This is a genomic window from Vibrio sp. CCB-PB317 (assembly GCF_022808245.1).
Lineage (GTDB): Bacteria > Pseudomonadota > Gammaproteobacteria > Enterobacterales > Vibrionaceae > Vibrio > Vibrio diabolicus.
Genome location: NZ_JALGNU010000001.1, coordinates 1499039 through 1614381, shown reverse-complemented (window position 1 = coordinate 1614381; position 115343 = coordinate 1499039). Strand labels below are relative to the sequence as shown.

At 44.1% G+C, this 115343-nt stretch carries 107 protein-coding genes, 2 tRNA genes and 1 riboswitch (1 of these 110 cut by a window edge); of the genes, 53 read left to right on the top strand and 56 right to left on the bottom strand.

Annotation, left to right across the window (positions count from 1 at the left end; genetic code table 11):
- Positions 1 to 373 precede the first annotated feature (373 nt).
- The 11 genes from proV (at position 374) to MTR11_RS07420 (ending at position 12485) form a co-directional block, all read left to right on the top strand.
- Complete coding sequence (gene proV, locus MTR11_RS07470; RefSeq protein ID WP_005393388.1) at positions 374 to 1561, top strand: glycine betaine/L-proline ABC transporter ATP-binding protein ProV; 1188 nt, start codon at positions 374 to 376, stop codon at positions 1559 to 1561.
- Between the two features lie 4 nt (positions 1562 to 1565).
- A complete protein-coding gene (gene proW, locus MTR11_RS07465) occupies positions 1566 to 2657 on the top strand; it encodes a glycine betaine/L-proline ABC transporter permease ProW (RefSeq protein ID WP_046874899.1) in 1092 nt (363 codons plus the stop codon).
- Positions 2650 to 3657, top strand: coding sequence for a glycine betaine/L-proline ABC transporter substrate-binding protein ProX (gene proX / locus MTR11_RS07460; protein ID WP_005393392.1), 1008 nt, complete (start codon positions 2650 to 2652; stop codon positions 3655 to 3657). Before proW ends, proX begins: the two co-directional genes overlap by 8 nt.
- A gap of 216 nt (positions 3658 to 3873) precedes the next feature.
- Complete coding sequence (locus MTR11_RS07455; RefSeq protein WP_237283866.1) at positions 3874 to 4485, top strand: thermostable hemolysin; 612 nt, start codon at positions 3874 to 3876, stop codon at positions 4483 to 4485.
- 80 nt (positions 4486 to 4565) lie between these two features.
- Positions 4566 to 6125, top strand: a complete 1560-nt coding sequence (locus MTR11_RS07450) for an AMP-binding protein (RefSeq protein WP_243327232.1) — start codon at positions 4566 to 4568, stop codon at positions 6123 to 6125.
- A 25-nt stretch (positions 6126 to 6150) separates the two neighbouring features.
- Positions 6151 to 6834, top strand: coding sequence for a TenA family transcriptional regulator (locus MTR11_RS07445; protein ID WP_182033441.1), 684 nt, complete (start codon positions 6151 to 6153; stop codon positions 6832 to 6834).
- An 8-nt stretch (positions 6835 to 6842) separates the two neighbouring features.
- On the top strand, positions 6843 to 7637 hold the full coding sequence (locus MTR11_RS07440) for an SDR family oxidoreductase (protein WP_243327231.1): 795 nt from the start codon (positions 6843 to 6845) through the stop codon (positions 7635 to 7637).
- Between the two features lie 14 nt (positions 7638 to 7651).
- On the top strand, positions 7652 to 8287 hold the full coding sequence (locus MTR11_RS07435; RefSeq protein ID WP_243327230.1) for a tetratricopeptide repeat protein: 636 nt from the start codon (positions 7652 to 7654) through the stop codon (positions 8285 to 8287).
- A 3-nt stretch (positions 8288 to 8290) separates the two neighbouring features.
- On the top strand, positions 8291 to 8947 hold the full coding sequence (locus MTR11_RS07430; RefSeq protein WP_006741600.1) for a response regulator: 657 nt from the start codon (positions 8291 to 8293) through the stop codon (positions 8945 to 8947).
- The gene (locus MTR11_RS07425) at positions 8937 to 10349 is read left to right on the top strand and encodes a sensor histidine kinase (protein ID WP_243327229.1); all 1413 of its coding nucleotides are present in this window, start codon (positions 8937 to 8939) and stop codon (positions 10347 to 10349) included. The genes MTR11_RS07430 and MTR11_RS07425 overlap by 11 nt, the downstream gene beginning before the upstream one ends.
- 186 nt (positions 10350 to 10535) lie before the next feature.
- A complete protein-coding gene (locus MTR11_RS07420) occupies positions 10536 to 12485 on the top strand; it encodes an LTA synthase family protein (protein ID WP_243327228.1) in 1950 nt (649 codons plus the stop codon).
- A gap of 113 nt (positions 12486 to 12598) precedes the next feature.
- Here the strand turns inward: MTR11_RS07420 and MTR11_RS07415 are convergent, their stop codons facing one another.
- The gene (locus tag MTR11_RS07415; RefSeq protein ID WP_243327227.1) at positions 12599 to 13855 is read right to left on the bottom strand and encodes an MFS transporter permease; all 1257 of its coding nucleotides are present in this window, start codon (positions 13853 to 13855) and stop codon (positions 12599 to 12601) included.
- 219 nt (positions 13856 to 14074) lie between these two features.
- Here MTR11_RS07415 and MTR11_RS07410 point away from each other — a divergent pair, with 219 nt between their 5' ends.
- Positions 14075 to 14440, top strand: coding sequence for a VOC family protein (locus tag MTR11_RS07410; RefSeq protein WP_005393412.1), 366 nt, complete (start codon positions 14075 to 14077; stop codon positions 14438 to 14440).
- A gap of 100 nt (positions 14441 to 14540) precedes the next feature.
- Entirely contained in the window at positions 14541 to 14924 is a 384-nt protein-coding gene (locus MTR11_RS07405) for a hypothetical protein (protein ID WP_005393414.1), read from the top strand.
- Between the two features lie 91 nt (positions 14925 to 15015).
- On the opposite strand, the gene MTR11_RS07400 is transcribed toward MTR11_RS07405, so the two are convergent.
- Positions 15016 to 15750: a hypothetical protein gene (locus MTR11_RS07400; RefSeq protein WP_046874891.1), complete on the bottom strand. Its 735-nt coding sequence runs from the start codon at positions 15748 to 15750 to the stop codon at positions 15016 to 15018.
- A 31-nt stretch (positions 15751 to 15781) separates the two neighbouring features.
- On the bottom strand, positions 15782 to 15940 hold the full coding sequence (locus MTR11_RS07395; RefSeq protein WP_005377784.1) for a hypothetical protein: 159 nt from the start codon (positions 15938 to 15940) through the stop codon (positions 15782 to 15784).
- Positions 15941 to 16468: 528 nt separating this feature from the next.
- Positions 16469 to 16568: riboswitch (glycine riboswitch) on the top strand.
- A gap of 122 nt (positions 16569 to 16690) precedes the next feature.
- On the opposite strand from MTR11_RS07395, the gene MTR11_RS07390 reads away from it, so the two are divergent.
- Positions 16691 to 18067 carry an alanine/glycine:cation symporter family protein gene (locus MTR11_RS07390; RefSeq protein ID WP_006741605.1) on the top strand — a complete coding sequence of 459 codons (1377 nt, stop codon included), beginning with the start codon at positions 16691 to 16693 and terminating at the stop codon, positions 18065 to 18067.
- 114 nt (positions 18068 to 18181) lie between these two features.
- On the opposite strand, the gene MTR11_RS07385 is transcribed toward MTR11_RS07390, so the two are convergent.
- Both MTR11_RS07385 and MTR11_RS07380 read right to left on the bottom strand, forming a co-directional pair.
- Positions 18182 to 18748 (bottom strand): hypothetical protein, encoded by a 567-nt coding sequence (locus MTR11_RS07385; RefSeq protein ID WP_005393418.1) that lies wholly within the window; start codon positions 18746 to 18748, stop codon positions 18182 to 18184.
- Positions 18748 to 19383 carry a LysE family translocator gene (locus tag MTR11_RS07380; protein ID WP_005393419.1) on the bottom strand — a complete coding sequence of 212 codons (636 nt, stop codon included), beginning with the start codon at positions 19381 to 19383 and terminating at the stop codon, positions 18748 to 18750. The genes MTR11_RS07385 and MTR11_RS07380 overlap by 1 nt, the downstream gene beginning before the upstream one ends.
- Positions 19384 to 19607: 224 nt before the next feature.
- Here MTR11_RS07380 and MTR11_RS07375 point away from each other — a divergent pair, with 224 nt between their 5' ends.
- On the top strand, positions 19608 to 21080 hold the full coding sequence (locus MTR11_RS07375; protein WP_243327226.1) for a carboxypeptidase M32: 1473 nt from the start codon (positions 19608 to 19610) through the stop codon (positions 21078 to 21080).
- Positions 21081 to 21150: 70 nt separating this feature from the next.
- On the opposite strand, the gene MTR11_RS07370 is transcribed toward MTR11_RS07375, so the two are convergent.
- The gene (locus MTR11_RS07370) at positions 21151 to 22101 is read right to left on the bottom strand and encodes an LpxL/LpxP family Kdo(2)-lipid IV(A) lauroyl/palmitoleoyl acyltransferase (protein WP_041853039.1); all 951 of its coding nucleotides are present in this window, start codon (positions 22099 to 22101) and stop codon (positions 21151 to 21153) included.
- 696 nt (positions 22102 to 22797) lie between these two features.
- Here MTR11_RS07370 and MTR11_RS07365 point away from each other — a divergent pair.
- Positions 22798 to 24225, top strand: a complete 1428-nt coding sequence (locus MTR11_RS07365) for an APC family permease (protein ID WP_243327225.1) — start codon at positions 22798 to 22800, stop codon at positions 24223 to 24225.
- Between the two features lie 74 nt (positions 24226 to 24299).
- On the opposite strand, the gene MTR11_RS07360 is transcribed toward MTR11_RS07365, so the two are convergent.
- Together MTR11_RS07360 and MTR11_RS07355 are read right to left on the bottom strand one after the other, a co-directional pair.
- Positions 24300 to 24635: a DMT family transporter gene (locus tag MTR11_RS07360; protein ID WP_065646842.1), complete on the bottom strand. Its 336-nt coding sequence runs from the start codon at positions 24633 to 24635 to the stop codon at positions 24300 to 24302.
- Between the two features lie 173 nt (positions 24636 to 24808).
- Complete coding sequence (locus MTR11_RS07355) at positions 24809 to 25195, bottom strand: hypothetical protein (RefSeq protein ID WP_065646791.1); 387 nt, start codon at positions 25193 to 25195, stop codon at positions 24809 to 24811.
- A gap of 340 nt (positions 25196 to 25535) precedes the next feature.
- Here MTR11_RS07355 and metA point away from each other — a divergent pair, with 340 nt between their 5' ends.
- From metA to MTR11_RS07320, 7 genes are all read left to right on the top strand, one after another.
- Positions 25536 to 26477 (top strand): homoserine O-acetyltransferase MetA, encoded by a 942-nt coding sequence (metA, locus tag MTR11_RS07350; RefSeq protein ID WP_006741610.1) that lies wholly within the window; start codon positions 25536 to 25538, stop codon positions 26475 to 26477.
- A gap of 178 nt (positions 26478 to 26655) precedes the next feature.
- Positions 26656 to 27381, top strand: coding sequence for a type IV pilus biogenesis/stability protein PilW (gene pilW, locus MTR11_RS07345; RefSeq protein WP_046874884.1), 726 nt, complete (start codon positions 26656 to 26658; stop codon positions 27379 to 27381).
- A gap of 269 nt (positions 27382 to 27650) precedes the next feature.
- Positions 27651 to 28580: a phosphate/phosphite/phosphonate ABC transporter substrate-binding protein gene (locus tag MTR11_RS07340; protein WP_243327224.1), complete on the top strand. Its 930-nt coding sequence runs from the start codon at positions 27651 to 27653 to the stop codon at positions 28578 to 28580.
- The gene (locus MTR11_RS07335) at positions 28580 to 30739 is read left to right on the top strand and encodes a GGDEF domain-containing phosphodiesterase (RefSeq protein WP_243327223.1); all 2160 of its coding nucleotides are present in this window, start codon (positions 28580 to 28582) and stop codon (positions 30737 to 30739) included. Before MTR11_RS07340 ends, MTR11_RS07335 begins: the two co-directional genes overlap by 1 nt.
- Positions 30740 to 30896: 157 nt before the next feature.
- Positions 30897 to 34064 carry a response regulator gene (locus MTR11_RS07330; protein ID WP_395205182.1) on the top strand — a complete coding sequence of 1056 codons (3168 nt, stop codon included), beginning with the start codon at positions 30897 to 30899 and terminating at the stop codon, positions 34062 to 34064.
- Positions 34065 to 34073: 9 nt separating this feature from the next.
- Positions 34074 to 34550 (top strand): hypothetical protein, encoded by a 477-nt coding sequence (locus tag MTR11_RS07325; RefSeq protein ID WP_243327221.1) that lies wholly within the window; start codon positions 34074 to 34076, stop codon positions 34548 to 34550.
- Between the two features lies 1 nt (position 34551).
- A complete protein-coding gene (locus tag MTR11_RS07320) occupies positions 34552 to 35643 on the top strand; it encodes an outer membrane protein (protein WP_243327220.1) in 1092 nt (363 codons plus the stop codon).
- Positions 35644 to 35687: 44 nt separating this feature from the next.
- Here MTR11_RS07320 and MTR11_RS07315 read toward each other — a convergent pair whose 3' ends face one another.
- From MTR11_RS07315 to MTR11_RS07295, 5 genes are all read right to left on the bottom strand, one after another.
- The gene (locus tag MTR11_RS07315) at positions 35688 to 36302 is read right to left on the bottom strand and encodes a sugar O-acetyltransferase (protein ID WP_243327219.1); all 615 of its coding nucleotides are present in this window, start codon (positions 36300 to 36302) and stop codon (positions 35688 to 35690) included.
- Between the two features lie 208 nt (positions 36303 to 36510).
- On the bottom strand, positions 36511 to 36822 hold the full coding sequence (locus MTR11_RS07310) for a hypothetical protein (protein WP_005393448.1): 312 nt from the start codon (positions 36820 to 36822) through the stop codon (positions 36511 to 36513).
- 208 nt (positions 36823 to 37030) lie between these two features.
- Positions 37031 to 37465 carry a DUF962 domain-containing protein gene (locus MTR11_RS07305; protein WP_012841889.1) on the bottom strand — a complete coding sequence of 145 codons (435 nt, stop codon included), beginning with the start codon at positions 37463 to 37465 and terminating at the stop codon, positions 37031 to 37033.
- A 77-nt stretch (positions 37466 to 37542) separates the two neighbouring features.
- Positions 37543 to 37896, bottom strand: a complete 354-nt coding sequence (locus MTR11_RS07300) for an MmcQ/YjbR family DNA-binding protein (RefSeq protein WP_005393450.1) — start codon at positions 37894 to 37896, stop codon at positions 37543 to 37545.
- Positions 37897 to 37920: 24 nt separating this feature from the next.
- Positions 37921 to 38403: a MarR family winged helix-turn-helix transcriptional regulator gene (locus MTR11_RS07295; RefSeq protein ID WP_005393451.1), complete on the bottom strand. Its 483-nt coding sequence runs from the start codon at positions 38401 to 38403 to the stop codon at positions 37921 to 37923.
- A 110-nt stretch (positions 38404 to 38513) separates the two neighbouring features.
- Here MTR11_RS07295 and MTR11_RS07290 point away from each other — a divergent pair, with 110 nt between their 5' ends.
- Entirely contained in the window at positions 38514 to 39401 is an 888-nt protein-coding gene (locus MTR11_RS07290; RefSeq protein ID WP_243327218.1) for a DMT family transporter, read from the top strand.
- A 173-nt stretch (positions 39402 to 39574) separates the two neighbouring features.
- Here MTR11_RS07290 and MTR11_RS07285 read toward each other — a convergent pair whose 3' ends face one another.
- Positions 39575 to 41071, bottom strand: coding sequence for an EAL domain-containing protein (locus tag MTR11_RS07285; RefSeq protein WP_243327217.1), 1497 nt, complete (start codon positions 41069 to 41071; stop codon positions 39575 to 39577).
- A gap of 388 nt (positions 41072 to 41459) precedes the next feature.
- Here MTR11_RS07285 and MTR11_RS07280 point away from each other — a divergent pair, with 388 nt between their 5' ends.
- Positions 41460 to 41906, top strand: coding sequence for a DUF3291 domain-containing protein (locus tag MTR11_RS07280; RefSeq protein WP_046874876.1), 447 nt, complete (start codon positions 41460 to 41462; stop codon positions 41904 to 41906).
- 222 nt (positions 41907 to 42128) lie between these two features.
- On the top strand, positions 42129 to 42425 hold the full coding sequence (locus MTR11_RS07275) for a YkgJ family cysteine cluster protein (protein ID WP_074191235.1): 297 nt from the start codon (positions 42129 to 42131) through the stop codon (positions 42423 to 42425).
- Between the two features lie 138 nt (positions 42426 to 42563).
- Here MTR11_RS07275 and MTR11_RS07270 read toward each other — a convergent pair.
- The 8 genes from MTR11_RS07270 to hppD form a co-directional block, all read right to left on the bottom strand.
- Positions 42564 to 42640, bottom strand: a tRNA-Val gene (locus MTR11_RS07270).
- A gap of 32 nt (positions 42641 to 42672) precedes the next feature.
- Positions 42673 to 42749, bottom strand: a tRNA-Val gene (locus MTR11_RS07265).
- A gap of 179 nt (positions 42750 to 42928) precedes the next feature.
- Positions 42929 to 43267, bottom strand: a complete 339-nt coding sequence (locus tag MTR11_RS07260) for a hypothetical protein (protein ID WP_046874875.1) — start codon at positions 43265 to 43267, stop codon at positions 42929 to 42931.
- A gap of 120 nt (positions 43268 to 43387) precedes the next feature.
- The gene (locus tag MTR11_RS07255) at positions 43388 to 44047 is read right to left on the bottom strand and encodes a DUF2726 domain-containing protein (RefSeq protein WP_104971617.1); all 660 of its coding nucleotides are present in this window, start codon (positions 44045 to 44047) and stop codon (positions 43388 to 43390) included.
- Positions 44048 to 44241: 194 nt separating this feature from the next.
- Positions 44242 to 44910 carry a maleylacetoacetate isomerase gene (gene maiA, locus MTR11_RS07250; protein ID WP_164666142.1) on the bottom strand — a complete coding sequence of 223 codons (669 nt, stop codon included), beginning with the start codon at positions 44908 to 44910 and terminating at the stop codon, positions 44242 to 44244.
- Positions 44911 to 44931: 21 nt separating this feature from the next.
- Entirely contained in the window at positions 44932 to 45969 is a 1038-nt protein-coding gene (locus MTR11_RS07245; RefSeq protein ID WP_170902090.1) for a fumarylacetoacetate hydrolase family protein, read from the bottom strand.
- Between the two features lie 9 nt (positions 45970 to 45978).
- Positions 45979 to 47109: a homogentisate 1,2-dioxygenase gene (locus tag MTR11_RS07240; protein WP_031780345.1), complete on the bottom strand. Its 1131-nt coding sequence runs from the start codon at positions 47107 to 47109 to the stop codon at positions 45979 to 45981.
- On the bottom strand, positions 47102 to 48175 hold the full coding sequence (hppD, locus tag MTR11_RS07235; protein ID WP_005377835.1) for a 4-hydroxyphenylpyruvate dioxygenase: 1074 nt from the start codon (positions 48173 to 48175) through the stop codon (positions 47102 to 47104). The genes MTR11_RS07240 and hppD overlap by 8 nt, the downstream gene beginning before the upstream one ends.
- A gap of 539 nt (positions 48176 to 48714) precedes the next feature.
- On the opposite strand from hppD, the gene MTR11_RS07230 reads away from it, so the two are divergent.
- The 7 genes from MTR11_RS07230 to MTR11_RS07200 all read left to right on the top strand — a co-directional run bounded on the left by MTR11_RS07230 (position 48715) and on the right by MTR11_RS07200 (position 57495).
- Positions 48715 to 49821: a M20/M25/M40 family metallo-hydrolase gene (locus tag MTR11_RS07230; protein ID WP_243327216.1), complete on the top strand. Its 1107-nt coding sequence runs from the start codon at positions 48715 to 48717 to the stop codon at positions 49819 to 49821.
- A 264-nt stretch (positions 49822 to 50085) separates the two neighbouring features.
- A complete protein-coding gene (locus MTR11_RS07225; protein WP_243327215.1) occupies positions 50086 to 51696 on the top strand; it encodes a peptide ABC transporter substrate-binding protein in 1611 nt (536 codons plus the stop codon).
- Positions 51697 to 51840: 144 nt separating this feature from the next.
- Positions 51841 to 52761 (top strand): oligopeptide ABC transporter permease OppB, encoded by a 921-nt coding sequence (gene oppB / locus MTR11_RS07220; protein ID WP_243327214.1) that lies wholly within the window; start codon positions 51841 to 51843, stop codon positions 52759 to 52761.
- Positions 52762 to 52770: 9 nt separating this feature from the next.
- Positions 52771 to 53703: an ABC transporter permease subunit gene (locus MTR11_RS07215; protein ID WP_005377839.1), complete on the top strand. Its 933-nt coding sequence runs from the start codon at positions 52771 to 52773 to the stop codon at positions 53701 to 53703.
- Between the two features lie 10 nt (positions 53704 to 53713).
- Complete coding sequence (locus MTR11_RS07210; RefSeq protein ID WP_243327213.1) at positions 53714 to 54697, top strand: ABC transporter ATP-binding protein; 984 nt, start codon at positions 53714 to 53716, stop codon at positions 54695 to 54697.
- Between the two features lie 9 nt (positions 54698 to 54706).
- The gene (locus tag MTR11_RS07205) at positions 54707 to 55699 is read left to right on the top strand and encodes an ABC transporter ATP-binding protein (RefSeq protein ID WP_238970302.1); all 993 of its coding nucleotides are present in this window, start codon (positions 54707 to 54709) and stop codon (positions 55697 to 55699) included.
- Positions 55699 to 57495 (top strand): aminopeptidase P family protein, encoded by a 1797-nt coding sequence (locus MTR11_RS07200; RefSeq protein WP_243327212.1) that lies wholly within the window; start codon positions 55699 to 55701, stop codon positions 57493 to 57495. The genes MTR11_RS07205 and MTR11_RS07200 overlap by 1 nt, the downstream gene beginning before the upstream one ends.
- A 159-nt stretch (positions 57496 to 57654) precedes the next feature.
- On the opposite strand, the gene MTR11_RS07195 is transcribed toward MTR11_RS07200, so the two are convergent.
- Positions 57655 to 60099, bottom strand: a complete 2445-nt coding sequence (locus MTR11_RS07195; protein WP_243327211.1) for a collagenase — start codon at positions 60097 to 60099, stop codon at positions 57655 to 57657.
- 350 nt (positions 60100 to 60449) lie between these two features.
- The gene (locus MTR11_RS07190; RefSeq protein ID WP_012841894.1) at positions 60450 to 60983 is read right to left on the bottom strand and encodes a hypothetical protein; all 534 of its coding nucleotides are present in this window, start codon (positions 60981 to 60983) and stop codon (positions 60450 to 60452) included.
- Between the two features lie 445 nt (positions 60984 to 61428).
- Between MTR11_RS07190 and MTR11_RS07185 the strand changes: the two genes are divergently transcribed.
- Positions 61429 to 61863 (top strand): hypothetical protein, encoded by a 435-nt coding sequence (locus tag MTR11_RS07185; protein ID WP_150918561.1) that lies wholly within the window; start codon positions 61429 to 61431, stop codon positions 61861 to 61863.
- A gap of 120 nt (positions 61864 to 61983) precedes the next feature.
- Here MTR11_RS07185 and MTR11_RS07180 read toward each other — a convergent pair whose 3' ends face one another.
- The 7 genes from MTR11_RS07180 to MTR11_RS07150 form a co-directional block, all read right to left on the bottom strand.
- Positions 61984 to 62832, bottom strand: coding sequence for an ABC transporter permease (locus MTR11_RS07180; protein ID WP_005393492.1), 849 nt, complete (start codon positions 62830 to 62832; stop codon positions 61984 to 61986).
- A 2-nt stretch (positions 62833 to 62834) separates the two neighbouring features.
- Positions 62835 to 64115, bottom strand: coding sequence for an ABC transporter permease (locus tag MTR11_RS07175; protein WP_243327210.1), 1281 nt, complete (start codon positions 64113 to 64115; stop codon positions 62835 to 62837).
- Positions 64112 to 65233: an ABC transporter ATP-binding protein gene (locus MTR11_RS07170; protein ID WP_243327209.1), complete on the bottom strand. Its 1122-nt coding sequence runs from the start codon at positions 65231 to 65233 to the stop codon at positions 64112 to 64114. Before MTR11_RS07170 ends, MTR11_RS07175 begins: the two co-directional genes overlap by 4 nt.
- 73 nt (positions 65234 to 65306) lie before the next feature.
- Positions 65307 to 66221 carry a dihydrodipicolinate synthase family protein gene (locus MTR11_RS07165; protein WP_243327208.1) on the bottom strand — a complete coding sequence of 305 codons (915 nt, stop codon included), beginning with the start codon at positions 66219 to 66221 and terminating at the stop codon, positions 65307 to 65309.
- 56 nt (positions 66222 to 66277) lie between these two features.
- Entirely contained in the window at positions 66278 to 67252 is a 975-nt protein-coding gene (locus tag MTR11_RS07160) for an ornithine cyclodeaminase family protein (RefSeq protein WP_243327359.1), read from the bottom strand.
- A gap of 87 nt (positions 67253 to 67339) precedes the next feature.
- The gene (locus MTR11_RS07155) at positions 67340 to 68413 is read right to left on the bottom strand and encodes a polyamine ABC transporter substrate-binding protein (RefSeq protein ID WP_017633955.1); all 1074 of its coding nucleotides are present in this window, start codon (positions 68411 to 68413) and stop codon (positions 67340 to 67342) included.
- A 124-nt stretch (positions 68414 to 68537) separates the two neighbouring features.
- A complete protein-coding gene (locus MTR11_RS07150) occupies positions 68538 to 69794 on the bottom strand; it encodes an NAD(P)/FAD-dependent oxidoreductase (RefSeq protein ID WP_243327207.1) in 1257 nt (418 codons plus the stop codon).
- 109 nt (positions 69795 to 69903) lie between these two features.
- Between MTR11_RS07150 and MTR11_RS07145 the strand changes: the two genes are divergently transcribed.
- The 6 genes from MTR11_RS07145 (at position 69904) to MTR11_RS07120 (ending at position 76429) form a co-directional block, all read left to right on the top strand.
- Complete coding sequence (locus tag MTR11_RS07145) at positions 69904 to 70905, top strand: 4-hydroxyproline epimerase (RefSeq protein WP_243327206.1); 1002 nt, start codon at positions 69904 to 69906, stop codon at positions 70903 to 70905.
- 21 nt (positions 70906 to 70926) lie between these two features.
- The gene (locus MTR11_RS07140; protein WP_199803924.1) at positions 70927 to 72459 is read left to right on the top strand and encodes an aldehyde dehydrogenase (NADP(+)); all 1533 of its coding nucleotides are present in this window, start codon (positions 70927 to 70929) and stop codon (positions 72457 to 72459) included.
- Between the two features lie 152 nt (positions 72460 to 72611).
- Positions 72612 to 73286, top strand: a complete 675-nt coding sequence (locus tag MTR11_RS07135; protein ID WP_005377862.1) for a GntR family transcriptional regulator — start codon at positions 72612 to 72614, stop codon at positions 73284 to 73286.
- A gap of 30 nt (positions 73287 to 73316) precedes the next feature.
- The gene (locus MTR11_RS07130; protein WP_139060185.1) at positions 73317 to 74081 is read left to right on the top strand and encodes a transcriptional regulator; all 765 of its coding nucleotides are present in this window, start codon (positions 73317 to 73319) and stop codon (positions 74079 to 74081) included.
- Positions 74082 to 74445: 364 nt separating this feature from the next.
- Positions 74446 to 76038: a S41 family peptidase gene (locus MTR11_RS07125; protein WP_243327205.1), complete on the top strand. Its 1593-nt coding sequence runs from the start codon at positions 74446 to 74448 to the stop codon at positions 76036 to 76038.
- A gap of 70 nt (positions 76039 to 76108) precedes the next feature.
- On the top strand, positions 76109 to 76429 hold the full coding sequence (locus tag MTR11_RS07120; RefSeq protein ID WP_053350410.1) for a hypothetical protein: 321 nt from the start codon (positions 76109 to 76111) through the stop codon (positions 76427 to 76429).
- Between the two features lie 72 nt (positions 76430 to 76501).
- Here MTR11_RS07120 and rlmF read toward each other — a convergent pair whose 3' ends face one another.
- Both rlmF and MTR11_RS07110 read right to left on the bottom strand, forming a co-directional pair.
- Complete coding sequence (gene rlmF / locus MTR11_RS07115) at positions 76502 to 77629, bottom strand: 23S rRNA (adenine(1618)-N(6))-methyltransferase RlmF (RefSeq protein ID WP_243327204.1); 1128 nt, start codon at positions 77627 to 77629, stop codon at positions 76502 to 76504.
- Positions 77616 to 78131 carry a M48 family metallopeptidase gene (locus MTR11_RS07110; protein WP_005377870.1) on the bottom strand — a complete coding sequence of 172 codons (516 nt, stop codon included), beginning with the start codon at positions 78129 to 78131 and terminating at the stop codon, positions 77616 to 77618. The genes rlmF and MTR11_RS07110 overlap by 14 nt, the downstream gene beginning before the upstream one ends.
- Before the next feature lie 138 nt (positions 78132 to 78269).
- On the opposite strand from MTR11_RS07110, the gene MTR11_RS07105 reads away from it, so the two are divergent.
- Positions 78270 to 78500 carry a glutaredoxin family protein gene (locus MTR11_RS07105; RefSeq protein ID WP_005377871.1) on the top strand — a complete coding sequence of 77 codons (231 nt, stop codon included), beginning with the start codon at positions 78270 to 78272 and terminating at the stop codon, positions 78498 to 78500.
- Positions 78501 to 78527: 27 nt separating this feature from the next.
- On the opposite strand, the gene MTR11_RS07100 is transcribed toward MTR11_RS07105, so the two are convergent.
- Positions 78528 to 79397 (bottom strand): LysR family transcriptional regulator, encoded by an 870-nt coding sequence (locus tag MTR11_RS07100; RefSeq protein WP_005397760.1) that lies wholly within the window; start codon positions 79395 to 79397, stop codon positions 78528 to 78530.
- Positions 79398 to 79503: 106 nt separating this feature from the next.
- On the opposite strand from MTR11_RS07100, the gene MTR11_RS07095 reads away from it, so the two are divergent.
- The 3 genes from MTR11_RS07095 (at position 79504) to MTR11_RS07085 (ending at position 82075) form a co-directional block, all read left to right on the top strand.
- Positions 79504 to 80727, top strand: coding sequence for an MFS transporter (locus tag MTR11_RS07095; protein WP_243327203.1), 1224 nt, complete (start codon positions 79504 to 79506; stop codon positions 80725 to 80727).
- An 89-nt stretch (positions 80728 to 80816) separates the two neighbouring features.
- Positions 80817 to 81389: a DUF1415 domain-containing protein gene (locus MTR11_RS07090; RefSeq protein ID WP_243327202.1), complete on the top strand. Its 573-nt coding sequence runs from the start codon at positions 80817 to 80819 to the stop codon at positions 81387 to 81389.
- Between the two features lie 110 nt (positions 81390 to 81499).
- Positions 81500 to 82075 (top strand): nucleoside triphosphate pyrophosphohydrolase family protein, encoded by a 576-nt coding sequence (locus MTR11_RS07085; protein ID WP_005397767.1) that lies wholly within the window; start codon positions 81500 to 81502, stop codon positions 82073 to 82075.
- A gap of 70 nt (positions 82076 to 82145) precedes the next feature.
- Here the strand turns inward: MTR11_RS07085 and btuD are convergent, their stop codons facing one another.
- From btuD to cobT, 8 genes are all read right to left on the bottom strand, one after another.
- Complete coding sequence (gene btuD / locus MTR11_RS07080) at positions 82146 to 82913, bottom strand: vitamin B12 ABC transporter ATP-binding protein BtuD (RefSeq protein ID WP_243327201.1); 768 nt, start codon at positions 82911 to 82913, stop codon at positions 82146 to 82148.
- The gene (gene btuC, locus MTR11_RS07075) at positions 82900 to 83895 is read right to left on the bottom strand and encodes a vitamin B12 ABC transporter permease BtuC (protein ID WP_031780659.1); all 996 of its coding nucleotides are present in this window, start codon (positions 83893 to 83895) and stop codon (positions 82900 to 82902) included. Before btuC ends, btuD begins: the two co-directional genes overlap by 14 nt.
- An 82-nt stretch (positions 83896 to 83977) precedes the next feature.
- The gene (locus MTR11_RS07070; RefSeq protein ID WP_006741645.1) at positions 83978 to 85006 is read right to left on the bottom strand and encodes a succinylglutamate desuccinylase; all 1029 of its coding nucleotides are present in this window, start codon (positions 85004 to 85006) and stop codon (positions 83978 to 83980) included.
- A gap of 274 nt (positions 85007 to 85280) precedes the next feature.
- Positions 85281 to 87077, bottom strand: a complete 1797-nt coding sequence (locus tag MTR11_RS07065) for a M3 family oligoendopeptidase (RefSeq protein ID WP_243327200.1) — start codon at positions 87075 to 87077, stop codon at positions 85281 to 85283.
- A gap of 128 nt (positions 87078 to 87205) precedes the next feature.
- A complete protein-coding gene (cobC, locus tag MTR11_RS07060; protein ID WP_243327199.1) occupies positions 87206 to 87820 on the bottom strand; it encodes an alpha-ribazole phosphatase in 615 nt (204 codons plus the stop codon).
- Positions 87821 to 87831: 11 nt separating this feature from the next.
- Entirely contained in the window at positions 87832 to 88365 is a 534-nt protein-coding gene (gene cobU, locus MTR11_RS07055; RefSeq protein ID WP_005397778.1) for a bifunctional adenosylcobinamide kinase/adenosylcobinamide-phosphate guanylyltransferase, read from the bottom strand.
- On the bottom strand, positions 88362 to 89168 hold the full coding sequence (locus MTR11_RS07050) for an adenosylcobinamide-GDP ribazoletransferase (RefSeq protein ID WP_046874846.1): 807 nt from the start codon (positions 89166 to 89168) through the stop codon (positions 88362 to 88364). The genes cobU and MTR11_RS07050 overlap by 4 nt, the downstream gene beginning before the upstream one ends.
- Complete coding sequence (gene cobT, locus MTR11_RS07045) at positions 89168 to 90211, bottom strand: nicotinate-nucleotide--dimethylbenzimidazole phosphoribosyltransferase (protein WP_243327198.1); 1044 nt, start codon at positions 90209 to 90211, stop codon at positions 89168 to 89170. The genes MTR11_RS07050 and cobT overlap by 1 nt, the downstream gene beginning before the upstream one ends.
- Before the next feature lie 247 nt (positions 90212 to 90458).
- Here cobT and MTR11_RS07040 point away from each other — a divergent pair, with 247 nt between their 5' ends.
- The 7 genes from MTR11_RS07040 (at position 90459) to purT (ending at position 98062) form a co-directional block, all read left to right on the top strand.
- Entirely contained in the window at positions 90459 to 91148 is a 690-nt protein-coding gene (locus tag MTR11_RS07040) for an NAD(P)H-binding protein (RefSeq protein WP_182018907.1), read from the top strand.
- A gap of 200 nt (positions 91149 to 91348) precedes the next feature.
- The gene (locus MTR11_RS07035; protein WP_005377885.1) at positions 91349 to 92722 is read left to right on the top strand and encodes an L-cystine transporter; all 1374 of its coding nucleotides are present in this window, start codon (positions 91349 to 91351) and stop codon (positions 92720 to 92722) included.
- Positions 92723 to 92879: 157 nt separating this feature from the next.
- Positions 92880 to 94301 carry an exodeoxyribonuclease I gene (gene sbcB / locus MTR11_RS07030; RefSeq protein ID WP_046874843.1) on the top strand — a complete coding sequence of 474 codons (1422 nt, stop codon included), beginning with the start codon at positions 92880 to 92882 and terminating at the stop codon, positions 94299 to 94301.
- Between the two features lie 55 nt (positions 94302 to 94356).
- Complete coding sequence (locus MTR11_RS07025; protein ID WP_005397786.1) at positions 94357 to 94731, top strand: CidA/LrgA family protein; 375 nt, start codon at positions 94357 to 94359, stop codon at positions 94729 to 94731.
- Position 94732: 1 nt separating this feature from the next.
- Positions 94733 to 95410, top strand: coding sequence for an LrgB family protein (locus tag MTR11_RS07020; RefSeq protein WP_005377888.1), 678 nt, complete (start codon positions 94733 to 94735; stop codon positions 95408 to 95410).
- 443 nt (positions 95411 to 95853) lie between these two features.
- Positions 95854 to 96741 (top strand): cytidine deaminase, encoded by an 888-nt coding sequence (cdd, locus tag MTR11_RS07015; protein ID WP_109168440.1) that lies wholly within the window; start codon positions 95854 to 95856, stop codon positions 96739 to 96741.
- Between the two features lie 145 nt (positions 96742 to 96886).
- Positions 96887 to 98062 (top strand): formate-dependent phosphoribosylglycinamide formyltransferase, encoded by a 1176-nt coding sequence (purT, locus tag MTR11_RS07010; protein ID WP_243327197.1) that lies wholly within the window; start codon positions 96887 to 96889, stop codon positions 98060 to 98062.
- 72 nt (positions 98063 to 98134) lie between these two features.
- On the opposite strand, the gene MTR11_RS07005 is transcribed toward purT, so the two are convergent.
- Complete coding sequence (locus tag MTR11_RS07005; protein WP_243327196.1) at positions 98135 to 98785, bottom strand: thiopurine S-methyltransferase; 651 nt, start codon at positions 98783 to 98785, stop codon at positions 98135 to 98137.
- Between the two features lie 316 nt (positions 98786 to 99101).
- Here MTR11_RS07005 and MTR11_RS07000 point away from each other — a divergent pair, with 316 nt between their 5' ends.
- Complete coding sequence (locus MTR11_RS07000) at positions 99102 to 99881, top strand: RelA/SpoT domain-containing protein (RefSeq protein WP_006741655.1); 780 nt, start codon at positions 99102 to 99104, stop codon at positions 99879 to 99881.
- 123 nt (positions 99882 to 100004) lie between these two features.
- Here the strand turns inward: MTR11_RS07000 and ihfA are convergent, their stop codons facing one another.
- Positions 100005 to 100301, bottom strand: a complete 297-nt coding sequence (gene ihfA, locus MTR11_RS06995) for an integration host factor subunit alpha (protein ID WP_005377899.1) — start codon at positions 100299 to 100301, stop codon at positions 100005 to 100007.
- A gap of 533 nt (positions 100302 to 100834) precedes the next feature.
- Here ihfA and MTR11_RS06990 point away from each other — a divergent pair.
- On the top strand, positions 100835 to 101716 hold the full coding sequence (locus MTR11_RS06990; protein ID WP_074191174.1) for an AEC family transporter: 882 nt from the start codon (positions 100835 to 100837) through the stop codon (positions 101714 to 101716).
- 217 nt (positions 101717 to 101933) lie between these two features.
- Here MTR11_RS06990 and pheT read toward each other — a convergent pair whose 3' ends face one another.
- The 12 genes from pheT to thrS form a co-directional block, all read right to left on the bottom strand.
- Complete coding sequence (gene pheT, locus MTR11_RS06985; protein WP_243327195.1) at positions 101934 to 104339, bottom strand: phenylalanine--tRNA ligase subunit beta; 2406 nt, start codon at positions 104337 to 104339, stop codon at positions 101934 to 101936.
- A gap of 18 nt (positions 104340 to 104357) precedes the next feature.
- On the bottom strand, positions 104358 to 105341 hold the full coding sequence (gene pheS / locus MTR11_RS06980; protein WP_005385470.1) for a phenylalanine--tRNA ligase subunit alpha: 984 nt from the start codon (positions 105339 to 105341) through the stop codon (positions 104358 to 104360).
- A gap of 191 nt (positions 105342 to 105532) precedes the next feature.
- Positions 105533 to 106708, bottom strand: coding sequence for a hypothetical protein (locus tag MTR11_RS06975; RefSeq protein ID WP_085343168.1), 1176 nt, complete (start codon positions 106706 to 106708; stop codon positions 105533 to 105535).
- A gap of 10 nt (positions 106709 to 106718) precedes the next feature.
- A complete protein-coding gene (locus tag MTR11_RS06970; RefSeq protein WP_048626274.1) occupies positions 106719 to 107510 on the bottom strand; it encodes an outer membrane lipoprotein-sorting protein in 792 nt (263 codons plus the stop codon).
- Positions 107511 to 107528: 18 nt separating this feature from the next.
- Positions 107529 to 109907, bottom strand: coding sequence for an efflux RND transporter permease subunit (locus MTR11_RS06965; protein WP_074191170.1), 2379 nt, complete (start codon positions 109905 to 109907; stop codon positions 107529 to 107531).
- Between the two features lie 246 nt (positions 109908 to 110153).
- Positions 110154 to 110942 carry a TetR/AcrR family transcriptional regulator gene (locus MTR11_RS06960; protein WP_005395898.1) on the bottom strand — a complete coding sequence of 263 codons (789 nt, stop codon included), beginning with the start codon at positions 110940 to 110942 and terminating at the stop codon, positions 110154 to 110156.
- A 488-nt stretch (positions 110943 to 111430) separates the two neighbouring features.
- Positions 111431 to 112240, bottom strand: coding sequence for a helix-turn-helix domain-containing protein (locus tag MTR11_RS06955; protein ID WP_046874836.1), 810 nt, complete (start codon positions 112238 to 112240; stop codon positions 111431 to 111433).
- A 354-nt stretch (positions 112241 to 112594) separates the two neighbouring features.
- On the bottom strand, positions 112595 to 112912 hold the full coding sequence (locus MTR11_RS06950; RefSeq protein ID WP_005377919.1) for a heavy metal-binding domain-containing protein: 318 nt from the start codon (positions 112910 to 112912) through the stop codon (positions 112595 to 112597).
- Between the two features lie 189 nt (positions 112913 to 113101).
- Positions 113102 to 113455 carry a 50S ribosomal protein L20 gene (rplT, locus tag MTR11_RS06945; RefSeq protein ID WP_004727974.1) on the bottom strand — a complete coding sequence of 118 codons (354 nt, stop codon included), beginning with the start codon at positions 113453 to 113455 and terminating at the stop codon, positions 113102 to 113104.
- Between the two features lie 40 nt (positions 113456 to 113495).
- On the bottom strand, positions 113496 to 113690 hold the full coding sequence (rpmI, locus tag MTR11_RS06940; RefSeq protein ID WP_005377932.1) for a 50S ribosomal protein L35: 195 nt from the start codon (positions 113688 to 113690) through the stop codon (positions 113496 to 113498).
- A 121-nt stretch (positions 113691 to 113811) separates the two neighbouring features.
- Positions 113812 to 114363 carry a translation initiation factor IF-3 gene (gene infC, locus MTR11_RS06935; RefSeq protein WP_074191168.1) on the bottom strand — a complete coding sequence of 184 codons (552 nt, stop codon included), beginning with the start codon at positions 114361 to 114363 and terminating at the stop codon, positions 113812 to 113814.
- A 3-nt stretch (positions 114364 to 114366) separates the two neighbouring features.
- A protein-coding gene (gene thrS / locus MTR11_RS06930; protein ID WP_005395892.1) for a threonine--tRNA ligase crosses the window boundary here: on the bottom strand, positions 114367 to 115343 show its 3' portion. It continues 952 nt past the right edge of the window; only the last 977 of its 1929 coding nucleotides appear in the window; the start codon falls outside the window, past its right edge; the stop codon is at positions 114367 to 114369.

The window sequence follows — 115343 nt, the reverse complement described above, 5'->3', positions numbered from 1 at the left end:
ATAAATCTAAGAATAACAACACCTAACCTAGTTCGCAGAATAAAACTCCAACCAAAAATTAGAGCTCTAATGTTTTTAAATATAGACCTCTAATCTATTTCTCCTTATAGCTATGCAGATGGGCTGAGTTGAAATGTACTAAAAACTTCAAAATAAATTCAAACCAATGTCATGGAAAAGTTAAGCGAAGACAAAACCAACCGTAAATATCTATTTTTGTTAATAAAAACACTATTTAACCACACCACCTTCATTGTTTATTGTATGCACATAAAATCCTGTTAACCGAACCCCATTCGTTGAAAGTTGAACTAAAATTAATTAGAGTACAAATCGTTAAACAGTTATAAACACACAAAAAAGGACAGATAACATGGATCCCATACTGGAAGTTAAGGGACTGTATAAAGTGTTTGGAGAAGACCCAGAAAGAGCCTTCTCGCTTATCGAAAAAGGTATCGATAAGGACGGTATTTTTGAACAGACAGGTTTAACAGTCGGCGTAAACGATGTATCTCTAACCATTAACGAAGGTGAAATTTTCGTGATCATGGGGCTTTCTGGTTCGGGAAAATCTACTCTCGTTCGACTCCTAAACCGACTCATTGAGCCAACGAAAGGCAGTGTTTATCTAAAAGGGAAAGATATTGCCCATATCTCTGAAGACGAACTTCGAGAAGTTCGTCGCAACAATATCTCAATGGTGTTTCAAAGTTTCGCACTTATGCCTCACATGACGGTGATCGAAAACGCTGCATTCGGTTTAGAACTTGCTGGCATTGATGTTAATGAACGTCAGAAAAGTGCCCTTTCCGCCTTGGAAAGAGTTGGCTTAGACCCTTATGCAGAATCTTTCCCTGACGAGTTATCCGGTGGTATGAAACAGCGCGTGGGTTTAGCAAGGGCATTGGCTTGTGACCCAGACATTCTATTAATGGACGAGGCGTTTTCCGCTTTAGACCCATTAATCCGTTCTGAGATGCAGGATGAGCTTATTCGTCTACAAAACGATGACAAACGCACAATTGTCTTCATCTCTCATGATTTGGACGAAGCAATGCGTATTGGTGATCGTATCGCCATCATGCAAAACGGTGAGGTTGTTCAGGTTGGCACACCTGATGAAATATTGCACAGCCCAGCAAATGATTATGTCGAAGCGTTTTTCCGCGGCGTAAACATCGCAAGTGTCTTGACAGCAAAAGATATCGCTCGCAAGAAGCCAGCCGCCGTCTTTAAGAAATCGGAAAATGATGGCCCGGGCTCTGCGATGCAGATTCTGATGGATCATGACCGTGATTACGGCATTGTCGTCGATAAATCTAGCCGATATTCCGGCATCGTGTCTCTTGACTCACTACGTTTGGCTCACAAAGAAAACCGCTCTCTAGCCAGTGCTCAATTGACGGATGAAGTCACTCTTCAGCCAGAGCAGTCAATCAATGACATTTTGGGGCTAGTTGCAGGCGTTCCTTATGCCGTACCTGTCGTTGATGAGCAAGGTACTTACTTTGGTGTCGTGACTAAATCACGTCTTCTACAAACACTAGATAAGGATTAACACGATGTCTTCAGAGCAAACTAACAATGATCCCTGGTCGAATACCGCTCCTGCACAAGATGATCCTTGGTCACAAGGTGCAGGTGCTGACGCTGCCCCAAGTAATGACTGGTTAAGCTCAGAAACTGTAGAGCAAGCGCCATTCGACATTATGAACCCATTCCAAGATGCGGTTCTACCACTTGATAGCTGGGTAGAATCGGGATTGAACTGGTTGGTGGAACATGGTCGCCCTGTTTTCCAAGCAATTCGAGTTCCAATCGACTTTATTCTTACCTCGTTTGAAACTGCTTTGGTGTCTACACCTGCGCCTATCATGGTGCTCATTTTATTTTTGCTGGCGTGGCAGTTTTCCAATGTAAAACTCGGTTTTTCAACACTTGTATCCCTTGTTTTTATCGGCCTAATTGGTGCGTGGTCACAGGCGATGACAACGCTCGCACTGGTTTTAACCGCCGTCTTCTTCTGTTTGCTTATCGGGCTACCGATGGGGATATGGTTGGCGAGAAGCCAAACCGCAGCCAAATTTGTTAGACCAATACTCGATGCAATGCAAACGACCCCCGCGTTCGTTTATCTAGTGCCAATCGTTATGCTATTCGGTATTGGTAACGTTCCTGGCGTTGTAGTAACCATCATTTTCGCACTGCCTCCCGTTGTGCGCCTGACTATTTTAGGGATTCAGCAAGTACCTGAAGAGCTGATCGAAGCGGGCCACTCTTTCGGGGCAAACAAAAAACAGATGCTTTACCGCATCCAATTGCCATTGGCGTTACCAACGATTATGGCAGGGGTAAACCAAACCTTGATGCTTTCGCTTTCTATGGTAGTGATCGCTTCAATGATTGCGGTTGGCGGCTTGGGCCAAATGGTACTTCGTGGTATCGGCCGACTTGATATGGGTCTTGCTGCTGTCGGTGGCTTAGGCATCGTAATTCTCGCCATTTTATTAGACCGTATTACCCAAGTATTAGGGGTTAATGCGGGTAACACCAAGCTTCGCTGGTATCACACAGGTCCTGTTTCATACCTATTAAAACTGAAAACAAAGACGAACCAAGACGATCTAAAACTTAGGAGAAACATCAATGAATAATTCATGGAAGAAAGCGCTCTCTGTTGGAGCTCTAAGTACTATCGCATTTTCAACTTATGGTGTGGCAAGCGAACTACCGGGTGAAGGTGTGACTGTTCAGCCAGTTCAATCAACCGTTGCAGAGGAAACGTTTCAAACATTGATCGTAAACCGTGCACTTGAAGAGCTTGGTTACGACGTAAAACCGACTAAAGAAGTCGATTACAACGTAGGCTATACCTCTATTGCTAAAGGCGACGCCACTTTCTTAGCTGTAGGTTGGTTCCCTCTTCACGCCGATAAGTACACGATGTCTGGCGGTGATGATAAGTTTTTCCGCAAAGGTCAATATGTAAGTGGTGCTGCTCAAGGTTACTTGATCGATAAAAAAACCGCTGAAAAATATGGCATCACAAATATTGGTCAATTAAAAGATCCAAAACTGGCGAAACTTTTCGATGCCAACGGTGACGGTAAAGCGGACTTAACAGGTTGTAACCCAGGTTGGGGTTGTGAAATGGTCGTTGAGCATCAGTTGGATGCGTTCAAGCTTCGTGACACAGTAACGCACAACCAAGGTAACTACGCTGCGATTATCGCTGACACGATTTCTCGTTACAAAAAAGGCGATCCGATTCTTTACTACACTTGGACACCTTACTGGGTAAGTGGCGTCTTAGTTCCGGGTAAAGATGTTGTTTGGTTAGAAGTGCCATTCTCTTCACTTCCTGGTGAGCGTAAGGACATCGACACAACACTAGAGAACGGTAAGAACTACGGCTTTGAGATGAACTCTATGCGCATCGTTGCGAACAAAGAGTTTACTGAAAAGAACCCAGCAGCAGCGAAGCTGTTTGAAATCATCAAGCTAAACATCAATGATGTTAGTGCGCAGAATATGATGATGAGCCAAGGTAAGAACAGCTCAGCAGACATCGAGTCTCATGTAAATGGCTGGATCAAAGCGAACCAGAAAAAGTTCGACGCATGGGTAGACGAAGCTAAAAAAGCAGCCATGTAATCGGCACAACCATTAAAATACGTGACACCTAACTTTAGAGCCAACCGTTCACATCGGTTGGCTCTAATTTTATTCACCGTAGTAAAAAGAGTTACAACAATATTGAGCCCTGCTCCTCAGTATTTTCTTAAAGTTTCTACTTAATTTCATTCCTTAAGAGTTTCTTAAGTTTCGCGTTTTATTTTGTTGATAACCAATCAAACAAAGGAAGCGCTCATGAAACACCATGCACAAATTTCTGCAGATGGCTTTACTTTAGACATCGTCTATCCAATGCATCCGCTTTGGAGCCAAGTTATCGAGCATGTTTCTCAGCGTTATCAAGAAGCATTCTTTGCCGAGCTCAAACAGTTTATGCCGGCGTATTTAACCCTCATCGAAGGCGGTCAAATCATTTCCGTATGCGGCTTTCGCATCGCCGAAAATGAGCCCTTGTTCCTTGAACAGTATTTGGAAGACGATGCCCAAAAGCTGGTTTCTAACGTATTTAACTGCGACGTAAAACGTTCGAACTTAGTGGAATTCGGTCACTTGGCATCTTTTGCTAAGGGCATGTCGTCTCTGCACTTCTACCTCATCGCAGAAATGCTGGTCAATCTCGGTTTTGAATGGTGCATCTTCACCGCGACAGACCCACTTCACGCCATGATGGCGCGCCTAGGGTTGGAGCCTCATATCATCGCGCAGGCCGATCAAAACAAAGTCCCCGATGCCGAGTCCACTTGGGGGTCGTACTACGAACATCAACCACGTGTGTTAGCTGGCAATTTGCAAAAAGGACTCGAACGTCTTCGATTAATCCAAGAAAGAAAACGCAAACAAGCCTAGATAGAAAAGTAAACGTCGTTAGAAAAGCAAACACAACCAGAACAACTTGGTTAAACACAACGCCAAAATATAGGTGATGTATGAATATTCTCCTCGATGCCATTACAAAATGGGCAAAAACGACACCAGATCGAGTAGCACTTGTCGGCTACGAAGCGAATCAAACGGTTGAACTGACTTACTCTGAATTGTTAAACAAGATCGAACTCGTTGCCGCCGAGCTTATTGCACAGAACATCAAAGCACTCGCGCTACGCGCAGAAAACAGCATCGATTGGGCCATTGTTGATTTGGCGGCGATGGCGGCAGACATAGTCGTCGTACCTATTCCGACTTTTTTCTCTGATGCACAAGTTGAACATACGTTAGAGCAATCAGGCGTAGATGCTTTAGTTGGCGATTGGCAAGCATGGTTGGCTTCTCATCCTAAGCAAAGCTTTAACCAGCAAGACCATCCGTTTTCCATTGCAAATTTGCCTTTGCTGCGTCGTAACCAGTTGGGAGATGAAGGTACACAGGTAGCTTATCTACCAGAAACCGGAAAAATCACTTTTACGTCTGGCTCGACTGGTCAGCCTAAAGGTGTGTGTTTAAGCAATGATCATTTGTGTTTGGTGGCGAAATCGCTCGCCGACGCAGTAAACAGCACGGCGCACTCGCACTTAGTGCTGCTTCCGTTATCGACGCTTCTCGAGAACATAACAGGCGTTTATGTACCACTCATGTTGGGCGTGACGTCATATATTTTACCCGGAGAGCAAACCGGCTTACTCGGTTCAAGCCAATTCGAACCGGGTTTGTTTGCGCAAGCATTAGCGACCATCAAACCAGAAAGCTTAGCGCTAACACCAGCATTATTGCTTGCGCTCATTCACATCGCGAAACAGCAGCCCTCTCTTGTGGATTCTCTAAAATTTGTCGCTGTTGGCGGCGCAAGAGTGTCGTCGCAACTGATTAACACCGCGCATGCGCTGAACATCCCTGCGTTTGAAGGCTATGGCTTGTCTGAATGTGGCTCTGTTGTTTGTTTGAATACACCAGCCGCATTTAAAGCAGGAACGTGTGGCAAACCGCTTCCGCACACTCAGATTCGTATCGCGGAAGATGGTGAACTGCTCGTCAAAGGCAACGTTGCTCTTGGTTATTTGAATGAGCCGTTTACTCAAGAATGGTTAGCAACTGGTGACTTAGCCCAAATTGACGCACAAGGCTTTGTCTCTCTCTCGGGACGTAAGAAGAACCTTATCGTCACCGCGTATGGCAGAAATGTCTCACCGGAATGGATTGAATCAGAAGCGTTGGCGTTTTTGCCGATGACGCCACTGATCGTTACGGGCGATAGCCAACAAACATTATGCGCTGTCATTGCCAATAGCGAAGACGTCGAAGCAAAGGTTCATACATTAAACCAAACCCTACCCGATTACGCTCAAATCCGAACCTTGTTGCTACTTGACAACCCACGAGCCATCTCTGGTTGGTACACGGATAACGGCAAGCTCAAACGAAATCAAATCGAACATGATGTGGCTCAGTTATTAGCGAGCACAACGCCTGAATTAACGCTGCAAGCGCAAAAGATCCAACGCATCGTTTTGCCCTTCCAGCAACACATTACGTCTTTCCAAACTGCATCTTAGTTAACGGCTTCTTAAGGAGAAGGTTATGACTTTATTTTTCGAACAACTCAAACAAAGCACTGCCGCTGCTCAACAAGCAATGTTAACTGCGCCAGTCATCGCAGAAGTTCAACAAGGCAACATTTCCAAAGATATGTATATCGCCTTTCTAACCCAAGCTTACCATCACGTTAAGCACACTGTTCCCTTGCTGATGGCGTGTGGAGGCCGACTATCTGGCGAATACGAATGGGTACGAGATGCCATTGCCGAGTACATCGAGGAAGAGAAAGGCCATCAAGAATGGATTTTAAATGACATCAAAGCGTGCGGCGGCGATGCCGAAGCAGTGCGCAATAACAAAGATGTAGGTCAAGTAGGTGCACCGATTGAACTGATGGTTTCCTACCTTTACCACAACATTGACCGCCACAACCCACTCGCGCTGTTTGGCATGGTGTGGGTATTAGAAGGCACCAGCGTCGGTATTGGTGGCCAAATGGCTGAAAAAATCCAGTCAACGCTAAGCCTACCGCCTTCGGCAATGACTTACCTAGTTTCACACAGCGTGTTAGACCAAGATCATCTGCAATTTTTTGAATCACTGATGAACAAAATCACCAAAGTGGAAGATCAACAAGTCATTATCGACTCCGCAAAAATGGTGTTCGCATTGTACGGACAAATGCTGCGTTCTTTGCCTTCTTTCTCAACCCAACAAGCGGCGTGAGGTGAAGCATGATCATTAACAACAGCACCATTCTCCTGACAGGAGCAACGGGCGGAATTGGGCAAGCCATCGCGCAAGAGTTAGCAAAACGCGGAGCCAGCCTCATTCTTGTTGGGCGAAACGAAGAGAGCTTGCAAACACTACAGCGTGAACTGTCGAATCCAGAACGCCATGACCTAGTCGTTGCAGACATCACCTCACCAGAAGGACTAACTGCGATTAAAGATCGAGCGCGTCAACATCAAAAAGTGGACGCACTGATTAACAATGCGGGCAGCAACGATTTCTCGTTGTTAAGCCACAAACGACCAACGCAGATTGCAGACGAAATCCAACTCAATCTCGTTGCGCCGATGCTGCTGTGCCAATCCGCGTTAACGTGGTTAAAGCAGCCTGGGGTGATTCTCAATATAGGTTCCACATTCGGCTCAATTGGCTACCCAGGCTATACCTCCTATTGCGCGGCAAAAGCGGGGTTGCACCGCTTTACCGAATCGCTCGACAGAGAGCTGTTCGCAACCGGAATCCGTGCGCTGTATTTGGCACCAAGGGCGACAGAAACCTCACTCAATAGTGATGCCGTCAATGAAATGAATCGACAACTGGGTAATAAAACGGACTCGCCGCAAGTTGTAGCCGATCACGTTGTCACCATGTTGGAAAAAGAAATTTCCGCGAAATGGATTGGTTGGCCAGAAAAGCTTTTTGCGCGCATCAATCAACTGCTTCCAAGCGTGGTTTCTTCTGCGATTCGTAAGCAGCAAGAAACCATTCATCAATACGTAAACCGAGTCAGTCACTGAAGAGGACATAGACGATGAAGACCAAACAACTACTTTGCGCTTTGACGGTTTGTTCAACGTTAGCTTCGACCGCTGCGTTGGCAGGTAATACTCCACTGCAACAAGTTCAAAAGAAATGGGCGGAATGTCAGTACAGCACGCCCGATGGAGACGAAAAGGAACAATGCTTCCATCGCGCGATTGCCAAAACCAGTATTTATCTCGACAGAGAACCGGGCAATCCCGAACTCACTGTTTGGCTGGCAATCAATAAAGCATCGCTGGCTGGTGCTCAAGGTGGCTTAGGTGCATTGTCACTCGCCAAAGAAGCCAAATCTTTACTCGAAGGGGTAATTGCAACGTCACCGCAAACGCTTGATGGCTCTGCATACACCAGTTTGGGTTCTCTGTATTACAAAGTTCCGGGGTGGCCAATTGGCTTTGGTGATGACGATAAAGCCGAAGAAATGTTGAAAAAAGCGTTAGAGATCAATCCAAAAGGCATCGATCCGAACTATTTTTATGGAGACTTCCTTGCAGAAGAAGGTCGAGACAAAGAAGCGAAATTGTATTTGACTCGCGCAATTCAGGCGTCACCTCGTCCTGACCGACCTTTGGCTGATAAAGGTCGAAAACTGGAAATTGAAGCGACTCTTGGGAGATTGAAATAAACCATGCGCTTATTACTCGTAGAAGATGACAAACTACTCGGTCAATCCATGGTGACTTCATTAAGTCGCCATGGGTACACCGTGGATTGGGTGGAAAAAGGCTATGGCGTGACTAGCGCACTCAAAACAGAAGCGTTCACCGCCGTGATTTTGGATCTCACTCTCCCCGATATCGATGGATTGGAAGTTCTGCGTAATATTCGCAAAGGCGGATTTAAGCTCCCAGTGATGATACTTACCGCACGAGACGACATTCGCGATCGCGTTCAAGGCCTCGACGGCGGCGCAGATGACTACCTCGGAAAACCGTTTGCACTCGAAGAGTTGCTCGCTCGCTTGCGTGTGTTGATTCGCCGTCAATCCGGTAGTGCAGAAGAAATCATTCAAGTTGGACAGTTATCTTTATCCTTATCGGAACAAAGCATTCGCTACGATGACGCGCCGCTTAAACTCACACGCAATGAATTTAAAATCCTCACCAGTTTGATGACGAACGCCGGACGCGTGCAAAGTAAGGAGCAATTGCAACAATCACTACACGGCTGGGATGAAGGTTCAAGCGACAACGCTATCGAAGTTCATATTCACAATTTGCGTAAAAAAGCGCCCAAAGTGGTCATTAAAAATATTCGCGGTGTGGGGTACATTCTTGAAAGATAAGAAATCGTACTCGATCAAACGTCAGTTAACTCTATCAGTCGGCGTGTTGGTAAGTGTTCTCTTACTCATCTCACTTTATTTCAGTTTCCAATCTGCGAAGCACGAGGTCGAAGAAGTTTATGACGCTAGGCTTGGACAATCCGCAAAATTAATGTTGCTGACGCTCTCAATTTCAACGGAAGAGAGGACTCTCGCTAACCATCGAGAGTTATTTAATGAGTGGATGGAAAACATTGAGTCAATATCAAAGTCTGACGATGACAATGTCACAAAGTTCGGCCACCCTTATGAACAAAACTTGGTTTTCCAATTCTATCGAGACAACACACTAATCTGGAGCTCTGATCAAAGCTTGCACGCACTCTCTACGTCCTTTGATAATAACGGCTACGCTGATATCGTAAAAGACGCTACACAATGGCGTACATTTCAGATTTCACTACCACAAACAAAACATGATAATGAATACGTCGTGGTTGCAGAAAAATACAAGATACGTAAAGAGATCATCCACGAAATTGCCCTATCCACATCAATAGAACAATTGCTGATACTACCAACTTTGTTGCTTTTGCTGTTTTGGTTGATCGATAAACACTTCCGACCGATTAACGACCTGCGCACCGCCATCACACAAAGAAACGTACACCGATTAGATCGCATTCATGTAAAAGACAACACCGTTGAACTCGCACCACTTGTCGATTCGCTCAACTCTCTCCTCTCTGAACTAGAGTTAGCCTGGCAAAGAGAGAAACGCTTTACACGTGCTGCAGCGCATGAACTAAAAACCCCACTAACAATCCTTCGTCTTAACGTAGAAAATGCACTTGAAAGTAATGATCCGGAGCAACTGAGAGGAGATTTACACAACATTCTGCAAGGCATTAAACGCACTGACCGCCTTATCCATCAGCTACTGACTTTAGCTAAAGTAGATAGCTTATCAGAACGTGTATTCGACACCGTTGAGCTAACCCCTTTGTTGCAAACCGTTGTTGCTGATTTGGCACCGTTAGCATTGAAGCAGAAGCAAGACATCAGTTTATCATCTTCCAACATCGCTATATCCGGTGATCGAATGTTGTTAGAGGTGTTATTTCGTAACCTCGTCGATAATGCGATTCGTTACTCCGGCGAGCACAGTGACATACAAGTCAGCCTCACTGAGAACAATAATACAATCAAAGTCTTAATTTCCGATACTGGTCCAGAAATCCCGAAAGAAACTCGTGAAAGAATCTTCGAACAGTTTTATCGGGGTCATTCCGAACATGGCGACGGTGCGGGTTTAGGGATGTCAATTTGCAAAGACATTACAGCACTACACCGTGCAACACTTGAGCTCATTCCCAGAGAAAATAGTAGGAATACGTTTGTCGTCACTTTCCCAAAGTGCTAACAAAAGCGATACAGACCATAACCTGTTTAATTTATGTTCTAGCCGAACATGAGCTTCATTCCACACTTACATAGACATACCAACACTTACACTACTCGACCATAAACCCACATTATAATTCACGTTTATTTCACGCTTGCTTTGTTAAAAACAACACAACATAACAATTAAACTATTCGAATAAATATGAAAAACTTATCTAAGGGCTCTGTGTGGGGGCCTTTGCAGCCAATTGCTGCTTTTTCTTTGTTTTCACTTATATTTTTGTCTATCTCACGCGTTTTGCTCGCCTTTTGGCAACTTGATCGAATTGACTCTTTCAACGACTTAATTTACATCCTAGGCCAAGGCTTACGCGTAGACATTGCAACACTGTGCTGGTTATTCATCCTCCCTGCACTGCTTTCTGCCCTAATGCCATTAAACGGCAAGATTGGGCAATGCTGGAAATGGATATTGCGCATATGGATGGTTTTAGGGCTTTGGATTCTCGTATATATGGAACTGGCAACGGCACCATTCATTCAAGAATATGACCTACGCCCAAACCGTCTGTTTGTGGAATACCTTATCTATCCGAAAGAGGTCATGGGCATGCTTTGGACTGGCTATAAGCTAGAGCTGTTTATTGGCGCGTTAGGCACGGCATTAACTCTAGTTTTGGGTTGGAAGTGGAGCCAAAAACTGACCGACAATGCACAGCAGATCAACTGGAAGTGGCGCCCACTATTAGCAATTTTCGTTGTGCTTCTTGGTGTTGCAGGTGCACGCTCGTCTTTAGGCCACCGCCCGCTAAACCCTGCCATGGTGGCATTTTCTAACGATCCACTGCTTAACGACTTAGCATTAAATTCATCTTACTCACTGCTGTTTGCTGTCAACAGCATGAAGTCAGAAAAAAGCGCAGAGCAGTTTTACGGCAAGATGGATAATCAAAAGATGCTGGAGCTAGTTCGCGCTTCGTCAAAAAAGTCCGACTTTGATCCAACATTGCTTCCAACCATGAACAGTAACCCTGCGACCTACCATGGTAAACGTAAGAACTTAGTGATCTTGCTACAAGAGAGCTTAGGAGCGCAATTTGTGGGTTCTTTGGGTGGTCTGCCTCTTACGCCAAACCTAGACGAACTCATGGCTGAAGGTTGGCAGTTCACGCAAATGTACGCAACGGGTACTCGTTCTGTTCGTGGAATCGAAGCTGTAACCACGGGTTTTCCACCATCCCCTTCTCGCGCAGTGGTCAAACTAAGCAAAAGCCAAACAGGCTTCTTTACCATCGCAGACTTACTCAAAGCACAAGGCTATCACACGCAATTTATTTATGGCGGTGAAGCAAACTTCGATAACATGAAAACCTTCTTCTTCGGTAATGGTTTTGATCAAATCGTCGAAGAAGATGATTACAATAACCCAAGCTTTGTTGGCTCTTGGGGGGTCAGTGATGAAGATTTATACAACAAAGCAGACGAAGAGTTTGAACGTCTTTCAAAAAGCGACAAACCTTTTTTCAGCTTAGTTTTTACGTCAAGCAATCACAGTCCTTATGAGTATCCGAAAGGTAAAATTGAGCCATACGATTCCGAACACATGACGCGTAATAACGCGGTAAAATATTCAGATTACGCTTTGGGTACGTTCTTTGACAAAGCGAAAAACTCATCCTACTGGGATGATACTATTTTCATTGTCATTGCAGACCACGATGCCCGCGTGTCTGGTGCTAACTTGGTTCCAGTTAAGCACTTCCATATCCCTGCATTGATCATTGGTAAAGACATTCAACCACGTAAAGATGACCGTATCGCAAACAACATAGATATGCCGCCTACGCTGTTGTCTCTTATTGGCGTAGACGCCAAAACGCCGATGATTGGTCGTGATTTAACGAAACCACTGGCTCGCGAAGATGAACGCGCAATGATGCAATACGACAAAAACTTTGGTTATTTAACGCGTGACAACCTAGTTGTGCTTTCTCCTGGTGAAAAAGTGTCGACCATGGAATACGACTTTGAAAGCCAAACCATGAAACCGCTAGAAGTCGATGAATCCGTTATTGAACGCGCAAAAGCAAACGCATTGTTTGCATCTAAGGCGTATCAAAACAACTGGTACGCTTCGAAATGTACCAACTAATATCTGCTGATTCAGTTAAAAAGGAGCCAAATGGCTCCTTTTCTTTATTCTGTAAGACTCTTCACTCTTAGAGTACATGGAGGAACGCACACTTTGTATCTAGAAAATCATAGTCATATGTAGAGCATGAACTTTTCAGGATTGTGTTCGATGACTAAGGCCAACACGTAAACAACGAGGCTTGTTGATATCAAGCCAAACAGAAAACTGACCCGAAATACCATCGTTGTTATCGTGATAAAACCATAGGCAAATACACCACTATTAATCATAGCGTACAAATTATCCAGACCAAAACTTGGTAAGGGTGCGCTAATAAATAGGAGTGAAAACATCATAATATTTGAAAATTTTTTAACCCAACTTGGTTTTTGTAGATAAAAACCCGAAATAGAAAAGGACAACAACAGCAATGGCACTAACCCATAATAAGTAAATTTGTAATATGGCGTAATCCAATCTGAACTCTGGTTTAAGAATAGTATTATGCAAGTAACAATGGTCGATGATAATGCTAAAGAAAAACACTTTGTTCCTTTGTAAGGTTTGTCTTCAAAGTTAAATAACTTAAAAATTCCCACTGCAATACCAAGAACAACCCATGCAAATGTCACTAGCTGTAAAAATGCGATCTCTTCGCGGATGGCAAAAAAGCCAAAGTAAATAGCATGATAAAAAGACCAAACCATACCAATTGGTAAACCCAAGGAGAGTTTTTCTAGGAGAATTTCTGACTGCTCTTCGTAATGAATAGTCCACCATACTAGTGCGACATAAGCGAGCAACACACCAAAAATGACAACATATTGCGCTTCTGAGATACTGATAATCATTGGAACTAAGGCTAGGGTTAAGCCAATGATAACAAATAGAATCTGGTAACAAATCGCGGGTAATGTGCAAATAAGTCGCCAAAATACCCTACCGATATCTTGAAGAAGTTCGTAGGTTTGAGCGATAAAATAAGCAACAGCAGCGATAAGAAGCAACACTCCACATAGTTTCATCAGGTTAACTAAGTTAAATAGTTTCACCCAGTCACTGCTTTCTTCGGCTTGCTTCAGCTCTTTTTGAGCGTCATCAATGTGAGCGAGTTTCAATAAGGCATTTTTTCTGTCTTCATTTTCGAGAAAGTGTCCAAACTCTTGGTTTGCTTCACTCTCCGTTATCACTCCATTTTTGTAAAGAAGATAGATAGTTGAAAGGCTCACTCTTTCTATTTCTGTAAGATCACGAATTTTTTCTTTATTATTAATTTCATTGATAGTTAAAATTTGACTTTCTTTCTTTTCTATATTTTTTGCTGAAATACTTAATGAACATGTAACACAAAAAATAATAATTAACAGTGAACTAATCGTTTTACACATATGAACGGGATTGCTTTTGACAAGGAAATGTCGAGAAGATAAATGGAATCAAATACAAAGCAAACGATATGTTCATATGCTCGATCCTGAGCCAATAAAATTGAAAGTGATACTTCTCACTATTTCAAACAAGGTACTTTAACTTGGTCTACTGACAAAGCCTGTCTTACCCTTCCGTTAGATTCAACCTCATACTTCTAGTAAATTGAGAAACAGACCATGCTAACTATCAATTCATTCGTCCTCTATGTTGAGGACATCCACGTAAGCCAAGCTTTTTACTCGAAACTGTTTGATTGTGAGGTCACGTTTTTGTCTCCAACATTTGCTTCTATGCCACTCGCAAATGGCTTAAAACTGACACTCAAGCAAAGTGATGTTCTTTCCCCTTCCAGCGACATCAAAGGTGGTGGCACCGAGTTATCATTTGCAGTGCGCAACCGCCATACGTTAGAGCACGTTTACAATAGTTGGAAAAACATGGGCGTTGAGTTTGCTCAACCACCAATGACTTCGGTGTATGGCTTAAATTTTGTGGCTACCGATCCGGATAAACATCGCATTCGCGTTTTCATTAGTGAATAAAAATGCGTTAAAAATGCTTTTTACCCATTCCCAATGTGACTTCAATAAATTAGACTCAGGGAAACATCAAAAGCTGCGTTGTATATAAGAAGGAATGCCCATGAGCTCAAGTATGATCCTTAGCGAATCTCTAATCGAGAGTGGAAGAGATATCCCCCTCAAAGAACTGCTTTACGCAAAGCGCGTGCTGGATAACTACATGGCGGTAGCAAAAGAGAGCAGCCCACTTGAGCTGTTGACAGAGATGAAATCGGCAGCAAAGCAAGTGGAATACTTTACCACTACGAGTAACCCGTGTGAGGCTCGTAATGTCATCAGTCAGATGATTGATAAAATCGACACCGCGGAATCTTTTGAGTCGTTCAAGGCTTTAGCAGGCAAGCCCTCACTAGCTCTCAATGAGCTGATTGAAGATCGCGCCCAACTGATTAAACATGAGCGAGAATTGCTGCTTGCTTCAGGCTATGACGCCTCGCGTATCTAAGAATAAACGTTAGCTCCCGAGTTTAAATCTAGCAACGAAAAAGGAGCTCTTAAAGAGCTCCTTTTACTTTCCAAAATCAGGTATAAAAGATCTAGAGGCCGATATCTTCAGTTATTGCTTTGATTTGCTTGAGATCCATTTTATAAACTTCAATCATTTGATCGACCTGACTTAGTCGTGAATTGGCTTCATCGTGTTTATCACACGCGTCCGATTTCACGTCCCAAGATTTACCTTCCAAAAATACATCACACTCTTTTTTGAGTTTCTCGATCTTAGGCAATAATTTCGCCCTTTCTTTCTCTAGGGACTCCAATTCTTGCGAAATTTTCAGCTCTTTTTGAAACACCTCGCGCGATCGTTCAAAGATAGTCGCTTGCATATCCGCTTGACGACTCAGCTTCTCATTTTCTGATTTTGTCGTATTGATCTTATCTGCCTGTTGTTTCAATTGAGACTCTAGCGACAGGTTAACTTTCTCGACCTCAGTCAATTGCTTTTGTAACTTCTTAAGCGCTTTCTCGTGCGCTTCATCTTTCGCTGCGAGCAGTTCAGTGACTTTATCTTGTATTTCTTGGTCGAGCGCTTCTTCGCGCACTTTTACTTGAGACACCAACTGCGTTTTATCTTGCGTCAACGCTTGGTATTTTTCTTCTAGCACATGATAAGTCGATTCCCACTTGTTCGCAGTGACAATCGATCCAACAAGGCCACCAAATGCTAATCCTAATACCGCAGCAATCGCGATATAGATATGAGTACGTTTGTCACGCTCTTCAATGACAACAACGTCGTCTTGTTCTTCCATCTTGTTCTGAGAACTCACCGTATACTACTCCAAGGACTCTTTTACTTTGCTAGCGGATCAATTCCGCAAACATAATCGATGCTGTATAAATCAGAAAGGCGCCAATTAATGTTATAACGGTCGCTTTTTGGACTTTTTCATTGGTTCGATAACGAAACAGCACAAATGCTACTGCAATCAACACCGCAATGGCTAATAATCTGGTCATACCGCCTCCTTGTCCACTCATGAAAAACTGCCTAGGTCCATAGACGGTTTCACAAAGATTTATTGTAACTCATTTATACGCCCCATAAGGTCAACTTAGCGTAGATTTTAAAATAAGTGCTCCGATTTTAATCAAATTTGTGTCCTTAATTGAATAACTTATGTCGTAATAATCGAAACACATTTATCGTTCTGAAGTGTGTTCTTGGTTCTATTCCCTAGCCCAATGAGTTTTGTTTATGCAGTTGCTCACACAAAAAACTTGGTAAACATAGCTTCGTGAAAATAAGTGGGGTTATTTCGTTGAAAATAAATTGACATAGGGTGTTGAAATGGACCAAAAACATGATAGAGTTCACACGTTAATGATGACCAGCATCATTAACTAACCTTTACTCATTTAATTGAGTAATTGTTCCGATGAAGACTGCAGGAGAGTGGTTATTAATCAAATTTTAACATTTGATTAGCATAACTCGCCGAAGAATTAACTATTTCAGGTGCTACCTAGGTAGCGGGGACTGTAGTTGGAGGAACCTCTGGAGAGAACCGTTAAATCGGTCGCCGAAGGAGCAAGTCTTGCACTCACGCAAGGTGAAACTCTCAGGCAAAAGGACAGAGGAGTGGAAAGTTACAACCTAACTATTTTGCTTGGCCTTCCCGCCTACAACCAATAGCTTAGTTCTTTTAGAGATCGTTGATCTCGTCCTTTCCCTCTTCTCCTTATTAGTTGTTTTATTAAGGGGAAATCATGAACGACCTACAATCTTTACTACAAACCATCGATAATTTTGTCTGGGGTCCACCACTGCTTATTTTGCTAGTGGGTACCGGTGTTTACTTCACTTTTAGCCTCGGCTTGATCCAGTTTAAACATCTCCCAACAGCGCTAGCGATGGTATTCAGTAAAGATAAGTCATCTGATAAACAAGGTGACGTTTCTAGCTTTGCAGCACTTTGTACTGCGCTCTCAGCAACGATTGGTACTGGTAACATTGTTGGTGTTGCCACCGCGATCAAACTTGGTGGACCAGGTGCCCTATTCTGGATGTGGCTCGCCGCCCTTTTCGGAATGGCGACTAAATACGCCGAATGTTTGTTAGCGGTTAAATACCGAAGAGTAGATGATAAAGGCCAAATGATTGGTGGCCCAATGTACTATCTGCAATACGGTGTTGGCTCAAAAGCTCTCGCGATCATGTTTGCAGTGTTTGCTTTGGGTGTTGCTTGTTTTGGTATTGGTACGTTTCCACAAGTAAACGCGATTCTGGATGCAAGTGAGATATCTCTCGGTGTTGACCGTGAGCTCTCTGCCTTTGTACTGACTCTTTTGGTTGCTTTCGTAACTTTGGGTGGCATCAAATCCATTGCTAACGTTGCAGGAAAAGTGGTTCCTACCATGGCTGTATTTTACGTGTTGGCGTGTTTAAGCGTGATCATCATGAATGCAGACCAATTGTTCAACGCCGTTGAATTAGTGTTGGTATCAGCATTTACATCAACAGCAGCGACTGGCGGTTTCTTAGGTGCAAGTATCATGCTGGCGATCCAATCAGGTATCGCTCGTGGCGTATTCTCAAACGAATCTGGTTTGGGTAGCGCGCCTATGGCAGCAGCGGCAGCGAAAACAGACTCTTGTGTGAAACAAGGCCTGATTTCAATGACAGGTACCTTCTTTGATACCATCATTATTTGTACCATGACGGGCCTAGCCTTGATCCTTACTGGCGCATGGCAAAGCGACTTTTCTGGTGCAGCAATGACGACTCATGCCTTTGCGGTAGGTTTGAATGCGGATACATTTGGCCCAATGCTGGTGTCAATTGGTTTGATGTTTTTTGCATTCACAACCATTCTTGGATGGAACTACTACGGTGAGCGTTGCGTTGTGTTCCTCTTTGGTACAAAAGCGGTGCTTCCTTATAAGCTGATTTTCGTTGGTTTGGTGGCATCAGGCGCGTTCCTCCATCTAGACATGATTTGGCTACTCGCCGATATCGTAAATGGTCTGATGGCGATTCCTAACCTAATCGGTTTGATCGCACTGCGTCACGTCGTGCTGGCAGAAACCAAGCTGTTCTTTAGCTCAGCATCGCAATCTGATGAAATTGAAGCAGTAAAAGCTTAGTGACATGACAAGTGTTCAGTAATGAACCGTCAATCGCTGAAAGTAAATTGGAAATGGTAAAAACATAAAGCCCGCTGGTATTCAGCGGGCTTTATTTTATCTTAAGCTAGCCGGTTAATCTCTCAACCATTGATGCTCAACCTTTTCTCCGCGTTCTTGAAAAAACTTCGCATTTTTTTGCTTGAATTGATCCGACTTCAGCTCTGATAGAGGCCAGTCTGAAAACGCCTCTGTTACGAACGAATCTCCAACCCCAACTTCAATCGATTCAAGATGCTTCCCGATGTAGCGATAAAAGTAGCTCTGCCCCAGTGCATCACAAACCATCGGCACATGTCTCATGCGTTGATGGTTGACGGATACTGAAGCCCAAGTTGTCGTTTTAGGTTCGCAGCTTTGCTCTTTTACAACATCAACTTCAAATTTATTGTCCATTGTTGTCGAGACAAAAACGACAATACCGTCATTCATATACACACGTCGAAGTAATAGCTGTTTCGTGTCTTGAGTTCGCGTCTGTTGTATTCCATTGGAAAATGGCTCGAAATAGCCCCAGTGCCAAGACCAGGTCATGCCACGTTGCGCAAACTGTACCTGTGGCCATGTCTGCCAAACAATGGCACCAACCACGCCAGTAATAAACACAACGAGCAATATCAAAAGGTGGTAAATATTGCGCATTACACGGGCTTTTCAATCAATAACTTTACGCCAAGTGCGACTAAGACAGCGCCCGTCGCCCCTTCCATCCACTTCATAAAGCTTGCATTCTTTAACAGGCTCTTAGCTGAGTTAAGTGCGCCAGCCAAACCACACTGCCAAACCATCGCAATAATAAAGTGCACGGATGCCATCATCATTGATTGAAGCAAAGGAGAACCTTCTGGATTCACAAACTGTGGCAAGAACGCCAAGTAGAAAACTGCCGTTTTTGGGTTCAAGACGTTAGAAAGAAAGCCCTCTCTAAAAGAGCGTTTGCCATTAAACACTTCATGAACCTGCTCAGTCACTGACAAACCATTCTTCGACGACATCAGGGCTTTTAAACTGCTCAGACCAAGCCAAATAAGATAAGCTGCACCAATCATTTTTACGATTTGGAACAACTCTGCAGATTGCGCCAGAATGGCCGAAATTCCAACCGCTGAAAAGAAAGCATGCACAAATAAGCCAAAGCAAATCCCTAAACTGGTTGTACATCCGTCTTTTAAACCCGCGCGACTGGTATTACGGATAACAAGGGCCGTATCTAAACCCGGCGTTAGCGTTAAAATAGTGATGGCAATAATAAATGCCTCAAAATTCAAGATATCCATATTATCGTGATAATTAATTGTTAATCCGTCATCAATACCGTCAATCCACGAGATTCGCAAGCTTCTTTTTTTAAGAGAGCTATACAACTGAGTGAATTTATGGACAATGAGTGACGATTAATTGTTAATTATTAGTAAATTAACGCAGGTTGTTTCGTGCAACTCGACGTAAAGGACCCGTTATCGGGTGTTTAGGGAAAGAACAAAAGAATAAGAGTAGTCACATGAAAGCATTTACAAAACTCATTGAACATTCCAAAAAAGTGGCAAACTTTGAGCACCTCTCTGCCATCATAGGTTGGGACCAAGCAGCGGTCATGCCATCTGGTGGCGCTGAAGCACGCTCCAATGCTATGGCAGAGCTTGATGTACACATCCACTCATTGATGACTCAGCCACACTTGGGCGAGCTTTTCGCTCAGGCAGAAGAAGAGACGCTATCTGCGAGTGAAAAGTCCATCCTACGAGAAATGAAACGTGAATGGCAACAAGCTAACTTGCTACCAGAATCATTAGTTCAAGCTCAATCTCTTGCTGGCTCCAAATGTGAACATACATGGCGTACGCAACGAGGAGAAAATGACTGGTCTGGCTTTGAAAAGAACTGGGCAGAAGTCGTCAAGCTATCGCAAGAAGAAGCGCAAATTAGAGCCGAAGCAAACGGCACAACGCCTTACGATGCCATGCTTGATATTTATGAACCAGGCACAACGTCTGCATCGTTAGACGCGCTTTTTGCTGACGTAAAAACGTGGCTACCTTCCTTGATAGACGAAGCGCTTGAAAAACAGCAATCAGACAACATCTTATTGCCAACTGCGCACTACCCTGCGGAAAAACAAAAAGCACTAGGGCTGGAAGTCATGAAGCTACTTCAATTCGATTTTGAACACGGTCGGCTTGATGAAAGTGTCCATCCATTTTGTGGCGGTGTGCCAACAGATGTGCGTATTACAACACGTTATGATGAAAGCGAGTTTGTCCAATCATTGATGGGGATCGTCCACGAAACTGGCCATGCCCGATACGAGCAAGGACTACCAAAAAATTTAGCAGGAACGCCAGCTGGTCAAGCCCGCTCTATGGGAATTCATGAGTCACAATCGCTCTTCTTTGAAATGCAAATAGGACGAAACAACGCATTTATCGACCACCTTGCTCACATGGCTTCCAAGCATTTTTCTGGGGATGAATTTGAAAAAGACAATCTAGCCAAAATCTACACTCGCGTAGAGAAAGGCTTTATTCGCGTAGATGCGGACGAATTAACATACCCTGCCCACGTTATTCTTCGATATGAGATTGAACGTGATCTTATGAACGGTGCCATCAAGCATACAGACGTACCAGAGCTCTGGAACGAAAAAATGAAAGCGTATTTGGGGCTCTCAACGGAAGGGAATTTCAAAAACGGTTGTATGCAGGACATTCATTGGACGGATGGAAGTTTTGGATATTTCCCGTCCTACACTCTCGGTGCGATGTACGCAGCCCAATTCATGGCCGCAATGAAGCAAACGGTAGATGTGGACGCGGTTATTCGCTCTGGCGATCTGACGCCGATATTCGATTGGCTGTCGAAGAACATCTGGAGTAAAGGCAGCGTATTAACAACAGATGATCTCGTAAGAGAAGCAACGGGTGAAACACTAAATGCTAAGCACTTCCAAGCGCACCTAAAAGGCCGCTACCTGTAAATAGAAAAAGAATAGAACGTAAAAGCCCAAGGTTCGTATGTTCCTTGGGCTTTTTTAGGCTCTTTCTATACTATGCCAAGCTAGGGATAAGCCTTGGCTTGTACAAACAATCCTCGCCTTCAGGTCTGGTTTTAAACCGACGGTGAAGCCACATATATTGACTCGGACTTGCCATGATTGACGTTTCAACTATCTTATTCACGAAAACTGCCGCACCTTGAGGATCTTCTTTCGGGAAACCGTCGACTGGCGCACTAATCGTCAAGGTATAGTGTCCGTCTTTTCCTCTTACCATCGTAAAAGGCACGATGGCACAATCTGTCGAATCAACCAGCAGACTTGTACCTGTCGTCGTGCAAGCATTTTTAACGGCAAATAATGGCGCAAACGTTGAGCGTCGGTTTCCATAATCATGATCCGGTGCATACCAGACCCGCTCTCCCGTTCTAAGCGCTTCAAGCATGGCTTTAACGTTCTTGCGGTCAATAAGTGTACGATTAGAGCGAGAACGACCCTTGTATTGAAAGTAATCAAAACACGGATTGTTGTTTGGACGATAAACACCAGTTCCAGACTTTTTAATGCCAAAAGCACGAGCACCTAACTCTAAGTTCATCGAGTGTACGGCCAACATTAATGCCCCTTTGCCTGATTTTTCTAAAGCCTCGAGGTGCTCCATTCCTTTTATCGTAACGTGTTTGTTTACCCGTTTATCAGACCAAAACCATGCCATCGCCGTCTCAAATAGCGCAATACCTGTATTGTCGATATTGTCTTTTAAAATTGCTTCGCGTTGGCATTCTTCCATCTGAGGAAAGCAAAGCTCAAGATTGCGCCTAATCGTAACTTGACGTTTTTTCATGATTCGCATAGCTAAACGGCCAATGCCACGTCCTAATGCTAACTGAACTTTGAAAGGAAGGAGACTGAGTAAGTACATCACGCTGATGATAATTAAGGTTCCCCAGTAACGAGGCAAAAGAAATTCAGCCTTGAATTCAGGCTTTTGGTATTTATTCATGTGAGTATTGTCAGATGTGCCCATCTATAAGTGATAAAAACAATGATAATGGACTGCACTTTTATCATTGATAGCGCTAATAACATAAATTAAAGCGCGCGGATTCTATGGTTCTTCGACACACTACACAATAAGAACTTTGCAGAAATATGTAGGGGGATGAAAAAGCAGCAAAGATGAATCACCACGTTAACATCGATTGGAGTGATTAATCTACCGCACTTTCATAAAGTTTGGACAAACATAACTTTGTGTTTTCAATGCGCTAGATAATGGTGTTTTTTTAACCCCATAATGCAGCTATCATGAAAATAACAATAAACATGATAACCATTACCCTGAACAAGTAAGACAACTTTCCGGTGCCACCTTTTGGCGCTTTGTTACAGCATCCCATTGTGTTTCTCCATCGTTTCATTTCGATATGGCGTTAATGTACTCCTTGACCTTAGGGGAAAGTCAAACCTTTACCTAAAGGTTCTAATTTATCGCTATAAGTGTTTATTTATCCGACATATCACTCGTTTATATCCCATGGAAATAAAGCGCGTTGTTTTCAGCTCATTTTCGGATAAATACATACCGTTTTTCGCTATATACCCACTATTTATGAGGAATCTACAATACGCGAGTCTTACTTGTAGCACGCTACTTTTACAACCTAGAAGCTGTGCGCTCATCCATTAAAGGTATCGAATGAGCAATATCGTTAAATCCGCCGTTAAATTGAGTGTTTTCTCTATCATCATGATCACCGTAACTTCGGTCGACAGCATAAGGAACATTCCTGGGGCGGCTTTGTTTGGTAGCCATGCCATCTCTTTCTTCTTACTTGCTGGACTTTGTTTTTTTGTCCCTACAGCGCTAGTGTGTGCTGAACTAAGTACCACTTATCCAGAGCAAGGTGGTGTATATCTTTGGGGCAAAGAAACACTAGGGCCAAACTTTGGCTTTGCCACCGTGTGGTATCAATACGCTGAAAATATTGTTTACTATCCACCTTTAATTTCATTCATTGTTGCAACGGGGGCCTACCCTTTTTTCCCAGACCTGGCGCAAAACAACATGTTTATGTTGGTGATGATTAATGTGATTTTTTGGGCGTTAACTTTAGTTAATATCTTTGGCTTGCGCCTCTCTTCCCTGATTACAAATGTATTCGGCACCCTAGGTTTGATATTTCCGATTCTATTGATTATCGGATTAGGCGGGTACTGGGCGTATACCCATCCTGGTGAGTCTCATATCTCGCTTCGCCACGTATCTGACTGGTTGCCGGACCTTTCTCAAGATGGGATCGGAGCGGGTTTTACTGCGGTAGTTCTGTCACTTACAGGCCTTGAAATCACGACCTCTTATGCAAGCGAAGTCGAAAATCCGCAAAGAGCCTATCCCAAAGCTCTGCTGATCTCCACAATCTTAATCTTGGTTTCTCTGACGGCGTGCTCACTGTCCATTTCTTCGGTCGTCTCAAGTGACCATTCTAGTTTGAGTGAAGGAGTGATACTTGCCTTCAAAGCTTTTTTTGATGATCTGCACCTCTCATTCCTGCTTCCTGTCATTGCCCTTGCTATTGTTTTTGGCACGCTTGCAAGCCTGAATAACTGGATAATCGCCCCGACTAAAAGTCTGCATGTTGCCGCAAAAGATAGTTTCATGCCGATGTCGCTCGCCAAAGAAAACCGCAACCAAGCCCCCGTCTCATTGTTGCTCTTGCAAGGCGCGATTGTTAGCGTGCTCTCTTTGGTTTTCATTTTTGTTCCAAACGTCAATCAAGGCATGTGGCTATTGAATATCCTGATGACTCAGCTCTATATGGTGATGTACATCTGTATTTTTGTTAGCTTTTTGGTCTCACGCTACAAACACGCAGATATTGAGCGCCCATTTCGAATTGCGGGCGGAAAAATAGGAATGTGTTTAGTGGCAGGATTAGGCTTGATGAGTTGCTTGGTGACGATTGTTGTATCTTTTGACGTACCAGCAGGAATTAGCGCAAAAACTGGGGCATATGCACTGATATTAGGGTTTATCACATTTAGCCTCCCAGCGTTCGCCGCCGTGATGTATCGCAATCGAAAACATCGTCAACAAAGCAAAATTCTTGAGGTACTAGTAAGTTAACTATTGGATTGACATTAAAAAGCCGCAGCAATTTCTCGCTACGGCTTTTTATTTGGCATCACAAGTTGTGTTAGTTATCCGTGTCCTACAGTCTTGGATAACAGGTTAACAATCATCACACCAGTGAGGATAAACCCAATGCCAACAAGCGCCGGCAAATCTAGCCGCTGTCCATAAACAAAGTAGCCAACCGTCGCAACTAAAACAATACCCGCCCCACTCCATATGGCGTAAACAACCCCAACAGGCATCGTTTTTACCGTGACGGAAAGCAAGAAGAAAGCAATGCCGTAACCAATCAGAACGACTGTACTCGGCATCATTTTCGTAAATTGCTCTGTTTTGGGAATATAGGAAGTGGCAATCACTTCACATACAATCGCGATCGACAGCGCCAACATTGGCGGCATAGAGACAAGCATTTTGAACATAAGGCATTAACGCTCAACAGAAATGTAACCGACAACACGTCCGGATAATTAGGTCGCGCATTATACCCAACTCATCTCTCGATGGAATACCTCTTACTCAAGCGGCTTCAAAATGCAGGATTCACAGCGTGATCACTTGAATATAGAGACATTCACACGCCATCGCTTTCACTCACTTCTTGATGAGTAAGCGACAGGCCTGCTTTTTGGTGCTGCCGAGCAATTTCAAAGTAGATGTGCATATCAATTGGCTCTGGTGTATTGAGCAGCATCTTGCCCACTTCTCGTTGAAAGTGACCATAATTACCTAACTCATCCGTCAACCCTAACTGCTCGTAAGAAGGTTCATTGGCAAACATTCCATAGGCATACTGATAATGACTTAGATCCTTGCTCTTATCATAACCAAGCTCTTGAAGGGCTTGATCAATTTCTTTCGGCGTATAAGTGTCTTTATCGCCAAACAAGCGCAATAGTACGCTAGGAACCTCTTGAGCGATGCTCTGAATTTTTGTCTTTCTTTTAAAAATACCGAACATAATGTCCTCCACTGACGATGTTTCCAAATACACACTTTAATGCATATTGGTGAGCTGATTGTTTTTAGTATGGCTCATTAATCTGAGACTTCCTTACAACGAAGTCACTTTCGCATATTAACGTGATCACATAATTACCAGCAAATAGTACGAACAGCGTTTCAAACATATCTCATCAGAAACTCCGCTCTAGTCACAATTGTGTGACAGCTTCGAGCTCGGTTTACCATAATGTAAAGAGTAGATTGAAAAGTCATATTTCGTATCGACATCTAAACTTAATTAAGTTAGCTTTAGAAGTATAGACGTCTAGATTGACTATACTTAGGGAGAGAAAGTCGTGCCAATTAGAATTCCAGATCAATTACCAGCCACCGATGTGCTAAGGACAGAGAACATCTTCGTAATGAGTGAAACGCGTGCTGCGAGTCAGGAAATACGTCCTTTACGAGTGCTGATCCTGAATCTGATGCCCAAAAAAATAGAAACTGAAACTCAGTTTTTGCGTCTACTCTCAAACAGCCCATTACAAGTCAATGTCGAGTTATTGCGCATTGATAACCGCCCAAGCAAAAATACGCCAACCGAACATTTGGATACTTTTTATCGTCAATTTGAAATGGTGAGAGATAAAAATTTCGATGGCATGATCATTACTGGTGCCCCACTAGGTTTGGTTCAATTTGAAGATGTCATTTATTGGGACCACCTAAAAACCATCATGGAATGGGCAAAAGATCATGTGACATCGACTCTTTATGTCTGCTGGGCAGCACAAGCAGGGCTGAAGTTGCTCTACGATCTACCTAAAAAAACGCGTAAAGAAAAACTTTCAGGCGTGTACCATCACCAGATTCATCATCAATTCCATCCTATGTTACGTGGGTTTGATGACACATTTTTAGCGCCTCATTCACGCTATGCCGACTTTTCACCTCACTTTTTAGAAGAACATACCGACTTAGACATCCTAGCCACATCGGATGTTGCAGGTGTTTACTTAGCTACAACAAAAGACAAGAGAAATGTGTTTGTTACTGGGCATCCTGAATACGATTCGCATACCTTACATAACGAATATATCCGCGATTTAAGCGAAGGCATGGAACCAGCCATTCCCGTCAACTACTATCCAAACAACAATCCTGATAATCCACCAATTGCCAGTTGGAGAAGTCATGGACATCTCCTCTTTTTAAACTGGCTGAACTACTGCGTTTACCAGCAAACACCTTATGATCTTGATCACTTCAGTGAAGACGCTTTTACTAAAGACGATTAACCTCAAAGCACGCAAACAAAGCGCTTATGATGCCTAAATGTAATATGTGAACCAAGCCGCCATATGGCGGCTTTTTCATACCAGTTTGCAAACCTGATCGCATAGTGTTTTTTCCTCCATAGGCTTTTGCTACGTAATTCATATCATGCTGGGAGATTCAGGGATGTAGGGACAAAGAATGAAAACAACAAAGCTCGGTGCACTACTATTAATGTCTCAGTTTGCACTTGTGGGCTGCGTGACGGTGAAAGAAGATGGTAGTCCTGTCGTTAAAGCCGATCCTGTAGCAATGGCAGAATCACGTATCGCACTTGGCCTAGGTTATTTAGAAGGCGGCAATATGATTCGCGCGCATGATAACTTGCAACAAGCCTTAACCCACGCACCTCAATACTATCGTGCTCAGTTATCGATGGCTCACTACTATGAAACGGTTGGTGAAGATGCTAAAGCCGAGCAAATGTATAAACGCTCTCTACGCCAACACACCAAAAACGGTAACGTGCTCAATAACTACGGCACCTTTCTTTGCAAGCGGGGTGACTTCGAGAAAGCCGATCAAATGTTTAATCGAGCCATTGAGCAGCCTTATTACTATCTCATTCCGGCCAGTTATGAAAACGCCGCATTTTGCGCGTTGAAGTCACAAGATAAAGACAAAGCGAAATACTACTTCGCCCGAGCTATTGATCATGACCCTCATAGGCCAAAATCTATTTTGCAGCTAGCCAAGCTAGAAATTGATAGCGGCAATTACACTGAAGCCAGAATTCGATTAATGAGATTTAATCAAATGTATGGCGTTAAGAAACCCTCTTTACAGCTCATGATTCAACTTGAACGTGCAGCAGGTAATGAAGCACTCGAGAAAAAATATCAAAAGCAATTGGAGAGATTTTCTTAACACGACATCATGATAAAGAAGGTGTACTCGCTCACAGACACTACTGAACTTGACTAAGAATCCAGTGAATTAAAACCCACGGTGAAACATTCATCCTGTACATAAACTTCAAATTCGGTACTATTTGAACGGAATAAGTGACCAAGTCACGTTATAAAAGTGCGCTAGTAAAACGAAATTTGTACATCATACTGTTTCTACTATTGATTTGGGGCGCATTGATAAATGCTAAATATTACTGACATGCACCAGAAGGAAGTTGAAGCCGGATGAAACCTGCCTGCACTCTGTTATCACTCACTTTGCTGAGTTCGCCTTTTGTCGTCAGTGCACAAGAAAATATTGAAAAAACATTCACGTTTGGCATTGTTTCCAATAAAGCTCAAAGCAAAATCAAAAAGTCGACGCCTTTTACGCAGTACGTGACCAATGGTTTGGCCGGATACGGATACACCAAGGGTGCTGTAAAAGTATTTAAAAATTATCGCCAGCTCGCGGTGGCACTTGAAAATGGCACCGTTCAAATTGCAACAGCCACCCCCTTCAATGCAATGACCCTCGAGGCAGAGTCTGGCAGCCAAGTCATTGCCATACGCTGGAAAAAAGGTTTACAAAAATATCATACGGTATTCTTTACCCACAAAGAGAGTGGTATCGAGTCGATTTCTGATCTGCGCGGAAAAACACTTGTTTTTGAAAAGCGTACTTCTACCAGCAGCTATTACTTACCCGCTATTACACTGCTTAATCAAGGGGAGAAATTAGAATACCTCCCCTCCTCTGATGATAAACCAGCCAAAGATAGTATTGGATATTTATTCCTTGACGAGCACTTGGCTCAATCAAATGAAATCAACCTTTCAGTATGGGTGTATAAGCAGAGAGTCGCAGCAGGAGCGTTCAGCAATTTCAATTGGAGAAACCCTAAAGATCTTCCAGAAAGCATGAAAGACAAACTAACGATTTTCGCTCGCTCGGTAGAAATACCTAGAGACTTAATTCTCGCCTCTCCGACCTTAAGCCAAGATCAGCAACATAAAATCACGTCAATATTGCTCGGTATGGAGGCATCTCAGCAAGGTGCCCTAGCACTTAAACAGTTCCAAAACACGAAAAAGATCACCGCTCTAACGCCAGAAATGTCCGCGTCCTTAAATACCGTTCGAACATCTATTCACTTGTTACCGAAGGTGGATTGATGTTCCATAAACTCTCACTCGAAACTAAATACATTTGCTCGACCATTTTTGTTGTCCTGTTTGTCGTAGTGATAAACCTCGCACTATATATGCATGGTTACGATACGTACTCAAATAACTTAACCCGCCAAATCACCGAGAACTCACAAGAAAAAACAGAGTCTTACGTCAAGCAAAAAGGATTGGTTTACGCAGAGTTATTATCAAAACAACTTTTTGACCCACTCTATACGGATAATATCAGCCAAGCGTACGAGCAAATTAAAGCGACATTAAGCCAACCAGATGTCTCGAAGATACACGTTGTTGATAATGAAGGGCTAATCTTTCACGACGGTACGACTCAGCTGAGTATGTTTGCCCAGCCTCATTACCGTTCTCGCTTTATTTTAAAAGCAATAGAAGAGTCTAGAATTCTCATTTCTTTTTCTAATCATCAATTAGAAATTGCGGCACCGATTCAGCAATCGAATATCACACTGGGCGCAGTGTATCTTGAACTCAACCTAGCACATCTATTAGAAGAGAAAGAACAAAACATTGATCAAGTACAAGCGCTTACCTCAAACGATAAGCAAAAGATGTTTAACTTGCTGCTCACGATCAGTGCGATATCCGTTCTGCTCGGAAGTGCCATCGCGTATGCTTTGGGTCGCTCATTAATAAAACCACTCAAACAACTTAAAGAACAATTTACAGAGTCAAATACTCAAGCACTACCAATCACTGATATAAAAAGTAAAGATGAAGTGGGTGATCTTATTTCGGCGTATAACAAAATGTCGAACAAAGTGAACCGATACACAAGCCGGGTGGCGTTCATGGCGTATCACGACATTCTTACCTCCCTGCCTAACCGAGAAAAGTTACTCATTGATATCCAAAAGCAAATAACGAACCGCAGATCCCCCTCACTCGCGGTTGTTTTTATTGATCTGGATGACTTTAAACATATTAACGATAACTACGGGCATAGCATCGGGGATAAATTGCTAGGTCATCTCGCCTCAGAACTTCAAGGTCGTTTGCCGAGTTACTTCCAGCCTCTTTACCGTCTTTCAACCATCGTAAGCCGAGTCGGCGCTGACGAATTTGTGCTGGTCTTTCCATGCAAAGACAGCCTCCACGCTAGAGAAAAAGCGGACGAGATTCATCGCCAATTGCTTTCTCCTTTTAATTTGGAAGAGAACGATATTCAAATTACGGCAAGCCTTGGAGTAGCGGTGTATCCGGAATTTGGCTCAAACGCAGAGTCTCTTTTACAACTCTCCTCACTGGCGGCGCAAGAATCTAAACGACGCGGCAAAGATATCATGACGATATACGATTCCGCGTTTGATGAGACCGTGAAGCAGCGCTTATACATAGAAAAGGAACTGCGCCGCTCAATACGTGATTTATCTCAGTTCGAGCTTTGGTATCAACCCCAGTTCGACCTCAACACCTACCAGTTGATTGGTGTCGAAGCATTGGTTAGGTGGAATCACCCGGAGAAGGGTTATATCAGCCCAGAATTATTTATCCCGATTGCAGAACAAAGTGACTTAATTTTAGAGCTTGGTGAATACCTCATCGAGACAGCAATTAGCCAGCGAGCACAATGGGCGAATCATTTCGCTGCTGATTTTCATATCGCATTAAATTTGTCTCCTAGGCAGATCTACCGCCAAGATTTAAGTCAGCTCTTTTCGAAATATTTACAACAATATCAAGTCCCCCCTCAAACCATTCATGTTGAAGTGACAGAGTCTCTGTTTATTGATGATATTGAGAAAGCGCAGTACGTGCTCAAAAAATTACAAGCTAACGGCGTAGAAGTGTGGCTAGATGATTTTGGAACTGGGTACTCTGCCCTCGCCTACCTACAACAAATGTCGTTTGATGGGCTTAAAATTGACCGTTCATTTATCGCTCAAATCCAAAAAAATGAACAAGATGATTCATTAGTCCGTGCGATTATATCCATGGCTCATAACCTAAGAATGAGAGTGGTAGCTGAAGGCATAGAAACCCAGACCCAACTAACAAGGATGGAATCACTTCACTGCGACGTTGTGCAAGGCTTTTTCTTGGGTAGACCAGTGCCGGCAGAAGAAATCATAGAGTTTGAGCAACAACGCCAAGCAATAGATGACTCAACCGCCAGCAACTATGCTTAACTGAATAATTTATCGCGTTCATTTAATTAAAGGGGATTCGTTCTGCAATATTGGTCACACTTCGCCATCTCGCAAGTATGAATTTCCTCTTAAAATCTAACATTTGAGATAGGTAAACTACACTTTTCATATCAACTCTTTGGATATGGAAACGCGTGTGGTCGGGATATTTGCTTGGAACAACCTGTCTGTAAAGCAGAAACTTTTTGGATTGGTCCTACTACCAATATTATTGTTATTGCTTCTGGCGGGCAAACATGTACAAAACCTCTCTATCCAAGCTCAAGAACTTCAAAAAGCACAACTCTTCTCCCAATATATAGATCGTGTTTCCTCATTGTATTATTTGACGAGCGATCCAAAGGTCGCGAATAACGCTCAAGAAACCCGCCAACTCGTTCACACTTTACAGGAGATAGCTTCACCTGTTTTTGGTGACAATGCCGATATATTAAATCAGCTCGCGAATTTCGAAGAAGCAACACTGTCAATGCTCTCGTCCAATAATACAGAAGATAAGTTAGATGCTGCTGAGTGGCGTGCCGACACATTCAAAGAGATTCTTTTGAGTTTGGATAGAGTCTACTTCAGCCATGTAAGTTATGAAACCAACACTCACCTCTCCTCATTGATGCAGCTTGAGTGGTTAATGTTTTGGTCAACAGAAGAACATAGACTCAGCAAATACTTAGTGGAATCCACAGAACAGGGGCAGATGTACGATCCAGCTATCCAAGCCAGTATCCAATCATTAATCCAGAACCAACAACTGCTGTTCGAACGTTTTGTCACACTTAATGCGAATAAGCAGCAAGTCAACCTCCTCATCGAAACCTTTACCGATAATGTGTTTGTTAAAAGCCAAGCATTTCGAACCAATTTGTTGCAGCCAACAAACCTTAGCGTGTTGACCCCCGCTCAAATAGATGACGGGTTGTCTGCGCTTTATAAACGCTTAAGTTTATTACGTAACGTTGATGACCAGATGGAACGACAACTTGTTGAGGATATAACCAAGACGATCAGTGAAACAACACAGCACCGCATTGGCTTCATTGCGCTAATGAGCCTCGTGACATTGCTGGTCGTGAGTTTAACCCTGAGGTTAGTGCGCAAGGTCACTGGCAACTTGAATTTAGTCCTCGAATTCCTAAGTCGAGACACTTACGAAGAGGACAACAATGAAAACTCACCACTGACAGAGTTGACCAAAGGGAAAGATGAACTCAGTAAGTTTGCTAAAGAGGTAAAAAAACTGAGTTACGAACGTGAGCAGTCAAGACAAAAGTTAACTCAAGCCAAAGAAGATGCTGAAAAGGCGAAAGATGATGCCATCGAGGCAAGCAAAGCCAAAAGTAGCTTTCTGGCGAATATGTCTCATGAGATTCGAACCCCTTTAAACGGCGTTATTGGCATTTCAGAAGTTTTGTCAGACACGCCGCTAACGGCGACACAACGTGATTATGTCGACACGATAGAAACCTCCTCGCAATTACTGTTGAGCTTAATAAATGACGTTCTGGACTTCTCTAAAATTGAATCTGGTATGTTGCTTATCAGCCCTCATTCAACCTGCGTTCGTGAATCCATCTACGATATTGCTTCTATTATTTCCCCGAAAGCGAAAGAAAAAGGCATCGATGTTCAAGTCAGCATCAGCCGCAATACGCCCTATCACGTTATGTTGGATGATCACCGTATACGCCAAATTATGATGAACTTCATGTCCAATGCCGTAAAGTTCACCGAACAAGGTAGCGTTGAACTCTCTGTCATCACTAGAGAAATCAAAAATGGTGAAGCGAGTATCGAGTTTTCAGTCAAAGACTCAGGGATCGGTATTGATGAGCAGCAACAAAAGAAGATATTTGCTCCTTTCGCCCAAGAAGATAACTCCACCACCCGACAGTTTGGAGGGACAGGGCTCGGGCTTGCAATTAGCACGCAGCTGGTAGAGTTGATGGGCGGTGAGATTCAGCTTGAATCCGAGAAAGGCAAAGGTAGCCGATTTTTCTTCGAACTTACGGCTCCAATTGTGACTCAAGAGTTCAATGGCTATCACTCCCTTAATCACAACGATATATGGATAGTTTGCAACAACCCTACTTTGGAGCAAAAGCTGCGTGACGAGTTGAGCTTTTTCCACATCAATGTTCAGCAATCAGTAAATACACTGGATGCTCTGCCAACGTGGATTGATAACGAGCGCATCGTTGTTATCAACGTAGAAACTTCTCCAAATACCACAGCCAAACATCTAGGTGAAATGAAAAGACTTTGCATGCAAAATGTTCGAGTGTGTCTTATTAAACACCTTCATAGTGCCCAACGTGATTTTGGTAACAGCATTAGTGCATTGGTCACTCAACCCCTCTTAGGACAGCGCTTAGTAAAAGCACTTGAAACTTGTGCTGCAAACTTCCCTCAAGCAAACCAGGAGAACACGACAACACCCAATGCTAAGACTCTCCCAAAAATCTTGGTGGTCGACGACAACACCGTCAATCAAAAAATCGCTGGATTACACGTCACAAAAGCGGGCTTCGACTTTGATATCGCCGTAAACGGAGAAGAAGCCTTAGATATGTTTCAACAGAATCAATACAGCTTAATCTTAATGGATTGCATGATGCCTGTGATGGATGGGTTTGAAGCAACCAGAATGATCCGTCAAATTGAAGCAAAAGAAAAACGGACGATCAGAATCCCAATTATCGCGCTAACAGCAAGTGTAGTCGATGATGACATTCAAAAGTGTTTTGATGTTGGAATGGATGATTATGTGCCCAAACCTTTTAAAGCGGGTTTGTTGAAAGAGAAATTAGATAAAGCCATTGGACTACGCATTTCCAATATTGCTTCTGATGAAAAGCGACTGGCAACAAACACCACTCACACTCCTGAAAAAACCTCGCATGCTGAACAATCAGAAGCGACCGTGACGCCTATTCGCTCAGAACGGATTTTGCTCGTCGAAGATAACAGAGTAAATCAAAAAGTCGCTTCGCTGCTTTTATCCAAAGCAGGTTATCAATTTGAAGTGGCCGAAAACGGACAGGTTGCGGTCGAAATGTTCCAAAAAGATGGTGGGTTTGACATCATTTTGATGGACTGCATGATGCCGATCATGGATGGGTTCGAAGCCTCACGACAAATACGCGCCTATGAAGCAAGTAAAGGTATTCCTAAGACTCCCATCATCGCGCTAACGGCGAGTGTTGTGGATGATGACATTCAACGCTGCTTCGATTCAGGCATGGACGCTTATGTACCCAAGCCTGTTCGTAGAGAAAAGCTGTTGTACCAGATTGAAAATGCGATATAGGTAGCGATGATGAGCGGCGACATTTCTCTCCTCTGTTTTCTTTTGCGCTGCATAAAACGCTACCTATTCATTGTTGTTTTCCTTCTACCCATAGATAGTCAAGTACTTGCTGCAGAGAGCTACGCCGTTTTCTCGTTTAATAGTGAGTTCTCGCCCCTAACCATCAATAAAGCGCGAAAGTTGTACAGAGGAAAAACGCAACTCTTACATGGGCAGAGAATTGAGCTATCTGACTGGCCAGCGACATCAGCGGAGAGAGCGGAGTTCTATCGCTACCTTCTCAATAAAAACTTGGCGCAAATGAACGCGCACTGGGCGAGCTTGTCTTTTTCAGGCAAAGCGAGACCACCCAAAGTGATTGCAAACTCTAGCATTGATGCGCTGATCACTTGGATGCAAGAAAAGCCCAATCGGATTGGTTATGCCCCTGCTTCGAGCGTGCCTGGAAATGCTCGTATTTTGTGTGTGGTGAGCTCGGAGGATTAATATGAAAAAATATTTGACCATGTTATCACTGAGTGTTGTCGCCTTTCCGAGCTTAGCCACCATTGAGTTATCAGATCACCTGTCTTTGAGTGGTTTTGGTTCGACATCTTGGTCTAAGTCCGATAACTCTACAACGGTTCTCGTCAACCGCTTTATTCATGATGAAGCCTGCTACGATTGTGACACAACCTTCGGCCTGCAGCTTGATTACTTTTACAAGGCATTTCGAGCATCCGCACAAGTAGTCAAGCGTCCGCAAGATCATTGGAGCTCGCCCCAATTAGAGTGGGCATATTTAGCTTATACCTATAAAAATGTAGAGATACGTGGGGGACGATTGAGGCTGCCGCTGTTTTTGATGTCTGAGTATAATTATGTCGGTCACGCTTTTACCCAAGCTCGACCACCAAATGAAGTGTATGACAGCATATTAGGCATCACCGCTTACAATGGTTTATCCATTCGCTGGAATCACGACCTCAATGAGCAAATCATGCTTACTGCAATGCCGTTTATAGGGTTTAAAGACAGCAGTGATGTCACCCTCAACGAAGATACTGAACTGAAGATCGAATCAGACAACACAGCCGGAATAAACTTAACACTCAGCGGAAATGCCTACCGTTTGAACTTTTCTTATCTACATGGCGATTATGACCAAACTACGGTTCTCTCCAATACCAAGCAATCCACACCAGAAGGGGGAGCCATGTTAATTGACCGCTTGGTTCTAAAAGAAAAAGGCAACACGATTGACCAGTTTTCTCTAGGAGTAAGGTATGAGCTTGATAACCTTGTGATAATGGCTGAAGGACAAAACAGCAACATTTCCTCCTCTTGGTACGCAACAACGAGTTACAACGTGAATAAATTGACCCCCTACATAGTTTACGGCCAACAGTTTAATAGCAGTGATACAAAGAATGGGGACAGCTATCTGTTTGGAGTGAGATACGACCTAGATTATAACGTGTCACTGAATGCTGAATGGCAAAAGTTTAACGCCCACAATAACGATACTGGCGCGTTTTCATCAATACCAGAAGATAACAGCGCCAATCTTTACACCCTGATGTTAAATTTCGTTTTTTAACTTTTCTATACTGACACCGTATAAACCGTGGGCATTTACCTTTGTTATCGTTGATACATGTTGTGCGTGATTTGACGCTCTTTGTAATAGAATTCTTTGTCATGTTCGCCTATCTCTCGCAATACACGACACGAGTTCCCTACCGCAACAACATTACTTGGAATATCTTTTGTTACCACACTACCGGCACCAATTACGCTGTTTTCTCCAATCTTGACGCCAGGCAATACCACTGAGTTAGCGCCAATCCATACATTATCACCAATATGAATAGGGATATTGAATTGCGCAACTTCTCTTCTGAGCTCCGGTTCAACCGGATGGCCTGCCGTTGCTAGTGTCACATTGGGCCCAATCATGACACTATTGCCAATGTAGATATATGTATCATCGACTAGGGTTAAGTTAAAGTTTGCATACACGTTATCACCAACGTATGTATGCCTCCCCCAATTCGCCCGAAGCGGCGGCTCAAAATAGCAGTTGTCGCCAACAGCGCCGAGCAAACGTCGTAATATTTCTGTACGCTTTTCAGATTCAGAAGGCCGAGTTTGATTGTAATCGTAAAGAACTTCTAAACACTGTGTTTGCTGCTCGACTAACGCTTCATCATTACAAAAATATATTTTCTGACTATGAAGCATTGATTCACTATCCATAATATCCTCCGTTCTATCTGCCCAGTAGCTTCAGGCTGCTGGAACACCTCGCAATACAAGTTCCTGTCAAGATTGGCTAACAGAATGCATGATGTCGTTTTTTACAATAAGTTTAATGACATGCTTGCGAGGCCTAACGCAAAATACCGAATAAGTTGAAAGAAATATGTGAATCAGACGATTAAATAACACAAAGATCGATGCAGAGTTAGCTTTGTTTATCTCGATTCATTTTCAAGCGCTTTTCTTTACGTCGTAACGCTCGGAAAAACTTCGACTCCTCGTGATACCAGCCGATAACACTAACCGGGAAGCCCACTAGCATCATGATAAAAAGATCCGCGGGCAGCTGCTCCAAAATATCACTCAGGGAGTGCAGCTCACCAAAAATGAATAAACCAATGACTTTACCAAGCAATAGTGCGCAACAAATCATAAAAAAAGACTTCATGATGTAATGCCATTTGCCTTTTTTACGCTCTTCTCGCCAATAGGCATATTTATGTTGTCGGTCGTACATTTATCCCCCCAAGTGACAATGTCACTAGCCAAAAACATTCAGGCAAAGTAACGGCTTTAGCTGCACTCTAATGATAGTGTGAATCAGAAGCGAATGCTTGTCATGGCAATGAGAAAGCGGCACATCATGCTGCGCATTTTACGACCTTATGGACGCTAGCATGATCGTGCAATACAGAGAGATATCAGCTTGTTAATTACGGAGTGAGTTAATGTTTTCGGAACACCCAAATTGGACCAATAAGAAGAAACTGCAAATCTTCGAAAAAAGACGGTTTCTTCCCTTCTATTTTGTGACCAATGAACTGCAAGATCCACAGGACACCGAATAGGAGCATCGAAATATGCAGTACGGGCAGCGCCAATACCTCCAAAGACCATATCAGGCCGATGCACGCTAATGTATACCCTAACATCATCATAAAGACGCTGAGAGACAAACGAAAATAGAAAACCCATACCGGTATGACAGCAATCCAGACCCAGTTAAACTCGAAACCCAAGATGGAGATTTGAGGAATTGACCAAATTAGACCGACCACAGATAGGTAAATACCCGGAACTGCGATTGTGTGAATCTTTTGGTTGATGGGGTTTTGATGGCTCTCCCCATATTCTTTTAGCCATTCAGATAATGCTCGCATATCATTCCTACTTTTCCGCCTACTTATTCTTATATAGCTTGAGGATGGAAAAGGTGCGAATTTTTCTGTAATAGCTATTACTGACCAAGCAATGCTCGTTGCACTTTTGGTAGTTTGGCAACGACGAGAGTATAAGAGCGTTCACATAAATCCTGAATCAATCCATCTTCCACATCACCATTAAAATAAACCGTTATCCAGTGACGCTTATTTAGGTGATAACCAGGAGTGATGTCCGTAAACTGCGATGTTAAGACTTCTCCATCTTCTGGTTTTACTTTTACGCTGACATACTCCCGACCGTTTCTCTCTGCAATAATCGCAAACATTTTACCTTTGATTTTGTATACAAGCGCTTCTGGCCCAAATGGGAAATCACTCTCTGCACACATAAAGGTACTTAAATAACCTTCTAACTCTTTGCTTCTCATTCCGTCCCACCCTTCCTGTATCTTTTACTCAAACAAAGGCAATAGTAGTCTTAACGCCTGGTTAACCTGCGCTTTCTCATTGCCTTCTAAACCATGTAGCAGCGATTGCTGAACGTCCACATGCTCTAAGATCAACTTGTCAATTAAGGTTAAGCCCTTTTCAGTTAACTCAACGGTGACACTGCGTCTATCTTCTTTACTGTGTGTTCTGGTAATAAAGCCTTTCTTCTCGAGTTTATCTAATCGGTTCGTCATCGCGCCCGAAGTGAGCATCATCGAATCAATTAGCGCTGAGGGAGTAAGGCAATATGGTGAACCTGCTCGGCGAAGTGTCGCCAACACATCAAATTCACCCATCTTAAGATCGTACTTCTTATGTAGGTCAGCGACCCGACACTCCATGTGCTTAGCAATTCGCATTAGCCGACCCATAATTGCCATCGGTTCAGTGTCGAGCTCTGGCTTCTCCTTAGCCCACTGCTCTACCACTCTATCAATTGCGTCCATGGTTTCTCTCCAAACGTCATTTAATTTTTATTTTAACATAAAGATACTTTACAAAAAGTAACCTTACCGATATCTTTACAATTAATTATCTCAACGTAAAGATATTTAACATGAACATTTTGCTTGCAATGATCCCGGCTTTTTTTTGGGGGACAACTTATGCTGTTACTCAGTTTACGCTTCCGGACTGGCCTCCCGTTTTACTTGGTGCGCTAAGAGCATTGCCTGCGGGTCTTTTGTTGCTCGCAATAAAGCCATCTTCCCCGAAAAAGAGTGAATGGAAAGTGCTGCTTGTTTTAGGAACTATCAACATCGCTTGCTTCTTTGGTCTCATTTTTGTCATGGCGTTGACGCTTCCTTCTGCGATCTCAGGTGTAGGTATGGTATCAGTGCCCGTTTTTGCGATGCTGTTTGGCTGGGTAGTCTATAAGCGCCAGCCAAGCGCAATACAGGCAATAAGTGGAGCGACTTTGATTGCTTTGGCTTGGTTCTTATTTGATCCTAGTTCTATTTCGCTCAACCCTATGGGTTTGCTGGCGATGATCTCCGCCATCATGTGTATTGTGGTAGGCAGTAGCGTAACGAAATCACTAGGAACGAAAATGCATTGGTGGACAGTATTAACATGGCAGCTCATTTTGGGTGGTGTGATTATGTCTGTCGCAACAAGCGTGCTAGCAATAAACAATCCAGAGCCATACGTTACAGCCATTCAAAACTTATCAATGACGAACACCCTTGGGCTGCTGTGGGTGATCATTCTGAACACTGCATTAGGCTACGGCATGTATGTTTGGCTATTGCAGCGTATGTCGGTCGTTGACTTTACTTTTGGTGGCATTGCCAACCCCGTTGCGGGCATTGTGTCAGGTTTGCTGCTATTAGGTGAGACTTTCACCCCTCTCCAATACAGCTTGATGCTAGGGATGATTGTTATGTCATTGCTCCCTCAATTGATCGCTTCATTAAAAACCAAAAAAGCCGCCCTTTCTTCCTAAGTAAAATCCTAACGCCCGATGCTAAAATCGGGCGTTCATATTCTCTGTAAACTCTGTTTGAATTCTAAGACTTCAACAGGTTTTTTATGGAACAGTGAACCCAAAAAGGTTCAGCAATAAAAAAGGTGCCGAAAGACACCTTTAATAATGAATACGCCCCATTATGCCTTGCTTTAAGTCATCACAAGGTTGTTAATAGGCTCTGGTTTAGCGTAGACATACCCTTGAATAAGGTAAATAGAATGCTGAGCCAAATACGCGACTTGAGCCTCGCTCTCTACACCTTCTGCAATCATCTCACATTCCGCTTTCTTTGCTGCCGAGACAATAGAATCTAACACTTTCAATTTTTGGTCATCAGAGCCTATTGGATCGATGAACATCTTATCCACTTTTAAGCATCGGATACCCAGATCTTGCAAATAAGAAAAGCCGCCATACCCAGTCCCAAAATCGTCAATTTTGAACTTGTAGCCTTTACTCGCCAGATACAAAATCTCTTTTTTCGCTGCCTCTGTATCTTTTACAGGAATTCGCTCGGTCAACTCAAAATGCACTCTCTTCGGACATGGCCAATTCAGTTCTGACAGTAACTTAGTGAGTTCACCTGATTCTAAATGGGAAGAAACAATATTGATGCTGACCCACACATGCTCAGGTAATACACTAAGATCTTGTATGATTTTACGAATAAGCTGATTCGTCATTGGGACAATCAGACCACTTTCTTCTGCAGCGCCAATGAACATGTTTGGCGACACCATACCCTCACGACGAGACCACCGAATCAGTGCTTCATACCCCACTGTCGCACCATCACGGCTATCGACAATCGCTTGGTAATAAGGGACAAATTCCGCATTATTAATCCCATTCTGGATCAAGCCTTTGATAGACTTTCTCAAGCTCTTACTGGACACATATACAAACGCAAAAGCCAGCCCCATAAGCACACTGACTAGGCCTCCCCATAGAAAGACTCTTTCCTGAGCATAGCTCTTCAGTTTCTCGCCACTGTGTATTTTGATGAGCATATTGGCTTGAGAATCAGCCGAGAAGAATAACTCCTTTGAAACTGCCGCTTCTTCTGCTGCAATGGCTGGTTTTCCTCGACTTATTGTTAAATCTCCAAATACAGGCTCATCATATATAAACTCGACGAACAAACAGTCTTCACAAGGCGTTTTGATCACTTCTTTAACCCAACTATTATCGAGAACCCAGATAACTTCGACATGTTCATTTTCATAAATGACCATCCACTCAACTTGATCTTGGTGTTCCGGTAAAATAAGTGATACAAAAAAGTTTTCGCCAAGCTGAAATCGTTGCGCATTGGATAAATGAGATACTTCGCGACCAATCGTGGAGCATGTTTTACCGTCATTCGTTTCCATCGCAATAAAACGGATGTAACGATTATAAAAACGTGGGTCGCGTAATGTTCTAACATCACTATTACTGCACGTGAAATCTAACTGCGAAACCTGCTTTACAATCGCCTCATCCAAATACATGGATCGTTGGTGTAAATAATCGACATAGGTGTCTATTTTAGTCTCTTTGATATAGCTGATGTAAAAATTGGCTATTGAATTAAAAGCCACAACAAAAACTGCAATGGGAACTAGGCCAAGCAAAATGGCATTTCTTGTTATCTTTGTAATCAAAGTTCCTCCTAACGTTCAGCCAAACAACTTAAATTAAAGAGTGACATGAACACTATCTCACGTTCACACACCAAAAAGTGAGGATCGAATCTCAATAAGAAGTATAGAAGCGCAAGGCTTGCCACAGAAAATGAGAGTACTGCTGCATATCCAAGATAGCAACTCTCTTGAGTGAGACTTACCGACGATAATCGCGAGAAAAGAGGGGCTTGTGCTCAACATAACCAATGTATAAAACGACTTTTTTGCCATCCAATGACTCGCCACAGTCACTAACTTTCTAATTGACCTTTGAAGGCACTAGCAACACACTGCATGATAAAATAGGAAAAGCTACTTAGAGCTTTTTACCAGCATTACAGGCTTATCGACCAGGGAGGGTCATGAAATGAAATTAGCTCAATTAAATATTGCGCTTGCTAAATACCCTTTGGATGCACCAGAAATTAAAGAGTTCGTAGACAATTTGGACTTAATTAATGGTATAGCTGAAGAAAGTGAAGGCTTTATCTGGCGTCTAAAAGACGACTCCGGCGATGCAACAAGCATTAAATTATTTGATGACCCGAACATGATTGTAAACATGTCTATTTGGGAAAGTACTGACTCACTTAAAAACTTTATGTTTCGTACCGGTCATAGAGATTTCATGCGCCGAAAAAGCGAATGGTTTCATCGTTTAGCGGAGGATAGCTATGTTCTGTGGTGGGTAGAAGACGGTTATATACCAACACCACAAGAAGCCTTGTTACGCCTTCAGCATTTGCGCGAAAACGGAGATACGCCATTTGCTTTCACATTTAAAACAAACTTTACAGAAGCAGATCTTGTGTAAAGTACGTGTATAACAAAAAATCGCGTTCAAATTTATACTGACTATAAGGTTAATTGGTGTGAATCACTGTCAGTTCGACCGACTTACTCGGAAAGGCGCGCAAGTGAACGCATAAAATGCGTTCACTAGGTTTACCATTCATAGGGTTTTCTATTTTAGAAATAAAGTTCATTCGTGTTAAATTTACGGTACCATGCACAATTGACCAAATTGTAGTTATTCATGATTATACCAACTAAAACTCCCTCTCCCCTGCCCTCTGATGTATCTTGCTCTAACTGTAAGGCTTGTTGTTGCCGTCTCGAGGTTATGATTATTTCAGATACTGGCGTACCTGAAGAGTTTATTGCACGTGACCAGTATGGAGGCGAAACCATGATGCGGCTAAATGATGGTTGGTGTGCAGCTTTAGACAGAGACACATTAATGTGTACGATTTATGAAAATAGGCCTTGGATTTGCCGCGAATTCGAAATGGGCTCCAATGAATGTTTAGATGAACGAGTTAAATTCTTGTAAAACCACTCAAATTTACACTGATGGCAATGCAGAGTATTTGTAGAAAGTGTGCAAAGGAAAAGTAAGGTGTTTAAATCTGAGTATCAACAAATTATGAATACAAAAAAGCCCACCGTTTGGTGGGCTTTTTCTAAAATTTGGTGGGTCCGGGCGAACTCGAATCGCCGACCCCTACCATGTCAAGGTAGTACTCTAACCAACTGAGCTACGGACCCAAATTTTGTGTTCCTAACCATTCAATTCAGAATGGTGCGTCCGAGTGGACTCGAACCACCGACCCCCGCCATGTCAAGGCGATACTCTAACCAGCTGAGCTACGGACGCATTTCTCTGGAACGACGAGGATATTAGCTATAAGCGAACGACGGTGCAAGCACAAATTTGCCAACTTTGAACCGTTTGGCGAAAATGTAAACTCAACACGCGTTTTCAGATGATTTTATCGACAAGGACTGGGCCTGTAGGGTTTAAAAGTGTGATCTATATAACTTTTATTATCTCACTTAATTGTCGTAAGGTACTTCACTGAGCATCCAAATCTGTAAGGTTTGCGATACATTGGGGCAAGTACCAAACAAAATCTGATATTTAGGTTTAAATGGTTCGCCGATATAGGTTGTACGGATCAACTCTCCTGTTTTAACATCCACTTGAGTGCTCACCCTGCCTTTGAAGTTTTGAAATATAACAAACTGCTCACTGTGGTAAACCATTTGCTCTCGGTAAAACAAGAAATGATCTTGGGGTGTCTCCGTTAACTCACACTCCAGTGGTTTCAAATTAGGTATCGCACTAACATTAGATGCGATGAACAACGCTGACAAAATCCATCCGTATCGCATATGGCTTCCCTATTCTGCACTCTTTTTCAAAGTATAGGTCTTGCCTTGGGGACTGATACAAAAAAGGCTTTGATTATCTCGAATCAAAGACTCATCCGTTTTGCTGTTCAACTGTCGTCTTTAGTCGTCCGAATCAAACACCACATTGTAATTCTCGGTGTAAGTACAATTTGGTTGGCGGCTGCAAGTAAAGAAGCGTCGACCTTTGAATTCACCTTGGCTTGCGGTTTTAATGATCATCGGACTGCCGCATTTTTTACAAAAGCGTACTTCCTTGTCAGGCTCAATCAAATCAATGTGTGCAGCAAGCAAACGACGTAATCGCCCGACTTGATAACTGTGCTTTACAGAAGCGCCGATTAAAGGCAGGTTGGCCGTCTTACAAACATGAATCAGTAACTTTTGTCTTTCTACCTTGCCCTTGCTTAACTCTTGCCCGTTATCCAATTCAACGATCACACGCGGCTCTAGCGTCCTAGGATCACAAATAACGTAATCAAAATAACTTCGAGATATGCGATTGTTCGCGACAAAAAACTGCTTCTTATTTTTGATTTCTTTTGGCGTAACCAAACTGGACATGTTTACTTTCGCGAATACTACGGCATGCTCCCCTACCGCCGCTCTTAACGCATTATAGAACGCACCCTCTTGACCTCTGAGCAGAGGACCTTTCGAGCGATAAGGATAATCACGCGTGTCGTCGTGCTTAATCACGTACTTTTGAATAACAAAGAAGAATAAAACCAGAAGAACAACAATGATAAAAATGTTGGTCATAAATAAAGTGCATCCAAAACAACTCGTTGCTCAAAGCGTAAATGGAAATGCTATGCAGAGCAACAAAACCTCGCAATTTTGAGGAGCCACTACGATAGCGTGATACAGAAAATTTGACTCCCCAATAAAAACGAGCCAATCACACACTCGGATTGGCTCGTTTAAATTTTGTTAATACATTATGATGCTAAGAATCAACTATTAGCGTCTGGCTGATTCTCTGGCATCGCATCAATAAATGCAGGCAGTTGATTGCATGCTTGCACAACAGCGTTAATGGTTGGGTAAAGAGAAGTATCTACACCAAAGCGTTGTGCGTTATAAAATTGTGGTACCAGACAAATATCGACAATAGATGGCGAGCTTGTCAGGCTAAACTTACAATCACCATTTAGTTTACGATGCTTCTGAAGTTTCTCTTCTAATGCTGCAAAACCTTTGTGGATCCAGTGATGAATCCAAGCGACTTTGCGCTCTGGCTCGCAAGCTAACTCCCCCTCTAAATACTGTAGAACTCTCAAGTTATTCAGGGGATGAACCTCTATTGCAATATCCTGAGCCAAAGCTAGTGCTTGATATCGAAGCGGCGTTTGCTCGGGGATCACAGTGACATCCGGATAGTGTTCTTCTAAGTATTGAATGATGACCAGTGACTGGGTTAACTGAACCTCCCCATCCACCAGTACAGGAACCAGTTCAGAAGCGTTTAATTCATGGTACTCGTCACTGTGTTGTTCGCCACCATTGCGCACCAAGTGTACCGATTTTGAATCATACGATAACTCTTTAAGATTCAAACAAATACGCACACGATACGCCGCTGAAGACCGCCAATATCCGTACAAAACCATGCTATCGCTCATATCGTCTCCCAACTGGCGCTCTTAATGCTTGAGATATTGGCTAACTTGTTGGTCAATCGAGCCAAAGATGTTGTTGCCATCCGCATCGAACATTTCCAGTTTGATTGAGTCGCCAAACGACATGAAGTTAGTCGACGGTTTACCATCACGAATGGTTTCAATCATACGAACTTCCGCGATACATGAATAGCCAACGCCACCCTCCTCAATCGAAGTGCCATGTTCGGTGCCTTGCTTATTAGATACCGTGCCAGAACCAATAATCGCCCCAGCAGATAGCGGGCGCGTTTTAGTCGCGTGAACAATTAAGTCTGCAAAATCAAACGTCATATCGATACCCGCATTTGGGCGACCAAACGGCTTGTGGTTGTAGGTCGAGACCAGTGGTAAATGCACTTTGTTTTCGTACCACGCATCGCCTAGTTCGTCAGGTGTTACTGCCACCGGAGAAAACGCAGAAGAAGGTTTAGATTGGAAAAAACCAAACCCTTTAGCTAATTCTGCGGGAATTAGGCCACGCAGTGAGACATCATTCACCAGCATGATCAAACGAATCGACTCCTGAGCCTCTGCAACACTTGCGCCCATCGGGACGTCACCAGTTACCACAGCAACTTCGCCTTCGAAATCAATACCCCATTCATCACTGGCAAACTCGATGTTGTCACAAGGACCAATAAAGGCATCAGAGCCTCCTTGGTACATCAACGGATCCGTCCAAAAACTTTCAGGCATTTCAGCGCCGCGAGCTTTTCGAACCAACTCAACGTGGTTTACGTAAGCACTGCCATCAGCCCACTGATAAGCGCGAGGAAGCGGCGACTCGCAGTAATGCGCTTCAAACTCTTCATACCCTGCGACCGTACCGTTGTTCAGTGCGACGTACAGCTCTTCCAGTTGCGGTGCTAGCGCATCCCAGTTATCAAGTGCCACCTGCATCGTCGCTGCCAAATTCATTGGGTGGAAAATTTCTGTCGCAGGTACGCAGCGCGTTAAGTCTTTGCTCACGACCATCAACAAACCGTCACGAGTGCCATTTTTCTTGGTTGCTAATTTCATCCTTGCCTCTTACTTCTCTTGCCAGCTATAGACGTATTCTTTGTTTTCTACTTTTTCCAGTTCATCCGAGAACTGAAGCGCGTGGCGCGTATCTATCATCACCGCGACTTCGTCGGTAAAAGTCTTCTTATGCTCTCGCCCTGCTTTGAAAGCTTTCGGGTGAGGACCATGTGTAAAACCTGCTGGATGGAATGTCACCATACCCGCTTCAATGTTGTCACGACTAAAGAAGTCACCTGCATGGTAGAACAAGACTTCGTCATAATCGTCATTGTTGTGATAGAACGGTACTTTGAGCGCTCCGGGATCACTTTCAATCGGACGAGGAACAAAGGTGCACACCACAAATCCTGCTCCTACAAATGTAGTATGTGCAGAAGGCGGTAAGTGGTAACGATGTGACATAAGTGGACGAATATCACGCCAGTTCACTTTTACTACCGCCAAATCACCATGCCAGCCAATCGCATCCAACGGGTTGAATGGGTAAGTGATAACACTGACTTTATCGTGCCGTTTCACCTGAACCTGTGTTTGATTCTCAGAATATTGATCACGGAACTGATCGTTGATCGACGGCGTTTCCAAAACCGCTGGATCAAACACCGCGTGGTTTCCAACCATGCCTTTTTCGGGCAATGTATAGGCCGCATCGGTGTTTTCGATCATCAAAATGAACATCGGCTCGCTTGGTTCTAAACGCCAGCTCGTTGAGCGCGGGATCATGACATAATCCCCTTCGCTCACTTTCAAATGACCATAATCACAGTAGAGATCTGCCGTACCTTGGTGGATGAATAGCAGTTCGTCGCCATCAGCGTTTCTCACCAAGAAGTCCATTTTTTCATCCATACGCCAAACACGAACTTTACAATTCGCGTTGTGTAATAGATGCGGGACTGCCCAAGGGGTAATATGGCTGGCTTTCTCGACTAGATTAAAATCGAACGCTCGTGGACGTAGCTCGCCCTCCCACTCAGACCACCCCGTTGGGGCATGTTGATGATGGAAATGTGTTGCGGGGCCGAAGAAGCCACTTCGACCTGCCTCACGTTCATAAATTGCCTCTTCCGGGAAGTCAGCATGCGCTTGTTTAGAGCACACTCCCTCCCGGTGAGGGAATGTGATCCATTTATGCATCGCTCAATACTCCTCGGCGAATTTGGTCTTCTTCTATCGATTCAAACAACGCTTTGAAGTTACCCTCGCCAAAGCCTTCATTGCCTTTACGTTGGATGATTTCGAAGAACACAGGGCCGATAACGGTTTGAGTAAAGATTTGTAGCAAGATGCCATCTTTCGTTGGTGCACCATCAATAAGAATCTGCAAATCACGAAGCTTGCTTACATCTTCACCGTGGCCTTCAACACGCTGATCGACTTTCTCGTAATAAGTATCTGGCGTTGGCATAAAGTCCATGCCTCGCTCACGCAAGGTTTTGACCGTTTCGTAGATGTCGTCAGTGGTCAATGCGATGTGTTGAATACCTTCGCCATTGTATTCACGGATAAACTCTTCAATCTGTGATTTATCATCTGACGACTCATTGATAGGAATTCGGATTTTGCCGCAAGGTGCGGTCATCGCACGGCTGACAAGACCAGTCAGCTTACCTTCGATATCGAAATAACGAATTTCGCGGAAGTTACCAATGCGCTCATAGAAACCAGACCAGACATCCATGTTGCCTTGCTTAACGTTGTGCGTTAAGTGGTCGATTTCGTAAAGACCAACATTCGCTTTTGATAAACGCTCATCAGCATCATCATAAAAACGAAAATCGACATCATAAATACTCTGCTTTCCATAACGGTCGACAAAATAAAGCAAGCTTTCACCGATGCCATAAATAGCAGGAATGCTTAGCTCCATCGGCCCAATTTCCGTTTTATATTCTTTACCGCCATTCTCTAATGCATGCGCCAGAGCAACGGTGGCGTCTTTCACACGAAATGCCATGCCACAAACCGACGGACCGTGAACTTTGGCGAATCCCTCAGCTTGGCTATGCGGCTGCGCATTCACAATAAAGCTAATGTCACCTTGTCGATATAACCACGCTTCTTTTGAGCGATGCTTTGCAATCTCCGCAAAACCTAACGATATAAACAGATCTTTAAGCTGTTGAATGCCTTTGTTGTCAGCAGCGGTATATTCAACAAACTCAAATCCGTCTGTTCCTAGTGGGTTATATGCATCAACCATGACTTTCTCCTTGTCTCAGTAGCTTTTGTTTGGACTTATTTTTCTAACTTGGCGCAGGTCTTGAGAAATTGGAATACGTGGGGAGAAATCTTTATCTTGGCGATTTTTACGCATGATTGTAAAATATATGTTACACACAGAGAGCGCATCGAACCCACTTTCTTAAACATCAAACAAACTGCTTATTTTCAATATATTAGATTGATATTTTCGGCTTTACGCCAACACATAAAATGTAAACAAGTTGTTACCTTGGCATTTTATCTTGGCAACGTAGCTCAAAAAGTAAAAGAGGGATAGAAAGCCTATTGCCCCCTATTTCTATCTGCTTCATTCATTTGGTCCTGCAAAACATCAAAAGTAATGTTTCGTGACGCTTCATACAGTTCGAAAGGCTCATCGGTCAGAATCGTGTCATGGATACCCCTTTATTGATTCACCTCAGTTTTATTCAAAAGTAACTATGCCATAAGTGGTGCTCTGTTCCCTATCGAGCCGAGCCACAAGGCTTCACGCTCGATCAGAAAAAGAGACATCTAATGACAAACATCAATCAAGAACGCTTAGTTGAACACTTTTGCCAACTAGTACGTATCGACAGCGAATCAAAAAACGAAAAACAAATTGCAGAAACACTGGCAGAACAGCTAGGCGAGCTAGGCTTTACCGTACGCAAACTTCCAGTACCTGAGCACATTTCTAACGGTTTTAACGTGTACGCCCGTTTAGACGGCAAAAAAGACGGCTCTATTCTAATGAGCTGTCATATGGATACGGTCACTCCAGGTATTGGCATTGAGCCACTCATCGAAGACGGCGTTATCCGTTCAAAAGGCAATACGATTCTTGGTGGCGATGATAAATCTGGTATTGCTGCCATCATGGAAGCCGTTCGTTGTATTCAAGCGGAAAACCGTGAGCACAAAACGTTAGAACTTGCTTTCACCGTGTATGAAGAAGGCGGTTTATTCGGTTCACAATACTTCGATATGTCACACGTCACTTCAACGGAAGCAATCGTGTTAGATACGGGTGGCCCTATTGGCACCATTGTGACCGCAGCCCCAGGCCAGCAAAAGATCATGGCAAAAATCAAAGGTCGACCAGCACACGCAGGGCTTGCGCCAGAAGAAGGCATCAGTGCGATCATGGTGGCGGCAGATGCCATCAACCAAATGAAGCTGCTTCGAATCGACGAAGAAACGACAGCCAACATTGGTATGGTTAACGGCGGTCAGGCCACAAACATTGTTATGCCTGAATTAAAAATCGTGGCAGAAGCACGCTCCCTGAATGGCGATAAACTAGATGCTCAGGTCAATCATATGATCTCAACATTAGAGTCTGTCTGTAAAAAACACGGTGCAGAAGTCGAAATTGAATCTAGCCGAGCCTACGACGCTTTTGTTATTGAAGAAAACCACCCACACGTAAACGCTATAAAAGCAGCGTTTTCAGAGTTGGGAGTTGACGCCTTCACAAAAGGCACTGGCGGCGGTAGCGATGCCAACAACTTTAACAAGAAAGGTCTCACAACGGTCAACCTTTCAACTGGCATGGCAAAAGTACACACGACAGAAGAGTTTATCGCGGTAAGTGATATGGTCAAAATCACTGAGTTCGTAAAGCACTTCCTAGTCAGTTAATGTCGTGCCTTTTGAAGAGCAGACTGACTATCTTCCCCTTCTAGCCTGTGCTTGAAGGGGATTTTAATTTGTATCTAAGTAAAATTACTTCCCGTCATGCCAACTTGATATCAGATCTTCAAAGAAATTCCCCTAGCTCACTTTTTGAGACCAGACAGCTCAATACCCGACACCCTGTTACAGTAATGTTAAAACTCGATTGTGTGGACAATTTATACAATATACATTTCTAGCATCTTTCAGGATGAAAAGAGTGAGACAAGGATGAAATTACCTAAGTTGCTTTTGTTAGCGTCGATGATGAGTCCAATACTGGCAACATCAAGCTATGCCGTGCCGCATCCCGCAGGTGTGACCCTCGATGAGATACAAGAAATTACGCTAAACAATGGAGCTGAAGTTACTTCTATTGACCCAGCCAAGCAAGCCGCAGAGCCCGCTTTTAATCTCGGTCGAGACCTGTTTGAAGGTCTGGTCATTCAAGATAAGCAAGGTAAAACCATTCCTGGTGTTGCTGAGTCTTGGTCAGTCAATGACAACAATACGGTTTATACCTTCCACTTACGTGATGCAAAATGGTCAAATGGCGAAACGGTCACTGCACAAGATTTTGTCTACAGCTGGCAACGCTTACTGAATCCAAGCACTGCTTCACCCTACGCTTGGTTTGCGGCCATTCCAAATATCGAAAACTCGCAAGCCATTATGAAAGGCGACGCCGCACCCGAGTCTTTGGGCGTGAAAGCGCTGGATGAAAAAACGTTCCAGGTAACACTCGAAGAGCCTATTCCCTTCTTTACGAAACTATTAAGTCATCCAGTGCTTGCCCCCGTTCACAAAGCGACCGTAGAAAAATATGGCAACCGTTGGACCCAGCCTGAGCATATCGTTACAAATGGTGCGTTTACTGTCTCTGAATGGAAAGTTAACGAAAAACTGGTGATGGTTAAAAATCCACATTATTGGGACGCAAGCAATGTAGTGCTGGAAAAAGTCACCTGGCTACCAATTGGTGATGCAAACGTAGTGCTAAACCGCTACCTAGCTGGTGAGATAGACCAAGCGGTTTCCATTCCTGCCGCCCAGAAGAAAAAGTTAATTCAACAACGCCCACAAGAAGTGGCAAGCACCAGTGCGTCTCTTGGCTCCACATTCTATTACCTCAACACTCAACAAGGGCCAACAAAAGACGTGCGGGTCCGTAAAGCCCTCTCATATGCCATTGACCGTCAACTGTTAACGAGTGCTATCTTGAGAAACGGTGGGGTTCCAATGTATACCCTTGTGCCCCCTCAAACAGATGGTTTTAAATCTCACACTCCTGAGTTCGCAACTTGGAACCGCCATAAACGTATCGAAAAAGCGCAGCAATTACTGTCAGAAGCTGGATACGATAAAAGCAATCCGCTTAAGTTAACGTTTACCGTACCAACTTTCTCGATGGACGTAAAAATGGCAACAACCATGGCAGGCATGTGGAAAAGCCGATTGGGTGCGCAAGTCACGATAAAACAGCTAGAACCGAAAGTGTTCTACGCACTTAAAGAGCCAACCGACATTACTCGCGGCGGCTGGACGGCCGACTACAATGAAGCCTCTACGTGGTTAGATATCTTTGTTTCTAATGGCGAGTACAACGATTCTCGTTATAACAACCCGCAATACGACGAGTTAATGGCTCGTTCAAAGACCATGAGCAATCCATCAGAACTGTATCTACAAGCAGAAAGCATGCTGATTGAAGACATGGCCATTATTCCTATTTATCGTCCGGGTAACGATCAATACCTCATCAAGCCTTATGTGGGCGGCTACGAACTGACAAACCCTGAGTCGTCGTATTACCGCAAGAATGTCTATGTGAAAGCCCACTAAAAGCATGTTTTCGGTCTGAGTCGGCAAGTTCAATGTTTACTTGTCGTTCCTCATATCTCTCGGTGAAGAAGGCAACCTGAGCTCAGACCATTTTTTATTCATAACCGTTCGAAGTGATTTCGGATGACCAAAGGATGATGGATCATGATTTGGTACATTGTTAAGCGATTAGCTATCGCTATCCCCACGCTTCTATTCATCGCACTCGTATCATTTTGGCTGATGCACATTGCACCAGGGGGACCATTTGATATGGAACGGCCTATGCCAGAAGTGGTGCGTGCGAATATTGAAGCAAAATTCCATCTGGACCAACCTTTCCTTACTCAGTTTTGGATTTACATTGGTAATTTCATACAAGGAGATCTCGGTCCGAGCTTCGTTTATCAAGACTTCAGTGTTACACAGCTCGTCGCACAATCATGGCCAGTTTCAGCAGTATTAGGCGTACTCTCTTTTTGTATCTCCGTTCCACTTGGCATGTTAGTTGGCACCATTGCGGCATTGAACCGAAATAGCCGCCTAGATTACGGCCTGATGACACTTTCGATGACTGGAGTTGTAGTTCCAGCGTTCGTGCTTGCTCCAGTTTTAGTCATGATTTTCGCTATTCAGCTTGGCTGGTTCCCTGCTGGTGGTTGGGAAGGAGGAAAGCTGGCTTTTCTTGTTCTTCCCGTGCTCAGCTTAGCGATTGGCTCCATTGCGAGTATTGCACGCGTCATGCGTGGCGCAATGATTGAAACGCTCAACCAACCATACATTCGAACGGCAAAAGCCAAAGGTTTGTCCACAACCTACATTTTATTCCATCACGCTTTGCGACCATCCTTGATTCCCGTCGTTGCGATGCTCGGCCCTGCGTTTGTGTCTGTCGTGACAGGCTCGGTGATTATCGACATTTTCTTTGGTACAGGTGGCATGGGACAACACTTTGTGTCTGGAGCTCTCAACCGCGACTACGGCCTAGTAATGGGCATTACTCTGATTGTCGCTTCACTCACTATCTTCTTTAACCTTGTGGTCGACTTGCTATATACGATTATCGACCCTCGTATACGCGTTTAGGAGTCCGGCATGTTAACGATCAAAAAACTGGATACACAAGCTCTTCAAGATCAAGTCGTCGACAATATTGAAGCCGTCGAAGGTCGCAGTCTTTGGCAGGATGCATGGACTCGATTTCGTAAAAACAGAGCCGCGATGACATCAGTGTATGTTTTGGCGTTCATTACCTTATGCATCACTTTCGGCCCCTCTCTTGCCGCTTTTGGCCATGATGAAATTGACTGGGAAGTGCTCATCGATCCATACGAGCTAGGAAAACCTTCACTGAGCAGTGGTCATTACTTTGGTACCGATGATCTCGGGCAAGATGTCTTTGCTCGCACGATGCAAGGCGGCAGGCTCTCTATTTTGGTAGGTTTTGTTGGCGCCTTAGTCGCCGTTGTTATTGGTACGATTTGGGGAAGTATTTCCGGCTATCTTGGCGGCGTTGTCGATAGCGTAATGATGCGCATTATTGAGGTGCTCGATTCGGTGCCATTTATGTTTATGGTTATCCTGTTTGTTACCCTTTTTGGCAACAACATCTACCTGATTTTTATCGTGATCGGAATGGTATCTTGGCTGGGCATTGCCCGTGTTGTACGTGGTGTCACCTTCGGTCTCAAAAAGCGAGAATTCATCGAAGCCGCACACTCTATTGGGGTTTCTAAATTGACAATTGTCCGACGCCATGTTCTGCCTAATGTGCTTGGTATCGTGATGGTTTATTCCTCCCTAATGGTGCCTGGATTCATTATGTTCGAATCGTTTTTAAGCTTCTTAGGGCTTGGTGTTCAACCACCGGATACAAGCTGGGGGATCCTGATTTCCGAAGGCGCAAAAACGATTGACGTTGCATTGTGGATGCTGCTTTTTCCCTCTCTGTTTTTAGTTGCCACCCTCTTTTGTTTTAACTTCATCGGTGATGGCTTGCGTGATGCTCTTGACCCGAAAGACCGATAAGGACAAACCCATGCTATCTATTGAAAACATGAACGTGCGCTTCGATACGCCAGATGGGCAAGTGCAAGCGGTCAGTAATCTCTCCTACTCGATTAAAGCAGGCGAAACTCTTGGAATTGTTGGAGAGTCAGGTTCGGGAAAAAGCCAGTCTGTCTTCGCGTTAATGGGGTTAACCGCGGATAACGGCGCTGTGTCTGGCAGCGCGATGTTCCACGATGATGATTTACTCGCGATGTCGAAAAAACAGATCAACCGCATCCGAGCAGAGAAAATCGGAATGATCTTTCAAGATCCGATGACGTCACTCAATCCATTCATGAAAATTGGCAAACAGCTTTGTGAAGTTCTCATGATTCATAAAGGAATGAGCCGAAAACAAGCAAAAATTGAATCGATTCACATGTTGGATGCGGTGCGTATTCCCTCTCCCGAAACTCGGATGAACCAATACCCTCACGAATTATCTGGCGGAATGCGTCAGCGAATCATGATAGCGATGGCATTGTTGTGTAAGCCCGAGTTGTTAATTGCAGACGAACCAACCACCGCGTTAGATGTGACCGTTCAGGCTCAAATTTTGACGCTATTACGAGACTTACAACAAGAGTTCAACACGGCAATTTTACTGATCACTCACGATATGGGCGTCGTCGCCGAGATGTGTGATCGCGTATTGGTTATGTATGGTGGTCAAAAAATGGAGCAATCCGATACCGAGACATTGTTCGCTCAACCTGCGCACCCCTACACTCAAGGCCTGCTAAAGGCGATTCCTTCCATCACTGAAGATATGCCGCGTTTACCAACCATCCCAGGTAACCCACCAAGTGCGTTGATTAACCATCAAGGGTGTCCGTTTAGAGAGCGGTGCGAGCATCGAGAGACGCGTTGCCAACACGAAACCCCACTGTTTTCCCCATTAAACACGAGCCAGTCCATTGCCTGTCACGTTAACGCACCCAGTGTTATCACTCCTATTCAAATAAAAGCTTAAGGAGGCATTATGAATAAAAAAGAAGTCCTCATGTCTGCTCGTGATTTAAACGTCCACTTTCCTGTTTCGCGTCACCTTATTCCAAGTCGACGTAAAATCGTTAAAGCGGTCAATGGTATCGACTTAGATGTTTATCGAGGTGAAACACTTGGCATTGTGGGGGAATCAGGCTGCGGAAAATCAACGCTTGCACGCGCCTTACTTCGCTTAATTGAACCTACACATGGCGAGTTGACTTGGAAAGGTCAAGACATGCTCGGGTTTAGTAAAAAAGAGCTTTCCTCTCGACGTAGAGAATTTCAGATGGTGTTTCAAGACCCATCCGCTTGTTTGAATCCGAGATTAACCATCTCAGAATGCATCGCCGAACCACTGCTCACCCACGAGCCACAACTTAAACGGGCAGAGGTAGAAAAGCGTGTCATCGCTATGATGGATAAAGTGGGTCTCTTGGCGAGCCAGCGAAACCGCTATCCACATGAATTTTCCGGAGGTCAATGCCAGCGTGTGGGCATTGCCAGAGCGTTAATTCTCAATCCAGATTTGGTCGTGTGTGATGAACCTGTTAGTGCGCTAGATGTCTCCATACAAGCTCAGGTCATCAATCTTCTAGATGATCTTAAACAAGAAATGGGGTTAACACTGGTAATGATTGCGCACGACTTAAGCGTGGTGCGCCACATCAGCGACCGCGTTATGGTGATGTATCTTGGTAAACCTATGGAAGTAGGACGTTACGATAAAGTATTTGATGATGCACAACACCCCTACACCAAAGCACTGTTATCTGCTGTCCCGATAGCTAATCCGCAATTAGCACGTGACCGTGAAATACAACTATTGCCCGGCGATCTTCCTTCTCCACTTAACCCACCGAGCGGTTGCGTTTTTCGTACTCGATGCCCAGAAGCCACAGAAGTATGCGGGCAACAGAACCCAATAAAAACAGGCTCGGAGCAGCATCATATCTATTGCTCAAATATGACTTTAGGAAACATTTAATGAACAATACTAACTCAGTAAACCAACGCCTTACGTTATTGCGTGAGGCAATGTCCTTTCACAACGTGTCTGCATATATCGTGACCAACAATGATCCACATAACAGTGAATACTCAGCGGATCATTGGTTAGCGCGAAGCTGGATTTCAGGTTTTACCGGTTCTGCAGGCGATGTCGTCATTACCCAACAAGGTGGTGGCCTGTGGACTGATGGTCGTTACTATATTCAAGCTGAAGAACAGTTACACGGCACAGGACTTGAACTGTTTAAAGCCAAACAACCAGAAACGCCGACAATTGCCAAATGGCTAGCTACCACGCTCCCAGAAAACAGTATTGTAGCGGTTGACGGGCGCGCCATCAGTTACGCTTTTTATCAAGGCCTCAAACATGCCTTTGAAGCGAAAAACATTAAGATCATTCTCGACCTGGATTTACTCGCACCGATTTGGCTTGAAAGACCACTTCGCCCAAGTACACCCGTATTCGAGCATCCCACCGCTTTTGCTGGCGTTGACACAGAAAATAAGTTAGCGAGAATCCGTTCTTGGTTAACCGAGAACCAAGTAGATAGCTTATTAGTGTCAACGCTAGATGATGTCATGTGGACAATGAATATTCGAGGTGGTGATACTAATTACTGCCCAGTTTCTGAAGCCTATCTAATCGTAGAGCAATCACTTGCGACACTGTTTATTGATAAAGCCAAACTGCCTCAAGACGTTGAAAGAGCGCTGACCGAGCAGAGTGTACACATTCGCCATTACAACTACGTAAGTCAGTATTTGAATCAGCAATGTGAGGGATTATCGCTCGCTTTTAACCCAACCCACACAGACAGCTTATTGGTGAGTTCGATTGAACAGAATGTGAATCTAAAGCCAATGGCTTGCCCTGTAACGGCAATGAAGGCCATAAAAAATGCGACCGAGCTAACTAGCCTAGAACAGGCATTAACAGATGATGGTGTGGCAATCGTAAGGTTTATGAACTGGCTCGAAGAGCAAGTTCCAAGCGGACTCGTTACAGAATTGTCTGCTGAGGCACAACTGAATCACTATCGCCGTCAAACCCGACATTATGTGAGTGACAGTTTCCGCACTATCGCAGGCTTCGCAGCTCACGGGGCAAAAATGCATTATGCCGCCGATGAAGAAAGCAATGCGGCAGTCAATGAAAGCAACTTCTTTCTCGTCGATTCTGGTGGCCAATACCTTGGCGGGACAACAGACATCACCCGTACTTTCCACTTCGGGTCACCGACCATTAAGCAGCGCAAAGATTATACCTTGGTGCTCAAAGCGGTCATCCGACTGACTCAGACTCGATTCATGAAAGGCTCTACGGGTACCAATCTTGATATCATGGCGCGTGGCGTCTTATGGCAACATGGTATTGATTACAAGTGCGGCACTGGACACGGCGTAGGCATTTGCTTGAATGTTCACGAAGGCCCACAAAATTTCTCGCAAAGCCACCACGAGGTTGAGCTAAAACCGGGGATGGTCATTACTAATGAACCAGGCGTTTATCGCGAAGGTGAGTACGGGGTAAGAATAGAGAACATTCTTAAAGTTGTAGAAGTAGAACAAAATGAGTTCGGCACGTTCTACGGTTTTGAGACTATCACTCTTGCTCCAATTGCGACCAACGCCCTTGATTTATCAATGCTAGATCAAGCAGAGCTAGACTGGCTCAATCATTACCATTCACGAGTCTATCAAGCACTTAGCCCTTTTCTTGATACGCAAGATAAAAACTGGCTTCAACGCACAACCCAACTTATTGAGAAATAGGATATCAGCAAGCTTTATAACGTTTTCATTTTCATCTCAAACTCCTTGTTTGCCAGCCTTCGGGCTGGTTTTTTTTATAGAGATAACGGCGTGAAAAACAAAAACGCCCCGCAATGTTAGCGAGGCGATCAATTAAATTAAAATGATGCAGTTAATGCCCTACTGACGACACTTCTGAGCATCAAAATCAACGACGATGGCGGCATTCTCAAAGTCACCAGAGACTTTAACGTAGCCCCAGTAGTTACTCTGATTTGACAACGTAATACACTCTCCATTACCAATATTATCTGACCACCCGTGAAGATTAGTACCATCCGGCCAACCCGAGTTACTGTATTCAAGCTTTAGGTTGCCCGTACCGTTTCCCGTCGTTATCGCCAGATTTGAGCTCTCATTCACCGCTGGCACGCTCAGCCAAATGGTTTGTTGATTTGCCAAGCAAACAGGCTCTCCTGCTGTTAGGCGTCCACCGCTTACTTTACTTTGCACCGCGCAGTCTTGTGGCAATGTGTCATTACCGCCCAACGTTGAGATAAAAACACTATGAGTGGCGGTTGCCGTCAAGCCTTCACTGTCTGTAACACTTAGACTGACCGAATACTCCCCTTCACTCCCATATTGGTGCGTCGGCTTGGTTTGTGTACTTGTCGAGCCATCACCGAAGTCCCATAAGACGCTGACGATCTTCCCGTTTGGGTCTGTACTGTTTTCACTGCTAAATGTAATGCTTTCACCGACTTTCCCCTTACTGTTTGCGGTTATGACTGCATTAGGTGCACCATTTGAGACAAGGGCTTGCTGCCACTGCTCAAACTCACTTTGATACAAATTCGCCCATTGGGTGATCGTGGCCTTGTAATTGCTCCAATTCCCTTGGCGTGTTTCCACCAGCATTTGGTTTACGTCATCTTTATGATTTTCAAACATAAAACGTACAGCTAAGTACCCCCAACGATAAATTCGACCGACATCAAACCCATCATAAGTAGTCTCGAAAATCTCACTTAAGGTATACGTCGAGCCGTCTAAAATCGTCTCAAGTGCTGCTTGGTTGTCATTTTCTTGAGCGACATACTCTGCAATGCCTTCACTCCACCACACTATTTTTTCAGTTGGATGACTAAACCCTCCATAGAGATCAAATCGACCATCTAAGTAATGCACGTATTCGTGCTCTAGGTTCCAGACAAAGTGATCCGCGTTCGCATAAGAGGCTTCATAAGCAATAAAGTTGGGAATATTCCCCGGCTGGGAAGGGTCGCCCTCCAAGTACATACCGCCATTGTCAGTACTAATATCGAAAATTGGCCCTGCGTACTTACCATAATCGGTGCTTGAATCGAATATATTGACTTGGAGCTGAGTGTTGTGGTCATCTTTTACTGGCTGTTCACCAGTTTCTAAAGACTGATGAAAGTAACCCTCTTCGTAACCCATTTTAGAACATGCGGCCGCGTGTTGCTCTTGCGTCATATTCTGGGACAATATTCGAATTGTCGGGCTACAAATATAAGTTTGCGATAGCACCAAGCCTTTTAGCTCAGTTTCGAAATTACAAATTCCGAACTCACTACAATCTGCGTAATATGAGGCGGTGTCCGCCGCCGCAAGCCAAACCGCGTCACCCCGACCATACATTTCATACTGTTCAAAGATTCGACTCAGCTGACTCTTCACAACAGAACTCGCGTTACCCGTATACTTGGTCAGACGCCCGAGCTCTCGCCCCGCATTCGCGGCCATAAACTCATCTTCAGCACCGATTGATGACGCCCTTAGAGCAAAATCGCCTAAAGCTTTGGCAAGGTCTGTTTGGTTACCAATTACTTGCACAAATTGCTCGTTCCACTGCCCACCAAACAAAATAGTGAAAACACCGTTAACTGCATTGCGCATATACCAGTGCTGGGCGTATTGATCATTCCAACGTGTAAGCCACTGGGTCACTTGCGGTAAGTACGCGTGCTGCAAGCCGGCACTATCCATAGTGATGATGACCTCACTAAGCACTTTGCCGTGACGGTCGCTGTTCTCGTAGAAGTTTGCGTTATTAACAAACGCATCCACTGATTCTTTCACCGCTGGTGTGACCCATTCAATAAATGAGATGTTGTCATTGTAAAACTCGGCGTAATAACCCGCGCGTAAGTATAAGAACAACGTTTCTAGTTCATCGCTCCCGCCACCCGTATACCCCTTCGCCAATGTCGTAGTGTGCTTAGCGATGTTGTACATATGATCGGAGCTAAATACCGACTCTTGAATCCGACTTTCAGCAGAGAATAACTGGTTCACACACGTCGCGCCCTGACTTAAAATTTCGCTGATCAATTGGTTACTGCTTTCGGTAACCAATGCCTCCAAATCACAAGCTGTGCTCGACTCATCAAGGCTTTCGAGTGACTGTACTCGAGTTACCTTGGAGGGCTGAATAGGGAGAGTTGCGGTTGGTTGGTATTCAACTCGATTGGATTCAACACCGTGTGTATGAGCCGAATGTGCATGTTGCTCTGTAACTTGAGAAACTGGCTCGCTTAACGCAAATACGCCAGTGCTGGTTAACGTTGTCGCAATCGCGACACTCAAAATCTTCAGTTCCATCTAATTTCTTCTATATTGAGTTTTCCTTAGATGCATTACGTCTTTTGCATCGCCACTGCCCTTATTACTGCAAGAGCATCTCCATATAATCTACTCGCAAGACAAGAAGAAACATTTTGTTAACAACTAGATGTGGCGGTATCAGTTTTTGGTACCAGAAGGAACACGGAGTGAGCTTTAAAAATTCGTATTTGTTAAAAAATAGAGATGAGCTAGAGAAGAAACGTGTAGTTAAACGGGTATACCCAGCACGTTAAATGGCTAGGTATACTCCAAAGCGGGTCGGTAAAAATTCGCGAATCAAAGCCCCTAAAGAAGGAATCGGACAATGGGCTAATACTCTGTAGGTTCTAGGCTGCTTTGTGGTCGAAGAGTGCGGTAATTTGTTCTTTTAACGCATGCAAAAATTCGGTATTTGGTGTGTTTTCAAGGTACATTTCATACTCTTTAGAATTATAAAAGTACTCATGCGCTGATGCGTTAAGGATCTTACTAAAAGACAGTGTTTCCAATTCATCTTCAAGAGCACGGCAACTCAATTCACCATACCCTGAGTCGCTATCTTTAGCGAATTGGGTTTCAATGTTGCTGATATATAAAACACAATCCTTGATAAAGAGCTCAACGTTACTTATGCGCTGTTCGATATCTTTAAGCTGACCGCTGTTCCACTTAGACTTTTCTTGCTCGAGCTTATCAATAAGTCCACTTTCACGTAGTCTGGTATTGTTATCTTTAATTCTTAGTAACTCATCGAGCACTTTATTAAACTCAGACTCAGCCCTAAGTCTTAAGATTTCCAACTCCTTGGAGAACAGCTTTGCTTTTAACTCACTTGCTTGATACAAGCCAGATATAGCAGCATTTCTTTTAACTCCAAACATAAAAATCCACCCAAAAGATACTTACTAAAAAGTAGCACACAAAAAGCAAGATAGAAGACGCGAGGTTTTCGTCAGCACGCTACACATTACTACCTAATCTCGATTGTAACGTAATAAACAGAATTTTCATCACTTAGAACCACCAACTATTTGAATGAAAATCACACAGTTACTTTGATAAAAGTATTTATTTTAGAAAAGGCAATCCCAAGTATGTAACGGTATAAAATTGACACTATAAAAACAAAAACGCTCACACTCTACTACCAAAGTCAAATATCAATGTCAGAGATTGGACAAAACACTCACTATTTACAGTAATGAAAAGCCACTATTTCATTGAGAACCAAAATTTCAACATACTACATCGGACTATGCTGATCATAGACGGGGTTACTGATGAAACGTTAGAATGCCACTACTCTGGTAACCTAGCATAATATTTATGACCGACGCTGATATCGAGCTACAACACCTTTGGTTAGAAGTCCAAGCCGAACGCTGGCAAAACCTGCCACGCTTTTTATTCAGTTACTACTGCTACAAGCACAACCTTGTCAGTAAAACCAACAAAGTTTGCTGGGAGACGGCACGTGCAAGACTGCCCGCTTCAACATCAATAAAAGAGCGAAAAAACGCGGTGGTTGAACCGTTAGTCCCTGAGGAAGCCGTCGTTGGATTATTGAAAACCATCAGCAAAGATGGGGAAATGACGTTTGACGTGATGGGAACCACACTTGATGCGTTTTTACACTATGTTGTGATTAGCAAGGAAGAAAAAGCCCGACTTAAACCAAACATGCCAGCTAGTTGGTATCAGCAATCGAACAAGTCGCCTTTGGCACGTTTCGAGCAGGCTGGCATTAAGCTACAAGAGTGACATGTCAGTCATCGCTGACGATAAACACAAAAGACAAGCGCCTACAATGAGGCGCATTTGGTCAAAAATTGAGGAGCCCCTAAACAAAAGTGCATAGCGAGCAACAAAGAAAAAGTTTGGTTATTCTTGAATGCCTCGAATGCGTACATTACGCCTACGTAGAACTTCTAAAGTCACGAGCAAACACACCGACATAAAAATCAGCAACGTAGCGACCGCCAATATGGTCGGACTAATTTGCTCTCGAATTCCTGACCACATCTGCCTCGGAACGGTTTTTTGTTCTGCCCCAGTCAGGAATAACGCCACCACAACCTCGTCGAACGATGTGCCAAAAGCAAACAAGCCGCCAGAAATCATCCCCGGACGAATCAGCGGAAAGGTAATGTGTCTGAAAGTATAAACAGGGTTTGCTCCTAAGCTAGCCGCCGCTTTTACCAGGCTATGATCAAAGCCGCTTAAGGTCGCAGTAACGGTAATGACAACAAAAGGTGTACCTAACGCGGCGTGTGCCAAAATGACGCCTAGATAAGTTTGTGATAAGCCAAGGCGTGTGTAGAAAAAGTACATCGCAGCAGCAGAGATAATGACTGGTACGATCATAGGTGAGATCAACAGCGCCATAATCGTATTGCGAAAAGGCAAATTACTACTGGCTAAACCCAACGCCGCCAGAGTTCCTAGCCCTGTTGCAACGAGTGTCGCCATAAAAGCAATGAACGTGCTGTTTTTCAGCGCCAACAGCCACTGATCACTAGTAAACATTTCTTGATACCAGCGAGTAGAATACGCTGCCGAATCAAGGTTTAGCATCCCCTCGGTAAAAGTAAAGTAAGGCGTTGCATTAAACGATAACGGGATGATGGTCAGAATTGGAGCGATTAAAAAGAACAGCACCAACCCACAAAAAACTAAATAGCCTGCGTAAGCAACTCGCTCTACTTTTGATGCATAGTTTGGTAATGCCATTGTTATCCTCCTACCTTAAGGTTATTAATGCCAACCACACGGTTGAATATATAAAACAGAACCAGTACAACGAACAAAAGCAGTCCACCCAATGCGCCAGCCATCCCCCAGTTCAGTGATGTCTGCATATGATAGGCAATCATATTGGATATCATCTGTCCGCTTCTTCCACCAACCAAAGCGGGCGTAATGTAGAAACCAATAGAAAGAATGAAAGTGAGCAAGGCCCCCGCACCTATCCCCGGTAACGTAAGCGGCATATAAACTTTGATGAACGCAATGAAAGGCGTCGCGCCTAGAGAACGAGCGGCACGGAAATAAGTTGGGCTAATTCCTTTCATTACGCTGTACAGAGGCAGGATCATAAACGGCAGCAGAATGTGAACCATAGACACCACCGTTCCGAAGGTATTGTGAATCATCTGAATTCGTTCGGAAGTAAAACCCGACCAAATAAGGAGATCATTAATGACCCCTTGGTTTTGCAGCAGAACAATCCAAGACGTGGTTCTGACTAATAATGACGTCCAAAATGGCAGCAGCACAATGATTAAAAGTAAGTTCGCGCGCTTATCAGGTAAATTGGCAAGCAGGTAAGCAACGGGGTACGCCATCACCAAACAAATTAAGGTGATTGAAATAGACATCCAAAAAGTTTTAAAGAAAAGGTCGACGTATATTTGGCGTTTTTCTGGTTGGGGCTCAATGTCTCCAAACTCATTCACTTGCAAGTCTAGCGCAGCAAGATAATGACTGAATGTTAATGCGCCACTAAGATTCTTAAACGCCGCCCAATATTTAGGATTAGTCCATCGCTTATCAAGCTTGGCCAACTGTGTCACCGAGCTCGGCAGCGACGTCAAACGAGACAACTTTCTGCCGGTTTTCATGAGTAAACTGCGCATACCAGACTCTTCAATATTCATCCGGCTGGCTATTTTCGGTAGCTCTTTGCTTTGATAAAGCGCAAGTACTTCAACAGAGAATGCCTCAATGACTTCTTGATGAGGCTGACCTTGATAATCCCAACTTTCTAAGGCTTGAATAGTTTGTGGGAGTGACTGGGATATTTCTCGGTTATCCACGCTTCGATAAAGCATGTCGAGGATAGGAAAAGCAAACGTAAACAGGATAAAGCACACCAATGGAATTGTAAGCATAATAGAACGAAGCTTTTTTCGGCGCTCCGCCTTTTGCAGCTGCGCTTTCAGATTGGTTTCTTGCTGATGAACTTGACGTTCGACTTCCAATACAGAATCTAATGCGGTTAGCTCTCGACTCATGCTGCTACCTCGCTACTTTGAGTTTGTGTCCCATCAAGAGCATGGCAATCGTCACTTTGCCAACCAATACGACAAATGGAGCCAAGCGTTAACTGCAAGTGTTTACGATTATCGTTAGGTACTTTAACGATGAAGTGACCAACGCTCTCTACTTCGACGACCAGACGATAATGATCACCGTGATAAATCAATTCTCGTAGGACGCCTGAGACTTGGTTCTCACAAGACGCTTTCTCTGGTTGAATAACAATCTTTTCTGGTCGAATGGAAAGTGTTGTCCTCTGCCCTTGCTCAGAGACTCTGACAGGTTTCGCAGTAAATAACTCTTTCCCAACGAGCACTTGGCAATACTTTCCGTTCCACTCTTTGACTAAACCTAAGAGTTGGTTGTTTTCTCCGATAAACTGCGCAACAAACGTATTACTCGGAGATTCATAAAGCTCGGTTGGTGTCGCGAGTTGTTGCACTTCGCCGTGATTAAAAACCGCAATACGGTCGGACATAGTGAGAGCTTCGTCTTGATCGTGCGTCACATACAAAATGGTGATACCAAGCTTTTCATGCAAATGTTTAATTTCCATCTGCATTTGCTCACGCAGCTGCTTATCTAATGCGCCTAGCGGCTCATCCATCAACACGAGTTTAGGCTCAAACACTAATGCTCGCGCTAACGCAACACGCTGTTGTTGACCACCTGATAACTGCTTTGGGTATCGAGTCGCAACATGCTCAAGCTCGACCATTTCTAATACACTCTGAACTTTGCTTTGAATCATGTCACTGTCGAGTTTTCGCACCTTTAAAGGAAACGCAAGATTCTCAGCAATGGTCATATGTGGAAACAACGCATAGTTTTGAAACACCATACCAATATCGCGCTTGTGCGGCGCGAGATGATTGACAGGAACGCCATCGATATAAATGTCTCCACCGGTCGCAGTTTCAAAGCCTGCTAGCATCATCAAGCAAGTGGTCTTGCCCGATCCTGACGGCCCCAACATAGTAACGAACTCTCCAGGAGCAATATCTAAGTTGAAGTCTTTCACCACCAAATTCGTGCCATCGTAGGTTTTCTTAACGTGTTGAAAGCTGACATAGTCCTTGTTTTCCGTGCTCATGACTTCCCTCTTCTCATTTTTTGAATATTACGAATGAGTAGAGCGTCAGTTAACGCTCTACTAAACAGCACAATTACAGATAGTATTTGGATAGGTCTAAGCGGGTTTCTAACGCATGTTCAACCATTTGAATGACTTGTTGACGCTCTTCACCTTGTAAAAGTTGGCGTGGCGCACGAACTTGTTCAGATCCACGTCCGCAGACTTGCTCGGCCAGTTTAATGCACTGAACCAGCGTAGGAATGGTGTCTAAACGCAGTAGCGGTAAGAACCAACGGTAGATTTCTAACGCTTCAGCATAACGACCTTGGCTTGCCAGTTTATAAATCGCGACGGATTCTTCTGGGAATGCGTTGGTTAAACCAGAAATCCAGCCGGTCGCGCCTAGCATCAATGATTCAAGAGCAATGTCATCAACACCACTGAACACGGTAAAGCGGTCATCAAATTTATTGTAAAGCTCAGTGATACGACGAGTATCAGTGGTCGACTCTTTAATAGCTACAATGCTTTCAAACTCAGCCAGTTTCGCCATGATATCGAGGTTTACATCGACACCATAAGCAACCGGGTTGTTGTAAATCATGATTGGCATTTCTGGCGTTGCTTTTGCTAGCGTGCGGTAATATTCGAACGTTTCGCTCTCAGACGTGCGGTAAACCATGGCAGGCATCACCATACAACCATCGATACCAATTTTGTACGCATCCTGCATGTAATCAACAGCTGCTGTGGTAATAGACTCTGCTGTACCAGCAATCAAAGGCACACGGCCATTTACGACTTCGTTTGCCGCTTGCAAGACCTGGCGTTTCTCCTCCGGGTACAACGCGCAGTTCTCACCGACGGTACCCAAGCAGATAATGCCATTCACACCATCTTTAATCTGGTTGTCTATAACGGTTTGCGTTGCGTCTAAGTCGATTGACTGATCTTGACGAAATTGCGTACTGACCGCCGGATAAACACCTTTCCAATCAATTTTCATGAACTACTTTCCTTATATGTATATTGTATGCAATTTAAATAAACGAGCAAAAATGCTCAGGCATGGCTATCTATGCCATTTTCTAACAACACCGCCTTTACAGCGGCCAAATCAGCCAAAGCACTGCCAACTGATTTGTATAAAGTAATGACCTCATCGTTTTGACGTCCTGAGATTTGTTGGGCACAAAGCTGCGGTAATTCCCCTTTGATATCGTCTGACGTGAACACGCCCTCTTGAATTGGAATGAGAAGATCGCCCGCTTCGGCTAATACATTAATGCGGCTATCGACATACACCTGCGCTCGTTGCACTGCTTTAGAGTCGCATTCACGCTTGTCCAAGTCATGATTACCGACCAAATCAATATGGGTGCCCGGCTGCACGTCTGCGCCATCAAACAAAGGCTCTGCTGATGCGGTAATACAGCTGATGATGTCAACGTGTTTGATAACGTGGTCCACATTTTCTACAACTGAAACGCGAAACCGACGCTCATCAGGAAGCGACTGATACTCTGAAGATGACACAATGGCATCTACCGTCGCCTCGGCTTTGTCTGAGTTGCGCCCCCAAATGTAAACCTGCTTAAGTGGGCGAACCGCAGCGTATGCCCACGCAAAATAAGGCGCAAGATTGCCCGTTCCGCAGATCAACAGACGATCAGCATTGGGGCGCGCTAAATAGTCCGCTGCCAGTGCAGAAGCTGCGGCGGTGCGCCAAAACGTTAAAACTTTACCGTCTACGAGTGCGACCGGCTCACCATCATTTCGTCTAAAAACAAGTAGCTTAGATGCAAGCGTATCTTTGCCTTGCTCAGGGTTATGCGGGAAATACGTAAAGGCTTTCACCGCAATCAACTCCTGGTTCCAAGCTGGAAGTAGCGCAAACGCCTCGTATTCTCCCTCTTCTAAGGGTATGACTCGGCGTTGAGGTATTGTCGCTGGCCGCGAGTACATTTCACGCATCGTTTCAATAAGAGACTTCATTGTTAAACATTGCGCGACTTGCTGTGCTTCGATGACTTTCATCATTTCTCCGAAAACATAAATACAGTTGAGGAAAAGTACGGAACCTCGCTTATGGATGAAAACTCGGCCCCATACACAAATTAACGCCTAGTTAAGCAGCCAGGTATTGAACTCTTCATTTAGTTCATCCGCGTAGTCTGACCACCATTCATCGTTAATCAGGAAGGCGGTTTGGAAGTTTTGAGGTGCGGTAGGAAGGTTCGCTAAAATGTCTGGGTTCACCTCCGCCGAAGACGACTTACGCGTAGGCCCATAGGCAACGTACTTAGCTTGATCAGCTAATGGTTTTGTTCCTGAAGAAAAAGCGATGAAGTCCAATGCAAGCTTTGTGTTCTCACTCCCTTTAGGTATCGCCCATCCATTCATGTAACCCATTTGACGGTCCCATATAATCCGAAATGGTTGACCTTCATCTTTACGGGCATTGTGAATTCGGCCGTTAAACGCCGAGGCGATCACCACTTCTTTGTCAGCAAGCATTTGAGGTGGCTGGGCACCAGTTGTCCACCACAGTACTTCTGATTTGATCGTATCCAACTTAGCAAAAGCACGCTCACGCCCCGCTTCGGTTTCGAGCAGGCTGTAGACCTCTTCTGGCTTTACACCATCTGCCAATAGTGCCCACTCAAGATTGCCCTGAGGTTGTTTTTGCAATGCACGTCGACCTGGAAAAGTTTTTAGGTCAAAAAGATCGGTCAACTTGCTAGGCAAAGCCTTACCTTTAAACGCGTCTTCGTTCACCGCTAATACTGTGGACACAACGATGGTATTGATTGCGCATTCGTGAATCGCACCATCAATGAAATCCTCTTGTGCTGGTGTTCCATCTGCGCCCGGAGGCAAAATACTTGGGCTCACTGGTTCTAATAGCCCTTCTGCACAACCACGAACAATGTCCGGCTTGTCGAGAGAAACCAAATCCCAGCGCACGTTGTTCGCTTCCACCTGCGCTTTAATTTCGGCTAATCCGCCGCTGAAATCCTCGGATACGATCTCTACACCTGTTTTTTTAATGAAAGGCTTGTGATATGCCTCCACTTGGCTCTTGGTGAATGCACCACCCCAAGATACGACCGTCAATTTGTCTTCAGCATAAGCAGAGGTCCCCAACAGCATTCCTGAAATCAACAGCGCCAATGGTGCTTTGGTCATTCGTGACATGTTTTACTCCTTTTGGTTGTTTTTCTGGAGGCATCCGAATACGGCTGTTGGACACCAGTTTTTGTTAAAATCAAGTTAACATTGGCATTTAATATATTTTATACAATATTTAATATTAAATTTTTCAGGCAAATCGTTGTAGTGAAAAAGGTGAAAGATCAATCGATGTCGGCTTTCCTTCGATAAGCTCTAAAAGGAGATCTGCCGTAATCGCCGCTTGAGTTAATCCAAGGTGTTGGTGACCAAATGCCAGTAATACATTTCCATCCCAAATGCTATCAATAACCGGTAACGAGTCGACTGTTGAAGGCCGATTCCCCATCCACTTTTCTCCTTGCTTGAGTGGATGTAACCCCGATTCAAACATCTCATCACCTAACTGAAAAAGCATTTCTGAACGTTTCATATTGGGTGGTGACTCTACATCGGCATACTCAACAGTGCCTGCCAAGCGTAACCCACCTGACATAGGAGTCATGATGAATTTTCTATCGGCAGAGCTAATAGGAAATGGCAATACATCACGCTTGTCATCCACCATTAGGTGATAACCACGCTCGGCTTGAATAGGCACTTTGACTCCGGTTAGTTGCCGTATCAAAGGCTTAGAATGTACACCTGCGGCAACAATGATTCGGTCAAATGAATGTGTTTGAGACTCAACCAGCACATCGCCATTTTTCGCCAACGCAGATACACCTTTTTGTAAAACCTTACCGCCAAGAACTTCAAAGGCTTCACTTAGCTCAGCACAGAGCTGATAAGGGTCTAGCGTATGACCTGTTTCGGGAAAAAAGACTCCGACACGAACCTTATGGCTGAGATCAGGTATCCGCTCTCGAATCGCCTCTTGTGTCCAAACTTGATACGCCACACCGTTTTTAGCCAGTGAGTTAAGCGTACTTTGGTAGTCTTTAAACAGTTTCTCGTTTTCAAAAGTGAGCAATGAACCATTCATTTTTATTAGATGTGCTTTTCCGATTGAATCAAGCACGCCACGCCAACTTGCCACTGACCGCTCGTTAAGACTCTTAATCGCGTTTTTTGCCCGCTTCGCGGCTGATGGCTTTGTTTGTAATAGAAAACGAATCATCCACCCGATTGTGTTTGGAATATCTTGCCAACGGATCGAAACCGGACTTTTGGGATCTAGCAGCATTTTAGGTAATTGTGGAAGCAGCGCTGGCGTTGCAAGAGGGAAGATTTGCTCAGTCGCGATATGACCTGCATTTCCCTTAGAGCATCCATTCCCCACGCCGTTGGGATCAAAAATTGTGACTTGATAACCTTGCTGCTGCAACTTCAATCCAATTGATAAGCCAATAATCCCCGCACCTATCACGGCGATCCTTTCCTTTTTGGTTTCATCCTTGACCAACATAAATATGCTCCGAGTCACACTTGAAAACGTAGATTGTATACAATATATTTTACATTACGTTAACATCACTATTGTTTAATTCAACCATTTTTTCAGCAAGGAGCGAAAAATGAGACAAGGAACTTTTTTCTGTATTGATGCCCACACCTGCGGCAACCCAGTTAGGCTGGTCGCAGGCGGTGTGCCTCCACTCGAAGGCAATACCATGAGCGAAAAGCGCCAATACTTTCTTGAGCATTATGATTGGATTCGTCAGGCACTCATGTTTGAGCCTCGCGGACACTCAATGATGTCGGGGTCCGTTGTCTTGCCTCCTTGCAGCGATAACGCAGACGCTTCAATTCTGTTTATTGAAACCAGTGGCTGCTTACCAATGTGTGGCCACGGCACCATTGGAACCGTCACCACCGCTATCGAGAATCGCCTTATCACTCCCAAAAAAGAAGGTCGTTTGATACTTGATGTCCCAGCAGGACAAATCGAAGTGCACTACCAAACAAAAAGTGACAAGGTCACGTCGGTAAAGATATTTAACGTACCAGCTTACCTTGCCCACCAAGACGTAACCGTGGACATAGAGGGCTTAGGTGAGCTCACTGTCGATGTTGCTTATGGCGGAAACTATTACGTAATCGTCGATCCTCAAGAAAACTACGCCGGACTTGAACACTACTCTCCAGATGAAATTTTGATGCTTTCACCAAAAGTTCGCGAAGCGGTATCTCGCGCGGTTGAATGCGTACATCCAGAAGATCCGACAGTGTGCGGTGTTTCTCACGTGCTATGGACCGGAGAGCCCACTCAAGAAAACGCCACCGCTCGAAATGCTGTGTTTTACGGCGACAAAGCGTTGGATCGCTCGCCATGTGGTACGGGCACTAGTGCACGCATGGCGCAATGGCATGCAAGAGGCAAACTCAATCAAGGAGAAGACTTTGTTCACGAAAGTATCATCGGCAGCCTATTTCAAGGACGTATAGAAGGCATTACCGAAGTGAATGGCAAAGCAGCTATTTTGCCAAGTATTGAAGGATGGGCACAAGTATACGGTCACAACACGATATGGGTAGACGATGAAGACCCATATGCGTACGGATTTGAAGTGAAGTAATAAGGATAGTAAGGAAGAATGATGAACCCACAAGAACCAACCACTTTTTACGCAGTCAACGCCTTTACTGGTGAGCCTCTACCCACAGCGTTTCCGGTACATGGAGAGCAAGAAGTTAATCAAGCCGCCTCAGCCGCCCAAAGCGTTGCGCGTGAGTTTCGCCAACTAAGCAATGCAAAGCGAGCGAGCTTACTTTGCTCTATCGCCTCTGAATTGGAAGTGAAGAGTGAAGAAATCGTTGCTCGTGCTCATTTGGAAACTGCTCTTCCCGAAGCACGTTTAAGCGGTGAAATAGGACGTACAGCGAGCCAATTACGACTATTTGCCGAGGTCGTGAGATCGGGTAATCACCATCAAGCAATTTTCGATACGCCAAACCCAAACCGTCAACCACTGCCAAAACCAGATATTCGCCGTCAACAAATCGCAATTGGCCCTGTCGCCGTGTTTGGTGCGTCTAATTTTCCGCTCGCATTTTCTACGGCTGGTGGTGATACGGCTTCGGCACTGGCAGCTGGCTGTCCTGTGATTGTAAAAGGCCATACCGCCCACCCTGGCACCAGTCAACTTGTTGCTAAGTGTATTGAGGCTGCACTTGAGAAAGAGTGCTTACCGCAAGCCATCTTCACGCTATTGCAAGGCAACAAACGCGCACTTGGCCAAGCACTCGTTACCCATCCAAAAATTAAAGGGGTTGGTTTTACAGGCTCAGTCGGTGGTGGCCGTGCGCTGTTTAACCTAGCTCAGCAAAGACCAGAGCCAATCCCTTTCTATGGCGAACTAGGGGCGATTAACCCAACATTTATTCTCCCTTCAGCCATACGAGAAAACGCATCATTGGCTGAAGAGTTTGTGGCTTCTATGACTTTGGGCTGTGGACAATTTTGTACAAAACCAGGCGTTGTATTTGTCTTGAATAGCCCAGAAACGCAAGCCTTTATCGAAACTGCTCAAGGGTTAATTCGACAACAATCAACGGCCACTTTGCTAACGCAAGGAATCCGAGAAACGTATGAATCAGAAGTTAACAAGCGAGCTTCCGAAACGGGCATTAATGTAACTCGCTCTGAACAAGCAGAAGTGACCAATGTCTCACCAGCACTGTTCGTGACGGACAGTAAAAACTGGCGTGAAAACCCGCAATGGGAAGAAGAAATATTTGGTCCTCAATCGTTAATCGTAATCTGTGAAGATTTCGATGACATGTTGAAACTGAGTGATTCACTGACTGGCTCGCTCACCGCAACCCTTCACGCTACCGCTGAAGACGAAGAACAAGCCAAGCAACTGCTTCCAAGTTTGGAAGAAATCGCCGGACGAATTGTATTCAACGGCTGGCCAACTGGCGTCGAGGTTGGTTACGCAATGGTTCATGGTGGACCATATCCGGCTTCAACCAATTCTGCCTCAACATCTGTCGGTGCGGAGGCTATTCATCGTTGGTTGCGTCCGGTCGCTTATCAAGCTTTGCCAGAATCTTTATTGCCGGATTCATTAAAAGCGTCAAACCCACTGGGTATTCAACGCGCCATAGACGGCAGAGTGTCCCAATAAGCTCACCAAATGGCTCAAAAAGGCATCAACTGATGCCTTTTATTTCACTCTACTTCTCAAAACCTTCTTTCCTAGTTGGTTTGTGCCAGAAAAATAATAAACTACTAAAGTAAAATGGATTGGATACAATATTAATTTAACGGGAGACTTCAATGTCACAGAAACCTGTTTTTAAAACGCGCACTCAGCTCGTTGAGGAAGCAATTCGAACTCAGATCTTGAAGGGCGAGTTAAAAACTGGTCAACCTTTACGTCAAGATGCGTTAGCAAAAGAGTTTAATGTTAGCCGAATTCCTGTGCGTGAAGCGTTAGTTCAATTGGAAGCACAAGGACTCGTTAGCTTTGAACCTCACAAAGGTGCGACGGTCACTGAGCTATCTCCAGAGAAAATCAATGAGCTATTTGAACTGCGCGCTGTCGTGGAATGCCACATTTTAGAGCGTGCGATTCAAAATATGACAGACGCTGACCTTGAACGCGCGCGAGAAGTTCGCGAACGTTTCGAGTCAGTAGTGAACAGTGGCGACGAAGTAGAAGAATGGAGCAACTACAACTACGAGTTCCACAAAGCCCTATATGCGCCAGCCAACATGCCTGAAACTATGGACGTCATTTACAACTTGAACACAAAGTGTGACCGATACATACGTATGCAGCTATTGTTCACAACAGGCATTAAAAAGGCAGAAGAAGAGCACTTAAGCTTGTTTGAAATGTGCCAAAATCGCGATATAGAAGGCGCCAAGTATCTGCTGAAAAAACACATTCTAGAAGCAGGCACAGCGATTCGAAACCTGCTGCTTGAAAGGCAAAATATCAGCCAGTAAACGGAATAACGAATAAGGTGATATTCAAGGATGAATGTTGGACCAAAGTTTTTACTCGCAGCGCTACGACAAAAGATTAAAGAAGAAGGGCTTTGCTACAATTCCTTGTCAGAGAAAAGTGGCATCCCTCTATCTAGTATTAAACGCCACCTACATAATCCTGCTTTAGGTTTGGATAAAGTACTTGTTTATCTGAACTACCTGAATACCGATCTCATCGAACTCGCAACCTTAGCCAACGAGCTTCAGCACCAAAACGAGCAAATGCTAACAGATGAAGAGAGCGCCCTTTTCGTTGAGCATCCTTATTTACTTGATTTTATTTATATGCTGACTTCTCGTGATATTAAACCGCAAGAGATAGCCCATACTTACGGACTTTCTGATACAAGCTTACGATTCTATTTGCGTATCGCGGAAATTCTAGGATATGTCGAAAACTTCGGAGACGGCTTGTTTTACCGTTCTGGTCGTCGATTTATTATGGAAGAAGGTACCGCATTGGACACCTTATTCAAAGAGCGATTTCAACAAGAGTCGCTTTCTCATAACATCAACCCAGGTGTGTGTGTGGGTCGTATTAGGCTCACCGAAGAGCAAAAAGTGCAAATAGAGGACGAGCTTTGTAATAAATTAGCGAAACTTAACGCAGTTAACACTTCCAACAACGAAGGTGAACTAACAAATATATTAATGCGCTGTACTCCTGGCGCTCAGATATTTTTCGCAGATGACTTACCGGATATTGATGGAAGCCTGTTAAAGCACGTCGCCCAATTGACTAAAATAAATTAAAACATCAGATTAAAGATTCACTCCAAACCTAGAACGCATCATTTATTCCTGCTAAATCTCTAATAAATAGAATTTCCCGACCCAAAACTTACTTTCTATTTAGCAAACAACAATTAGTCGACAAAGAGAACCCTCCATTTCACCTTTGTTTTTTTCCTTATTATTACGTTGAAACTGCTAAGGAACTTAAGGAATAACTAATGGATTTTTAAGAATAAAAGATAACCATTTTTACGTTATTTACCTCACACTCTTTAAATATAAATTTGCAGACGAACGAATTAAATTAATACATTCACCTAGCTAATAAAAACAAAAGCAAAACAGATAATTATAATTCTATTATTTATAAGGACATAGAAAAGTGAAATTTAAGTATTCTTTAGCAACGGCAGTCACTCTCGCATTATTACAAGGTTGTGGCGGTGGCGGCGGTGATGATTCATCTACTCCATCAACTAGCAGCGCAACCGGGCCAACATGGAAAGCCGGTGATTTTAGCCAACCATCAAGCTCGTTTGTCAACCAATGTGAAACCCCCCGAGTGGGTCGAGACCCATATAACAATTATGCCGCCTATCCAGATAAATTAGGTTCTGCTTTACACGAAAAACTCTTTTTAAGAGCTTTTACTAACGAAACTTACCTTTGGTATGACGAAGTTCCTGATAATAATCCAGCAAACTACAAAACCGTGACGGATTACTTCAACACATTGGTCACCTCTGCTACTACCACGACTGGTAAACCGAAAGATCGCTTCCACTTTACCGTCCCTTATGAAGATGAGATGAAATCATCGCAATCTGGTTTAGTCGCTGGATTTGGTTTTAACTGGGCATTCCTACGCGGCGTACAACCTAGAGACGTTCGTATCTCCTATACTGAAGAAGCTTCTCCAGCTGATAGAAACGGCATTGCTCGCGGTGATAAGCTTCTAAAAATCAATAATATTGATGTGGTTAACACCGGTAGTCAGTCCGACATTGATTTTATTAATAAAACTCTATTTAACCCTGACATCAATCAAGATTACACCTTCACATTTGAGAGTGTTGACGGCCTAGAGAAAACCGTGACGCTTACCGCCTCTGATGTCATGACTTCTCCAGTTAAAAATGCCAAAGTGATCGCACACAATGGTATGCAGATCGGCTATCTACAATACAACTCCTTTGAACCAAGCGCTCAAGCCCCACTTATTGAGGCGTTCAGTACGCTCTCGGCAGAGAATGTTGACGAGATCGTCGTTGATTTACGTTACAACGGCGGTGGCTTAGTACTTCAGTCCTCGCAAGTAGGCTACATGCTAAGCGGTGCTGGTCAGAACCGAGTCTTCAGTGAGTTGATTCACAACGACAAAGTGATGCGTACCATTAAAGATGGGGATAACATCTATCGCTTTACGAATCTAGCAATAGACTGGGCAGCACAAAAGTATTCGGACCAAGTGCTGCCGACACTGAACAAAAAGCGCGTATATGTGCTGACTTCAGGAGGCACGGCTTCCTCAAGTGAACTGTTGATCAACGCTTTGCGCGGCATTGATGTTGAGGTTATCCAAATAGGCTCAACAACCACAGGTAAACCGTATGGGTTCTCAGCAGAACAAAACTGCGGCACTATGTACTACACTATTCAGTTCAAGTCAGCGAACGAGAAAAAATTTGGCGACTTCTCTGATGGTTTTATTCCTACTCCAAAGAGCCAAATCAATACCGAGCTAGGCTTAAACAATAGAGTGGAAGGTTGCTGGGTCAATGATGACCTAACAAAACCATTAGGCGATCCGTCTGAAGGTATGCTTTCTGCGGCACTAAACTACATGGAAACTGGAACCTGTCCGCCAGTCTCCTCTTCAAGTTTCAATGCCATGCCGCGTAACATTTCATCTCCGGAGTTAAGCGATCTTCGCTCTCCGCTACGAACAGAGGCAATTCATGTTGAGATCAACTAACTTTTTACGAATGCTGATTCGGGTTGCGCTTTTCTTAGGCACTTCGATTTCTTTGATAGGATGTCAAGCTATGTCACAAGAACCCGTTGAAGCATTGAGTAAAAAGAACTCTCCGGAAACAGTCATAGAGATTCAAAATGCGATCGCAGAAATCCAAGGGACACCAGCACCTAGAATCGCAAATAACGTATTTGAATCTTCACCGCATTTGTTGATTGAAAAAGGACGAGTAAAAGGGAATAACAATCAACTGTTGGATGGCAGCTATACGGATCTTCCAGACCAATATACGTTGCAGATAAGAGGTGAAACCTGTGGCTTGTACTACGCCAAAACAGATACCTTTGTCACTCTCAGTTCACTAGATTGTGAGCCCATCATTAAGTTTTAGATCTCCCAAAAAGAGAAGCCCGCTGATATCAGCGGGCTTCCTACTTTATTGCTCAATGTGAAACGGTCAACGTTACTTTAGTTCAATCCATGCTTTGCGCTGTTGCTTATCCATGTATGACCAAGCTACAAAGCGGCTCACTTTCTGCCCTTGACTCATTTCAACCACACGAATGGCTTTCACACCCAATTTTTCAAGCTGCTTGCGCATCGGGCGAACGTTGTCTTTTTTGGATATGAGTGTTGTAAACCACAAGACCTGCGCGGCAAAAGCTTGGCTTTCATTCGCCATTTTTCGGATAAACGCCGCTTCTCCGCCTTCACACCACAATTCAGCGTTTTGACCGCCAAAATTCAACGCAGGTTTACTTGTCTTTACTTGTGCGGTTTGAGGTTTTAGCCCTTTCTTACGCTGGTTTGCTTTTAGATTATCGATTTTACGCTGGCTGCCCATAGCGGCATCTTCCGCCGAACGGTGGAATGGCGGATTACATGTCGTCACATCATAACGATCATTCGGTTGAATGATACCTCGATAAATATTGGCATCATTGTGTTGCTGTACCAGTGCAATTTTTCCCGTCAAAACACGATTGTGCTCTACGATCGTTTGAGCCGATTGGATGGATTTTGGATCGACATCGCTGCCCGTATAGTGCCAACCGTATTTTGTTACACCAACAATCGGATAAATACAGTTTGCTCCCACGCCAATGTCCAACGCTTTCACTTTTTGGTGCGCGTACTGACCTTTTACTTCACCATCAAGTAGTTCTGCCACTCGGTGAATGTAATCAGCGCGGCCCGGAATCGGTGGGCAAAGATAGGTGTCGGGAATGTCCCAGAACTCGATACCATAATACGCAGCAAGCAATGCTTTATTGAGCATTTTGACAGCGTTAGGATCAGCGAAGTTTATGGAGTCTTCCCCTTTCGGATTTTTGATAACGAATGGCTTTAACTGTGGTTCACTTTCCACGAGTTTTTTAAAATCGTAACGACCTCGATGAACATTACGCTCATGCAAACCATTCTTCGCTATTTTTATGAACTCGACTTCGCTCTTTCCTGCAGGCTGCGGGGATTTGCGCGCAACTTTGTCTTTAACACGCTTCGGTTTGGCTTTATTCGCGTCTTTATTCTGAGCCGCCTTTGAAGTCTTTGGCTTTGCTTGCTTCGCGTTGTGATTATTGTTCTTCATTCAAATTCGCTTTTAAATCGAGGTAAATCATAAACAAACGAGCATCAAATTCGAGTTGGTGATACTCAGGCTCCATGTAGCAACATAGCTGATAGAACGCCTTGTCGTGGTTTTTCTCACGAGTATGCGCCAACTCATGTACCACCAGCATTCTTAATAGTGGCTCGGGCGCATCCTTAAATACATTGGCAATGCGAATCTCGTTTTTCGACTTCAGCTTACCGCCATGGTTTCTACTGATTACACTGTGCAAACCAAGCGCGTTGTTTACCGCGTGAATTTTCTTATCGTAGACAACTTTACTGATTGGCGCGGCTTTCTTCATGTAGCGGTTTTTGATTGCCATGGCGTACTCATAGAGCGCCCTTTCGCTTTTGATTTGGTGCCTATCGGGATAACGCTTTTCGAACCAAGGAACAAACTTGCCACTCGCTATCAATGAGCTCACCTGCTCTACGATGTTTTGTGGGTAGCCTTGAATGTATCGAAGTGACGGATGCATAGAATTAACGTCTGTTATGACAAAATAAAGGCGCTCAATATACCTGAGATAAAGGACAGTTTCACCTTAGCTTTCGCCTTTCATTTATGGTGAAAGGCCGTTAAACTTCGCCTCCCAATGATAATGGAGAGAAACTCAATGAAACGTGTCGTCCTTTACGTCAAAGACAAATGCCCTCACTGCAAAGATGCTCAACGTTATCTGGATTCGAAAAATATTAACTATCGTTTGTGCAATGCTAAGATGCAACGCGGTCGCAAAGAACTTGATGCGCTTGGTGCTCGTTCAGTGCCAGTTTTAAAAATTGGTGATCGGGTAATGATTGGCTGGAACCCAAAGAACTTCGAGAAGATGTACAAAGGCGACTAGTGCTCGGACGATGAATCTGCGCTGCGTTTAAACGTAGCGCTTGATAAAGTCGATAAACGTTCGATCTGCTATTGATAAGTACCCCTGCTTGCGCCAAGCAAGTGCCAGATCAAGCGTCACTGGTGGTTCAAACGGTAGGCCAACAACGCCCGACTCATGTTGAGTCACCAGTTCCAGTAACGCGGTAATCGCAAACTCTTGTTTCACAATACTCAAAATCAAAGGCAGTAAGTTGGTCTCGAATGATGACTTCATGGTAAACCCATGCTCCTCACTCACCTGATCCAAAAATTCGCGGTGAAAATAGCCATGCTGAAACATAACCAAATCGTGTTCAAAGAACTCATCAAAAGTAAGAGAGTCTCGCTGGGCTAACTCATGCTCAGGTGAAACAACTGCGACCATTTGGCTAGTAAATAAATGGTCAGTTTCTAGGTCATCAGGCACGTTATCACAACTGATCACACCGATATCGAGTTGACCATTAAGCAGCATACGACGAATCGATTGAGTCCCAGCTTCGACCAAGGTCAATTTTAACTCCGGGAACTGGCTTTTAAACGCCATCACAATTCGTGGAAAGAAATAACTGCCCATCATTGATGGCGTCCCGAGTCGTACTTCGCCTTTCGCTAAACCTTTCAACTCATCAATCGCGAGCTGCGCGTCGTGCAACTGTTGAATCACCCGCTTGGCATGTACAAGTAGCGTTTCGCCCTCTTTCGTTAAGCTGATTTTTTTATCATCACGGCGAAATAGGGTAACGCCCAAAGACTGCTCAAACTTTTTGATAGAAATGCTTAATGCGGGCTGGGCAATATGCAGGGCTTTCGCCGCATGGGTAATGTTTCCATGTTCAGCAACCGCCAGAAAATGTTTAAGTTGTTTCGATTCCATTAGATCAAAAATATATGGTGTCCATATTTTTAATATATTTTTTTAATTTACAACGAACTGATAGATTGATCACAGTCTCTCCATTTGCTCACTTTAGGCAGGATTCATGGTCAGTTTTGGCACACCGGAATACAAACGCATTACGCTCTCGCTAGCGCTTGGTTCCTTCTTGGTTTTTTCAAATTTATACCTACTACAGCCAATGCTGCCCACTTTTGCCCAAATTTTCACGATCTCAGAAACGCAAGTGAACTGGTTATTTGCGGCCTCAACACTCGCTCTCTCTTTTAGCCTCGTTCCAATGGCTGTGTTGTCAGAATCAGTGGGACGAAAGCCAGTCATGATGGCCGGTCTGTTTTCGATTCCTACCCTTTCCACTTTGATGCTGTTTGGTGACTCATTCCTGTTTTTAGTGGTATGTCGAGCACTGATCGGTGTCGCGCTCGCGGCTTTTGCTGCGGTCGCCGTGGCTTACATGGCAGAAGAGCTCGACAAGCACGCTTTCTCGATGGCAATTGGAACGTACATTGCGGCTAACTCATTAGGCGGTATTGCAGGGCGTATTAGCGGCGGCTTATTGGCGGACAATTTCAGTGTTGATGTTGCCATTGAAGTTATGATGGTGTTCACTCTTCTTGGTGTCATTGGTGTTCACTATTTATTGCCAACACAGCGCAACTTCACCCCGTCATCAAGCAGTTTGCGCCATCAAAATCGTGCGCTTATTGGTCATTTTAAAAACCAACGCGTGTGGTTCGCGATGCTGATAGGAGGACTCAACTTTGCTTTGTTCGTCAACCTTTATTCCGTAATGGGTTTCCGTCTGGTGAGTGAACCTCACAATGTGCCCGTCGGGTTGGCCTCACTGATCTTTATTTGTTACTTGGGAGGGACTTTCTCCTCTCGTTGTGCAGGCCACTGGAGTAAACGTTATTCCTCAATCCTCGGTATGTTCTTGGGCGCGATAGTGAGCATGACGGGGATGTGGATTGCGGCGGTTGAAAGCTTGACTGCAATGCTATTTGGGTTGTTGCTGATAAGTTTTGGTGCCTTCTTTACTCATACCCTCGCCTACGGTTGGGTCGGTCAGAATGCCACTCGCGCCAAAGCCACCGCGACAGCGCTCTACTTAGTGCACTACTACGTAGGCGGTAGTTTGGGAGGATTCTTACTTCTTTATTGTTGGCAACATGGTGGTTGGTCGAGTGTTCTCATGGGGGGAAGCGCAGTCTACCTAGCAATGTTTGCTGCGATTGCGTATTTGAAACATATCGCCGAAAGAAAGCATACAGACCAAACACCTGACGCAGCGAGTTTAAAGAGTAGCTAAGGTACGCTCATTTGCGTAATACCTCTCTGATTACTTGGATAACCAACTCTGCTATGCTTGCGCTACTTTAATAAAAACCAGAAAGTCGTATGTCAACGCATTCAACACAAAACACAGATATCGAAGCGATCACTCAACAGGTCGATCAATGGCTCAACGATGTGGTAATAGGACTCAACCTTTGTCCGTTTGCTGCCAAACCGCAACGTAATAAACAAATCAAAATCTTTGTTAGTGAAGCGATTCAAGAAGAAGCGCTTCTTGAAGATATTTTATTGCAGCTGATTGAGCTGAGTAACACAGAGCCCGAACAACTTGAGACCACGTTGGTTGTGGTTCCCAACATGCTACAAGATTTCTGGGACTACAACTTTTGTATCGATTGGGTTGAAGGATTAATTAAGCAGCAAAACTGGGAAGGTGTTTTCCAAGTAGCAACTTTCCATCCTGATTACTGTTTTGGTGGCGCAAGGCCTGAAGACGACGAAAACCTGACCAATCGTTCTCCTTACCCGCTCTTCCATTTGATTCGCGAAGAGAGTATGGAAAAGGTACTAAAACACTATCCTGACCCTGAATCCATTCCCGATTCAAACATCGCTCGTGTTTCCGCCCTTTCAGAGGAAGAACGTAAAAAGCTGTTCCCTTACCTATTTCGTTAAGCACCACCATTCCCCAAAGGCAGATTTATCACCAGTTAGATGCAATGCCCTTGGGGTTCAAAGTGCGGTTTGATATCATTGCCGCTTCAATCGATTCAATGGAAATTAGAATGCAACTGTCAAAGCTAACCCAAGAGATTTTTGATCACTTATACCGTGATATCACCGAGTTCCGTAGTACGTTCGACTTACCAGTCGCAGACGCTGCAAGCCTTGATGCGCAAGCAGACACACTACACACCTCTTTGGCGATCGAAGAGCTAACAGAGCTAGCAGAAGCAGATTGTAAAACTGAGCAAGCAGATGCCATCGTAGACAGCGTGTATGTATTAATGGGCCGTCTCGTTCATCTTGGCCACAGCAAAGTAGAAGACAACCTGGCGATCAGCTACTTAATTGATCTTCTATTAAACGTTGCGGTAAACCGTGGTATCGAATTTATTCCTTGCTGGGATGAAGTGCACTCAAGCAACATGAGCAAAGTATGCCGTAACGAGCAAGAGTACTCAGAAACCGAAGCATTCTACGCGGAACAAGGCATCAAGTTGATGGCGGTGCAGAAAGGTGAATACATCATCGCGAAATGCGCCGAAGATTTCGTATCGGAAGGTAAAACCATTCGTAAAGGCAAAGTACTCAAATCTGTTTACTACCGCCCAGCAGATCTAAAACCGTTAACTCAATAAGCGTTGAGTTTGGCTATCTCGATTAAAAAAAAACGACCTCAAGTAGGTCGTTTTTTATTGTCCCTAAATACTAATCAAAGATTAAATAAGGTTGTTCATCTACGATGACCTTTTTGACTTGAGTATTGAACACTTCCCCGAGAGCTTCTTCCGTTAGCACAGTATCGGCATTTCCTGATGAGTGCAGCACACCGTTGTTAAGCAGCAATACTTTATCTGCGTGCTTTAATGTGCGATTGAGATCGTGATTAGCAACCAATACTCCAATTCCCTGCGCCGCCATAGCGTTAATCAATTGATAGAGCAGACCCTCTTGCGCAATATCTAACGGTGCTGCTGGCTCATCCAAAATTAAAAACTGCGAAAAAGGATTAATGGTACGCCACACCTGCAAACATACACCTGCTAATCGGACACGCTGCCACTCACCACCGGATAATGTTTGAATACTGCGATGAAGCTTATCTTGCAGTTGTACCAGCTCCACCACCATATTGACGGCATCACGCACTTTGATATCCGCAATCTCAGCACCACTTGGCAGAGATAAAGCGAGATACTGAAACACATCAACATTAAATGCTGGGCGTGATTGCTGACACAAATAACCTCGAACATGAGCTTGCTCTGGCAACGGTAAAGTAAGCAAGTTTTTGTCGCCAACGTACACTTCACCACTCATACCCTCTCGGTAGCTTAACGTACCAGAAATCGCAGCCAATAAAGTACTCTTACCTGAACCATTAGGCCCAACGACATGTACGATTTCGCCTGCTTTGCATTCAAAAGAAAGAGGCAATAATCGACTACCAACCGACATATGTTTAACGTGCATCATGACTCTTCACCAGCATCCAGATGAAAATAGGTGCGCCAATCGATGTTGTCATGACACCTAAAGGTAGCTCTGCGGCGTCCAATAACAGCCTTGCGCCGATATCCGCAAATACAAGTAACGCAGCGCCAGATATTGCAGAAAGTGGCAATAAATAACGGTTTTCTGTACCAAAAGCCAAACGCAACAAGTGCGGTACCACTAAGCCAACAAAGCTGATGATGCCACCCAAAGCGACTGAACTCCCCACCAAAACAGAAATGGCGAGGATCAGTTTCCAACGCATTTGATGTACATCGACTCCCAATTGGGTCGCATGAATCTCACCAAGCATCAATTTATCAAGCGACTTGCCTTTACAACATAACCAGATAAGCACTGGTAACATCACCAAGGTAACGGTATGTTGATACCAACTTGCGCCACCAATGCTGCCCATTAACCAATACATCAGTTGGCGTAGGCTAAGATCATCACTGAAGTAAAATGCCCACGTCACAATCGCGCTCGATAAAATACCCAATGCGACACCAACCAAAAGCAATCGAGCCGTCGTCAGATGCATTGCCCTTGCTATCGCCACCAAAACAAACGTGAATACCATCGAGCCTGCAATCGCTGCCAACATAAAAACAATCGGGGTGGGAAGAACAGGTGACGCGAACATGATTAAGACCATTGCTAAGCTTGCACCACCAGATATACCAAGCACGCCGGGTTCAGCCAAAACGTTCCCAAGCAACACTTGTAACGTCGCGCCAGATACCGCTAACGCAGCACCAATAATTGCCGCAGACACCAACCTCGGTAAACGCAAGTCCACCAGTAGCTTATGTTCAAATGCAGATAAAGATTGAAAAGGAGAAAGGAAAATTTCTCCGACCATCAAGTGGATGGCAGAGAGTACAGCGAGCACGATCGACATAACCATCAGGTTACGTTGCCAGCGTCGTTCCTTGTTCAGGATAAGTTGTTGAAAATCCATAGCGGCCGATAAAAACAAACGAGGCTTAACCTTACAGTTAAGCCTCGGTAAATTGCAATTAACTTCTCAAAGCGATGTTGGATTAATCGTAAACCAACTCGCCCTCTTCAAAACGGGTTTTCACTTCACAAACCATCAGAGCTGCACGTTGACCTATTGCGACATGGCGGTTCGGGAAGACAATCGCTTCGTTTTCGTTCTTCGCCATTAATGGTTTGTCGCCATCATGACCAAACACTTCGCCGTGAACAAATGAAGTGAAGTTTTCAACGTTGTCGTCGAACATAAAGTCAAAGTCTTCGTTCAAGCGAACGATTGTGCGACTTACGCGATATTTAATGCATGGTTTTGGTAGGTGTTCTGGCTTCGTTTCCGCAATCAAATTACGTAAAGACAAATCAAACGCAGTCAATTTATCGAGGTCATTTTCACCAATACGAGCCACACGACCAAGCTCCATTGTGAGAGCTTGCGCACCAAAGTTCTCAGCACTGTACCAGCTAAACGTACTCGATGGTGAGTTTGATAAGAGCACAGCTTCAATGTGTGCACTGTCCAAGAAATCGATTAATGCCTTGCTTCGCACAGGATGACGAGTCTTAGGACTTACTGCAAACGTATAGTGCTTCGAACCTCTAATCGCGCAGTGTAAATCAAGATGCCAGCGTGTTGTCGGGTCGGTATCCTGATAGAAATCGCGAACGAGCAACTTTAGTGTATCAGCGATGACAAGCTCTTTTGTCTGCTTGTGTTCTTTTTCGTCAAAAAGACGGTTGAGGTTTTCTTCAAGGAATCGCGTGTGCGCCAGAGTGGATTCTGGATGAGCGATAATGAATAGACAACGGGTATCGACCGTCTGGAACCCAGATTCTATGTCTTGAATAATGGAATCCACCAGCTCCATCGGTGCGGTTTCATCTCCGTGAACCCCACAAGAGATGATGACGTTCTTCGTATCCTGAGTATAGTTCTCAGGGATCACTTCTAGTACACCACGCTGATAGAGTTTAAGTTTTACACCGTTAGAAAGCACCTGCTCCGCTGGTGCAACATCGATATGAACATCTAACGTGTCAGTTAAAAACGATTGGCGAAAGAGAGACTTCGTCATGCGTTACTCCTTAATAGCACGGCGGGTATGTTAATAAATTGTACAAAGGATTTTTGTTGCTGCGATCTCACTTATGAGTAGAAATCACTATTTCCCTCGAAAATCCGATACCTTTTCGCGCCAGGCACTCAAATCAAGCATTGAGGCGTTTAATTTTTAAACAATTACAAAGTGTTAGGGCTGTGAACTTTACCACAGCCCTGATTAAGATCATTATGATTTGATCAAATTTTTGTAGCCATAAAGCAGATTATGCATCAACACTGCGAAAAACTTAGCCGCGCTGTGCGAGCAAACGCTCAAACTCATCGACTTTTTCACGCACTAGCTCAACGCTCTGCTGCCAAAACGTTGGTTGAGTTAAATCCATCGATAGATGCTTTTCGACAACATCTTCCGCCATCATGCAGCCAGTATCGCGCAGCAAATTGATGTAATCGGTGTAAAACGCTTGGCCTTTGGTTTCTCGCTTTGCATAAATACCCTTGCTGAATAAGAAACCAAACAGGTATGGGTAGTTATAAAAACTCACACTATCGATAGAAAAGTGCAGCTTGCTTGCCCAGAAGTACGGATCCGGCTCGCTCATTACGTCGCCATACCATTCTTTCCAAGTTTCAGACATCAACTCACAGAATTCATCTGCGGTTAACTCTCCATCCTGGCGGCGTTCATAGAACGATTTCTCAAACTCATAGCGGACCGGAATGTTGATCATTAAAGCTAGCGCAGATGACAACTCTTCCCACAACATCTCTAGCTTTTCATCGACGCTCTCCGCTTTCGAAATCAAATGATCACGAACGATGTTTTCTGCAAAAATAGAGGCGGTTTCTGCTAACGTCATTGGGTAGTAAGTTTGGCAAAGTGGCAAATCACGAATAACCCAGTTATGGAACGCATGGCCAAGTTCATGCGCGAGAGTCATCAGGTCTGAGCGACTGCCACTCCAAGTCATAAACACAAGTGGTGTTCGCGTTGCTGGCAGTTTGGTGCAGTATGCACCAAGGCGCTTGCTGGCATTTGGCGCGGCATCAATCCATCCGTTTTGTACCATCAAACGGACAAACTCCGACATCTCAGGGTTTACTGTTTCAAATGCTTCACAAATAACATCAATCGCTTCATCAAAGTCGTAGACCTTCGCTTCACCGCTCAAAGCAGGCATAGCCGCCAGATGATTCCAAGGTTTCATCTCATCCAGACCATGTACTTTCGCCATCAATAAACCCGCTTTCTGACCAATAGCTCGACTGTCTTTGGCTACGGTCATCATCGCATTTAAAGTTTCAGCTTGGATTCGGCTACCATGCAAACTCGGCTCTAGGAAGTGAACTTCACGCTTCGTCGAACGCTTTTTGTTTTCAGTTAAACGCCATCCTGCTAACGCATTCAAAATTGCAGCGAATGATTCTTGGTGCGTTTGCATTGCATCTTGTACACCTCGCCAAGCGGCTTCTTGACGCTCGAATTCAGAACCATAAAGAATGCTTGCCGCTTGAGAAAACCCAAGCACTTCACTCTTACCATCTGCATACTCAAGCTTCACTTTCAATGAGCCAGTCAGGTTATCGTATAGGTTACCCCAAGCCGATTTACCATCCACACTCATCGCAGCAAGTAACTGTTCTTCGGCGTTACTAAGACGAGTATCCGCCAGCTTTCTGGAGTTCAAGATAGAAAATGCTTGCCCACTGATATCAGGATTCTCATGATCTAACACGCGCAAGATAAACTCTTCGTCGGCATGCGTTAGTGTCAAATCAAAGGGACTGAACGCTTGAGAAAGCTCCGAAAAGATGCGGGTCATTTTACCAAGTAACGATTTCGCTTCGGCGTTTGTTACATCAACAGAAGCATAACAACTCGCAAAATTTGCAACTGTGCCCGCTAAACGACTCGCTGCTTCATTGGTCAAAATCGCATTTTGCATGATCTCTACGTTGCCACAATCTGCTGATTGTTTATTCAAAAGATCAATACATTGTTCAACAAGAGCAATATCGTCTTGAATTCGTGGGTCAGAAAGGTCGTTATAAACGATGGACAAATCCCAACTCGGCGTGGTCATTTCTATATTTCCTTTTTATGTAACTGAGTCAATTTTCGCTTCCTGCACCTAGCAGATGGGCTTCCACTGACATCTTCCGTGACTATGCCCACAAGCAATATCGCTCTGGGCATTTTAATTTTTATAAGTTAACGATTTAAAAGAGGTACGCCAATCGAACGGACCGAGGCGTAAATTTGCTCATCGATGGTCATTGTTATATGCGTGACAGACGCGTTTCCTATCGACAACGTCGAGTACCACTTGGAGTTACGCCAATCTAACTCCAATACATGAGCAAGAATCATACGAATGACGCCACCATGCGTGACGATAAGTAGATTGTCATTGATATCGTTGATGATTTGAGACCACACGCGACATATGCGCTCAGAAAATGTGCTTAAACTCTCAGCATTCGGCAACGTGTGCTGTGCTGGCGATTGCCAAAAAGCATCTAGCTTTTTCCACTGTTCAGTAAGCATATCAAAAGGCACACCATCAAAATCACCAAACGCCATCTCTTGTAAAGATTCATCCGTCATTACTGGTAATAATTGCTGTTCAGCAATTATATTTGCCAGTTCTTGACAACGTGAAAGAGGAGAACAAATCACTCCACCCACACTTCGTCCACTCTCGATCCAAGCCCGAGCAATGCTTTCTTGGTCAGCAGGCGTAACTTTTACATCCGTTTGGCCATGGAGTCCTGGTGGAGCATCTACTTTTCCATGACGCACAAGATAGATATTGAGTGTTTTCATTTTGTTCCATCCTACTCTTTAAGAACCAACGGCAAACCAGCAGCAACAAAGGTAACACGATGGCAAACACTGGCTAGTTTTTGATTCATCCGTCCTGCATTATCCACAAAGTAACGACTAACCGCCCCCAAAGGCACAATACCCATTCCAACCTCGTTAGAGACGAATATTAACGTCGCATCTGAGCCACGTACCACCTGTATAAGCTTTTCAATTTCTGCTTCTAGCTTCTCATTGGAACATTCATCACCTAACTCAAATATCCAATTATTGAGCCACAAGGTTAAACAATCGACCAGTACAACATCGGTGTTAGCGAAATTTGTCAGTAACTCAGATAAATGAAGGGGGCATTCATGCTCTTGCCACTCGCCCCCTCGTTGCTTTTGATGATGCGCTATTCGCTCTCGCATTTCTTGGTCAAATGGCAGCGCGGTTGCAACATAATGTAATGAGTGTTGAGAAGTGGTCGATAATTGCTTGGCTGTTTTTTCCGCCAAATGCGACTTCCCAGAGCGCGCGCCACCGAGTATCAATTGCTTCATGAGATGTGATAAAACCCAATCATAGTGAGATAAACAAGCAGTTCCGATAGCTGCTGCGCTGCGCCAAGACAATCCCCCGTAAAGCCGCCAATTCGCTTGGTTAACCAACGTTTGAACATCAAACGAAATACCACGAGAACAAGCGATATAAAGATCGCCTGCGTGATACCAAGCACAAGCAATGTTATGCCACCAGTAAACAACAAAATGGAGACTTCTAAAGAAGACTGGCTATTTGCCAGCGGTTTACTTTTCGACGTATCACTGTCACTGACATAAGGCATGTCATAAATAAGCGTCGCGGCTAGTGCTCGGCTTGCGGTATAAGCGACGACAATGACCAACCAAAACTGCGGTAAGTTAGCCAGTTCACTCCAAAAAACATACTTAGCCAATAACGCCATAATGAGAGTGGCTGCACCATAAGTGCCAATGCGGCTGTCCTTCATAATAGAGAGGCGTCGCTCGACAGTCATGCCACCGCCAATGCCATCCGCCATATCAGTCAAGCCGTCTTCGTGAAATGCCCCTGTTAACAATAAGCTAAACACCATCGTTAATACTATGGCAACCGATTCTGGGAAAAGAATTGAGGTGAGCGAAAATACCAGAGCACAAAGCGCTCCAAGCACGAGACCAACTAACGCGAAGTAACGACCGGCCTGATTCATGCGTTCTTCACTGTATGGCAAGGCTTGGGGGACGGGTAAGCGACTAAAAAAACTGATAGCTAATAGAAACAACTCCCACTGGTATCTTAACGATGACGGCGTGACGTTCTCAGAATTATCAGGGACTGACACTATACTGTAACTCCTGCACTCTCAAAACTCGCCATCTTGTTGTAAAACTGGGCAGCAGCTTTTAACAAGGGTAAGGCAAGAGCGGCTCCGGTTCCCTCCCCTAATCGTAAACCAAGATCGAGTAGAGGTTCTGCTTTTAGGTACTCTAATACAAACTTATGTCCATTTTCTTCGGAGCGGTGGGCAAACAACATGTATTCGCGAGCTTCTTCGTCTAGCAACGTTGCAATATACGCAGCAACCGATACGATAAATCCATCCACTAAAACTGGGGTTTTAAGCCGCTTGGCTTCTAAAAAAGCGCCTACCATTTGTACGATTTCAAAGCCTCCAACCTGTGCGAGAATCGCTTTAGTATCAAGACCTCGACATCGGTTTACTCCCTGTGCAACCAGTTTATATTTGCGGCTCAACTGCTGTTGATTGATTCCGGTGCCAACGCCAACACAATAATCAATATCTAATGAACTCAGCGCCGATAACAGTGCGGAAGCCGAACTGGTGTTACCAATGCCCATCTCGCCGAACATCAAGAGGTTTGAACCATGCAAAATGGTTTGCTCAGCAATCTTCGCACCATACTCTAAACCTAGCGCCACTTGTTCTGGGGACATCGCTGATTGTTTAGAAAAATTAGCCGTACCGTTACCCAACCGTTGTTCAACCAAGTTTGGATGAAACTTAAATTCTGGAACCAGCACATCAATAGATGCCAACATGCCGCAATCTATTACTTTGAGTTGGATGCCATTGATGTCGCAAAAGCAGTTGATGGCTGCGCCGCCGGCGAGAAAGTTAGCCACCATTTGCTGAGTGACTTCGCTTGGCGCAATGCTTACGCCTTCCTCTGCAACGCCGTGATCTCCAGCAAATACCAGCATGCTCGGTTTACAGATAGCGATGGAATCAACTGGCTGAGGTTTATCCTGACTTTGAATAAGAGCTAGCTGTAGTGCCACCTTTTCCAATAAGCCTAAAGAACCGACGGGTTTGGTTTTGTTATCTATGCGCGCTTGTATCTCCGCTGCAAAAGAGTCATCCATTTTTTACGTTCCTTTGATGTTGTCTGGGTGAGAGGTGTTCCATTGATTAAGAAATCTTGCTCAGCCCCAGTTTTGAGCGTCCACTATTGTATACCCTTGCATCCGCTTGGGGCAGCGCTAATCAGATTTCTGTCAGGAAAGTCTACTGAGTTCGCAGAGCGTCTCACCTTTCGAGCATTCGATTATAAGTAACTCCTTGAAATCCGCTACAATAGCTTAGGCTATATTCCCATATAGGAGAAAGGACATGGATAACAACACCTGCGCCATCATCGCTGGGGCGACTGGCTTAGTCGGTTCAAAAGTCATTACAAACCTCATAAATCAATCAGGTGTTGGTACCTTATATTATCTTTCTCGCCGCCCACTCGATGGCGTCCTAGATGCGGACAATAAGCTTGTTCCTCTCATTGATGCCGACCTCTCTATCCACCAATGGGATGATAACCAACCAACACCGACCATCGGCTTTATCTGTTTAGGCACAACTCTTAAGCAAGCAGGCAGTAAGGATAATTTACGTAGAGTAGATGTTGATCTGGTGTGTAAAGTCGCCCAACAGATGAAAACGATCGGAGTCAAACGCCTTGCGGTTGTTTCTAGCCTTGGTGCAAATAGTAAATCACCATCCCATTACTTAGCCTGTAAAGGACAAATGGAACAAAGAATCGAAGCTATGGGTTTTGAGGAAATCGTGTTTGTTCGCCCAGGCCCGCTTGTTGGTCAACGTCAAAGTCCAAGAACGGACGAGAAGTTAGTGCAAATTCTGTTTAAGGTAATTCGCCCACTCATGCTTGGCAAACTGTCCAACTTTTTACCTATTCGAGCGGAAGATGTCGCCAAAGCGATGATTTATCAACTTTTCAGTTATCAAGAAGATTCGGTGGTTTACTTACAAAGGCAAGAAATGCGTGACTTACTGCATCACTACGAATAACCATTTTGTACATTTAACGTGCTAATTCACACTCTCACGCGACTTAGATCTCGTTTTTATATTCATTTTAGATCTAGCTAATACCCGTTTGTCATTTTTAAAGTTATATCGCGAGCGTTATCTTACGCCCCATAAACAAATCCGTATAAAACCCCGTATAAAAAACAACCGCCATTTCGGCAGGTTGATAAGGTCAGATTATGAATTTTGCAGTGATAGCCTCTCTAGCCGTCTTTGTTGGCATATTGTTCTTTCTATTTAACCAACAACAAAAGAAACACACACTCTCTCGTCTCGTTTTAATCGGTCTTGTTACTGGTTCTCTTTTTGGTCTTGCTTTGCAACTCATTCACGGTGAAGGCAACAGCGCAATTGCTCAAACACTTGAATGGGTAGGCATTGTAGGCAGTGGCTACGTTGGTCTACTGAAAATGGTCATCATGCCACTAGTATTGGTATCGATGATCTCTGCAGTTGTTAAATTGGAAAAAGGTGGATCATTAGGTAAAATTTCTGGCCTGACCATCTCTGTTCTTCTTGTAACGACTGCAATTGCTGCACTCATCGGTATCTTGGTGACAACGACATTTGGCCTTTCAGCAGAGGGTTTAACTGAAGGCGCGCGTGAAACCGCTCGTATCGCCGTTTTAGAAAGCCGTGCCGGTACAGTAAGTGACCTAACTATTCCTCAAATGCTAGTTAGCTTCATTCCAACCAACCCATTTGCTGATCTAACAGGTGCTCGCTCGACATCAATTATCGCTGTTGTGATTTTCGGCGTGTTAACTGGTATCGCCGCTCGTAAAGTGATGATGGAAAAAGCAGAGTTGGAATCACCGATTCGTACTTTCGTAGAAGCTGCTCAATCTATCGTTATGCGATTAGTGAAGATGATCATGGCCCTAACGCCATACGGCATCGCAGCACTGATGGCAAAAGTGGTTGCGACATCAAGCGCAGGCGACATCTTAAACCTACTTGGCTTTATTGTGGCGTCTTATGTTGCTATCGCACTGATGTTTGTTGTTCACGGCGTATTAGTCTCTTTTGTCGGCGTTAGCCCTGCGGAATACTTTAAGAAAATCTGGCCTGTACTGACCTTCGCGTTTACATCTCGTAGCTCAGCAGCAACGATCCCACTAAACGTAGAAGCGCAAATCACGAAGCTTAACGTTCCACCAGCAATTGCAAACCTATCAGCATCGTTTGGTGCCACTATCGGCCAAAACGGATGTGCAGGTATCTACCCTGCAATGCTGGCAGTGATGGTAGCTCCGACAATGGGCATCAACCCACTGGATCTGCACTTTATCCTGTCATTGATTGCGATTATCACCATCAGTTCATTTGGTATCGCTGGTGTGGGTGGCGGCGCGACGTTTGCAGCATTGATTGTTCTTCCTGCAATGGGCTTGCCTGTGACCATCGCGGCGCTGCTTATCTCTATTGAACCATTGATCGATATGGCACGTACCGCACTGAACGTTTCAGGCTCAATGACTGCGGGTACAATTGCTAGCCGAGTGCTGAAGTCACCAGAAAGTGAAGCAACATTGGAAGAAACACGAGCATAGAACTCAAATTCCTTCCAAAGCGATAAAACGTAAAATATCAAGCCGATGGTTCGCCATCGGCTTTTTTCATTTTCAAAAATTCAACTTGCATCTTTCGTTGCTAGTCAAGGCGTTGAATGGTCTAATACTGTTATCGGTTTTGTAAACGGTAAGCAGAATGCACCAAGATAATCAGCCCACTTTTTTCTTCTTTGATTATGAGACATGGGGAACAAACCCCGCGAAAGATCGCCCAAGCCAGTTCGCTGGTGTCCGCACAGATGAAAACTTCAATATCATCGGCGAACCTTTAGTCATGTACTGCCAGCCACCTGCTGATTATCTTCCGTCTCCTGAAGCTGCGCTTATTACTGGTATTACTCCGCAAAAAACGGTTCAAGAAGGCCTTTCTGAGCCTGAGTTTATCGCTAAGATTCACGCTGAACTCGCGAAACCAAATACCACCAGTTTAGGCTACAACAGCATTCGCTTTGATGACGAAGTGACCCGTTATACTTGTTATCGCAACTTTATCGATCCATACGCATGGAGTTGGCAAAACGGTAACTCGCGCTGGGATTTACTCGATGTGCTACGCGCATGCCACGCCCTTCGCCCAGAAGGCGTAGAATGGCCAGAAAACGAAGATGGCTTCACTAGTTTTAAATTAGAGCACTTGTCTGTTGCTAACGGCATAGAACATAGTAACGCGCACGATGCGATGGCAGACGTGATTGCGACTATCGAAATGGCGAAGAAAGTCAAAGCAGCGCAACCAAAATTGTTTGACTACTTCTTTTCTATGCGCCAAAAGCGTAAGCTCAATGAATTAGTCGACATCGTCAACATGACGCCTTTGATGCACGTTTCAGGCATGCTAGGGCGCGAATGCCAATACACCAGCTGGATTGTGCCTGTTGCTTGGCATCCAACCAATAATAACGCCGTTATCACTATCGATTTAGCGAAAGACCCTCAACCTATTCTAGAGCTATCCGCAGAAGAGCTACACGAAAGACTCTACACTAAGCGAGAAGATCTTGGTGACTTGCTACCAGTACCAGTTAAGTTGGTTCATTTAAACAAATGCCCTATTCTCGCCCCTGCAAAAACGTTAACGGCTGAAAATGCGGAGTCTATTGGCATTGACCGCCAGCAATGTCTCGCTAATCTCGCTTTGTTGCGCCAACATCCTGAAATTAGAGAAAAGCTGATTAGCCTCTTTTCAGTCGAGCGTAAATTCGATAAAAGTGATGACGTCGATACGCAACTTTACGACGGATTCTTCTCTCCGGCCGATCGCGCAGCCATGGATATCATTCGAGAAACCGACCCGAACAATCTTGCCGCATTGGACATTGAATTTGATGACAAGCGCATTAAACCTCTATTGTTCCGCTATCGTGCGCGTAACTTCCCAGGCACATTAGACGAGCAAGAACAGAGACGCTGGGCATTACACTGTCGAGAAGTGTTTGAAAGCCAAATTGAAGAGTACATGCTGAATTTAGAAAACTTAGTTCACGAACATGAAAGTGACGAAAAGAAGATTGCGATATTAAAATCCGTGTACCGTTATGTAGAGAGCTTAGCTTCTTAACTCCTCCCAATACAAGCGCACCTTATGGTGTGCTTGTTGTTTATATACTGTCAAAATGATTAAAGAACGATTCTTACAACTGATCCAACTGCTCATTTCAATCTTCCTCATTATGGGGGCACTTGGCATCGGAATTACCATTCAAAAGTTCACTGGCGTTTCCGTCCCAGGAAGTGTCATCGGTATGCTCGTACTGTTTTTCTCCATGACTCTTGGGCTTGTAAAGGTCGATTGGGTCAAACCGGGCGCCACGCTATTTATCCGCTACATGATTTTGTTGTTCGTTCCTATTAGCGTGGGATTAATGCAACATTTCGATATGCTACTCGCTAATGCCCTCCCTATCATTGCTAGCGCAGTTGGAGGCTCACTCATTGTACTGGTCAGCCTCGCTTGGCTGCTGGACTACTTGCTAAAGGAGAAGCACTGATATGTGGTTAGTTGTTACCATTGCGGTTTTTCTTGTCGCGCGCCAAATCGCAATCAAAGTGAATAATCCTCTAGCAAATCCTTTGCTAATCAGTATTGCAGTGCTCATTCCTTTGCTTACTTACTTAAATGTACCGTTTGAAACGTATTATGCGGATAACGAAGGGATCAGTTTTTTACTTCAACCAGCCGTAGTTGCTCTGGCTTACCCGTTATATGAACAACTACCACAGATTAAAGCAAACTGGCGAATCATCACTTTTGCTTGCACAGTAGGCAGTGTGATGTCGATGATGACAACCACCTTGATCGCAGTCGCTTTCAAAGCGGATATCAGTTTAATCGCAAGTCTAGTGGGTAAATCCGTCACTACGCCAATAGCAATGGAAATTTCGAGTCACCTCGGTGGTGAAGCTGCCGTTGCGGCGATCTTGGTTCTGATTGTTGGTTTATTGGGCGCGATTTTGGCATACCCAATTTACAACTTAATTGGAATTAAACACCCGATTGCACGTGGCCTAACAATGGGTACCGTGTCTCATGCCTTAGGCACCGCGACATGTGCAGAGAAACAGCCCATTGATGCCGCGTTCTCATCACTCGCATTGGTTTTATGCGGCATCATCACTTCTATTTTGGCTCCAAGCTTTTTTGCTTTGGCTGTCTGGCTATATCAATAGTTAAGCGCTCTCGGTCTGCCCTCCTTCCGGCAGGCCGTGGCCTTCCCGTTTCTTCCTTATCCCTTCCAGAATTCTGTATTACCTCATCTAACAACCCGTTCTAGTAAGATCGTTAAGGCACTCTGACGAGATACACACTAATAACTTCAACATTCAGTGCAATATTACTGACTCAACGTTGCTTAGATATCTAGGAATAACGTTGTGTGGACATGTAGGCATCGTAATTAACATATCCCAGCGTCTTGGTTATATGAATATATACTGATATGGTTAATTGTGAGACGGAGATAACGCTTCACGTCAGTGCAATCGAATACATGTGTGAGCTCACTCTAATTATGTAACAGAATTATCAATTGCATTATTTATCGTGATCTAACGCACGGAACATTTCTATCCTTCACATAGAATAACTGTCCATGCAATAACAAGGATTCAACATGAAAAGTCGCATTGAACAGGCGCTAGCAGGCGCTCCAGAAGCACTTTCCAAACAACTTGCTCCTATCATCCAAGCTGATGATTTTGATGCTACGCTTTCAGTTCAACAGTTTGAGCAGTTGCTTTCAGCTACCGGTCTATCAGATAAAGAGCTTCGTGTTGCTCTACTTCCTTTTGCCGCAGCATATTCCTATGCTCCTCTTTCTGAATTTTATGTCGGTGCTATCGTTCGTGGTCTCTCAGGTCGCCTTTACTTCGGTGCCAACATGGAATTCTTTGGTGTTCAGTTAGGTCAAACGGTTCACGCAGAGCAGTCTGCAATTAGCCACGCTTGGATGAAAGGTGAACGTGGTATTAAAGATATCACCATTAACTTCAGCCCATGTGGTCACTGCCGTCAGTTCATGAACGAGTTATCTACCGCAAACGAGCTTAAAATCCAGCTTCCAGAACGCGAAGAAAAGTCGCTGCATGAATACCTACCTGAAGCCTTTGGACCAAACGATCTCGGTATCGAATCCGGCTTAATGGCAGAAGTAAAGCATCAGTTCTCATGCGATGATGAAGACACTCTAATTCAAAGCGCTGTTGAAGCGATGAACATGAGCCACTCACCATATACCAACAACCTGAGTGGCTTAGCATTAGAAATGGCTAGCGGCCGTATATTCCAAGGTGCTTATGCGGAAAATGCAGCATTTAACCCTAGCTTGCCGCCATTACAAGTTGCGCTGATCCAGGTACTACTTGCGGGTGAAACTTTTGACAATATCAAAGCCGCTGCTCTGGTAGAAAACTCAGAAGGCAAGATCAGTCATTTGGCTGATACGCAATCAACGTTAGAAGCGTTGAATCCAGATATTCCACTTAGTTTTGTCAACGTATAAGCGACAATTTCAGTATAAAAAGCTCTACTGCATGTAGAGCTTTTTTATTGCCTAAAAACCAAAAGCAAACGTTTGCTTTGTCATAAAACTTCAGTATGATCTCCTGCAATTTCTGTCTCACCACTCTATTTTGTAAGGGAACACTATGTTTGGCACTGCAACCAGCGCAAATGCTACCCGTGTATTACTTTTAGGCTCTGGCGAACTCGGTAAAGAAGTCGCAATTGAATGTCAGAGACTTGGTTTAGAAGTGATTGCTTGTGATCGCTATGCTAATGCTCCAGCGATGCAAGTTGCTCACCGTAGTTACGTCATCGATATGTTAGATGAAAGCGCCTTAGAAGAAGTTATTACGAAGGAACAACCTACTTACGTCGTACCTGAAATCGAAGCTATCGCAACCGACAAACTGGTAGAGCTTGAAGAAAAAGGGCTGAATGTTGTTCCAACCGCTAAGGCAACCAAGCTAACAATGAATCGTGAAGGTATCCGACGTTTGGCTGCAGAAGAACTAGAACTGACGACATCACCTTATCGTTTTGCAGATACTTTTGAAGACTTCAAAGCCGCGGTTGAGCATGTAGGCATACCGTGCGTAGTAAAGCCAGTTATGAGCTCTTCAGGTAAAGGGCAAAGTGTCATCAAGACCGAAGACGACGTTGCAAAGGCATGGGATTACGCACAGGAAGGCGGACGTACGGGTGCAGGTCGCGTGATCGTGGAGGGTTTTATCGACTTCGATTACGAAATCACTTTATTGACTGTAAGAGCCGTTGACGGTGTTCACTTCTGTGCTCCAATTGGCCATCGTCAGGAAGATGGCGACTACCGCGAATCATGGCAACCGCAAGCCATGTCAGAAAACGCAGTAAAAGCAGCAGAATACACGGCAGAGAAAGTAGTCAACGCACTCGGTGGCTACGGCATCTTTGGTGTAGAGTTATTTGTTAAAGGCGATAAGGTCATTTTCAATGAGGTCTCTCCTCGCCCTCACGATACAGGCATGGTCACAATGATTTCGCAGGAAATGTCTGAGTTTGCTCTCCACGTACGTGCATTTACCGGAATGCCGATTAATAATATCGTACAATATGGTCCATCTGCGTCGGCCGTTATTCTTGGGCAAGGGACTTCCACAAACATTCGCTTTGACAACCTAACCAAAGCCTTAGATCAACCTCAAACGCAAGTTCGTCTATTCGGCAAGCCAGAAATCGATGGTCGCCGTCGTTTAGGTGTTGTCCTTACGCGACGAAAAACCACCGAAGAAGCCGTTCAAGATGCTGTTGAAAGTGCATCAAAAGTGAATATCACTTATTAAATACGAACCACTTATACAAAAATAGCGCAGCTCAAATTGCTGCGCTATTTCGTTTTCCAAACCGAGGAAAACCTATTCACTCTCGATTAAGTACACTTCTTCAGAGAAGCGACTTAAGCCTTTTTTCGCAATTTTAGGATGGTTTTCATCAGCTTCATCTACGTTCAAACAGGTAACTTTGTAACCTGAAAATAACTGCTCAATCTCTTCAACTGGCACGCTAAATGGAGGCCCCGCCATCTCTTCTTGAGGATAGTTGAGTGTAACAAGCAAAATACGACCGCCTGGATTCAAAAGTTGCTTGAGACGCTCTACATACTCCTCTCTCATATCTTGCGGTAAAGCAACCAACGCAGCGCGATCATAAATGATATCGGCTTGAGATACTGGAGCAGTGAAAAAGTCCCCAGTATAAATAGAAAGCTCATCAAATTGATAAAGCTCGTGCATACCATTAACAGGCGTCACGGTTGGCGTATAAAAATGTTCAGCAAAAAAGGCACGAACAGCGATATGGCTCAGCTCAACACCTTCAACTGAATCATGCTTCACCGCTAACCAAATCAAGTCTTCTGACTTTCCACACAAAGGCACTAACACTTTGTCTTCACGCTTTGGGTTTGTGTGTTGCCAATATGCAGGTAATAGCGGGTTTACATCTTCCAAGTGAAATCCGATTTGATTACTGGCCCATTTATTATGCCAAAACTCTTGGTCTCTCATTTTACTTTCTACTTGTCGGCTGATTTTGATTTTGAGAAGTAAGACTAACGATTTTTTTCAATTTGTCTATGCCGTTCATCTTTGGTTAATACAGCGGTGGTAGGATGTAAACGTTCTTATAGGAACCACGCCTTTATCTGATAAACAGAATAAAGAAAAGAGAAATGGTGATCTAACGCACGACTCCACTTCAAGACAAAACTGAAACCTTGGAATCTTTCGTAATGACCCCATTAATAAGTTAGTACCTGATTTGCCGAACTTAGCGACCTTTATGTTCCCTATTTTCTAAGTACAAGCAAGTTAAGGAGAGTGAATGAGCTTATTTCTTCGTACTACAGCATTGATGCTTTTGGTACTTAGCCGTGCACCGGCATTTGCCGCACTTCCAATTACCCCAGCGCCGAGTGGCGATCAAAATCGTTCAACAAGTCAAAACGAAGTTTGTTCGAAACTCTTTAAACATAGCCTTAGCGGCTTGTATGGTATTCAGTCAATCGACGCAACTCCAACTCAGCCATACACTGACTTCGACATTCTTTACAGCAAAGCTCACCAAGCACAATTTGAGCTTGAAACTATCTGTAAAAGTACCGCACTTCTTAATGATGCTCAGCCATACTTCGCAGGCGTAAAGTCCAAACAACGAGCAGAAGAAAAGATAGCTTTGGAGTTAGATGGAAAAGTCGAACGCATTACTGACCTAGCCCGTGCCACAATTGTTGCTGAAGACGTCGCGAGCTTAGTCTCCATTTATGAAACCTTAGAGCGTGAAACAACAATTGTTAAAGTAAAAAATCGCTTCAAAAAACCTGGTCCTTCAGGCTATAGAGACTTGAACTTACTCGTTCGTTTACCAAAGACAAATCTGGTTGCCGAAGTTCAACTGCACTTAAAAGCCATCGCAGATGTGAAAAGCGGTCCTGAACACGACCTATACGAAAAAATCCAGAAACTAGAACGCCAAGCGATGATGGAGAAACGCGAACTAAGCGAACTAGAACTCGCTTCTATTCGCAACATGCGTGCACAGTCTAAAAACTTGTACCAACAAGCATGGCAACCATACTTAACAACGCACCTAGAAGCAGCGTAACCCATATCATTAAGATATACTCAAAAACAGAAAAACCACCGCATTGCGGTGGTTTTCGTTTATATGCGACACAAGTTTTACGCAAAAAAAAGACCACGCCTTAGCGTGATCCATTTATTCGGCTTACTGTACTTTCTTCAGGTTTTCTACACGAGCTTTTAACTTCTGACCCGGGCGAAAAGTCACTACACGTCGAGCAGTAATTGGAATATCTTCACCGGTTTTCGGGTTACGACCAGGTCGTTCATTCTTGTCACGAAGATCAAAGTTACCAAAACCTGACAGTTTTACCTGTTCGCCACTTTCCAGTGCCTTACGAATCTCTTCAAAGAACACTTCCACCGTTTCCTTGGCGTCCCGCTTACTAAATCCTAATTTATCAAACAGGTTTTCTGCCAGTTCGGCTTTTGTGAGCGCCATAAAACTTTCCTCAAAGCTATGTTAAACAATGCTACGTTAGTGTAGCGCCAGAGCAGTTTTACCCTACCAATTCAACAACATATCGGGGTTACATCAGGAAGTGTATGACAAGCTTATGATTTTCGCCAACTTTTTTCTTGGCGAACAAAAGGAATAGCACTATGTAAATTATTGTTAAACGCCAACATTTTGATATTTTTGTTTTTGTTTTCTCTTTAATAGGAAAAACATCCAGCTGATAAAACTAAAAGTAGTTTAAATATCAACATTAATCACTATTTAATAAAAATATCAGAGATTGGTTATTTAACAGACACTTGACATAGAACTTGTCGTAAATTCAGTGATTTGTATGTAACTCGATACGTAACAATTGAACTAAATGGTATGACCACCTGGCTTTGCAACTGTGCTTAGAAAGCTTGATTAAACCCACGCTTCTCACTGTTCAGCGATGACGCAATATATAAAGGTTGATAATGTGGTTCTTCGTGTATCTCCACATTAGCTCCTTACACTTCATCTAGGCGACCATGATTAATCAAATCATAAATATTCTTTTCCCTGTTTTTGCTCTTGTCGGCGTCGGCTATTTGGTAGGTCGTTACATCAAGCCTGACTTTCGTCCAATCAACCGCATTAACATTGAGGTTTTCACACCTGCGCTGGTGTTTTCTTCGCTCGTTAACATGCCGTTAGACTCGAATCAGGGACCACTCCTTTTTGCAGCAATTGTCGCGGTTTTGGTTCCCGCACTACTCATGATCCCAGTATGTCGATTGACGTCACTGTCGTTTAAAACCTGGGCACCACCACATATGTTTCGCAATAGCGGAAACCTTGCTATTCCTTTGTTTACCTATACGTTTGGAGAAATTGCGCTATCCTCAGCAGTACTGCTATTTGTCGTGTCAGCATGCTTGCACATTAGTTTAGGTGTAATGCTACTTAGTAATGGCAACCCTTTTAAGCAAATAGTCAAGATGCCAATCTTTTTAGCTGCGTCGTTGGCTCTGTTTCTCAACGTGTCAAATGTGGGTGTATGGGCACCTTTATACGAAGCGACTGCTCTACTTGGCCAAGCGGCAGTACCCGTGATGCTTTTATCCCTGGGGGCGCAAATGTGTCATTTAAGAGTGGACGGTTTAAAGGTTGGTGTATTGTGTACCGTGCAGTCGCTTGCAACTGGGGCGGTTGCATTTGCACTTATTTATTGGTTAATTCCCCTTCCAACGATGCAATTGCAAATGATGGTACTCTTCACAATGCTGCCACCAGCCGTCATGAATTACCTATTTGCGGAAAGGCTGAATATAGAGCCCATGAAAGTGGCGTCAATGGTACTATTTGGCAACTTTTTCAGTATTCTTACGCTCCCACTTCTGCTTAGCTATACCCTCTCACTCGCCGCCTAGCCGCCAATAAGCTAGCGTTAGCGTCTGTTGGCTGAAAAACGATATATGCCAAGTCTCGATTAAGCGTTACCTCGAGTTTGGTCCAGATTTTTGAGGTTGTTGGAGGTGACGTAAACGGCCTAGTACGTGAATCACAATAAGATAATGCTCAACATAAAAAAACCCTGCCGATTTGACAGGGTTTTTAGTTTCTTAAGAGAGGTAGTTCGTCTAACGCTTAGTCACGTAGAGACGCACCAAACTTCTCAGAAACGTGAGCAACGATAGCGTCAACCGCACCAGCTATATCTGCATCTTCAAGCGTACGCTCAACTGACTGTAGAGTCAGAGCGATTGCTAGGCTCTTCTTACCTTCTTCAACGCCTTTACCTACGTAAACGTCGAACAGCTTCACATCTTTAAGGAACTCGCCACCTTGCTCTAAACAAGCATTAACGATGTCACCAGATGCTACCGCTGCGTCCACAACTACAGCGATATCACGACGGTTTGATGGGAATTTAGAAAGCTGAACCGCTTCTGGGATCACTTTACTGTTGATTGCAGACCATTCGATTTCGAATACGATAGTACGACCGTTTAGACCGAACTTACGCTCAAGCTCAGGGTGAACGGTACCGATCACGCCCACTTCTTTGCCATCTACGATGATTGCCGCAGATTGACCTGGGTGAAGTGCTGGGTTAGCTTTTTTGCTTTCAGGTGACAGTGCAGCGAAAGAGTACGCTTTTTCGTTCGCAGATAGCTCTAGAATCGCTTCTAGATCGCCCTTAAGGTCGAAGAAATCAACGGTGTTAGTTTCGATATCCCAGTGCTCTTCACCACGAGTACCAGCAATAACACCTGCAAGCATAGGCTCTTGGCGCATGCCGTTTTCTGCAGATTCACATGGGATGAAACGTAGGCCGTATTCGAATAGACGAACGCGTGGCTGTTGACGTTTCTGGTTGTGAACAACCGTGTTCAGCAGCCCTTGGATAAGACCAAGACGCATTGCTGACATGTCTGCAGAAATTGGGTTTGGAAGCACTAGAGGCTCAACACCAGGTACAACTAGCTTTTGTTGTTCAGGCTCAACGAAGCTGTATGTAATTGCTTCGTGGTAACCACGGTCAACAAGAAGATCACGAACGCGTTTCAGTGGAAGATCCGCTTCAACGTGGTTGTGCATCTTAAGTGCTGCAGCTGGGTGTTGGTTAGGAATGTTGTCGTAACCGTAGATACGGCCAACTTCTTCAATCAGGTCTTGCTCGATAGCGATATCGAAACGCCATGTTGGCGCTACTGCCACCCAACCTTCTTCTGAAGCTTCAACAGTCAAACCTAGGCGCTCTAGGATTTCTACTACGTCAGCATCAGCGATGTGGTGACCTAGTAGGTTGTCTAGCTTCGTACGACGTAGAGCAACTTTGTTTGGCTTAGGTAGGTCTGCTTCAGACTCTACTGCAACAACAGGTGCTACTTCACCGCCACAAATTTCAACAAGAAGCTGAGTTGCACGCTCCATTGCGCTCACTTGCAGTGCGTAATCCACACCACGCTCGAAACGCATTGAAGAATCAGTGTGAAGACCGTAGCTACGAGCGCGACCACGGATGTGGTCAGGTGCAAAGAATGCACACTCTAGTAGAACGTCTTTAGTCTCAGTTGTTACACCAGACTCTTCACCACCAAAGATACCTGCGATTGCAAGTGCTTTGTTGTGGTCAGCAACAACTAATGTATCTGCGTTTAGTTCTGCTTCGCTGCCGTCAAGAAGTATTAGCTTCTCACCTTGCTCAGCCATACGAACTACGATGCCACCTTCGATCTTCGCTAGATCGAATGCGTGCATTGGTTGACCTTGCTCTAGAAGCACGTAGTTAGTGATGTCTACAACAGGGTCGATAGAGCGAATACCACAACGACGCAGTTTCTCTTGCATCCATAGTGGCGTTTCAGCTTGAACGTTTACGTTCTTAACAACACGACCTAGGTAACGAGGACACGCAGCAGGAGCTTTCACTTCAATAGACACTTTATCGTCGATTGAAGGGGCAACTGCTTCTACTGATGGCTCAGTCACGTCAGCACGGTTTAGTACGCCAACTTCACGAGCTAGACCACGAATGCTGAAACAGTCAGCGCGGTTTGCTGTTAGATCTACGTCTACCGTTACGTCATCTAGACCTAGGAATTCACGGAAATCAGTACCGATTACTGCGTCTTCTGCTAGTTCCATGATGCCGTCTGACTCAACATCAATGCCTAGTTCAGTGAACGAACAAAGCATGCCGTGAGATGGCTGGCCACGTAGTTTCGCTTTTTTGATTTTGAAATCGCCTGGAAGAACAGCACCAACTGTTGCTACCGCTACTTTCAGACCTTGGCGACAGTTAGGTGCGCCACAAACGATGTCTAGAAGCTCTTCTTCGCCTACATCTACTTTAGTAACGCGAAGTTTGTCTGCGTCTGGGTGTTGACCACATTCAACAACGTGACCCACTTTAACGCCAGTGAAAGAGCCCGCTACAGGAAGAACGTCGTCTACCTCTAGGCCGGCCATTGTAATTTGATGAGTGAGTTCGTCAGTAGTAACCGCTGGGTTTACCCACTCACGAAGCCATGATTCGCTGAATTTCATGTTGATGAACCCTCTGGATTACTTGAACTGTTTTAGGAAACGAAGATCGTTTTCGAAGAACGCACGTAGATCGTTCACGCCGTAACGAAGCATCGTTAGACGCTCAACACCCATACCGAATGCGAAACCAGAGTATTTTTCAGGATCGATGCCTACGCTACGTAGTACGTTCGGGTGAACCATACCGCAGCCTAGTACTTCTAACCATTTACCGTTTTTGCCTTTCACGTCTACTTCAGCTGAAGGTTCTGTGAATGGGAAGTAAGATGGACGGAAACGTACTTCTACTTCTTCTTCGAAGAAGTTACATAGGAAATCGTGCAGGATGCCTTTCAACTGTGCAAAATTTACGTTCTCATCAACCAGCATGCCTTCCACCTGGTGGAACATTGGCGTGTGTGTTTGGTCGTAGTCGTTACGGTATACACGGCCTGGTGCGATGAAACGGAATGGTGGTTTGCCATTTTCCATCGTACGGATCTGTACGCCTGACGTGTGAGTACGAAGCATTAAATCTGGGTTGAAGAAGAAAGTATCGTGATCAGTACGAGCAGGGTGGTCAGCGGCAATATTTAGCGCATCAAAGTTGTGGAATGCATCTTCGATCTCTGGGCCAGCTTCGGTGTTAAAACCAAGTTCGCCAAAGAACTTCTCAATACGCTCTACAGTACGAGTTACTGGGTGTAAACCACCGTTCTCAATACGACGACCTGGTAATGTCACGTCAATTGTTTCAGCGGCTAGTTTCGCTTCAAGCTCTGCACGTTGTAGTGCGTCTTTACGAGCTGCGATAGCTTGCTGAACGACGCCTTTCGCTTTGTTGATCTCTTGACCAGCTTCACGGCGTTCTTCTGGTGGTAGTTTGCCTAGGCTTTGAAGTTGAGCAGTTAGCTCACCTTTTTTACCCAGATACTGAACACGCACTTCATCAAGTGCGACTAGCGATTCGGCAGCTTCAATTGCAGTGCTCGCGCTAGCAATGATCTCTTCTAGATGTTGCATCGTTTCCTCATCTACCTGTTGGTAGTGTCCATAAGGGAGTGATTGGTTTTTTGATAGCTGTACATAGTAGCCAAACCGGGCACCAATGCCAAATTGAATTACGAAAAGAAGAGGTTATTGAATAAAAAGAGCACAAAAACGTCAAAAATGTCATCTTTCATTAATCTGACGTTAAGTTGTGCCCTTTTGTTTTAGAAATAGTATTGAATAGATAGCTCGATAAAATCGTCATCTCGGGCGAAATAGAGCAAATCGTTTGGCGTTTCATTTTGGAACAACCAAGCATCAATTTGCCACTTAAAGTTATTCGATATTCGGCTCGAGGCTTCTAACTTGGCATTGTAAACATCGGCGTTATCTAAATCCTTTGTGATTCCCGTCAATACTTCCGTTCCGTCCTCGTCGTTGAGCGCCCAACGAATGCCTGCAAACACATCATTTTGACCGATAGTTTGTGCATTATTCCCACGACTGTCATAGAGGTATTCACCAATCACACCCACATCCCAAACCGTGTCAAATGCGCCAACGAAGGTGTACTCAAATCCCGTCACAAGGCCAACATGATTATCAGCACTATCTCGATAAACACTTTCGAGTTTCCATAACCAATCGCCAACGATTCCTTGTACATCGAGACCGACATGACTCATCAGAGCGTAGTAAGGCTTTAATTCCCCGTACTCAAAACGAAAGTAAGGATCCCGGTTTGTTCCATATAAATAGCTCAGGCCTACGTCCCAATCGCCAAGCATTTTCGAATATCGAAAAGCCACATCTACCTGCTTTTCTTCTCTGCTTGATTCATAGATAGCATCATCTGAGACAACAGGTTCGGTTCGTAAACGACCGTCAGTACCCGCAAACGTTCGTTCCCTAAAGTAAGGTAATAACATTGCATGGACGGTGCCCCAGTCTTTGAATGAGGTGAAATGCAACATTGGCTGACCGAGTTTATCTTCACCATCGACGGCTTCAATGGCGTCTGTCTGGTTTACTACATCAACCAAATGGGCGGATTCCGTCACTCCCCAAAAGACCTTACTAATCCCAACTCGAAGCTCATAATCATCCCAATAAGTCAGATAAAGCGCCTCTCTTATGTCTCCGTGACTTCGCTCATCGTCTAGACTATCCAAACGATAGAAAGGTGTGAGGGTAAAGCTCGCATCACCATTTTGCATCTCCCAGTAAAATTCTGGCTGCAAAACCAATGACGTTTGCGCTTTGCTCTGACCCTGAGAGCCAGAATCAAAAAACTGACGATGCTCAATATTGACTTGTCCTGCAAGCTCAACGGCGGCAAGAGGCATCGAGTAAAGAGAGGTTGCTGCGCTAAGCAACAACCCAACATTTGATCGGTTCATTTCTCCTCCACTACCTCACTCGTTTTAACACATTCTTATGAAAATCATTGTCTTCGAGCCCAGTGTTAAAGCGCATTTCACTTGTTGTTAGCTCAGTGCTTTTTCCTGTTTGATGATTTGTCATCGCCATAGTGTGCGCTCGCCAATATTGGTTGAGGTACTGCTTGTAATCGGAAAAAGAAAGCGTTTTTAACAACGACCCTTTGCGATCGTAAAACTCAACTTTCAGTGGGCGGTAATGCGCTTTATCTAACCACACCGTTTGCTTGGTATAACCTGAGTTCTTATCGGTCGGAATTTGCTCTACGACGAAAACATCTTGCCCGTTTATGCTGTCATCTTTTAGGTAGTTGAAACGGTATTTTTCAATCTCAAAGGAACTGAGATCCTCATACGCAAATTCACTGCCCATGAAAGGGCCTGATTTGTTACGCGAGGAAATACGTTTCACACGCTTCAGTGCTGGAAGGTAAAGCCACTGGTCATCGGCACCCACTGTATGAGAGTGGTTGAGAAACGCGGTGCCTTTCACATCTCTTGGTTCATCAAATATTGTGAGTCCTTTGTCACCATCGTCCTCAACTTCGAGTGATTGGAGGCGCATTAAACGTGTGCTGCTTTCTCCTTGTGCGTTCCGCAGAATCATTTTCATGGTAGCAACAGAATCCCCCCACCCTTCATCACGGGCTTTGCGCTCTTGAGCAATTTCTAATCCTTTCGCTTCATCCGCTAACACCGCATGACTCATAAAAAGCGAGACAGAAAGTGCAGATACTTTTAAGGCATTTTTTAGTAAATTCATGTTCAATCCTTTGATTCGTTATGACTGAGTAACAGCCGTGGTTTGAGAGTCAGTTGATTTAAGCTTGTTTCGGCGGCCCACCTCGTCGTAGACGCCTTTGTCAAACAACATCAGTAGAGTCGGTAGAAAGATGAAATCCACAACAAGAGCAATGAAGATAACAATGGCACTCAACTGTCCCATATCGGCATTTAAGCGGAAGCTCGACATCGCCAGAACGGAGAAACCAGCAACAAGCACGACAGTCGTAATCCAAAGCGCGCGCCCCACGGTGCGAAAAGCGTAACGAACCGCTTGTTCCGCGCTATGGCCATCTTTACGAGCGTGTTGGTATTTAGAGAGAAAATGAACGGCATCATCAACCACAACGCCAAGCGTCAACGTCACAACAACAGACAACCCCAAATTAATTTCACCAGAAACCAACGCCCAAATACCAAAACCAATAAGCGCAGGGGCGATATTCGGGACCAGGCTGATTAAACCGAGCTTGAACGAGCGTAAGGCAAAGATCAGTAATGCCGAAATTAAGACCAAAGTGATAGGCAAGGTTGACAGCATGCTAGCCATATTCGTTTCGCCAATATGCGCAAACATCAGTGATGGACTAGAAGCAACAACATCATACTGAGGCGCGTTTTCGTTAAACCATTGGTAAATACGATTTTCCAAATCAACAAGCTCGACGCTGCCCAAGTTCTCCACGGTGAGAACCATCTTGATTGACGACTTATCAACATTGATTTGGTTGTTCAAATCTAAACCATACGGTAGTGACATTTCATAAAGCAGCAGATATTGAGCCGCTAATTCTCTGTCTTGAGGGAGCGAGTAATAAGCCTGATCATCTCCATGCATGTTCTTGTTTAGACGCTTATAAACATCGCTCAAGGTCGCAACATGGTCCGTTTCTGGCTGCAACCTTAGCCAGTCAGTAAATTTACCCACGGTATTGAGAAAATTAGGATCCGCAATACCCTGCGATTCGTTAGTTTTTATCGCGATACTGATGTTCGCCATGCCACTGATTCGCTCTTCCATAAAATCAGCCGCTCGACGAAATTCATTGCTATGACCAAAGTACTCGACGGATTCATCGTTGACTTTGTTCAGCGGAATCAAACTCGCACTCGCGACAATAACAAGCACCGACAACGGCAATAACGCATGTCGCTTTGACACCACGAAATCCCCTAAGTGATCCATAAAGTGCTTTCTTTCATCAGCAGTGTCTGACTTCACCCTAACAGGAAGGATATGAAGTAACGCCGGAAGTAATGTGATGGAAAGGAAACAAGCAATCATGACGCCAAGGGCTGATAGGTTGCCGAAATCTCTCAGGATTGGAGAATCCGACATATTCATCATTAAAAAGCCGATCGCGGTGGTAATGGAGGTAATCAGGATGGGCATGAAATTGAGCGCAATACTTCGTTCAATAGAATGGGCTTTACTAAAGCCGTTTTGCATAGACTGACGCATCGTCGCTATAATGTGTACACAGTCGGCGACGGCAAGCGTCATCACCAAGGTAGGCACATTAACTGTCGCCGTGCTTAAGAACATACCAGCCCATCCTGATAATCCCATTGTCACCATAACTGAGCCGATAATAACGATGAGTGTCGCGATGACGCTAAGCAATGAGCGCAACATGAGAGTCAGGAAAACCAATATCACTAGTAGCATGGTCGGCACTAGCGTCGCGCTGTCATCTTGAGCTGCGGTCATAAACGCGTAGTTCATTGCAATAATACCGGCTTTGTGGAACTCAGTATCCGGGTACACTTGCTGATAACGCTCAATCATTCCGTTTATGTAGGCAACCACTTCTTGTACTTCAGCGGTTTTATCGACCTCAGGGAGTTGGACCGTAATATTCACGACCGTGACATCCCCTTTTTCGGAAATCAGTGAACTTTTCAAAACCGGCTCACTCAACGCAATGCTTTTGACTTTCTCGATTCGCTGAGGCGTCAATTCATATTCGCTATACAGTAAATCTTCGACAAGAAGATCATCTTCAAACGCTTCGGTATGCTGGTAGTTGGCAAGGGAATCAACACGGGTGGAGTATGGGACTTGCCACGCCTCGTCAGTGATCTGCTGAATAAGAGATAAGGTGTTAGGAGTAAAAACAGTGCCACTTTTTGGCGCTATGACCAAAGCAAGACTGTCAGATTTTGCAAACGTAGTCTGAATTTCATCAAACGCAAGTAACTGCTCATTTGTTCCATCAAAAAAGATGTCGTAATCCCCTCTAAAGTAAAGATTTTTTCCTCCAATAGTTGCTATAACAATCAATAAAACGGTAGCAAGCACAACCAACACACTGTAATTCGTTGGTAGCTTGACCCAGCTCATTCGGGCTTGTTGTTGAACGTTGTGATGTGGCATCACACTCTCCTTTTGTGACGTTTCGTCAAATTTAAAAACTAAAAAAACAGCGAATGCTGTGATAACCAGATAACTTCAACATATAAAAATCAGATCGAATTTATTTGGTTATATAAGTTAGTTTTTGAGTAACTTCCTATACTTCTCGAGATCGGTAACTTGAGTACCAATTTCTAATTTTTTGACGATTCGTCACAATGTTGTAATAAAAAAGCCAACTAAAATATTAGATGGCCTCTATAACGATTAGCGATTCACAGACTCTAAATAAGCAAGCTCTTCGCTGAACAATTCCTGTTCCACTCGACGCCACGTTTTACGGTAATCCCACTCTGTCGATAAAGGTGACCACCCTAAACCATCAAGTAACATATTCGCGTTATGCAGTACTGAGAATGGATCTTGAATTCGCTGAATACATCGACTGTTCGATGCATTTTGCGCTAGAGCGTTTGAACCGAAGGCAATAGACCAGTTAGCAAATACGATGGCATCAGAACCAATTGCGGGAGAGAACTTAAGGTCTCCACATTCCACCGCATTATTCACCAACGCATCAGCACCATCTATTACTTGTTCTTCTAAGTTGTTCAATTCATTCACACGCTTAGGCGAAGCTTTCTCTAGGACCCAAGGCGTCTTTGCAACAATCGCACAGGTTGATAGTACAGGCTCCATACGAGCGTAAATACGATAACCTACATGCATAGCAATGATTTTTTCTCTGGTATTGCCATTGAACTTAGCGGTACGTTCGAAAAATATTGCTTCGCTTCTCAGCGAGTGAATACAAAGCGCAAGAATTACATCTTCTTTGCTGCAAAAATGATTGTAGATCGTTCCCTTCGAGTAAGGGCTTGCCGCTGTGAGCTTGTCCATCGTTAAGTTGGCAAAGCCTTGCTCTTGAACCAGAGACTTAGCCAATTGAATAAGCTCTATTTCACGATCAGCAATCGCCTGTTGTTTTTTAGTTAGCCCTGAAGACGTACGACATCCGTCTTGCTTGCTATCTTTTTTACAGCGAAAGTTAAACATAATCCTTTGATCCGTATACCAACACACTCCCAATAATTGTAACACGATTCTTGAATACAGGAACGCCACTAAATTTGACGAACCGTCATAAATGACACTTCGTCATAATAGATCAAAAAACAAACATTGCAAGTGTGAATTTATAGCTAACCGAAAAATAAGCTTTAATTATATAACCAAGTAACATCAAGATGCTTGGTTCAGCGAGAATGATTTGATTGTAAGGAAAGGCTAGAGTGGAGTGCGGGGACATAACCCCAAAAATCAAAACCTTAAAAATTGGACAACGAGTGATATTGAAATGATGTTATTCAAAAAAGCCCAAAACACTTAAAGTTTGGATTCAAAACAGCAACTGATAGATGCTCTATTTACAATAGTGTGTTCTGTCTTGGGCTTTTCTTTTACTGCTTCCTTTCAATATTAGAGCTGCAAAGCTCAATAACATGGTGAGAAAAGCGATTCTCTTTAAGTAAAAGACTGAATTTCTAAATCGAGAGGCTTGGTTTATCACCTGCAGATGCAATGGCATAACGAATATCGTCAATAAATCGCCCTTCTGTCTCGATAATTCCATCAGAGAATGTGACTGGTTGATGTGGCCCTGCAAGTAGAACAATATTAGTAAAATCAGAGACGTTGAAGTTCTCTGCCACAACATTTTGGGAATGAAAATCGATAACCGTTTTTGCGACTTGATCTTCCAATTGCAAAAGCTGCTCTTCGGTAATTTTCATGCGTGCCAAAGCCACACGAACGCATTTATCGTGGGTTGTTGTCTGTTCTTTTATGATTTCCGTATATTTATCATTGAGCTTGGAGTTTTCTGCATAGCTGTAATATAACGGCCCGTGCAACGTTATATTTTTATCTTCATCAACGTAAACAAGATCCAATAACTCCAAAGCTTTTAGGTAATCAGACATGCTCTGCTCAGACAAATCATACTTTTTCTTTAAAATGGAATATCCATCTTTGCCTCGCAGCATTCTCAATTCACGATAAAAATCGTAAAGATGGGGAAATTGAAAAAAGACTTCATCTTGCGTACGGCTAAAGTAATCCTCGTCTTCGCCTTGTAATTGATTCGCAAGCTTTTGTAGTTCATCTAACGTGCAATCAACAGCTCTACAATATTCAAGCAGTTTATCCAAAGCGAGATTTGTGCTTGTTAAGTGTCTCTTAAAAGTGGACAGCGGCATGCCCATTTTCTCAGATAGCTCTCGATATGTTAGCCCTTTTGTTTTAATCGCTTGGCGTAATGCGGCTAGCAAGTATTCGGGAGTCAGATCTCTCATCTACAATTCCTTTTGGCAATGTTACAGCTGTATAGTATTTGTAACAATTTAGAACCGCTTGGCAAGGTATAAGTTCATATTTTTATAAGAAAAACATGAATTAATATATCGAAATCAAAATTCACACGATAAATGGAAAATTCAATATGAATTCAATTTCATTATGAATATAAAATAACACACAAAACAAAAGTGAAGCAATTACTCTAAATTATTAGGATTAATTTTAATAGTAACGTAAAGTTAAGAATATAAGCCTATTCGCTCTGCGAAAATCTAGAATAATTAACCTAAAAAGAAAAAACGACAAATGAATAAAAATTCACCATCCCTAGCAACGCTTTTCCTCGTATATTAGTCCGCAAGTTTCACCGCAGTACCAAATGCCAAAATTTCCGAAGAACCATCTACGATTGAGCTCGTGGTAAATCGAATCCCTACAATCGCATCTGCACCTTTAGATTCAGCGTCTGCTACCATGCGCTGTATAGCTATATCACGCGCGTCGGTCATCATTTCCGTGTAACCGCGAATTTCGCCGCCAACAATGCTTTTGATACCCGCCATGAGGTCACGGCCAATATGCTTTGATTGAACAACATTACCAGTTACAACCCCTCTGATTTCAGAGATCTGCTTGCCTGGAATGCTTTCGGTCGTTGTGTAGATCATTTTTAATCCCTTATAAACGTAAAAATTTATACCCAAGCTACCTTATAACTAACATAAGATGCTAACCAATAAGTTGAGAAGACTGATAAACAATACTCTAAATAGCCAAGCTAAAAGTCATTTGGGTATATATTTTAGCAATAAAAAAGGAGAGCTAATGCTCTCCTTCTCTTAATCCTAAACTGCTAATTAAAGAGCAGCTTTCGCTTTTTCAACTAGAACTGCAAATGCAGCTTTGTCGAATACTGCGATGTCCGCAAGGATCTTACGGTCGATCTCGATAGATGCTTTCTTAAGACCGTTGATGAAACGGCTGTAAGATAGACCATTTTGACGAGATGCCGCATTGATACGTGCAATCCATAGTTGACGGAATTGACGTTTCTTAGCGCGACGGTCACGGTAAGCGTATTGACCAGCTTTAGTAACTGCTTGGAAAGCTACGCGGTAAACACGTGAACGCGCACCGTAGTAACCTTTAGCTTGTTTTAGAACTTTCTTATGACGTGCACGAGCTTGTACACCACGTTTTACGCGAGGCATTATGCTTCTCCTAAACTAAACGATTGATAACTAAAAAGAATTAAGCGTATGGCAACATACGGATTACTGCAGCCACTTCACATTTTGGAAGGATTGCATTCGGACGTAGTTGACGCTTGTTCTTAGTAGTACGCTTAGTCAGGATGTGACGTTTTGTAGCGTGCTTGTACTTAATACCACCAGCAGTTTTCTTAAAACGCTTAGCAGCACCTTTGTTGGTTTTCATCTTAGGCATGATGAATAACTCCGCATTGAGTAGGTTTAATAAACAACGTAATTAGGGCGAACAAAACCCAGCCGTTATGCCTTTATCGAAAGGAAAGCGGCTAGGTTTTAATTACTTGATGAGCCGTTAATTACTTCTTTTTAGGGGCTAGCACCATGATCATCTGGCGACCTTCAATCTTCTTAGGGAAAGATTCAACCACAGCAAGTTCTGCAGTATCTTCCTTAAGACGATTTAGAACGTCAACACCGATGTCTTGGTGTGCCATCTCTCGGCCACGGAAGCGAATTGTTACCTTCACTTTGTTGCCTTCTTCAAGGAAACGCGTCAGGTTGCGTAGTTTTACCTGATAGTCTCCAATATCAGTTCCAGGACGGAATTTTACTTCCTTGATCTGGACCTGCTTTTGCTTCTTCTTCTGCTCTTTAGCAGTTTTGCTCTTCTCGAAGAGGAACTTACCATAGTCCATCACACGACAAACAGGTGGCTCGGCGTTAGGACTGATCTCAACGAGATCCATACCAGCTTCTTCAGCAGCTGCAATGGCTTCTTGAATCGATACAACACCAACTGATTCACCGTCAGCGCCTGTTAGTCGAACTTCACGAATACCACGAATTTCACCGTTGATACGGTGCGGGTTTTGTTTTACCGGCTGTTGGCCACGTCTTCCGCCTTTAATAGCTTATTCCTCCAGATTGAGCTTACGGCTAGAGATCTCGTCTTGGATGTATGCAATAAAATCATCCACTTTAAATTTACCAAGATCTTTACCTTTACGAGTACGTACTGCAATTTCGCCAGCTTCCATTTCTTGGTCACCAACAACAAGCATATACGGTACACGCTTCAAAGTATGTTCGCGGATTTTAAAGCCAATCTTCTCATTTCTCAAGTCCGCTTTAGCTCTAATTCCACTTTTTTGTAGTTTTTGTACTATTTCTTGAACATAACCTGACTGTTTATCAGTAATGTTCATAAGAACTGCTTGTTCTGGCGCCAACCAAGTTGGGAAGAAACCAGCATATTCTTCGATAAGGATACCAATGAAGCGCTCTAGTGAACCTAGAATCGCACGGTGAATCATTACCGGTACAAGACGTTCGTTATTTTCACCTACATAAGTAGCGCCTAGGCGACCTGGTAGGTTGAAGTCTAGCTGGACAGTACCACACTGCCAAGCGCGGTCTAGACAATCGTATAGTGTGAATTCAATCTTAGGACCGTAGAACGCACCCTCACCTTCTTGAATTTCGTATGGGATATCCATCGATTCAAGAGACTGCTTCAATGCTTCTTCAGATTGATCCCAGATTTCATCTGAACCTACACGTTTCTCTGGACGAGTAGACAGTTTCACTACGATGTTGTCGAAACCAAATGTTTGGTACGTATCGTACACCATCTTGATGCAGTTTGTTACTTCTTCTTGGATTTGGCTCTCAGTACAGAAAATGTGAGCATCATCCTGAGTAAAGCCACGTACACGCATAATGCCGTGCAGTGCACCAGATGGTTCGTTACGGTGACATGAGCCGAACTCTGCCATACGTAGCGGTAGGTCGCGGTACGATTTTAGACCTTGGTTGAAGATCTGTACGTGACCTGGACAGTTCATTGGCTTAATTGCGTATTCACGGTTCTCAGAAGAAGTTGTGAACA

Coding starts and splice junctions, on each gene's coding strand:
- MTR11_RS07365 (WP_243327225.1), top strand. CDS start 22,798: ATGAGCAATATCGTTAAATCCGCCGTTAAATTGAGTGTTTTCTCTATC.
- MTR11_RS07240 (WP_031780345.1), bottom strand. CDS start 47,109: ATGCATAAATGGATCACATTCCCTCACCGGGAGGGAGTGTGCTCTAAA.
- rplT (WP_004727974.1), bottom strand. CDS start 113,455: ATGCCTCGCGTAAAACGTGGTGTACAAGCTCGTGCACGTCATAAGAAA.
- MTR11_RS07280 (WP_046874876.1), top strand. CDS start 41,460: ATGAAATTAGCTCAATTAAATATTGCGCTTGCTAAATACCCTTTGGAT.
- MTR11_RS07000 (WP_006741655.1), top strand. CDS start 99,102: ATGAGCTTATTTCTTCGTACTACAGCATTGATGCTTTTGGTACTTAGC.
- MTR11_RS07430 (WP_006741600.1), top strand. CDS start 8,291: ATGCGCTTATTACTCGTAGAAGATGACAAACTACTCGGTCAATCCATG.
- MTR11_RS07070 (WP_006741645.1), bottom strand. CDS start 85,006: ATGACGAAGTCTCTCTTTCGCCAATCGTTTTTAACTGACACGTTAGAT.
- MTR11_RS07025 (WP_005397786.1), top strand. CDS start 94,357: ATGATTAAAGAACGATTCTTACAACTGATCCAACTGCTCATTTCAATC.
- pheT (WP_243327195.1), bottom strand. CDS start 104,339: ATGAAATTCAGCGAATCATGGCTTCGTGAGTGGGTAAACCCAGCGGTT.
- MTR11_RS07085 (WP_005397767.1), top strand. CDS start 81,500: ATGCAACTGTCAAAGCTAACCCAAGAGATTTTTGATCACTTATACCGT.
- MTR11_RS06990 (WP_074191174.1), top strand. CDS start 100,835: ATGATTAATCAAATCATAAATATTCTTTTCCCTGTTTTTGCTCTTGTC.
- MTR11_RS07215 (WP_005377839.1), top strand. CDS start 52,771: ATGTTAACGATCAAAAAACTGGATACACAAGCTCTTCAAGATCAAGTC.
- hppD (WP_005377835.1), bottom strand. CDS start 48,175: ATGGTTGATGCATATAACCCACTAGGAACAGACGGATTTGAGTTTGTT.
- MTR11_RS07100 (WP_005397760.1), bottom strand. CDS start 79,397: ATGGAATCGAAACAACTTAAACATTTTCTGGCGGTTGCTGAACATGGA.
- MTR11_RS07135 (WP_005377862.1), top strand. CDS start 72,612: ATGTCACAGAAACCTGTTTTTAAAACGCGCACTCAGCTCGTTGAGGAA.
- MTR11_RS07040 (WP_182018907.1), top strand. CDS start 90,459: ATGGATAACAACACCTGCGCCATCATCGCTGGGGCGACTGGCTTAGTC.
- MTR11_RS07305 (WP_012841889.1), bottom strand. CDS start 37,465: ATGCGAGCATTATCTGAATGGCTAAAAGAATATGGGGAGAGCCATCAA.
- cobT (WP_243327198.1), bottom strand. CDS start 90,211: ATGGATGACTCTTTTGCAGCGGAGATACAAGCGCGCATAGATAACAAA.
- rpmI (WP_005377932.1), bottom strand. CDS start 113,690: ATGCCTAAGATGAAAACCAACAAAGGTGCTGCTAAGCGTTTTAAGAAA.
- MTR11_RS07205 (WP_238970302.1), top strand. CDS start 54,707: ATGAATAAAAAAGAAGTCCTCATGTCTGCTCGTGATTTAAACGTCCAC.
- MTR11_RS07415 (WP_243327227.1), bottom strand. CDS start 13,855: ATGTGTAAAACGATTAGTTCACTGTTAATTATTATTTTTTGTGTTACA.
- MTR11_RS07225 (WP_243327215.1), top strand. CDS start 50,086: ATGAAATTACCTAAGTTGCTTTTGTTAGCGTCGATGATGAGTCCAATA.
- MTR11_RS07170 (WP_243327209.1), bottom strand. CDS start 65,233: ATGAGCACGGAAAACAAGGACTATGTCAGCTTTCAACACGTTAAGAAA.
- oppB (WP_243327214.1), top strand. CDS start 51,841: ATGATTTGGTACATTGTTAAGCGATTAGCTATCGCTATCCCCACGCTT.
- MTR11_RS07335 (WP_243327223.1), top strand. CDS start 28,580: ATGTTCCATAAACTCTCACTCGAAACTAAATACATTTGCTCGACCATT.
- MTR11_RS07435 (WP_243327230.1), top strand. CDS start 7,652: ATGAAGACCAAACAACTACTTTGCGCTTTGACGGTTTGTTCAACGTTA.
- proW (WP_046874899.1), top strand. CDS start 1,566: ATGTCTTCAGAGCAAACTAACAATGATCCCTGGTCGAATACCGCTCCT.
- MTR11_RS07095 (WP_243327203.1), top strand. CDS start 79,504: ATGGTCAGTTTTGGCACACCGGAATACAAACGCATTACGCTCTCGCTA.
- MTR11_RS07370 (WP_041853039.1), bottom strand. CDS start 22,101: ATGAATAAATACCAAAAGCCTGAATTCAAGGCTGAATTTCTTTTGCCT.
- pheS (WP_005385470.1), bottom strand. CDS start 105,341: ATGCAACATCTAGAAGAGATCATTGCTAGCGCGAGCACTGCAATTGAA.
- purT (WP_243327197.1), top strand. CDS start 96,887: ATGTTTGGCACTGCAACCAGCGCAAATGCTACCCGTGTATTACTTTTA.
- MTR11_RS07255 (WP_104971617.1), bottom strand. CDS start 44,047: ATGACCAACATTTTTATCATTGTTGTTCTTCTGGTTTTATTCTTCTTT.
- MTR11_RS07450 (WP_243327232.1), top strand. CDS start 4,566: ATGAATATTCTCCTCGATGCCATTACAAAATGGGCAAAAACGACACCA.
- MTR11_RS07455 (WP_237283866.1), top strand. CDS start 3,874: ATGAAACACCATGCACAAATTTCTGCAGATGGCTTTACTTTAGACATC.
- MTR11_RS07210 (WP_243327213.1), top strand. CDS start 53,714: ATGCTATCTATTGAAAACATGAACGTGCGCTTCGATACGCCAGATGGG.
- MTR11_RS06965 (WP_074191170.1), bottom strand. CDS start 109,907: ATGCCACATCACAACGTTCAACAACAAGCCCGAATGAGCTGGGTCAAG.
- MTR11_RS07440 (WP_243327231.1), top strand. CDS start 6,843: ATGATCATTAACAACAGCACCATTCTCCTGACAGGAGCAACGGGCGGA.
- MTR11_RS07120 (WP_053350410.1), top strand. CDS start 76,109: ATGTCACAAGAACCCGTTGAAGCATTGAGTAAAAAGAACTCTCCGGAA.
- MTR11_RS07185 (WP_150918561.1), top strand. CDS start 61,429: ATGACCGACGCTGATATCGAGCTACAACACCTTTGGTTAGAAGTCCAA.
- MTR11_RS07065 (WP_243327200.1), bottom strand. CDS start 87,077: ATGACCACGCCGAGTTGGGATTTGTCCATCGTTTATAACGACCTTTCT.
- MTR11_RS07395 (WP_005377784.1), bottom strand. CDS start 15,940: ATGACCAGATTATTAGCCATTGCGGTGTTGATTGCAGTAGCATTTGTG.
- MTR11_RS07195 (WP_243327211.1), bottom strand. CDS start 60,099: ATGGAACTGAAGATTTTGAGTGTCGCGATTGCGACAACGTTAACCAGC.
- MTR11_RS07090 (WP_243327202.1), top strand. CDS start 80,817: ATGTCAACGCATTCAACACAAAACACAGATATCGAAGCGATCACTCAA.
- MTR11_RS07420 (WP_243327228.1), top strand. CDS start 10,536: ATGAAAAACTTATCTAAGGGCTCTGTGTGGGGGCCTTTGCAGCCAATT.
- MTR11_RS07230 (WP_243327216.1), top strand. CDS start 48,715: ATGACAAACATCAATCAAGAACGCTTAGTTGAACACTTTTGCCAACTA.
- rlmF (WP_243327204.1), bottom strand. CDS start 77,629: ATGAAGAACAATAATCACAACGCGAAGCAAGCAAAGCCAAAGACTTCA.
- btuC (WP_031780659.1), bottom strand. CDS start 83,895: ATGGATTTTCAACAACTTATCCTGAACAAGGAACGACGCTGGCAACGT.
- MTR11_RS07380 (WP_005393419.1), bottom strand. CDS start 19,383: ATGGATATCTTGAATTTTGAGGCATTTATTATTGCCATCACTATTTTA.
- MTR11_RS07105 (WP_005377871.1), top strand. CDS start 78,270: ATGAAACGTGTCGTCCTTTACGTCAAAGACAAATGCCCTCACTGCAAA.
- MTR11_RS07360 (WP_065646842.1), bottom strand. CDS start 24,635: ATGCCGCCAATGTTGGCGCTGTCGATCGCGATTGTATGTGAAGTGATT.
- MTR11_RS07260 (WP_046874875.1), bottom strand. CDS start 43,267: ATGCGATACGGATGGATTTTGTCAGCGTTGTTCATCGCATCTAATGTT.
- MTR11_RS07375 (WP_243327226.1), top strand. CDS start 19,608: ATGAAAGCATTTACAAAACTCATTGAACATTCCAAAAAAGTGGCAAAC.
- cdd (WP_109168440.1), top strand. CDS start 95,854: ATGAAAAGTCGCATTGAACAGGCGCTAGCAGGCGCTCCAGAAGCACTT.
- proX (WP_005393392.1), top strand. CDS start 2,650: ATGAATAATTCATGGAAGAAAGCGCTCTCTGTTGGAGCTCTAAGTACT.
- MTR11_RS07160 (WP_243327359.1), bottom strand. CDS start 67,252: ATGAAAGTCATCGAAGCACAGCAAGTCGCGCAATGTTTAACAATGAAG.
- MTR11_RS07300 (WP_005393450.1), bottom strand. CDS start 37,896: ATGAGAAGCAAAGAGTTAGAAGGTTATTTAAGTACCTTTATGTGTGCA.
- ihfA (WP_005377899.1), bottom strand. CDS start 100,301: ATGGCGCTCACAAAAGCCGAACTGGCAGAAAACCTGTTTGATAAATTA.
- MTR11_RS07410 (WP_005393412.1), top strand. CDS start 14,075: ATGCTAACTATCAATTCATTCGTCCTCTATGTTGAGGACATCCACGTA.
- maiA (WP_164666142.1), bottom strand. CDS start 44,910: ATGAGCGATAGCATGGTTTTGTACGGATATTGGCGGTCTTCAGCGGCG.
- btuD (WP_243327201.1), bottom strand. CDS start 82,913: ATGATGCACGTTAAACATATGTCGGTTGGTAGTCGATTATTGCCTCTT.
- MTR11_RS07130 (WP_139060185.1), top strand. CDS start 73,317: ATGAATGTTGGACCAAAGTTTTTACTCGCAGCGCTACGACAAAAGATT.
- MTR11_RS07320 (WP_243327220.1), top strand. CDS start 34,552: ATGAAAAAATATTTGACCATGTTATCACTGAGTGTTGTCGCCTTTCCG.
- MTR11_RS07180 (WP_005393492.1), bottom strand. CDS start 62,832: ATGGCATTACCAAACTATGCATCAAAAGTAGAGCGAGTTGCTTACGCA.
- MTR11_RS07355 (WP_065646791.1), bottom strand. CDS start 25,195: ATGTTCGGTATTTTTAAAAGAAAGACAAAAATTCAGAGCATCGCTCAA.
- MTR11_RS06970 (WP_048626274.1), bottom strand. CDS start 107,510: ATGAATTTACTAAAAAATGCCTTAAAAGTATCTGCACTTTCTGTCTCG.
- MTR11_RS06975 (WP_085343168.1), bottom strand. CDS start 106,708: ATGAACCGATCAAATGTTGGGTTGTTGCTTAGCGCAGCAACCTCTCTT.
- MTR11_RS07310 (WP_005393448.1), bottom strand. CDS start 36,822: ATGTACGACCGACAACATAAATATGCCTATTGGCGAGAAGAGCGTAAA.
- pilW (WP_046874884.1), top strand. CDS start 26,656: ATGAAAACAACAAAGCTCGGTGCACTACTATTAATGTCTCAGTTTGCA.
- MTR11_RS07140 (WP_199803924.1), top strand. CDS start 70,927: ATGAACCCACAAGAACCAACCACTTTTTACGCAGTCAACGCCTTTACT.
- MTR11_RS06960 (WP_005395898.1), bottom strand. CDS start 110,942: ATGTTTAACTTTCGCTGTAAAAAAGATAGCAAGCAAGACGGATGTCGT.
- MTR11_RS07340 (WP_243327224.1), top strand. CDS start 27,651: ATGAAACCTGCCTGCACTCTGTTATCACTCACTTTGCTGAGTTCGCCT.
- MTR11_RS07190 (WP_012841894.1), bottom strand. CDS start 60,983: ATGTTTGGAGTTAAAAGAAATGCTGCTATATCTGGCTTGTATCAAGCA.
- MTR11_RS07445 (WP_182033441.1), top strand. CDS start 6,151: ATGACTTTATTTTTCGAACAACTCAAACAAAGCACTGCCGCTGCTCAA.
- MTR11_RS07020 (WP_005377888.1), top strand. CDS start 94,733: ATGTGGTTAGTTGTTACCATTGCGGTTTTTCTTGTCGCGCGCCAAATC.
- MTR11_RS07315 (WP_243327219.1), bottom strand. CDS start 36,302: ATGGATAGTGAATCAATGCTTCATAGTCAGAAAATATATTTTTGTAAT.
- MTR11_RS06950 (WP_005377919.1), bottom strand. CDS start 112,912: ATGATCTACACAACGACCGAAAGCATTCCAGGCAAGCAGATCTCTGAA.
- MTR11_RS07175 (WP_243327210.1), bottom strand. CDS start 64,115: ATGAGTCGAGAGCTAACCGCATTAGATTCTGTATTGGAAGTCGAACGT.
- MTR11_RS07295 (WP_005393451.1), bottom strand. CDS start 38,403: ATGGACGCAATTGATAGAGTGGTAGAGCAGTGGGCTAAGGAGAAGCCA.
- MTR11_RS07165 (WP_243327208.1), bottom strand. CDS start 66,221: ATGAAAATTGATTGGAAAGGTGTTTATCCGGCGGTCAGTACGCAATTT.
- MTR11_RS07390 (WP_006741605.1), top strand. CDS start 16,691: ATGAACGACCTACAATCTTTACTACAAACCATCGATAATTTTGTCTGG.
- MTR11_RS07275 (WP_074191235.1), top strand. CDS start 42,129: ATGATTATACCAACTAAAACTCCCTCTCCCCTGCCCTCTGATGTATCT.
- MTR11_RS07150 (WP_243327207.1), bottom strand. CDS start 69,794: ATGTTGGTCAAGGATGAAACCAAAAAGGAAAGGATCGCCGTGATAGGT.
- sbcB (WP_046874843.1), top strand. CDS start 92,880: ATGCACCAAGATAATCAGCCCACTTTTTTCTTCTTTGATTATGAGACA.
- MTR11_RS07035 (WP_005377885.1), top strand. CDS start 91,349: ATGAATTTTGCAGTGATAGCCTCTCTAGCCGTCTTTGTTGGCATATTG.
- proV (WP_005393388.1), top strand. CDS start 374: ATGGATCCCATACTGGAAGTTAAGGGACTGTATAAAGTGTTTGGAGAA.
- MTR11_RS07290 (WP_243327218.1), top strand. CDS start 38,514: ATGAACATTTTGCTTGCAATGATCCCGGCTTTTTTTTGGGGGACAACT.
- MTR11_RS07005 (WP_243327196.1), bottom strand. CDS start 98,785: ATGAGAGACCAAGAGTTTTGGCATAATAAATGGGCCAGTAATCAAATC.
- MTR11_RS06955 (WP_046874836.1), bottom strand. CDS start 112,240: ATGAGAGATCTGACTCCCGAATACTTGCTAGCCGCATTACGCCAAGCG.
- MTR11_RS07405 (WP_005393414.1), top strand. CDS start 14,541: ATGAGCTCAAGTATGATCCTTAGCGAATCTCTAATCGAGAGTGGAAGA.
- MTR11_RS07385 (WP_005393418.1), bottom strand. CDS start 18,748: ATGCGCAATATTTACCACCTTTTGATATTGCTCGTTGTGTTTATTACT.
- MTR11_RS07245 (WP_170902090.1), bottom strand. CDS start 45,969: ATGAAATTAGCAACCAAGAAAAATGGCACTCGTGACGGTTTGTTGATG.
- MTR11_RS07110 (WP_005377870.1), bottom strand. CDS start 78,131: ATGCATCCGTCACTTCGATACATTCAAGGCTACCCACAAAACATCGTA.
- cobU (WP_005397778.1), bottom strand. CDS start 88,365: ATGAAGCAATTGATACTCGGTGGCGCGCGCTCTGGGAAGTCGCATTTG.
- MTR11_RS07145 (WP_243327206.1), top strand. CDS start 69,904: ATGAGACAAGGAACTTTTTTCTGTATTGATGCCCACACCTGCGGCAAC.
- MTR11_RS07325 (WP_243327221.1), top strand. CDS start 34,074: ATGAGCGGCGACATTTCTCTCCTCTGTTTTCTTTTGCGCTGCATAAAA.
- MTR11_RS07200 (WP_243327212.1), top strand. CDS start 55,699: ATGAACAATACTAACTCAGTAAACCAACGCCTTACGTTATTGCGTGAG.
- MTR11_RS07155 (WP_017633955.1), bottom strand. CDS start 68,413: ATGTCACGAATGACCAAAGCACCATTGGCGCTGTTGATTTCAGGAATG.
- cobC (WP_243327199.1), bottom strand. CDS start 87,820: ATGAAAACACTCAATATCTATCTTGTGCGTCATGGAAAAGTAGATGCT.